A 115,343-nucleotide genomic window follows, 5' to 3' on the forward strand; every position below is an offset into this window, starting at 1 on the left:
CTTTTTGCTTGGCATTCTTGAGATTATGCGATATAGTATTTTCAACACGTGTAGCGGGATGACCATTCTCCCGCTCGGACGTGTTTTTTTTGTGTAAAATTCTGCTTAATTTAGATAGATGAAGTTTGGTAGCTAGGGATAAATACCTTTTTAATAAGCGTGTTGATTTCCGCTGCAGGGGCATGCTTTCCGCGGGGCGGGGCTTGAGCTAACTTGCTAACGCAAGTGGATCTCAAGCTCCCGCTTCTTCCCGCAGGAGTCAGCCCCTTCCGCTCCAATCAACTTCTATATAGGTAATTTGGTGCTTCGGAGTTTGAGCGTAATTGGTGAAAACCTCTTTTATGGATAGTTCTTTTTCAAATGGTCCAGGTATGGAGTCAAGATAGATCTTTATTAACGCCTTTAAAGTGGAAGATATAAAAGATAATTGCTATGACTAAGAATAATGGGACGAATAGGTTGGAGAAGAGTAAAAAGGTGTCGGGTTCTGTGGGGTATCCTGAACCGTCTGTGACTAAGGCATGCCAGTAAATATATGAGCTGAGTCTTTCTAATCCATAGATGATTCCTGCTGCTGCTAAAAATAACGATCCTAAGCTGATGTATGTATGATTCAATATAAAACCCCCTATTACATTTTAGAATAGGATAGTTGTATTTTTTTGTTAAATCAACTGAATTTTGAGAATAAAGTGATTTAATAAATAAGTGTAAGTGCATCACGAAAAAAATCCTCCTGCAATCTTTCAGCAGGAGGATTTTTGTTCATATTACATGATTTCGCGGTCCCAATGACGGTGGGCGGCGATTGCCTGGATGAATTCACCCGTAAATGCCTCCATATCGTCCCCGTGAACGACTCCGGCACTAGTTTGAATATCATTAGCCTCCAGCCACTTCTTGCCCTCGTGTGTGGCTCCCAGCGGCTTAAAATGCATAAAGGCTTCATTTAGGAAGTAGGAAGTGTTTTTCACGAATTTTTTCCCTAGCTCCTGCTCGTCTCCACCAACAAGGTAGAGCGCATCGAATAGTACAGAATCAGCTGTTAGGAAGGTGTGGTCGACTTCAACATCGATTCCTTCAGTACCCTTAATAACCCCCAGCTTGTCAGAGATAAATTCACATTGAATCCCCTCAGCCTTAAGCGTATCAATAACCGTTTTAACCTCAGGACCGTTAAAGCTGCTTGAAATGATGACTCCTACTTTACGTGTAGTAGGCTTTTTCTTCGTGTTTTCCTGGCTGAGCGCAGGAGATGTTTTTGATTGGGCGGATCGGCCGCCTGTTGGAATGTCAGCTCCAATAGCTTCAGCAACTTCCTTGGCAAGGTCTGCATTTACATTTGCAAACATATCTACGACCTGCTGCTGGATGTCTTTACGTTCGACTTTGCCAAGCTCAAATGTAAATGCCTCAGTAATATGATCTTTCTCAGGCTGGCTCATGCTGTTCCAAAACATCGTTGCCTGAGAAAAGTGATCCTTAAAGCTTTCACTTCTTGTCCGCACTTTTCTGCCTTCCATCTTTTCCTGGTAATGAACATACCCTCCGCGATCCTCAGAGGCAGGCATTGGCGTATTTTGTGCAATGGAATTTTTATGATAGCTTACCGGCCCTTTATTAATCGTCTGGCGGCCATAGCCGTCACGCTGGTTGTTATGGAACGGGCATACAGGACGGTTGATCGGAAGCTCATGAAAATTAGGACCGCCTAACCGGATAAGCTGGGTATCTGTATAGGAGAATAATCTTCCCTGAAGCAGCGGGTCATTGGAAAAATCAATTCCAGGTACGACATGACCAGGATGAAACGCTACCTGCTCTGTTTCCGCAAATACATTGTCCACATTGCGGTTTAAGGTCATTTTCCCAACAAGCTTTACAGGAATGTCTTCCTCCGGCCAAACCTTAGTAGGGTCAAGAATATCAAAATCAAACTTGAATTCGTCTTCTTCTGCTAGAAGCTGAACGCCAAGCTCATATTCCGGATAATCGCCATTTTCAATCGAATCATATAGATCTCTACGATGAAAGTCCGGATCTTTACCGTTGATCTTCTGCGCCTCATCCCATACAAGTGAATGAGTGCCAAGAACCGGCTTCCAATGGAACTTAACAAAATGGGCTTTCCCTGCTTCGTTGACAAAGCGGAATGTGTTTACGCCAAAGCCCTCCATCATTCGGAAGCTTCTCGGAATAGCTCGATCAGACATTGCCCACATAACCATATGAGCACTTTCCTGATTATTGGCTACAAAATCCCAAAATGTATCATGTGCTGATGCAGCCTGCGGAATTTCATTATGCGGTTCCGGCTTTAACGCATGTACTAAATCGGGAAATTTCATTGCATCCTGAATAAAAAATACAGGAATATTATTTCCTACTAAATCGTAGTTTCCTTCTTCAGTATAGAATTTAGTCGCAAACCCTCTTGCGTCCCGAACCGTTTCAGCAGAGCCTTTTGAACCGGCTACTGTCGAAAAACGAACAAATACGGGAGTTTTTTGAGAAGGGTCCTGAAGAAAGCCGGCCTTGGTGAATTCTTTCATCGATTCATAGACTTCAAATTCCCCATGGGCAGCATAGCCTCTTGCATGGACAATTCTTTCCGGAATTCGTTCATGATCGAAATGGGTCATTTTTTCACGAAAATGAAAATCCTCCATTAAGGTCGGACCACGATCACCGGCTTTTAAAGAAAATTCATCCTCAGAAACCTTTAATCCCTGGTTGGTAGTCATTACCTTTCCTGAGTCATCAGAACGGAACTGCTCAAGCTGTTCATTTTTACTGTGTTCGTTAATTTTGCCTTTTTCCTTCATTATGTAATCCCCTTTGTCATTTATTTAATTATCCCGTAGACTTTTCCCCTAATCAGGAACTGACAAACGGATTATCTGAATCTTTCATTTTAATGTTTTGTAAAGTGCTGATTGAAAATCGCTTCTACTTCACCCTCCTTTCGAAGCAGGGTTTATAAATTTCTTAAGGTGGAAAGTAGGGAATAAAAGCATTTAAGAGAGGTTGTTCGTGATGAAAACGATTGATACGTACTTTCAGACAAACTATGAAGCTTCACGCAAGGTGTTTCGGGATAATTTAGAGACGATTAAAAAGTTCTGGCCAAAAGCAAGACTTGCAACACAAAAAATCGGAAACGGAACAGATAATACGATTGACATGATTCATGCTGAAGCGACTGAATCAAATGATCAGGTGCTGTTTTTTACAACGGGAGAGCATGGGATTGAAGGCTATGCCGGTGCAGCAGTAACGAGTTTGTTTATCGAGGAATACGCGGATAAATTAGATCCGAAGACGACAGGCATTTGCTTTATTCATGCGCTGAATCCTTGGGGAATGAGAAATTTCCGCAGAGTAACAGAGAATAATGTTGATTTAAATCGAAATTACTTAGTTGATCCATCAAGCGTTCCTGAGGATATTAACAAGGCTTATGAGAATGAGGAAGAGCTCTTTTTGCCCGCAGGAAATATTGTAAATCTAAGCAGGGAAAGAAGAAAGCTGCAGGCTCAGTTAGTTAAAGCGCTGGCTAAAGAAGGCTACAGCGGCATTACAGCTGCTAAAGGAATGGGTCAGTTTCAATTCCCTCGCGGCGTATATTACGGCGGCGACAAAGAAGAGGAATCGGCGGTATTTTTAAAGGATGTACAAAAAAAGCTGCTTAGTCATTACAATCGCATCATTCATATGGACTGGCATACCGCGCTTGGTCCAAGTAACGAGGTGACCATGGTCGTGAGTGATAATGATGAGCGGGAGACAGAACAGCTGAAGGAACAATACAACTTAAAAAACATCCAGAAATTCAGTCCTGAAAATGTAAAGGGCGACTCGACCAGTCACTTCCATGCGATAAAAAACAGGGATTTTGCAGATAAATATCTATTCTCTGCTTTGTTTGAATTCGGGACTTTCGGGACCGATCTTAAAGCATCGATTCGTGAATTTATGACGATCATTTTGGAGAATCATTTGTATTGGGATGGAGCCGAAAATGAAGATGACATGGAGAAGATTTTAGATGAATTTCGTGCGATGTTTTATCCGGTTGAGCGAAATTGGCGCCAGTCAGTGGTTTCGGAGGCACGCCTTGCGATTGAAGCCGTTTTAGAAACGGAGAACATTTTTAAGTCAGCAGTAAAAATATAATAAAGAAGCCTTGATGACCGTCATTTGCGCGGTCACAAGGCTTCTTTTTCTGTTCTCTACGGTAATACGGTTGCGCCCATTAAATAACGGTCGCATTCTCTTGCTGCTTCCCGTCCTTCGTTGATCGCCCAGACGATTAGACTTTGACCTCTTCTCATATCACCAGCTGAGAATACGCCTTCTACATTTGTTGTGTATTTTCCGTACTCTGCTTTTACAGTAGAGTTTGCATTTGTTTCTACCTGTAATTGCTGAATTAATCCTTGCTCAGGTCCTGCAAAACCGATAGCAAGCAGGACTAAGTCTGCCGGCCAGACTTTTTCAGTACCAGGAATTGCTTCACGAATGCGTGAGCCGTCTTCCCCTATACGCAGCTTGACGTTAATCGTGTGGACTTCTTTAATAAGTCCATTGTCATCGCCGACAAACTTTGTCGTCTGAACTGCGTAGGCACGCGGATCATCTCCATATTTGCTTGCTGCTTCTTTTTGTCCGTATTCAATCCGGTGAACAACCGGGTACTGCGGCCAAGGATTTCCTAGCGCGTCACGGATGGATCCTTTTTTATCATAAATATCAAATTGCGTTAAGCTCTTGCAGTTATGACGGATGGAGGTTGCCAGGCAATCTGTACCGGTATCTCCCCCTCCAATAACAATGACATCCTTGCCTTCAGCTGAAAGATAATTTCCATCTGCAAGATTTGAATCAAGCAGGCTCTTTGTATTGGCATGAAGAAAATCCATTGCGTAATGAATTCCTTTCAGTTCTCTGCCTTCTACCTGAATATCACGGTGAACCGTTGCTCCGCCGCACATAATAACGGAGTCAAATTCCTTGTTCAGCTTAGCAGCAGGATAATCCTTACCGACTTCAGTATTTGTAATGAAAGTGATTCCTTCTTCTTCAAGGAGCTTTACACGGCGTTCGACCATTGCATAAGGCAGCTTCATTTCAGGAATTCCGTATGTTAGCAGTCCGCCAACACGGTCATTGCGTTCAAAAACGGTTACCCAGTGACCAGCTTTATTAAGCTGAGCTGCGGCTGCAAGTCCTGCTGGCCCTGAACCGATAACAGCAACTTTTTTTCCGGTTCTTTTTTCAGGAGGCTCCGGTACCACCCAGCCTTCATCAAAACCTTTTTCAATGATGGCCCGTTCAACCGTTCGAATAGCTACAGGAGGCTCATTAATTCCAAGTACACAGGCTCCTTCACATGGAGCAGGGCATGCAGTACCGGTGAACTCCGGAAAGTTATTTTTCTCGTGCTCACGCTTTAAGGCTTCCTTCCATTGACCCTGATAAACTAAGTCATTCCATTCAGGAATCAAGTGGTATACAGGACAGCCTGTTGTTACCCCGTTAATTTCACTGCCATGATGACAGGTAGGGATCCCGCAGTCCATACAGCGGGCTCCTTGCTGCTTTATTTCTGCTTCTGACATTGGAAGCGTGTAATCATTCCAGTCTTTAATCCGCTCGGCTGGATCGCGTTCACGCTGAGACTGGCGATCATACTCCATAAATCCAGTAGGCTTCCCCATCAAATCCCTCCTTCTCCAAGTTTATTTTGCTGGTTCTAGTTCACGTTTACTTTCTTCAAATGCTGTCATTTCAGCTTCAAATTTAGATAAACCGCCATCCTGCAGTGTTTTAATACGATCATTAATTTTCAGGTAAGACTTTGGAATGACGCGGACAAATAATGGTGCATACTTATCCCAATACGTAAGAATTCGTTTACCGTGCTGACTATTTGTGTACGCTACGTGTTTTTCGATCATTTGATAGACTTCATTAAGCTCAACTGAATTTTCTATCGGCTCTATGTGTACAAGCTCCGGATTGCATCTTGAACGGAACATATTATCCTCATCAAACACATACGCCACACCGCCGGACATACCAGCGGCGAAGTTACGGCCTGTCTGGCCAAGAACGACAACCTTTCCGCCTGTCATGTACTCACAGCCGTGATCGCCAACTCCTTCTACTACTACATTCGCTCCGCTATTCCGGACACAGAAACGCTCTCCTGCAATCCCCTGAATGTACGCCTCACCAGCAGAAGCACCGTAGAAGGAAACATTACCGATAATGGTGTTCTTTTCTGGAGGGAAGGTAACGACAGGGTCTGGATGCACAATAATTTTTCCGCCGGAAAGACCTTTTCCGACAAAGTCGTTGGAATCCCCTACAAGGCGCAGTGTCATCCCTTTAGGAATAAACGCTCCAAAGCTTTGCCCTGCAGAGCCTTTTAATGTCAGCTTTATTGTATCCTCAGGCAGACCTTTTTCTCCGTACCGGCGCGTGATTTCACTGCCGAGCATCGTACCGGTCACCCGGTTAATATTCCGGATGGCGGTGGTGAATTCAACCGGCTCCTGATTTTCAATCGCCTTTTTACAAATTGGAATAAGCTCCTGGAAATCAATTGTTTTCTCAAGACCATGATCCTGATTTTGCATATGGTAACGGCCAACCTTTGCAGGAAGATCCGGAGAGTATAGAAGTGCAGAAAGATCGATTCCTTTTGCCTTCCAGTGATCTACGGCATCATTAACCTCTAATACATCGGTACGGCCAATCATTTCGTTAATCGTTCTAAAGCCAAGCTCAGCCATAAGCTCTCTAGTTTCACGAGCGATGAAGCGCATGAAATTTGCCACATGTTCTGCATCGCCTGTAAATTTCTTGCGAAGCTCAGGGTTTTGTGTCGCTACGCCAACAGGACAAGTGTCTAAATGACATACACGCATCATAACGCAGCCAAGCACAACAAGCGGTGCAGTGGAGAAGCCATATTCCTCTGCGCCGAGGAGTGTGGCAATAACGACGTCGCGGCCTGTCATCATTTTGCCGTCCGTTTCAACGACAATACGGTCCCGAAGGCCATTTAACAGGAGGGTTTGATGCGTTTCAGCCAACCCGATCTCCCAAGGAAGTCCGGTATGCTTCAGGCTCGTTCTTGGAGCAGCACCTGTTCCGCCATCGTAACCGCTGATTAAAACAAGATCGGCTCTTCCCTTTGCAACACCAGCTGCAATGGTTCCAACACCTACTGCTGAAACAAGCTTAACTGAGATTCGTGCGCTTGGGTTTGCATTTTTCAGATTGTGAATAAGCTCAGCCAAATCCTCAATCGAATAGATGTCATGATGAGGCGGAGGAGAAATTAATTCTACTCCCGGGGTAGACCCCCGAACCTCTGCTACCCAAGGGTAAACCTTTTTGCCAGGTAAATGTCCGCCTTCACCAGGCTTTGCTCCCTGAGCAATTTTAATTTGAATCTCATCTGCATTTACCAGGTAATGGCTCGTTACGCCAAAGCGGCCGGAAGCCACCTGCTTAATTGAGCTTCGTCTCGAATCACCGTTTTCATCACGTGTGAAGCGGTCAGGGTGTTCTCCGCCTTCCCCTGTATTGCTTCGCCCGCCTATACGGTTCATTGCGATCGCAAGCGCTTCATGTGCTTCCTGCGAAATCGAACCAAAGGACATGGCTCCTGTTTTAAAGCGGCGGCAAATAGACTCCACGGACTCTACTTCTTCAATCGGAACAGGGTGAGCGTGCTTGAACCGCAGAAGCCCCTTAAGTGACTGCAGATTTACCTTTTCATCTGTCAGCATGGCTGAATATTTTTTAAAGGTATCATAATCGTTTGAGCGGCATGCATGCTGAAGCGTGTGAATAGTGCTCGGGTTATATTGATGATCCTCACCCTTAGCACGGTACTGATATTCATCCCCCGCTTCAAGACTGTTATTTCCTCCGCGATTATCGCCAAAGCCTGCATTATGACGCATGAGCACTTCTTTTTGAATCATTTCGATGCCGATTCCGCCTAAACGGGAAGAGGTGCGGGTGAAATACTTGTCGATGACATCCATATGAATGCCCACCGCTTCAAAAATCTGGGCTCCGCGATAACTCTGGATCGTTGAAATCCCCATTTTAGACAGGATTTTAATAACACCGTCTGTTACGGAGCTGATGTAGCTTTCCACAGCTTTATCGAGTGAGTCGATGGCAATTTCACCTTTATCAATTAAATCGCGCACGGAATCAAACGCAAGGTACGGGTTAATGGCTTCAGCGCCATAACCTAGCAGCATAGCAAAATGATGCACCTCTCTTGGCTCTCCTGACTCAATCAGTATGCTTACCTTTGTTCTCGTTCCCTTGCGGATTAAATGATGGTGAAGACCTGACACAGCAAGTAATGCCGGGATGGCCGCTTTTTGGGCAGACACTCCGCGGTCAGATAAAATCAATAGGGTCGTTTCCTGCGCTACCGCCTGATCCGCTTTTTCAAACAGATCGTCCAGTGCCTGTTCCATGCTATTCTCTGCTCCGTCAGCATCAAAAAGAGTGGAGAAAGTTACAGCTTTAAAGCCTTCAAGGCGCTGCTGACGAAGCTTTTCCAACTCCCGGTTTGTTAAAACGGGCGTCTTCAGGCGAATATGCTTACAGCTGTCAGGTCCCGGCTTTACCAGGTTTCCTTCAGCACCTATTGTGGTATCCACCATAGTAATCAGCTTTTCACGAATCGCATCAATTGGCGGATTCGTCACTTGAGCAAACAGCTGTTTAAAATAGTTGTATAAAAGCTGCGGTTTTTTGGACAGCACTGCAAGCGGGGAATCATAGCCCATAGAGCCTACAGGATCTTTTCCGTCTGTAACAAGCGGCTTTATAATTTTGTTTAATTCTTCACGTGTGTAGCCGAACGACAGCTGCTGCTTTAACAGCTCTTCTCCAATATGGGCAGGCGGCTGTTCAGATGCTTCAGGCACATCGTCAAGATTTTTCATATTGGTCAGCCATTCTTTGTAAGGCTGTTCAGAAGCAATTTGAAGCTTCACTTCTTCATCCGGAATGATCGTTCCTTTTTCCAAATCAACAAGAAGAATCCGGCCAGGTGCCAGACGATCTTTATATTCAATGTCATCAGCAAAGATATCCAATGCTCCAACTTCAGAGCCAAGGACAATCATGCCGCTTTTTGTTACATAGTATCTTGCAGGTCTAAGCCCGTTACGGTCCAGACAGGCGCCAATTTGTGTTCCGTTCGTAAACACAAGCGCTGCAGGTCCATCCCAAGGCTCCATTAAAGTGCTGTGGTACTCATAAAAATCACGCTTTTCCTCTTTAATGGTATCGTCATTTGCCCATGGTTCAGGAACCATCATCATAGCTGTATGAGCAAGTGAGCGGCCTGACAAATGCAAAAATTCAAAGCAATTGTCAAACATTGACGAATCACTGCCGTCTGCATCGATAACAGGAAGGATTTTTTGCAGATCCTCATCGCTAAAATAATCCGATTCACAAAGCTGTTCCCTTGCACGCATCCAGTTTACATTGCCTCGTAATGTATTGAATTCTCCATTATGGATGGTATAGCGATTAGGGTGTGATCGCTTCCAGCTTGGGAAGGTGTTTGTGCTAAAACGTGAATGCACAAGCGCTAGCGCGGATTTAAAATCGGGATGGTTAAGGTCGATGTAAAACGAATCCAGCTGTTCGGGGATGAGCATGCCTTTATAGACAATGGTTCGGGTGGATAAGCTGCTGATGTACACATCTTCATAGCCTTCCAGAGATGCGAGCTCTTTTTCAACCCTTTTCCGAATAACATACAGCTTTCGTTCAAAATCCATCTGATCCTTAATGCCTTCTCCACATTCAATAAATACTTGTCTGATCGTTGGTTTTGTTTTAGTTGCTACTTTCCCCACAAATGAATCATTAATAGGAACCGGGCGCCAGCCAAGAAATTTTTGTCCTTCTTCAGCAATAATTTGCTCGAAGATCTCCTTACTTTGCTTGCGGATATCATGATCTTTTGGAAGAAAAACCATACCTACACCGTATTCGCCTTCACGCGGCAGATAGATATTTTCCTTCTCGCATTGTTTTTGGAAAAAGCGGTGCGGGATCTGCGTCAGGATGCCGGCGCCGTCACCGGTGCTTGTATCGGCTGATTGCCCTCCGCGGTGTTCAAGGTTGCATAAAATATTTATAGCATTTTGAACAATACTATGGGACTTTTCACCATTTATATTCGCAATCATTCCAATCCCACATGCTTCGTGTTCTTGTTCGGGATCGTATAAACCTTGCGGAACAGGATAACCTTTTTTAATCATGATAAACTCCCCTCTCTATTAATAATGATGAAAGATGCTCGTTCTCGTGATGAAGGGGCATTTCCACTCTTCATGCCATGCACACTTTCAATTTCGAACTAGTATACCATGAAACTCTTGATCACATAAAATTCTGATAACATTTTTTTGTGAATTAATATCAATTTTAATGAATGAAAACGCTACCAAACATCTACCCAAACCTTACATGAACATGTGAAATAGACTGATTTTTCAAGGTTTTGAAGGGTTTTGTGATTTTTTTATGAAAAAATTAAAAAATTTATAAAAAATCATTTTTCTCAAACGCTAAAAAAGCCATTCGTCACCCCTAAAATGTAAATGGTGGAAGACGGCTTTAATGAAAGGAAAAAATTTCAGCTGTTTGCAGCGAAGCCAATGAGCCTTTTAAATTGGCATTTTTTTCTCTGATCCTTTTAATCTTCTTGTCATTCTGGCCATATTTTGCCTCCGCATAGAAAATGTATAAACGAGCATGGTCCATAAAGCTTATTCAAAATTGCTTATCAGTCACTAATTGTTGTACGTTAAATGCAAAGAATAAATTTATTGGGGGTTTTCATTATGGAAAATGTCTATGATTTTACGGTAAAAGCCTCGAATGGAGAGCAGAAATCACTGCGTGAGTATGAAGGGAAGCCGCTTTTGATTGTTAATACCGCAAGCAAGTGCGGACTAACCCCACAGTTTAAGGGGCTTCAGGAGCTGCACGAAAAATATCAGGATCAGGGGCTTACAGTTCTTGGCTTTCCCTGCGATCAATTTAATAAGCAGGAATTTGAGGACATTAATGAAACCACAGAGTTTTGCCAGGTGAATTACGGCGTAAGCTTTCCAATCCATGCGAAAATAGATGTGAACGGTGATCAGACGGATCCTTTATTTGCGTATTTAAAGGAGCAGAAAAAAGGCGTCCTTTCAAAAGCAATTAAATGGAACTTCACAAAGTTTCTGGTTGATCGAAATGGAAAGGTAGTCGAACGGTTTGCACCGACGACAAAGCCTGAGGAATTAGAAAAGGAGCTTACGAAAGTTCTTTAAAAAACGAAATAGCAAAGAGCATCCGTTCTCTCTTGGAGAACGGATGCTCTTAATTTTCAGCCATAATAACTGTTGGCTCAACCGGCCATCGTGCGAAGTCTGTGATGATCCCGTCAACGCCAAACTGGTTGGCTTTTTCAATAAGTCTCTTATCTTTTTTGGACCAGACTAGAACCTTACTGTCCCTTAAATGGATTTGATCTACGATCCGTTTGTTAACTGTCGCGATATTAAAATTAATGTAGGTGGCAAAGGAAGCCAGGTCATCAAGATGTCTTTTTGATACAGGCAGTACTGTCGTTTTCATTAAAACGGCGATTTGGATATCCTCGTTTAATTCATGGATTCGCTTCATGGCTTTTACGTCAAATGACTGAACGACAATACTCTTTAAATCTGCGTATTGTTCAAGGACGCTGACAACCTTTTCTTCTATCCCTTTATTTAATGAAGGGTTTTTTATTTCTATTAATATTCCAATCTTTCCATAAAACTCTTCGAGCAGCTCATTTAAGGTGATAATGCTTTCTCCCTTAAAGCTTGTATCATAGCTTGATCCTGCGTCTAAGCTTTTCAGTTCTTCAAGTGTAAATTGATTTACAAACCCGGAGCCGTTAGTGGTTCTGTCAAGGGTGTCGTCATGGATGATGACGATCTCTCCGTCCTTTGATAAGTGTACATCGCATTCTAAAAAGTCTGCGCCAAATTCCATTGCTTTTTGAAAAGCAGCCTGTGTGTTCTCAGGAGCATAGCTTGAAGCACCTCGATGGGCTACAGTGATCATACCTTCTAGTTGAACGTCATTCATTGGCTGCCGAATATGACCTGCGAGAAAAACGAAACAAAGGACTACAAGCCCCATTGTAAGCGCTTTCCTTTTTCTCCACCTACTCTTCATTCACGCAATTCCCCTCGATAGAAAAAACTAACTTTTCAATTTTTTCTCTTTTCTATTAGTTTATCATATTTTAATAATTTCGTGACAGGATATTAAGATTTCGTGAAATTTATGTAAAGGTGAAGGACGGATTTTTTAAGTTTTAGAGGTAGGGATGAATGCCTTTGAATGCGGCGTGTTGATTTCCATTGCAGGGGCATGCTTTCCGCGGGGCGGGGCTTGAGCTAACTTGCTAGCGCAAGTGGATCTCAAGCTCCCGCTTCTTCCTGCAGGAGTCAGCCCCTTCCATTTTAATCAACTCTTAAATAGTTTGTTTGATTCTTCGAAATTAGTATGTGATGGGTGAAGGCCACTGAATGCGGCGTGTTGATTTCCACTGCAGGGGCATGCTTTCCGCGGGGCGGGGCTTGAGCTAACTTGCTAACGCAAGTGGATCTCAAGCTCCCGCTTCATCCCGCTGGAGTCAGCCCCTTCCGTTTCAATCAACTCTTAAATAGTTTGTTTGATTCTTCGAAATTTGTATGTGATGGGTGAAGGCCACTGAATGCGGCGTGTTGATTTCCACTGCAGGGGCATGCTTTCCGCGGGGCGGGGCTTGAGCTAACTTGCTAGCGCAAGTGGATCTCAAGCTCCCGCTTCTTCCCGCAGGAGTCAGCCCCTTCCATTTCAATCAACTTCTTAATATCTTATATGCTTCTTTGAAACTATCGTGTTATGAGTGAATGATTCATAAATTCGCATGTTCTAAATAAGTATAGAAAAAGCCGAGGCGAGGTTAGTCGCTTCGGCTTTTTTACTATCTGATTATGAATCCGATCTTCCCAAGCTGCTGTGCTTTTTCCATTCGTGAGAAAGCTTTTTCGAATTGATCGAGTGGGTAGATTTCGTCGAGAACTGGTTTGATTTGATGTTCTTTAATAAACTGAAGCATTTCCTTCAGCTCTTCTGCACTTCCCATTGTGGAGCCGAGCATGTTCAGCTGGCCGTAGAAGAATTCACGCAGGTTGAGTTTTATTTCGTCACCAGCTGAAGCGCCGAAGGTTACGATGGTTCCGCCGGTGCGAAGCTGGTCGAGTGATTTTTGGAATGTTGCTGCGCCTACACACTCGATAACAAGATCCATTTTGACACCAAGCTCCTCCTGCCAATCCTCTGAACTGCTGTCGATTGCTTTAGTGGCACCAAGCTTTAATGCAGCGTCCCGCTTTTCCTCTGATCGGGAAGTGACATAGACATCGGCTCCTGCTGCCTTTGCAAATTGAAGCAGGAAGGTTGCTACTCCGCTTCCGATTCCAGGGATAAGGACCTTCATGCCTGATTTAACTTTTCCCCGTGTAAAAAGTGCCCGGTATGCAGTAAGCCCTGCAAGTCCGAGTACGCCTGCTTCTTCCCAGCTGAGAAAGTCCGGTTTTGGCAGTACATTTTCTGCCGGCAGAACAATTTCTTCAGCAAAGGTGCCGTGACCAGGAAGACCGACAATTTCAAAGCCCTGCGGTGGTGCGTCACTGTTTTCTTTCCAGCCAAGACCAGGGTTGATAATGACCTCATCCCCAACCGTTACGCCTGTTACTTCACTTCCTACTTCCTCCACTACACCTGCTCCGTCTGAACCGATGACAAGCGGTGGATCCTCTGTTTTATGACGGGTGAGTACAAATAAATCCCGATGATTTAAACCCGCTGTTTTCAGCTTAACCCGGACCTCATTTGGCTGTGGAACGGCCGCGTCAATATCACTATATGTAAGCCCTTCCACTCCTTCTACCTGCGAATGAATCAAACCTCTCATCATGCCTCACTCCTTTTACATTTATATCTTTAATGTAAGCAAAGTTTGGCCATTAACTCAAGCTGCAGCTTGTACCTGCCGATTAAGTAAGAGCTTCTAAACAGGAGCACTTACTTAATCGGCACACATGCCTTCCCTTGTCTTTCAACAGCTTTTCCATCGAGAAAGGTATGAATAACCCGGCTTGGCGGAACGGTCATAACCAACAGCTCTCCAGTTCCAAACTCTACTCCGATCCGGTCAAAGCGTGGGCTGATGGAAGGCTTTGTTTCCTCCTGAATTTTTTGTTTTAGCATCTCAATATTTAAATTAGCCGGTACGCCTAAAATGGTTTTTTCATATCCCTTGACCCGGTCAGCGATCCCAAATACCACGCTGCCTCCTCCTCCATTTGTCAGGCAAATCGCATAATGGATCATTTTCCTTACATTATCTTCAAGGGCACGAGTGCTCCATTGCTTAAAGTCCAAATCCTGTCCTTCAAAATCATCAGCGATATGTACATCTAAACGGTAGACCAACTGCATGATTTCATGGATGCTTTTCATTCCAATTCCTCCTGCTTAACATAAAATGATCTATTTTGAGCGAGCTAGCCAGCCGCCCTTTCTCTCAGAATAACCTGCACAAATGAAAGCAGTACCCCGATTAAGAAAAAATAAGTGTACCTACTAATACGTTACTGCTTATTAGGATATTACAATTGAAATTATGCCTGATTTTTTCTCTATTTTTTCCCGAAAATTTTAGAGTAACCAGGGAAGGTATATTGTATGATTAAGCTGTCAGGATTTAAATGTTTTTTCATACTTAGTTCACCTAAAAAGGGAGATGAGAAAATGAATAATCATGAAATTGATTACACGCTTTATGGGGATGACATGCAGTTTGTTGAGGTGGAGCTTGATCCGCAGGAGGCCGTTATTGCAGAAGCAGGAAGCTTAATGATGATGGATGATGGCATTAAAATGGAAGCGATCTTCGGAGACGGCTCCTCAAACCAGGGAGGACTGATAGGAAAGCTGATCGGTGCAGGCAAAAGGGTGATTACCGGGGAAAGCTTATTTATGACAGCCTTTACAAATGAAGGTTTCGGTAAAAAGCATGTCAGCTTTGCCTCTCCGTACCCGGGGAAAATAATTCCGATGGATTTAAGTGAGCTGGATGGAAAGCTGATTTGTCAGAAAGACGCCTTTTTAGCTTCTGCAAAAGGGGTTTCGCTCGGCATTGAATTTCAGCGAAAGCTAGGCACTGGTTTTTTTGGCGGTGAGGGTTTTATTATGCAAAAGCTTGAAGGTGACGGTATGGCTTTTATCCATGCAGGAGGTACGATTCACAAAAAGGAGCTTGCCCCTGGTGAGAAGCTGCGTGTAGATACCGGCTGCCTTGTCGCAATGACCGGAGAGGTTGATTACAATATTGAGTTTGTCGGAGGAGTTAAAACAGCCCTATTTGGCGGTGAAGGTGTATTTTTAGCTACTCTTCAAGGTCCGGGTTCTGTTTGGATTCAATCTCTGCCGTTCAGCAGACTGGCAAGCCGTGTCTTTTCAGCAATGCCTCATAAAGGCGGCTCGAAGGATGAGGGCAGCATTGCAGGAGGGCTATTTGATATTTTGGGCGGCGACCGGCGATAAGGCTCTATCCTTCAGGGAAACTCCTATTAGCAGGGTTTCCCTTTTTTATTGGCTGTAAATAAAGATCGCCGATGTCAGTCTGTTGTTTTTGTCTCTATTCCTAATGAATATCATGGCCGCTCTTATCGGCTGACAAAACCAAATCAAATTTATTTCATATCAACATAATTCACCTCAACTAAATCCTATCCTCAATAATTTATAATTACATTTTTCCTCTCCAAGAAGGTTTTTTAAAATAAATATTTTAAATAGGAAGAAACGTGAACCCGTTGAAAACTCTACGTTTTCTTTGACTTTCGCTGGGTAAGCACTCCTATATAGGAAAAAAACAGGAGGGATTGTGTGACGTTAAATAAAGGTGGAAGCTTCGAATTTCTTCAAACCGGAAGACCGGCAGCAAAAGGGAAAAATGGTGCTGTCTCTTCTCCTCACTACTTAGCTACTCAAGCTGGACAAGAGATTATCAAAAAAGGAGGCCATGCGGTAGAAGGAGCTATCGCTGTCAATGCCGTCCTATGTGTTGTATATCCTCATATGGCTGGCCTTGGCGGCGATTTATTCTCCTTGATTTGGGACCAAAAAGACAAGGACGTTACGGCATTGAATGGAAGCGGCCGTTCAGGTTCGGAGGCTTTGAGAAGCTTTTATCACGAAAAAGGCTATGACACGATACCAAGCAGAGGGCCCCTATCAGCTAATACTGTGCCAGGGACCGTTGATGCCTGGTGGACAATGCATCAGCGTTACGGAAAGCTTAAATGGGAGGAGCTGTTTGAAACAGCCATTCATTACGCTGAAAAAGGGTTCCCTGTATCAGAGAAATTCAGCAGATTTATACACGAAAAGCAGGAAGTGATTGAACAGTATCCATCCACTAAGTCCGTTTTTCTTCCAAATGGTCAGCCTTTAAAAACGGGTGAGGTGCTCATACAGCGGGATCTCGCTTGGTCTTTAAAGCTTATTGCAGCAGAAGGGCGAAAAGCGTTTTACGAAGGGGACATCGCTAAAAAATTAGTACAGTCCCTACAAGAAAGTGAAGGTTTGCTTACAGAGGATGACCTTAAAAATCATGAAAGCAACTGGGAGAAGCCTCTTTCAACTGATTATAGGGGCTATCAGGTTTATGAGGTTCAGCCTAATACACAGGGAATTGCTACTCTTATGATGCTGAATATCTTAAGGCAGAAGGATATTACTGCTCTTGGTGACAATACCCCTGGCTATTACCATCTCTTAACGGAAGCAGCTAAGCTCTCCTTCTATTACAGGGATCAATGGGTAACAGACCCTGACTTCAAAAACATTCCAATGGAAGAATTACTTTCAGAGGAGCAATCTGCCTCCATTCTCTCCAAAATTTCAGATGATGCCGGTTGACGAGCTCGACTCTCTTCCTGAGGTTGCCTCAAGCAGGGATACCACTTATATGTGCGTAGCTGATCAGGAAGGAAATTGTATTTCTCAGATTCAAAGCATCTACCATGAATTCGGTTCAGGGTTTATCCCCGAAGGCTGTGGTTTTTTACTACAAAATAGAGGGTCTTTCTTTAGCTTGGATAAAGAGCACCCAAATACGTTAGAACCAAACAAACGCACCTTCCATACGATTATTCCGGCAATGGCGACAAAAAATGGCCGACCGTATATGCTGTTTGGAACAATGGGCGGCGAAGGACAGCCGCAAACACAATGCGCCTTGCTTACACGGGTTGTAGATTTTGGCTATGATGTACAGCAGGCCATTGAGGCGCCGAGGTGGCTCTTTGGACGAACATGGGGCGATTCGAGCTCAACCTTGAAGCTTGAGGGGAGAATCCCCGATGCTGTAACGATGAAGCTAAGCGACTTAGGTCATGAAGTAGAGCGAGTAGAGGGTTACTCTCAAACAATGGGACATGCTCAAGCTATTTTAATTGATGAAAAAACAGGCATCTATTCCGCCGGAGCCGATCCGCGCGGAGACGGAATCGCCTTGTCGTGGTAAATCAAGCAGAGGGCTCATAGCCCTCTGCTTACTACTTCTTAGAGAAAGGTTGCTGAAAAAATGGAGCACTCATTACCGATCGATTTATTTCACTGGGGGATGGCCATTCTGCCTCTCGTTCTTCTGCTTATCATGCTCGTTGCGCTGAAATGGTCAGGCGCTGTTTCAGGCTGGACCGCATTCGGAGTGGCTTTACTTATCGCTCTATTTCTTTTTAGAGCCCCGCTTAGTAATGTTTCAGTAGGATTCGGCAAAGGCTTATGGGAGGCATTTTTTATCCTTTTAGTCGTCTGGCCGGCTCTTCTGCTTTATCAGGTTACAAGAGAATCCCGGTCCTTTTTAGTGATTCGGGAAGGCATCCAAAAACATAGTAAAAATTATTTGTTTCTGGTTTTAGCCTTCGGGTGGGTTTTTGCTTCCTTCCTGCAGGGAATTGCCGGCTTTGGCGCTCCCATTGCCGTTGTAGCTCCGCTGCTAATTGGAATTGGGGTGAAGCCCGTCATAGCAGTGGTCATTCCATTGATTGGCCATGCATGGGCTAATATGATGGGAACACTTGCAGTCGGATGGATTGCGACAATCAATTCAGTCGAAATCGCAGATCAGGGACTGACCCTTCTTTATACAGGTGTTTTACTATGGATTCCGAATATACTGGCAGGTCTTATTATTTGCTGGCTGTTCGGTAAGTGGAAAGCCATTAAAGAAGGATTTATTGCTGTTATTATTATTTCTGTTATCCATGGAGGAGGACAGTTAATTCTAACTCAGGTTAATCCCACGTTAAGCAACTTCATACCTGCTACTCTAGCACTTGGCGCACTGTTTCTTCTTGCACGTATGGATCGCTACAAGGAAAAATCAAAACTACAGGATGATACAGATATACTGGAAGATTCGTCTGATTCTGAGGAAGAGGAAGAAAAAACACCAAAAATGTCTCTGCACAAGGCATTCATGCCTTATTATGTGCTGACGGGCTTATCGATCTTAATGCTGGGGATTCCATTTATCCACGATTTCCTGGATCAATTTGAATTTGGACCTCCATTCCCGGCGATTGAGACAGGCTATGGCTTTGAAATAGAAGGAGAAGGATCTTATTCTCCAATTGCTCCTTTAACACACCCGGGGCTTTACCTTTTCATCTCCTCTATTTTTGCTTATTTCTGGTACCGCAAAAGGGAATTGTACAATCAAGATAGCACGAAAAATATCCTGAGCGGTGTAAAAGGAAATGCTGTAGGTGCTTCTTTGGCGATCATGGGATTCTTAACCATGACTGAAGTAATGGATAGTTCAGGACAGACCACCGTCGTGGCACTTGGAATTGCAGAGGTCTCGCCTCCAACTGTCTATGTTGCATTAGCTTCTTTTCTTGGTGTAACCGGAGCATTTATGACCTCGTCCAATACGTCGTCAAATGTTCTATTTTCCCCTCTTCATGGATCTGTCGTACAATCGATGGATTCTTTGCGAATGGAACAGGTAATTGCCGCTCAATCTGCCGGTGGTGCCATTGGTAACTCAATTGCCCCTGCAAATGTCATTTTGGGAACCAGCACAGCAGGCATTAAAGGGAAGGATTCCGAAGTGCTGAAAATCACTTTAGTCTTCGCGATGATCTCTACAGCACTTGTTGCCGGTGTAAGTGTTCTGTTCCACCTATTTGGATAGCAGCTTGCCCCCTGACAATAGTCAGGGGGTTGTTTTTTATTGGTATAGACATCTATATTATCAATATGATAAAGTAAGCTTATTTAAAGAGAGAACACTTACCGGGAGAGACTTTCCTGTGAGCTAAAATTGCTAAAGAGAAAAGGATCATTTCATATAGAAAGGAATAGATAAATGCTAAATAAAAAATCCCCTCTTCCGCTGTATGCGCAAATAGAAGAAAACATAAAAGGGCAGATTCAGGAAGGTGCCTTTAAGCCCGGTGATCCGATACCTTCTGAACGTGAGCTGACCAGTACCTATCAGGTCAGCAGAATGACCGTGCGCCAGGCTGTACTTAATCTTGTAAAGAATGGTCTTCTTTATCGGGAAAAAGGCAAGGGTACGTTTGTTTCAGAAGAAAAAATTGAACAGCCGCTTCAAGGTCTGACCAGCTTTACAGAAGATATGCGCTCACGTGGAATGGAGCCGGGAAATGAGTTAATCAGCTTTGAACGGGTCATTCCCTCTTTTGATATTGCAGATAAGCTTGGATTAGAAATACAGGAAGAAGTGTTCTTTGTTAAGCGAATTCGCTATGCTGATCATAAGCCGATGGCGATCGAATCTACTTATTTACCAAGTAAGCTTTTTCCCGCCCTTACTGAACAAGTGGTTCAGGGCTCACTTTATGATTATATAGCCAGCCAGATGCTGATAATTGGTCAGGCCTCTCAATCGATTGAAGCAGGACTGGCGTCCACAGATGAAGCAGAACTCCTTCAAATAGAAGAGCCTTCAGCGGTTTTAAAAATTGAACGGCTCAGCTATTTAACCACCGGCACCCCTTTTGAAGTGGTTCACAGCACTTACAGGGCAGACCGTTACAAGTTTCGCAGTGAAATCAAGCGTTAGACGGTATTCCCCTCCAAGAACATGGCAAAACTGGATTGGTAGATACTTAACTGCCTGGAGGTTTTGCTATGATCGAGGTTTTAAAGGACATCCTGCTGGTTGTCGGACGTATTGCCACGATTGTTCCGCTTATGCTGATCATGACACTTTATATGGGTAAGCGGGCCATTGGTGAGCTGCCGGTTTTTGATTTTCTTATTATCCTGACTCTTGGAGCAGTCGTCGGAGCGGATATTGCTGATCCTGATATCCACCATCTCCCTACTGCAGCAGCAATAATTTTTCTGGCAGTATTCCAGCGCCTTGTCGCGAGATGGAAAATATCCAACCGGAAACTAGGGCAATTCATCACATTCGAGCCCACAGTAGTCGTGCAAAATGGTGTTTTACTTGATCAAAACATGAAAAAAATTAATTACTCTATCAATAATATTCTTCAAATGCTAAGAGAAAAGGATGTATTTGACCTTCAGGATGTGGAGACCGCCATTGTAGAAGCAAATGGCTCCTTAAGTGTGTTAAAAAAGCCGCCCCTCTCCCCTTCCGGCATTTCTGCTGAAAAGCCCTCTCCAATTGCTTTCCCCGTCATGATGGACGGAACGATTTATCCAAAAGTGTTAGAACATTTTAATGTAGATGAAGCCTGGCTGAGAAAGCAGCTTGCTGAACAAGGGATATCAGATGAGAAGAACATATTTTACGCATCAATCAATCCTGACTTAAAGCTGCATATTTCATTAAAAAATGAAGGAGAGCTTAAGGTTCCTCCGTTTTTTCATTAGGAATTAAAAAAAAGAGGTGTTTCACATGCTAAACATCGAGATTAGAACACCAAAAGCTGAGGAAAGAAAACAGTTAAATCAATTTTTTGAAACGGTGATCACTGATACGTTTAGCAAAGAAGGCATAGGTCATCAAACAGAGGATATCAAAGAAGAAATAAGCACGAAGAAAAACTTCTTAGAAAGCTATTTCACCAGCAACGGAAAGGAAAGATTTTTCCTGATTGCCCTTTCGAATGGAAAAATGATCGGTTCGATTGAATTTGGTCCGGCAAGTGACCTCATAAAGGAATGCACGACCAACGCCTATAGCAGACTAATGGAAATAGGAACAGTCTTTGTTCATCCGGACTTTCAACGAAACGGTGTAGGAAACCTGATGCTGAAGTGCATTTATAAAGAGCTTCAGAAAAGGGGCATTGTAGAATTTTGCCTGGACAGCGGATATACGAGTGCACAAAAAATATGGATGAAGAAATTTGGACCGCCTGATTATTTGTTAAAGGATTATTGGGGAGAAGGGTTTGACCATATGATTTGGAAAAAGGAAGTTAAGGATTGTTTGTGATGACGCATAGCATCACACCAGCCATCAGCGCTTGATCAAGATTTGGATAATAAGAAGAAAAGAGGTTGAGATAAATGGAAGATTGTCTTAACTTCTTTCGCCCGGTTCACTGCGCTTCAGATGGACGCTTTCCGCGGGGCGGGGCTTGAGCTAACTTGCTTTCAGCAAGTGGGTCTCAAGCTCCCGCTTCTTCCCGCTGGAGTCGCCACCTTCCGCTCCGTTTCCCTCACGTTTTTAAAATTATCGTTAAGTCCCGGATCCTTCTTTATTTCGCCTCAGCCTCCACCTTGTCCAGAGACATTTCCCTTAAAAGATATTTTTGTATTTTTCCTGAAGCCGTCATTGGGTAGGAATCTACAAATTCGATGTACCGTGGAATTTTATGATACGAGATTTTCCCCTTGCAGTACTCTCTAAGCGCTTCAGCGTCAAGCATCTCGCCATCCTTTAAAATCACCCAGGCCATCAGCTCCTCCCCGTACTTCGGATCCGGGACTCCTACGATCTGCACATCTAAGATGGAAGGATGCTGATAAAGAAATTCCTCGATTTCGCGGGGATAAATATTTTCTCCGCCTCGGATAATCATATCCTTTATGCGTCCGGTGATAGCGATATAACCATCCTCATCCATAACCGCGATATCCCCGGTATGCAGCCACCCTTCTATATCAATTGCTGCATGCGTTGCTTCTTCATTTCTATAATAGCCCTTCATGATTAAATAGCCTCTAGCACATAGCTCACCTGGAACGCCTGCCGGGACTTCTTCCATTGTGACAGGGTCAATGATTTTCACCTCAACATGCGGATGCGGCTTCCCGACCGTTGCTACTCTTTTTTCAATCGCGTCATCCGAACGAGTCTGGGTAATCACGGGCGACGACTCGGTCTGCCCATAGCAAATCGTTATTTCACTTGCCCCCATGTCATGTATCACTTTTTTCATCACTTCAATCGGGCACGGGGAACCGGCCATAATCCCTGTTCTGAGCGTTGTGGTATCAAAGCTTTCATAATCAGGATGATTCAGCTCTGCAATAAACATCGTAGGCACACCGTGAAGCCCGGTGCACTTTTCATCCTGAACAGCCTGAAGCACTTTTTTAGGATCAAACTGCTCCACTATAACCATCGTGGTGCTATGAGTAACAGCTGCCATCGTTCCAAGAACACAGCCAAAGCAATGGAAAAAAGGAACCGGAATGCACAGCCTGTCCTCGTGGGTTAAATTCATGAAATCACCGATTATTTGACCGTTATTGACAATATTCATATGCGTAAGCATGACACCCTTTGGAAAACCGGTTGTTCCTGAGGTGTATTGAATATTGATCACATCATCAAAATGAAGCGCTTTCATTCTGCTGTTTAATTGATCATCCGATACTCCGCGTGCAAAAGCTTCAAATTCACTCCATGTAAAAATCCCTGGATAGTCCTTTTCACTCATCACAATAACCCGCTTTAAGTGCGGCAGTACGTCGGAAACCAGTTCTCCTTTTTCTGAGTGCTCAAGCTCGGGACAAAGCGCCTGAATAATTGATATGTAGGATGTACCTTTAAATTCTTCCCCTAAAATAAGCGTCGTAGCGTCTGACTGCTGGAGTAAATACTTTAATTCGTTTTCCTGATAATTCGTATTTACTGTTACCAGCACTGCCCCCATTTTCCCGGTAGCAAACTGACTCTGCAGCCATTCCCTTTTGTTATCTGACCAAATCGCGACATGCTCGCCCTTCTCAATCCCCATTCCCATGAAGGCCTTTGCAAGATGATCCGTTTCCTGGTCAAACTCCTTATACGTCTTTCGTATTCCATGCTCCGGATATACATAAGCTTCAGTCGCAGGATGCGCTTTCGCTGCCTCCCGGACAACCTGTCCAACCGTCTGATGTTTTAACATCCTTCATCCCCCTTTGCTGTTCAAACTAATATTATCATAAAATTCAGAATAATGGGTGTAAATTCCATTTTCTATTGTTACTGCTTTTCGAAAAGCTAAAGGGGCAATGGAAAGATGCTATTCATCTATTCCATTTGGTAAACTAATACTAGAATGATTGGATAAGGGGGTGAAAAATGAACGTATTAACGAAACTATCAGCCATTTCATCAAAGCTCGGCAGACTCCCATTTTTTCTTCTTTCCGTTCTTATCTTTGCTGCTTTTATTGGCTTTATTCTGCCTGCTGAGGCGGAGAGATCAAGTGAACAAACCGGCAGCAGCCGTTCCCCTGACTCGTCCTTTATTTATTCTGCAAATGATCTGTATTCAATGGCAGAGGAATATGGAGAAGATGGGCGTCAATCCTATATCAAAGCTCGTTTCTCTTTTGATCTCGTTTGGCCGCTTGCTTATACCTTCTTTTTAACTGCAGCTCTATCATTTTTTTACCGTCCGTTTGGTAAATGGCAGCTTTTCAACCTCCTCCCTATCTTTGGTACGCTGTTTGATTTTCTTGAAAACATTTCCGCTTCCCTTGTCATGTTTCGTTTCCCCGGGAGAACTCCGGTTGTTGCAGAGCTTGCTCCTATTTTCACATTGGTAAAATGGGTAAGCATCTATGCCAGCTTTGGTATTATTTTGATTGGGATTGTTTTGTGGGTGATTTATATATTCAGGAAAAAGGTGCGTTTTGGGGGTTCAAGTATCTGACACACTTAGCGCTCCAAAAATTCTATGATACTATTGTTTAACCCTTAAACTAGTATTCTTTTTCTTAATCTCCGAGTCGACTTTCCCGCTGTCCGTTCGCTGTATGGATAAAGAGGTTAATCTAAAGAGTTTGCCTCTAAAAAAGGAGGAAATGATTATGCTGTTTATGCTGATTGTCAAAGCCTCACAAAATTCAGAAGCCGGAAACCGTCCAAACTCGGAGCTCAATGAAGCGATGAATAAATTCAATGAAGATTTAGTAAAAGCAGGCGTGAGGGTTGCGGCTCAAGGGCTCCATCCAAGCTCAAATGGTATACGTATTTCATACCCGAACCCTGGAGAAAAGCCGGTCGTTACCAATGGCCCCTTTCCAGAAACGAAGGAAATTATTGCAGGATTTATTTTAATTGACGTGAAGTCCAGGGAAGAAGCAATTGAATGGGCGATGAGAATGCCGGATCCGCAGGGATATGGAGAAGGGCAGATTGAATTGCGTCAGGTTTATGAAGCACCAGCACTTGATGAGCTGCTTGCAAAAGAAGCTGGCAGAGGAAAATAACAGCCCAGTATGAAACAATCGCTGGCATCTGGACGATTAATCAGTCAAAATTATTGCATGCATTGTCCAAATCGTACAGGATGCCAGTCAGAAATTTCTATTGAAGCAGGCGAATGAATGTATTGATTAGATATTCTGATTAACAAAAAGAGTCATCTATTATTCGGCGTAAGAGTCGTTTGCTTTCTACATCCTTTTGACGCGGCTTTCGTCCGATTTGTTCATAAGCCTCTTTCTCTTCCAGCTGCTGTCTTGGGTGCAAAACGCACGCTGAACTTCCATGTAAAATAAACGGTGTCGTAAGCAAAGAGTCAGACCTCCAGATCCATTCGGATAAACCATTCATCATAATGAGACCATCACTTGATCTCGTTATATACCCAAATGTAATATCCACATTGTTTTTACTGAAATCGGACTGCCGATTCTTAAATTTGGCTTTGACAGGTATGTTCTTAAACCTGTCTTTCAAAAGCTCCCTTTCCAGCACTTCCCGATGTTGTATCCATGTTATCAGGTCTATAACGTTGTGCGGGCGGGTAATTTCACCGAGTAAAAAGTCAATCGCCCAGCCTCCGCGCAGCCAGAAAGCAATTCCTGTTTTTTTGGAAATAGCACTTATTTTTTTTAATACATCCATTTGTTCTATAGTTTGTTTATCATAGACAGGCTGGGCCACCCTTCTCACCTCAAATTCTGATAATCTATTCTTTAGCTGCCCTGCTTTGTTTTTGCATAAGTCTCCATTAATACAGAAGGCTCAACCCAAAATAAATTCCTTATATCCTCTATTTGATTAACCGAAGCGAAATGTGAGACTGCTTTCAGGGCAAATGAATAGCCTGCGAAGACAGGTATTTCTTTTTTCCGGCTTCCAAAGCATAAAGCCATCTTAATATGATCGTCTGTCGTTTTGAGATGATATTTGCATGCCTCCCAGTACTCTGCTTCCTTGTCAGGTGGCAGTGTGTCCTTCCACCATCTTTTATCCGGATACAACGTGAGGGCAAAATACTCTGCTGTCCCCTCCATTTTGTACCACTCCTCCAGTGTAAACGTGCTCAGCGATAGAGTGTAAATAGGGTTTTCAGGACATGCGTGGTGACACTCGTGCGCGATCAGGTATTGAAGAAAGTCCTTATCAGGCTGGGGAGGAATCGCGATAATGATAGTACCGGGACCATTGGTAAAGGCATTAGTCCACATAGCTTGTGGCTGTGATTTAAAAAATGGCAGCTCGACAGCGGGCACTACCGTAATATGAATTGTCTTAAATGGCAGATACTGACTCACTTTTTGAACCGTTTCATAAATCATTTTCTCAATTTGTTCAGCATTCCATTCAAAGCTTCTGATTTCCATTTTAGTTAATTCTTTAAAGTTAAACAGCTGAAATCGTGAAGCTAATTCTTTCCAATCAGTCATCCAGGACTTTTGGGAAACTAACCCGCTAAGCTCCTGCTCTAAATAGTTCTCCAAGTCATGCTGGTTTTCTAAGAGTTTAGCTGGAGTTAGTTGTCTGATATTGACCACTAGTTGTCCTCCTTTTACTGCTTAGTCTGTAACTTCATAAAGATTATTTTGGCTTTAGAAAATGAGTATGACTGACCCAGATCTAACCACCCTTCCGATCCTATCAAAATTCACTTTTCACGCAGAGCAAAAATATCAATAGGTAAGCTTTCTAATACCTCAATAGCCTCAATAACCGGCAGCTTCGGCAATAGGAATTCCTCTGATATAACTTCCTTAATTTCCTCTTTGGAAGTTAACGTCCTAACAACTGTTTCACCCATCGAATAGCGAATGCCAAACTTATTATTTACTAAAGAAACACTTCGTTGCTTGCCAGTTTGATAGAACTGACATCTTAAAATGGTCATAAATGGAGCATCAGGTTTATTGGACCTTACCATTACTCCATTAAAATCGCTTAGTTTAGCTTCTTTACGGGAATTGAATTTCCATGTTTTCCCACTCTGTTCACCATTTGTGAAGCGGACATATTTAAAGGCATTTCGCTCAGGGTCTTCTGGCAATAAATGCACTTCATCCCTGCCAAAAGAGGAAGTATTCTTAAAGTCAGATTCAAAACGGACAGGCTTGAAAAAAGGAGCTGCTGCACCACAATCTATATAAAATCGCTCATGATCAATTTTCACAATAATGCCCATATGCTCTTCGCCAAGCATAATATGATAGCAATCAAATCCCAGACTCTTTAGAAGCCTCATCAAATTAGCATTTAAGGTATAGCAGGTACCTCCAAAATTGAATTTTGTATAGTTTGTTGTAAATTGCTCAAATGATGGGATATCGAAATGGTTATAGTTATGGTTTCTGAAATAGAGAAGCTTGCTGATATTTTCGAAGGGGAAAGTATTAAGCTGTGCATGGCAAATCTTCTGTAGATAGTCATAGGATGGATCTTCATTTTGTAGAGTAAGATGATTTAAATAATCACTTGTGCTGTCATGAAACGCTGCCAATTCATTTCACCCCCCATACAAATTTAAAAATAAATAAACACCATAATTACAAGACTTATAAATGTGTATAGCAGCAAACCGTAAGAGATTCCATATTTACTTGAAAATCTCAGCTGTCTTGAACTCTTTCAGTGCCTGACTTGTGTTAAATATAGCAATCCAGATAAGAAATCCAAGAGCTAATGCTGTAACCAGTGCTCACCCGATCAATCTTTCTATCACGATTTACCTTTAATCCGAAATACAACAAACCGCTCATTCTCATCTTTTTCATAAAAGCCCGGGATTTTGATATCCATAAGGAGTTCGCAGGACGTACGGTCGAAAAGAAAATGAATATATTCAGCGGTAGGATAATAGAAAATGAGGTCGACAGTTCTTGGGTGCTTTTCGATTGATTTTTGGATATTACTGATGACCTTCATAAAGATTTGAATTGAAAAAGGGTTAAAGAAATAAAAAATATTCTGCCCCTTCTCGATCGGATATTCTTCTGCCAGACATCGCTCGAAACGAACAGATCCTGTGATTTTTTTCTTTTTTTCCAAATAGGCTGACTGATTTTCCAACGCTGCCTGAAAAAGCTGACCGTTTACTTCAATCCCGGTTACGGAAAGTCCAAACGTATGATGCAGGTAAAATGAAACTCTCCCCTTGCCGCATCCAAAATCAACGAGTTCATCTGAACGCTTCATTGGATAGTTTTCGCAAAGCAGCTCCAGTCCAGCATAGGGTGTCGCCTCATAGCGGTTTTGGTGTATCGTATTACTCAATGCCTGCAAACCGCTTGCTGATTGAATTTTGAGGAATTGATCATACTCCAGCTCATTCATATAAAAACTCCTTAGATTAATTCTTTTTAATTTTATTATAACGGTAAAAACGGAGGAAAAGTAAGCTCGCCCCCTTAAAAATCCATATTCTTCTAAAATTGAATTTTATGATAAAATAAAAGGGTGAAACTTCATTCTAAAGGAGGTTTTCATCAATGAAAAATGAACAGCTCCTAACGCTTACAAGGCAGCTTGAAGCGATGGATGACGCACTAACAGCACATGCCAAAGCAAAAGCTTCCATGCTTGAGAAACAGGAGGTCTATTTCGACGAAGAAAATGATCTTCAAGAAAGAAGTACCTACTATCAGGACATTGATTTTGAGAAGAAGGAGCTGATTGTTTCATTTCAGAAGCTGCTTGAGAATACGCACACCACTCCTTTACGCTACAATCCTTCAAGATATGTCTATCCTTGGGTTGATTTACAGCCGGACGGTACGCTTAAAAGCATTTATTCAGGAGTTCAAAGAACAGCTGAGGAAGTAATCATAGAGGATTATGAAACGTCGCTGAAAAGAAAAAAAGAGCTGGAAAAGCTTGAAGAAAACAGAGATTCCATACAATCCTTTGCACAAATAGAACATACATTTAAATATAACTGTGAGCATGTAGTGCCCCAGTCCTGGTTCGGAGCACGTGAGCCGATGCGCGGAGATCTCCACCATCTTTTCACTTGTGAGCCTGTCTGCAATTCCATTCGGGGGAATCATCCTTATGTTGATTTTAAAGACTACACCCCTGAGGAAGCGCAGCTCTCGAAAATAACAGCGGGCTGCGGAAAAGCAGAAAATAAGCTTTTTGAACCCGAGTACGCAAAAGGCATTGTTGCACGTGCAATGCTTTACTTTCTAGTCCGTTACCCTGATAAGCTGTCTTCTGGCTTTAAGAACGGAATCGACATCAGGCTTTTGCTCAGATGGCATAAGGATTTTCCACCAGGTGTTTATGAAAAGCACCGCAACCAGGCCATTTATGAACTGCAGGGAAACCGTAATCCCTTCATTGATTTTCCTGAGAAGGCAGCACAGCTGACAGAGAGTCTTTTGTCTTAGAGTTCTCACCAAAACAGATTTTTGGGAGATAACTAAGTTTTTAGTAACGTGAGGTGAACGGAGCGGAAGGTGGCGACTCCTGCGGGAGGAAGCGGGAGCTTGAGATCCACTTGCGATAGCGAGTTAGCTCAAGCCCCGCCCCGCGGAAAGCGTCCATCTGAAGCGCAGTGAACCGGGTAAAGTTGAGACATACATTTTTCTCAAACCGGCCTACTTTTACCTTCCCTTACTTTATAAAATGCGGGGCCAAAATTTTCCGTAGAACACCTGCACTATGGGTAAATTGCTCCTGCTCCTTTTCACTCAGCGTTAACTCAACGATATCTCTTATTCCGTTCCTGTTCACCACAGCAGGCACGCCGATATAGACATCTTCTTCCCCGTATTGCCCTTCTAAATAAGTGCTGACCGTTAAAATGCTGTTTTCGTTGGTCAAAATCGCTTTTGTAATCCGGGCGAGCCCCATCGCGATGCCATAATAGGTTGCACCCTTTTTATCGATAATATGGTAGGCTGCATCCCGCACATTGACAAACAGCTCATCCAGGTCCTCCATGCGGTAGTGCTCATGGCGTTTGATAAGCGTATGGATCGGCACTCCTCCTATATCCGCCTGACTCCATACTGGAAGCTCAGTATCACCGTGCTCTCCAATAATATGAGCATGAACATTTGCCGGCGCTACATCAAAGTAATCACCAAGCAGGAAGCGAAAACGGGCAGAGTCAAGGATCGTTCCGCTGCCGATCACTCTTTCCTTTGGCAAACCGCTGTATTTCCAAGTAGCGTAGGTTAAAATATCGACCGGATTTGTCGCCACTAAGAAAATCCCATCAAAACCGCTTGCCATTACCTCATCCACAATGGATTTGAAAATCTTAAGATTCTTTTCGACAAGATCCAATCTCGTCTCCCCAGGTTTTTGATTAGCTCCGGCACAAATACAGACAATCGCAGCATCCTTACAGTCCTCATAGCTTCCATACCAGGTTTTTGTCGGGTTTGGTGCAAACACCTTGCCGTGGTTTAAATCCATCGCATCTCCCATTGCCTTATCTTCATTGGCATCTATAATCACTAATTCCTCTGTAATGGACTGATTCAGCAGTGCAAACGCATAGCTGCTTCCTACTGCCCCCGCTCCAATCAACACAACACGTTTAATATTTCGTTCCATCATCGTAAACGCCTCCCTTAAAATAAGTAAGACTATATTATTTTGTGAATTTTTTCACATGATGTTCTAAATAAAAAGATTTCGATCGATCGTCTATTGTGAATTACTTCACATACTTATTATATGCCTTCACTTTCTCTTTTGTAAATAGAATTTCTCAATATTTTTTATCTATTCCCCAAAACAGATTCCTCAAACGAAAGGTTTTTCTTTTGCTAATAGAGTGAATAACCATAAGACAGACCTATTTTGAAAGGATGAGTGACGGATGCAATCTCTAAAAGGGAAAAAAGCACTAATAACAGGCGGAAGCAGAGGAATTGGAGGGGCTACTGCCCTTGCGTTGGCTAAAGAAGGTGTTGAGCTTGGCTTAATTGCCCGCTCGGAGGAAAGCTTTGATTCCATTCGAAATGAGTTAGTGGAAGCAGGCGCTGTCTTTGCTACCGCTGCCGCTGATATTTCAAATGAAGAGATGGTTAAAAATGCCGTCGGGAAGCTTGAACAGGAGCTTGGCGCATTTGATATCATCATCAATAATGCCGGAGTTGGCGCAAAAGGTTCCTTCCTCGAGCTTGAAACAGAGGATTGGAAAAAGGTGCTGGATACAAACGTTATGGGAATTGTCCACGTAACAAAAGCGGCATTACCTGGTATGATAGAAAAAAACCGGGGTGACATTATCAATATTTCATCGATGTCAGGCTTAAAAGGAACAGAAGGATCAAGTGCCTACAGCGCGTCAAAATTTGCGGTGATTGGCTTGAGTGAAGCCCTTATGCAAGAGGTCCGCCGCAATAATATCCGCGTAAGTGTCCTTACACCGAGTCTTGTTGAAACCGACATGACCCGTGGAAAAGATTCCGGTGAGCGCAACAAAGACAAATTCATGCAGGCAGAAGACTTGGCTGAATACATGGTAAGTTTATTGAAGCTTGAACAAAGAACCTTCATCAAAACCTCTGCCCTTTGGGGGACAAATCCTTTTTAATGTAGATATTTTAAAAACCGCACAGTTTTCAGTTCTGTGCGGTTTTATCTTGATGAAATTCTCTAAAAAACCCTTCAAATTCTAGCAGTTGTTTTTGTTGAAAACCAAATTTTTTGTATTCAATGAGAAGATGACTGATGTTATTTTCATAATTTGCATCATGCAGCTCCGCCCGGAAAACAAGAAGGAAGTTTTCATCTACCTTATACGCCTCCACTGGCAGGTAGTGATCGTCATACCCTTCATTTTTAGCAGCTTCCTCATCTATTATACCCGTTCTGCCCATTTCATCAATCATCGCAAAGACCGTCATTTCCCCATCCTCTTCATCGAGCTCAGTTCCGTCATTTTTTATTACGGTCACTCTGGATAAAACAGGCTCTCCAAAACCTTCCCAATGAAGACCATAGCCAAGATAAAATGATTGATCTACATTATCCGGTGCATCTTTGTCGAGATAAGAGGAAGACTCCATTACAAATTCTCCTTTTGAAAAAACAAAGTAAAAAAGGAGAAGGAGACCTGCCAATAAAGCCATAAAAATGATGAGCCGTTTTTTCATTCCGCACCCCCAATTTAACTCCCTATTTCTCAGTTCGTGTAAAATCTCTTCTATAATATACTAACATTTACTACCAATATAACCATGCTTTTCACAGTTTCCTATATGCGTACTAAAATCCCGGAGAGCTCCGAATTAACGCCTTAAAAAAAAGCAGCATCAACGGTCACCCGTAATGCTGCTCTCCTATCCTTATCTTTTCCCCGGCTCCAAAATCAGCTTTCCTTTCGTTTTTCGCGACTGCATGAGCTCATGAACACGGGCAGCCTCTTCAAGACCAAAAACCTCTCCTATCGTCAGCTTCAGTCTTCCTTCAGATACAAGCTCTACCAGCTCCTTCATACTCGGCTGCAAAAGCTCAGGCTTTCTCATAATCTGCGGAAGAAAAAACCCAATCACTGACTGATTACGCGCCATCAGAGACGAAGGATTAAACTTGCTCTGCTCCCCGCTTGCGACACCATATACAACGATCCGCCCAAAGGTTCCAAGACACTTCAGCGTTTTATAAAAAACATCACCGCCCGCCATTTCGAGGGCAAGATGAACGCCTTTCCCCTCTGTCGCTTCCAGCACCTCTTTTTCCCATCCGTCTTTTGTGTAATTAACCAGCACATCAGCGCCCATTTCTTGTGCCAGCTGAAGCTTTTCATCTGTACTGGCAGTCGCAATCACTTTGCCTGCACCAAATAATTTTGCAAGCTGCACAGCAATGGTCCCTACACCACCTGCTGCTGCATGAATAAGAACCGTTTCTCCCTCCTGAAGCCGGCCCATCGTTTTTAGAATGTGATAGGCACTTAACCCCTGAAGCGGCAATGCTGCTGCCTGAGCATAATCAAGGTCTTCCGGAAGAGGAATCAGAGCGCGCGCATCCGCAATTGCGTACTCTGCATAACCACCTGATTCAATGAGAGTTACAACCCTCGTTCCCGGCTCAATCCCGTTAACCTTTTCACCTGTTTCAACGACTACCCCGGAAACCTCAGCGCCCGGAATAAAAGGGAGTGGTGTTGGTACCACATACTGCCCCTGTCTCCTGGCAGTATCCGCATAATTAACCCCTATGGCTTTAATTTCAAGCAGCACCTGATGTTCCTTTGGTACCGGGCGCTCAACCTCTACAACGTTCAGCACCTCAGGGCCTCCATATTCCTTAAGCTGCATTGCCTTCATCTTTTTAGCCTCCTTCATTCCTGTGCATTTTTCAGCAGACATATTGCTCCTTATCGTAAAGCCTGTCTGCGATTTTCCTATTCTCATAAACTAACGAAAATGACTGATACCTGCTGCATGCCTGAATGACAGAAGCCATCAATTTCTCCCGTTTCTCTCCTTCTGTTAAATCGACCAAAAGCACTCGTGAAATACGTTCTGTTTCCCATAAGGTCTTTTGTAAGAAGGTTCTTGTCAAGGCGATTTTGGCCGATTCTCTTTCTTCTCCGTTGTTCAAAATGGCTTTATAGGTTCGATAAACTGCTGATTCCGCTGCATAAAGGCCAATTGCCAGATCTGCCAAATTCATCAGCGCTTCCTGTTCATGAACCAGTGCCGGTCCATAAACTTCATAAATAAGACCCGCTTGGAGCAAAAATAGATTTCTTATTGTTTCAACTGCCTCTTTTTCAAAAAAAAAGTCCCCTCCGTTTGCGGCACCGATCCGTTTAGCCGGGCAATTGCTTCCTTTGTCTTCGAGGCTAAATCCACTTCTCCCTTCATCGCCTTTTTGAATAAATACGTAGGAATCAGCAGGCGGTTAATTTCATTTGTTCCTTCAAAAATCCGATTGATTCTCGAATCACGGTACATCTGTTCCGCTCCGTATTCTTTTATAAACCCTGCACCCCCGTGAAGCTGCAGCGCTTCATCTGCTGTGTAATCCAGCACTTCAGAGCTGAACACCTTACAAATGGCGCATTCCACCGCAAATTCGCCCATTTGTTTTCCGACCAGTCTGTGATCGTTCGCGTCATTAAGGTCACCAAGCGCCTCTTCAATGAGTCCGGCTGTCCTATATTGAAGAGACTCAGCGGCATAAATGCGTGCAGCCATCCAGGCTATTTTTTGTTTGGTCGCCGGAAAACGGGCAATTTCCTTCCCAAACTGCCTGCGTTCCTTTACGAATTTCATCGTTCGCTTCAGTCCAAATTTAGAAGCTCCAACACAGGCAGACCCCAGATTAAACCGGCCTAAATTTAATACATTTAAAGCAATCACATGCCCTCTCCCTACTTCCCCGAGAAGATTTTCTTTTGAGACCAGGCAGTCTTCAAAAACAACAGAGCGCGTGGAGGAGCCCTTAATGCCCATTTTCTTTTCCTCAGGACCCAGCGATAAGCCAGGAGCATCTTTTTCTACAATAAAGGCAGTAAAATGTTCTCCATCCACCTTGGCATACACAATAAAGGTATCTGAAAAAACAGCGTTTGTGATATAGATCTTCGTTCCATTTAAACAGTAATGAGTTCCTTCCTCGTTTAAAACAGCCGTTGTCTGAGCAGATAGAGCATCAGATCCTGCATTCGGCTCTGTTAAGCAATACGCCCCAATCCATTCACCCGAGGCAAGCTTAGGAAGGTATTTCTTTTTTTGTTCCTCTGTTCCGAAATAAGTGATGGGAAGTGTCGCAATGCAGGTGTGGTTGGAATGAGCCACACCGTAGCCTCCTGTCGGTCCGATCATTTCTCCTACGATTCCCTTGCTGATTTTATCGAGACCAAGACCGCCGTATTTTTCAGGGATGCTGTGAGCAAGCAGCCCAAGGTCCCCAGCTTTTTTCATCAGCTCAGGAATCAACTCAAACTCCTGGTTTTCAATTCGTTCGTTAACAGGAGTCACTTCTTTTTCAGCAAACCTTCTTGCAGTCGCTCCGATCATTTGATGTTCTTCCGTAAAATCCTCCGGTGTAAACAGTGCTTCAGGATTAAGTGATGAAAATAAAAAGCTTGCTCCTTTATCCTTCAAACGCTCCACATTAAACTCTCCTTTCCGGATGTTGGATTAGTGTTTCGTTGAAATCGATGCAGCATGAACAATTAAGCTTTTAACAAACTGATCAAAATGAGAAAATCGGGCGTCGTTTGTCTGTCCTTTTTTATAGCGGTAATAAATTTGCTGGCAAATGACAGCGAGCTTAAAGTACGCGAAGGTTAAGTAAAAGCCGATGTCTGATACGTCCCTTCCGCTCTTTTTCGCATACGACTCAATAAACGCTCTTCTTGTTAGAAACCCTTTTTGAATCGTCAGGGAGGGTTTGCCAAGACCATTTTTCAAAAGAGCCGGATCATCCTCCTGCATCCAATAGCTCATGGCTGCCCCAAGATCAGCAAGCGGATCTCCGACTGTTGACATTTCCCAGTCAAATAAGCCAACCATGGCGGTTAGATCCTCGCTGAACATGGCATTATTCAGCTTATAATCATAGTGGATGATTACAGGAGGCTGGCTTTTTGGCAGATTGGTACTCAGCCATTTTTTTAATGCCTCTGCTTCCTTTATTTCATCTGTTTTCGCCCGTTCATACCTGCCAATCCAGCCGTGAACCTGCCGCTCCATAAAGCCGGCCGGGCTGCTGATCTCTGTAAGTCCTGTTTTTTTATAGTCAATGGAATGCAGCTCGACTAAACGGTCTACCATTAGATGAGAGAGCTTGCTGCAAAGCTCTTCTGTTGCCTCAATCCCTTCAGGAAAAGAAGTATCAAGTACAATTCCATGCTTTCTTTCCATGAGAAAAAACGGACTGCCGACAATTGATTCATCCTCTGAAAAAAGAAGGGGCTTTGGAGCCTGTGAAAATAAAGGACTAATCTCCGAAAGAATTCGGTGCTCTCTTTTCATGTCATGAGCCTTCGGTGCGACCGGTCCTAAAGGAGGTCGTCTTAAAACAGCCTCCCAATCGTCAATTTTCAGCTGATAGGTGAGGTTGGAGTGGCCTGCCCAAAACTGTTCGATTTCAAGCCTGCCCTCAGGTATCCCCTCTATATGCTGACGAATAAAGGCTTCTAAAACACCCTCATTTAATCCCTCGCCTGACTTTACAGGCATGGTATCTTTACCTGTCATCGTGTCCCTCCCTGCTCGCCTTTAGTTAGATGCTCCATCAGCCCTGCTCTCAGCTCCTCCGGGATCGGTGCGCTTTTTTGATTTTCAAAATCGTAGTAAACGATTACTGCATTTCCTTCTGCAATAACCATGCCCGTTTGTGAACATCTAATCTGATGCTCCAGTTGAAAACTTTTCCCCCCTACATGGGAAATGGAGCTTGTTATAGATAAGTCCTGATTGAAATAGCCCTGACTTTTAAAATCGCATTTTGTTGAGGCAATAATGAATTTCCAGTTATCTACATCCATCTGATAGCCAAGAGACTCAAAAAATTGAATCCGCGCCTCTTCAAGGTAAATAAAATAACTCGTATTATTTACATGACCCAATGCATCCGTTTCACAAAAACGTACTCTCACGCTGCTTTCAAGCATTTCTTCACTCCTTTGCCTGTTTTAAGAAGGATAGTCATACCAGCCCTTGCCGGTTTTTCTCCCAAGCTCCCCTTTTTCAACCTTTTCAATAACGCAGGGAAAAGGCTTATCCTCGGGATCCTTTGTTTCCTGGTAGCGCTGCTCCATGACAAAAGCCGCCACATCAAGCCCTGATAGATCCATTAGCTCAAATGGCCCGATCGGATGGTTCAGGGCTTTACGGCAGATCAGGTCAATATCCTTATAGTCTGCAATTCCTTGTTCATACAAAGAAACTGCTTCTTTTTGAAGAGCCCCGAGAATTCGGTTAGCTACAAATCCTGAAATCTCTTTTTGAAGCAGCACGGCTGTACGGTTAATTCTTTTACATACATCCATTGCAAGAGCCGCTGTTTCTTCAGAGGTTTGCTCACTCATGACGACTTCTACACAATCCATCACCAGCGGAGGAAAGAAAAAGTGCATATTGACTACTTTCTCAGGACGGTCTGTGGCATCTGCAAGTAAGCTGTTTACGATGGTTGAGCTATTGGTGGCGAATACCGTATGAGGAGGTGCAAATTGTTCGAGCTTTTGAAACACATCCTTTTTCACCTCAAGCTTTTCCGTTACCGCTTCAATAACAAGATCAGTGTCTTTGACTGCCTCTTCAAGTTTTGAAGAAAAGCTTAAATGAGTAAACGCTTTCATTTTTTCGTCTTCTGATAACCTGCCTTTTGAAACCCATCTGTTCATAATCCCATGAAGCTTTGATTCCGCTTCCTTTAACGCTTTTTCCTCAATATCCTGAATAATTGTTTGATAGCCTCCAAGCGCACACAGCATTCCAATCTGATGCCCCATGCTTCCTGAACCGATGACCGTTACCCGATTTACCTCACCCTGCATCATCTTTACCCCTCCTTATACTAACCGGTTGGTATGTTTTGAAAAAGCCATTAAATGGCCCGTAATAAATGAATGAAGTAATATCCGCTTCAGGGGAGGCGAGAGCTGCTTTACTGGTCTATCCCCTTCAGGATCATGTCAGTGAAGGTCCGGGCGACCTCCTCTTCGGACGCAGCACCTTCAGGGTTATACCACTGATAGCTCCAATTCGCCATCCCCAGCACGCCAAACGTCGCGATTGGTGCATTCAAATCCTTTCGAAACTCCTCTTTTTCAATCCCTTCAAGAAGCAGCCCCTCAATGGTTAATCTGAATTGATCCCGCTTAGGTATAATTTCAGATAAATGCTCTTCATTCAGATTTCTCATTTCCCTGAAAAACACCTTTGCACTTGCACCCTGCGTTTTGATATTGCTGATCAGCATGTAAATAATGTCATACAGCTTAGTTTTACAGCTTTTAGAATCATCGTTCACGATCTTTTCCTGGTTAAGGAGCAAGTCATCGATATACCGCAAATGGATATCCATTAGAAGCTCTTCCTTGCTTGAAAAATAGTAATAAAATGTGCCCTTAGTTACACCGTTCGCTTCAACGATATCCTGTATTGACGTCTCGCTGAATCCTTTTTTCTCAAACAGCTTAATACTTTGCTCTGTCATTTTTTCCTTCACTTTTCATTCACGCCTCTTTAGATGAAATAATTGCTAGAATTATATCATACTTTCTCTTTTCTCATTTCTTACATTGCATGCGTGCCGCCATCAACAATGAGCACGTCTCCCGTTACATAAGCTGATGCCTTTGAGGCTAAAAACAGGGCAGCTCCCTTTAAATCGTCATCTGTGCCAAACCTTTTAAGCGGAGTAACCTCTAAAATCGGGTCTCTTCCCTGTTCAATGATTGCCTTTGACATTTTGGTAGGGAAAAATCCCGGTGCGATCGCATTTACATTAATATTATGACGGCCCCACTTCACCGCAAGGTCCTTTGTTAAGGTAATAACCGCGCCTTTGCTTGTATTGTAGCCGATCGTATCCATCACTCTTGGATCCGTTCCCCCAAGGCCTGCGACTGATGCGATATTGATGATTTTCCCTGACTTTTGTGCAATCATTTTCCTTCCCACTGCCTGACTCATTAAAAAGGTTCCGGTCACATTTACGTTAATGACTTTTTGCCAGGCTTCAAGGGGCATTTCCTCAGCAGGTGCCCCCCAGGTAGCGCCGCTGTTGTTTACCAGAATATCGATTGAACCAAACGTTTGGCAGGTTTCTTCCACCGCCCGCTCCACGTCTTCCGGATTGGAAATATCACATTGAAGTGCCAGCGTTTTTACACCGAGCTTCGATAATCGGTCCGCTACTCCCTGACAGGCCTCAAGCTTTCTTGAACAAACGGCAATAGCAGCTCCGGCTTCTGCAAAGCCTTCTGCAATCTGCTCTCCAAGCCCCCGTCCTCCTCCTGTAATCAAAGCGGTCTTTCCGGTTAAATCAAACAATTCCAGCACATTCATTTTCATTCCCCGCTTTCTTTTTTAAAATGGACATCATTGGTACTTTTTTAGCTCAAGCCTGCCAATCTGCGCACGGTGTACTTCATCCGGACCGTCAGCCAGGCGAAGCGTTCTAGCATTCGCCCATTGTGCCGCTAACGGGAAGTCTTCTGAAACACCCGCTGCACCAAGAGCCTGTATCGCACGGTCAATAACCTTAAGCGCCATTGAAGGAGCAACTACTTTAATCATAGCTATTTCCGCTTTAGCCACCTTGTTTCCGACTGTATCCATCATATAGGCGGCTTTTAGTGTGAGCAGTCTTGCCTGCTCGATTTCAATCCTGGAATCGGCAATCCATTCACGGATCACTCCCTGACTGGATAATGGCTTGCCAAAAGCCGTTCTTTTTTGAACGCGTATACACAATTCTTCAAGCGCACGCTCTGCAGCCCCGATTAATCGCATGCAGTGATGAATTCTTCCTGGACCAAGCCGTCCCTGAGCAATCGCAAACCCTTTTCCTTCTCCTAGTAAAATATGATCCTTTGGAACTCTTACATTTTCAAAGGTAATTTCCCCGTGGCCGTGAGGAGCATGATCATAGCCGAATACCGGCAGCATTCGCTCTATTTTCACACCGGGAGAGTCAAGTGGTACTAAGATCATCGATTGCTGCTCATAGCGATCAGCGTCCGGATCTGTTTTGCCCATCACAATCGCTACCTTGCACCTGGGGTCTCCTGCTCCTGATGACCACCACTTGCGTCCGTTTATCACGTACTCATTTCCGTCTTTTTCAATCCTGGCTTCAACGTTTGTCGCATCACTTGAAGCAACATCCGGCTCTGTCATGGAAAAGCACGAGCGGATCCGTCCCTCAAGAAGCGGGTTTAACCATTTCTCTTTCTGTTGTTCTGAGCCGTACCTGACCAGTACCTCCATGTTCCCTGTATCAGGCGCATTACAGTTAAAAACCTCCGGTGCCATTAAGGAACGCCCCATGAGTTCACAAAGCGGAGCATATTCGCTGTTTGAAAGCCCCGCTCCAAATTCGCTGTCAGGCAAAAACAGGTTCCATAGCCCCTCGGACTGCGCCTTCTGTTTGAGCTCTTCCATAATAGGCGGAACCGCAGTCCATCTGTCAGCTGAATCCCCAAGCTGCTGCTCATATACTTTTTCATTTGGATAAACATAGGCATCCATAAACCCCTGCAGCCTCTCTTCCAGCTCCTTCACTTTAGACGAATAAGAAAAATCCATCCTCACCATCCTCCTTACTAACTAACCGGTCGGTATGTACACTTTAAGTATAAACTTTCCATGAGAACAATCAACTATTATCTGAAAAATTAATCACTTTATTTCGAGTAGAATCATCTCAAGAGCTGGTTACAGTACATGGAAAGATATAATCGTAACCTGAAAATACTACCACTCCTTTTATCCTACTATTTTCAACACAAAAACAACGTACAATTTCACACAAAGGATACAGGTTACATCTAAATAATCCTTTTCATACCAACCTGTTGAACCTATAATTAAAACAATAAGAATTTTAATTTCGGATGGAGTGCACACCGGTGAAAAAAACAATCGTATATTTTTCTATACCTTTATTACTACTTATCACCCCTTTTATCTTGTGGAATATTCAGCAAAAAGAAACTCTCCAAGTCACCATAATTGATTACACAGTCCCGGATGAAACCTATAGAGAACACCACAGCCTCACGTGGCTGCTAAACTACTTCCGCTTTGAAAACAACGAAGGCGAAAGCTACGATCCGAAAGTAGATTACTATGGATTTGTTTCCGATGAAACGAAGGAGGAGTATACTATTCGTTCACTCCCCGAAAACCTTAACGACCCAAACCTGATTTATATTGCTGATACCTATGGAGTAAACGAGGATGAGCTTGCATGGACAGAAGCAGACTCATCTGAAGGTCCACCAACACGTCTTTACGGGGGGATGGATCAGCAGGAATGGACGGCTGTCAAAGAAAAGGTCGTCACAAGCTTCACGGATCTTGTTGTTGAATTTAATTCCTTCGCTTCCCCGACTGAAGAAGCTGTCAGAAGGGATGTAATGGAATTTTTAAACGTTGAATGGCAAGGGTGGATTGGGCGTCAATTCCCTTCTCTGGATAAGGAAAACGGGGAGGTGCCTGACTGGGTAATAAAACGTTACGAGAAAGATGAAGACTGGGCTTTTACTGGTGCCGGTTTTGTTTTGCTTAATGAGCTGACCGATGAAATCGTTGTTCTGTCAAAAGAAGACCTGACAGATACAGCACTCCGTTTTATGCTGACTGAGGAAGGTCAGGAGCTGTTTGGATTTGAACAAAGCTCTGCTTACCCTTACTGGTTTGATATCATTCAGACGCAATCAGAAGAGCAGATCCTTGGAAATTATGAACTGAAGCTGACAAAGCAGGGAGAAAGTAAGTTAAATGAAAAAGACCTCCCCTCAACTTTTCCTGCAATCGTCCATCACACAGTCAACCAGTCAAACGTTTTTTACTTTGCAGGGGATTTCGCTGATACAGCAAAGGTGCCGGGCTTTTATCAATATACTGGACTAGCAAAGATTTTCTCTTTTATTTCACTTGAGTCCATTTCACCGGAAAGAAGTTTTTTCTGGAAAACCTACACGCCGATTATGGATAAAGTTTTTAGTCTCGCTAAAGAAAAGGAGGAGACGATAGCCAATAACAAGCCAGTCGTTTCTCAGGCTGTTGAGGACAGCATTTCCTACCCTGCACGAATTAATGAGCAGGCTTATGAGGTGTACCAGGACGGGGAATGGGTGCCTATCACCCTAAAAGGAGTGAACCTTGGTATGGGAAGGCCAGGTGCTTTTCCTGGTGAAGCAGCTATCTCAAAAGATGAATACACAAGATGGTTTAAGCAGATTGGTGAGATGAACGCCAATGTTTTACGTGTTTACACGCTCCATCCACCGGGGTTTTATGAGGCGCTGTATGAATATAATCAAGCTGCCGATGAGCCGCTTTATTTGCTTCACGGCGTTTGGATTGATGAGGAGCCACTGGAAGAAACTCTTGACGCATCGGATGAAGAAATCACCTCTGTCTTTCAGGAAGAAATGAAGAAAATTGTCGATGTTATTCACGGAAATGCGGTTATTGCCCCTCAGCAGGGACATGCTTCAGGCGCCTACCATAAGAATATTTCTCCTTATGTAATTGGATGGGTCCTTGGCATTGAATGGTATCCTTTTATGGTCGATCAGATGGTCCAGGATTACCCTGATCCAAAGCAATACAACGGCAGCTACGTTTACACAGAGAATGCCAATGCCATGGAAGCCTGGATGGCTCAGCAGCTCGACTTTATCACAAGCTACGAGGTCGATGAATATAGCAGCATGAGACCGTTAAGCTTCACGAATTGGGTAACGACAGATAATATTGATCAACCTGCTGAACCAAGTGATCAGGAGGATCTTGCGACGGTCGATCCAAATCATATTCACACAAAGGACGACGCAGAGCATGTAGGGATGTTTGCCTCCTACCATGTGTATCCGTACTATCCTGACTTTTTAACGATTGAAGAAAAATACACAGAATTTATCGACCACCGCGGGGAGAAAAACAATTACGCCGGCTATTTGCATGATTTAAATGAATCTCATGAGATGCCAATTCTAATCGCTGAATTTGGCATTCCTGCTTCCAGAGGAATGACACATAAAAACCCATTCGGCTGGAATCAGGGCTTTATTGAAGAGTCCGAACAGGGAGAAATTCTGACCCATCTATACGAGGACATTCTGCACGAAGAGATGCTTGGGGGACTGATTTTCACCTGGCAGGATGAATGGTTTAAACGAACATGGAACACAATGGATTACGACAATCCTGACCGCCGCCCTTTCTGGTCAAACGCCCAGACGAATGAGCAGCAATTCGGCTTGCTCAGCTTTGACCGGCTCAAGGTTAAACTGAACGGAGAAGATGACTGGGAGGAAGGAACCGTCCTTTATGAAAAAGATAATGGAGAGCTGCAGGAGCTCTCAGTGGATCATGATGAGCGCTATTTATACATCAAAGCTCAAATGGAGGACACATCCGAGGATTTCTGGAAGGTTAATGACCTGAACCTTTATTTTAGCGTTCGGGAAGATGCTGGCGTAATGATAAACGATGTTTCAGCAGAGCCAATGCCTTCAGACTTCCGTTTAACAATTGAAGACCAATCCTCTGCAAAGCTTGAAATAGCAGGAGATTATGATTCTTTCTTCTATGATTATGCTCACCGACTAGAAATGATCGAGGCAACACCTGATGAGCTGGAGAATAAAGATAAAGAGTTCCATCCGATCCGTCTCGCCCTATCAAAAGAGCTAATACGTCCTGATACAGGGGAAGTGTATCCGTTTGATGCCTATGAAACCGGTATTCTTCGATTTGGGATCGGCGACCCGGCCCACCCCGACTATGATTCGCTTTCGGATTATTATTTTACTGAAGTGAATGGAATTGTAGAGATTCGCATTCCATGGATGCTGTTAAATGCGAAGGATCCAAGCAAGAAAGAGTTCTTCGGAGATTTATGGAAGGACGGAATTGATGCATCGCTGACAATTGAAGGAATTGACGTGGCAGCAGCAATTGAACAAAATGGCAGGGTCACAGATGCATTCGATACAGCTTCGCTTCAACGATACACTTGGGAGGATTGGGATCTTCCACGATCTCAAGAGCGTTTAAAGCCCTCTTATAAGATTATTCAGGAGTTCTTCTCGTCTCTTGAATAAACGTGCAGTGAACCGGGTTTAAGAGGGTGAGACACATTTGTCCCACCCCCATTAAATAAAAAAGAAGCCTAAATGGCTTCTTTTTTATGTTGAAATGCCTTTTCGATTCATATTTCCCCAGTCTGATTTCTTCGTGAAGGCAAGAACCAGCCCTTCACAACGCCACCATACGAGCATCGGCCGATACCAGAAGGCTTCTGTTAACGCCCAGAAGAAAAGAACGACAAGACTGTAGACATCAGGGTATTTATGATAGGTCCACTCTTCAAGCAATACAGCCAGTGAAGATAGCAGTGAACCATACATGACAGTTACCAAAAACATAACGGCAGCAATTTCGATGGAAACAAATGAGAATACCAGACCAAGGATAATGACGATGTAGCCAATCATTTCAAACATCGCGCTTAAAAGCTCTACAAATAAATAGTAGGGCATGGAAAACATCCCGATCCCTCTATATTTAGGGTTAAAAAGCATTTTTTTGTGAGTCCAGAGGGTTTCAGCCAAGCCTCTTTGCCATCGCTTTCTTTGAGAGCGAAGAGACGCCAGAGTGGAAGGTGCTTCTGTCCAGCAGACTGGATCCTGAATGTATTCAATCCGCTGGTTGGATTTTTCTTCCTTGATGGAACGGTGCATCCTGACAATCAGCTCCATGTCCTCTCCCACAGTATTGGTATTGTAGCCTCCTGCTTTAATGACACGGTTTTTTTCAAAGACGCCAAATGCTCCTGAGATAATCAGCAGGATGTTCATTCGGCTCAAGCCAAGCCTTCCAATTAAAAATGCTCTGAAATATTCAATGATCTGCATAACGACGATTGGCTGCCTTGACAGCGCCACTTTCTCAACCTCACTTCGTGTTATGGTTGAACCGTTAGCGATCCTGACTGTTCCCCCTGTAGCTGTAACCTGGCCATTTGAATCAATGATCGGCTTCATCGTTTTTAACAGCGCGTCCCGGTCTAAAATGGAGTCGCCGTCAATCGCCGAAAAATAAGGGTAGCGGGAAAAGTTAATCCCTGCGTTTAGTGCATCCGCCTTTCCTCCATTTTCTTTTACCAGGAGAAATAGATGAGGATACAGTTTTGATTGAAATGCTTTATTAACCTGTTTAGTGGGAAAGTATTTTCGTATAGCCAGTTCAATTTCCACCATTTCAAATTGGTCAATAACCTTTTTGCTTGTCGCATCCTTTGAGCCATCATCAATAACCACTACCTCAAACTGAGGATAATTTAAGCTCAGCATTGATCGGACTGTGCTGACTACACCAACCTCTTCATTGTATGCTGGGACGAGAACAGAAACAGGAAAGGTATCCTTATTTAGCGAAAGCCCCTCCACATGCTCCTTCTGATTCAGCTGTCGTTCCTTTCTGATCTGGGGACCTGCGATGGTAAAAAGAATGATATAAATGAGGGCGACTACCGTCATGTAGGCAATGACCAAAACAGCCATCCCTTGAACAATCCATTCAATCCATACCTCGTTCATTAGGAGACCCCCGCCTTCATTGTTTTCATCTGTTTAGCCATATCTCTTGCGTAAGGATCCTCATGTGTTGCTGCTGCAAACTCAAGAAAAATTTCTCCATCTGGAAGTTTTTTAATCGCCTCGCAGGCTGCAAAACGAACCCACCAGACAGTATCACTTGCAAGCTTCAATAGATCATCCCTATATTCTGACAGCCTCATAATACCAGCGAGCCTGGCAGCATACATTCTTTCCTCCCAGTGTTCTGAGGTAAAAAGAATTTTAATGTATTCCTGGTCGGAGCAATATTGAAAGAGACATAAACTGCGAAGCGCCTTAAGACGGAATTCCTTGTTAGAGTCCTTTAATTTACGTTCGATAAAAGGGAGATAGCCATAGTTTCCTGATTCACCGCAGTAGGCAATAAAGGCTTCCTGCAGGGCTATCGGTATCGTATTTTCTTTTTCAAGCTCCACCACAAGATCATTAAAAGCTTCAAAGGGCAGAAGGCGGAATAATTCCTTAAAAACTCCGATGGACAGGGCTTCCTGCTTTACCAGATACTCCATTAGCCGCTCGTCATGGAAAGAGGCCAGGACCCGCAATGTTTGTCTATACTCTTCATCCGCTGCTTCCTGTTTACTCAGGTGACTCCACACAGTCTCCTTTAAGGAAAGCATTCTGAAATCCTCAATAAAATAAAGAGCGTTCACCCGCTCAGACCATGCCCCCTTTTCCAGCCTCATTCGGTAAATATTAGCCAAATGAGTTTCTGCAACAAGCTGAATTCGATTTTTTTCCAATACAGTTATCGTATTCTCGGAAAATCGGCTTAATAGTCGTTCAAGAACCTCCTGCTTTACCCTTTGAGACTTAGGCAGTTCAGGCTCTTTCTCCGCCTCTCCGGTAAGAAAGGCAAGATAATCAGCGATAATGCTGTGATATGCTTTATTTGTTCTACCTTCAAAGTTCAGCTGTCTCTTTTTGGTAATGAGTAAATAAACTAACAACATAAGCTGGATGGAAAATAAAGCAGCAGCCACCCATAGAACAGTCCCGACCATCAGGAAAACGTTCTTTCTGTCATACGATCAATTTTTGAGGCCACTTCCTGAACATTAAATGGTTTCATCATAAAATCATCCACTCCTACTGCTAATGCCTGTGTGATTTCCGATTCTCCCTGCCTTGGGACAAGCAGACAGATAAGAATATTTTTACCGCCATACCGCTCCCTCACCTCTTTTATTACCTCCAGTCCATTCATTTTAGGCATAACCCGGTCAATTAATATCATGTACTGCTGGTCCTTTCTGTACCAATCACTTTCAAGAAATGAGATTCCATCCTCAAATGTTTTAATAGTCATAGACTGTACATTTACTTCTCTTCTTTTCGTAAAGTGATGCTTCAGAAGTTCCCTTACAATCTGATCGTCATCTACAACAATGAGATTCAATTGCCCCTGCATATAAGACTCAGATTCTTCTTCCTCATATAAAACGGTTTTACTTCGTCCCGTTTCTTTTGCATGAAAAAGTGCTTTTTTCGCCTGAACGGTAATTTGACCCTCTAAAAGGCTTGTTTTACCGGCAATGGATAAAAGGCCTGCAGAGAAGGTTACCCCGCATTTTTGGGTGAAGGCCTCACGCCATTGATCTAAAAAGGCTAAAGCCTCCTTAGCGCTCTTGCCTGGCAGGACTACAGCAAATTCTCCACCATCACTGCGGAATATCTTATCTTCAGGCTTTTTCATTTGTAAAAATAGACGGACAAGTTCTCTTAAAACTTCATCTCCGTGGGCATGACCCCGTTTTTGGTTAACGGAATAAAAGAAATCAAGATCGGCTAATGCAAATGAAAATCTTGCCGATTCACCTAATTTAATTTTTTCCAGCTGATCAAGCATTTCAGGCTCAAGAGCATCTTTTTTATAAGCGCCCGTTAAATAGTCTTTTTGAATATGCCGAAGAATGTTCTCCCGCTGCATCAGCCGGTTCCTGAGAAAGGGAACAAAAACAGAAGGATTGATTGGCTTGCCGATAAAATCCAGCGCACCAAGCTCATAGGCTTCAATCCTGTGTTCAGTTGATCCTTCACTGCTTACCATGACAATTGGGATTAAGTCCTTTTGTGCTTTACTGATGATCTGGTTAAGCAGAGGCAAGCCGCCTCCATCAGGAAGCGTGTTGCTTACAACAATGACACCGGGGTTTATTTCATAAAAAAGCTCCAGCCCTTTTTCTCCTGTCACTGCAGTGACAACCTGAAAGTAATTCCCCTTCAGCACAGCTTTAACCGAGGAAACAAATTCAAGATCATCATCGATAATCAGAATCGTAGGTACATCCTGGCTTGGAACGCTATCGATTGCGGCAGCTGTCTCTAAATGAATAGAGGGAAGGTCTCCCCCAGCAGATTCATTTTGAATCCTTTCAGTCAGCTGTGTCCATTTATCCTCTTTCCAGAGCTGATCTGATTCTTCATCCAAATACGCAAGATTTTTTTCAGCTTCTTTGGAAAGCTCCTCCATTCCAATTGTACCGGCTGTTTCCTTTACGCTTTCAAAAAATTGAAAAAGTTCATTTTCCTGCACGGCTTTTCTGTCTGACCATCCTGAGATCGTTTTTTCAATTCGTTCATACATTAATTGTTTATATTTTTCTAGCACTTTTATCACACCTTTTAAAGAATATATGTCTTTAAGGGGGCACTTAATCTATCTATTTTATCATGTTCGCCGGGAGAATACGAAAACAAAAATAGCACAATCTCCCAAAATGAGAGGATTGTGCTTGTTAATATCCTATTGATTTCCAGCTATCTAAGTGATGAATAGCCAGTCCGCCAAATCCCGGTTGGCGGCAAAAGTAGTTCGCCACGAGCGAAAGCTCATGATTCATATCAGTTTCTCTTTTATTTATAAAAGAAACATGATCTCCTTCATTTGTGTAATCAGTTTCAACACCAATAATCAACTGCTTTTGCCAGTTGCCCGCAAATGTAATTTTATTTTTTACAATCTCAATGATTGCGGATGCCTGATTACGGTATGCCATAATTGTTACACGATCAGTATTGGCGATTACCCACTCGGCAAGATTTCCCCTGCCAAAATGATTCTCATAGAAGATCTCGTCAAACCAAAACGGGATATCGGCTTCCAGCACAAGATTCATGGACTCTGTGTCCTTTTTTGCTTTTGTCAGCAGCGTCTGGTAGGAATGAATGGCTTTTGAGTGGTCCTCTGTCCAGCCCTCCGTTAAATAAGGCTCTACATCTAAATGAACGCCTGCAAACCATTCAGGTTTATCAGATTTTACCTGGTAATCACGCAGCCAGGCCATTAATCGGTTTTGCTGGAGAAGCTCCTTTGACTCAATCCAGTCCTCCGCGCCATCGAGAGCATAAACAGCCGTGCCTATTTGTCCGGCTTTCTTTATAAATTGCTGGTAGAGTTCATGAGGCAGTGTCTGGTCAATTTGAAGCCAGATATTCACCAGTTGCTTTTTATTAATAAAAGAAAGCAGCTCGTGCTCTTTTTGTATAATAGCTGTTGGATTCCAAATCCAGGTCGCTTTAATAAAAGAACTATTCAGAGTGCTCGCTTTATCCAACAAGCATTTTCAGCTTAACAGCTCGCTGCTCCTGCTCTTCTTCTGAAGCAAGGTCATACTTTTTCAATAAATGAAAGAGCTCATTTAGGTCTTCCTGTGACACATCTTGTTTTAAAAAAACCAGAGTGCTTTGGTACAGCTCTTCAGATAGAAATCTGTGCTGGCTTTCAAGCTTTGATTTAGTGTCTTCCTTCGTATGGTCAATCGAGCATTTTCCCATCTACTCATTCCTTTCTCTATTACTGTCTATAGAATCAATCTCAGATAAAAAATACTACCTGTAAAACCACCAGCCCCGCCGCTCCAATAACCGGTGCAACTTTTAAGGTTATCATTCCAGATGAAGTGGATACAAGAGAATCAAACGGATCCTTTGCCGGGGAAGCCAAAAAGCGAATGAAGCGTGACCATCTGTCCGGCTTCCTGTCAAAGTCAGGGACGTCAACGTGATATTCAGCTAATTTAGCTCGCAAATGATCTTCTTTTTTTAGCGGATCATGATCCATTCCAGTCTCCCTCCCATTCTTCTTTTAATTTTTGAATAGCCCTGTGCAAACGTGATTTTACCGTTCCAATCGGAATATCGAGAACCTCAGCCATTTGCTTGTGCGTCATGTCATGATAATAGAATAACAGAATGACAGCTCGTTCCATATCCGGAAGCCTTGTAATCGTGCACACCCTGCTGATAAAATAGATGACTGTGACGACTGTCCATGCTTGCGTTTGACTTGTAAAAAACTGGACGTAAACATTCTCTACCGTTTCACCGCTAGAAATCAAAATATTTAATACTTGAACGCAAATAACTGTATACGCCGCTAAACAAATCGTCAGTGTATCGAAAACATTCCATCGCAGATACACAGTTGTTTTCTTATAATTGATCTTCCCTTTTTCCCTTACAATATGCTTTCGGTCCATTGAAATCGCAATGGCTAAAATAACCACAATCATAACCCCTGTGGTAATAAATGAAACGATCCATCCCATTCCCATTATTCCGCCCCCTCATTTCTTTCAGTTACCTACTATACCGTTGAGAAGTGAGGAAGGTTCATTTAATTTTAACTAATTAATAAAAATCAACCTCTTCTTAAAAAGAGGGATATAATGGTATAAAAAATTGGATACTCAAATTTTTTTGACAGGGGATTTAGCATTCGATGGATTATACAAGCTTACTTATGATGGCTTTTGTATGGAGTGTGTTATTTCTTTATTTTTTGATGCCTTTTAAAAGAAGCGCTGAGATGGCAGATCAAGGTAAATTGACATTTTTACATGCAATGAAAATCTGTTTAGCTTCTATCACCTTTCATAAAAAAGCGTTTTTAGCCTTAAGTTTAGTGGTCATTACTTTATTAATTGCTTCATGGTCACAAAACCAGGAAGCTCTGTATAACGAGATCCATGGCATTGTTTCAACTGCAGAGCCTTTTAACTGCATAATGGGAATTATGATTTATGCAGCAGTGCTTTACTTCCTTCTCATCGGTGGAAAAGCCTTAAAGCTTTTAAGGCAAGATTTTTAATTGGCTCTTTTTACAAGAAAAAGCTGCGTGCAGATTCACGCAGCTTTTTCATTTTAAGAAGCCTTATTTCCTTTATCTTTGCCTTTGTCCTTGCCTTTTGAGAATGGATCGATTTCATTTCCTTTTGAATCAAGGTAAAGAATGTCTGCTTTTTTCGCGCTTCCTTTAACCTCAATTTCTTTGATGTTTTCAGCACCTTTTAGGAGAGATACGTTTTTATGCTTCACTTCTACAAATTTAATGGTTTCACCCGTGAAGTCATATTCTCCGCCAGCCTTTTTAGGGTGCAGCGAAACATCAATGTCTTTAAAGCCTTTTCCAGAGAACGTAACATTTGTGCCTCTGATGGAAAGCTCTTTTACTTTTACTTTTTCTGAAGCAACAATATGCACATTGTCTTCAAAAATGTTCAGTTTCTTGTCTTTGTAATCAGCTAAATCAATTACCTTTTGCTCTTCACCCGGCTCTTCAGGCTGAGCAGCTTCACGAAGATCAATTTGTGCGAGCAATGGATCGTGATCACTTGCACGGCCATGTGCTTCCATAAAGTCAGAGTTGATATGCACAATGTCAAACTCTGAGCGGTCTGCCAGGTTATTCGTTACAAGAATATGATCGAGCACCTGTGCATTGCCTTCGTAGTTATACGTATAACGCTTTTCTTTTTCAATCGTTTCAACCAGATTGATTAACTCTTCGCCCTTTAACACCTGTACAGGAGCGGAGAATTCGAAGTCATTTAAATCGCCAAGAACCACAATATTTGCATCCGGAGTTTGTGCCTGAACGTCCTGAACAAAAGCATTCACAATACGTGCAAGCTGGATCCGCTGCACTTCACTTCCAAGTACAGGGGGCTGATTCTGCCCAAATAGCGGCTGATCTCCGCCTTTAGAGTTAAAGTGATTTGCAATGACAATGACTTCTTCTCCATTAAACGTGAATTCAGCAACAAGCGGCTTACGTGTATTGACAAAGCCTGCAGGGTCAATTCTTCCCGGATTTAGCGTCAGTTCTCCATCAACATAGTTAATGGCTTCATTCGCCGTTCCGCGTGTTCCTTCTGTCAGTTCCACACGTTCAGGATTGTATAGGAAACCATTACGGATATTTCCGCCCGGCTCTCCTCCATCCTTCTTGTCTTCAGGAGCTACATCCGTATAGGCGTACTCAGGACCGCCCAGTCGGATGATTTCATTAATTAAGCGCTGATAGCTTTCATCAGCTTCAACGGTGCCGTTATCAACAGATCCGTTATTATCCTGAACCTCTGTTAACCCGATGATATCAGGAGAGTTCAGATCAGAAATAAATGATTGTGCGATTCGTGTAACCTTTTCATTGCTTGTAAAAGAAGGGTTTGCTGAGAAGTTTTCAATATTATAAGAAGCAATTGAAAGCTGCTCATCATTCGGTACGATTGTCGTAGATGCAGGCTCTAGACCGCCGTCAGCAAAAGTCGGAACGGTTCCGCTTCCTGCAAGCACTTTATATTTTCCAAAGCCATAGCTCATAACGCCAACGGCAGGTGTTGCGATGGTATCACCTGTTTTTACAACAAGGCGTTCATCATCAATATCAAGCGTTACACGCTCAGGGTTAAAATCGTCTGCTTTAAGTAAAGCGCCGCCTGCCTGCGTATAGGCTTCGTCACCGCGATTTGTAATAACGGCTACCTCGCCATATTTTTGCGGTCCGCTTACTGTCCCTTCAACGACCTCAACAAGCATTCCTTCAATGCTTTCATAAAAATCAATTCCGTCTTCCTCAGGTTCAAATGCGGTTAAATTATCGTTATCAATAATTTGTGTTGGGATATCAACACCTTCCGGTCCGCCAATAATGATCGGATCAGGAATCGGCACAATATCTGCTACTTTTGTTACGGCTGAAGCATTAATTTGTGTAACAGGCAGATCATTTTGCGCACGGTCAGAATAGCCCTCAACAAAGAATTCCATTACCGTACCGCTTGCTTTCACATGATTTCCTTTGATCATACCGTGGCTTGGGCGGTACACAAGAATTCCTTCTGATGTACGCGGATCTTCATCAGGCTCGATTGACTGCATGTAGAAGCTGTTGCGATTTACCACATACGTCACAACCCCCTGAACATCTGCCACTGCTAAGCCTACATATGGTGAATAATGATCTGCACCCTGAATATCATGGATGCGAATTTCATCCTTTTGAATAATGTAACTAAATGACGCGATTTTGCTTGTCGTCATGCCTTCTTTTACGGCAATTGCTTTTACAGTTGAATCCTTTGTTAATTCAACTCCATCAACATACTGCTCACTGTTAACCGTTGGCTCTGATCCATCTGTTGTAAAGTAAATGGCTGCACCCTCTGTAGCCGTTTCAAGCTGGATTTTATCTCCTGCTGAAACAAATCCGCCTGCAGGATCTGCCGTTACTTCACTTACCTGATTTGAATCAAAAATAACATCGGATGATGTACGTGGAACGAGCTGGTAGGTTCCTCTGTATTCCCCTACTACACCGGTTACTGATTCGTAGGTGCTTCCTGTGTCAAAAGTAATCGCAGGATCTACCGGGCGAATCACTGTAGCATTCCCGTTTTCATCGACCCCGTTATAGTTTCCGCTTGCAAAGGACTGGATTGCTACATTGGAAGCTGTAACAAGCATTCCTTCCTGCGCTTCAGACAAGCCTGAAGCAGGAACAGCCTGGGTTGCTGGTACGTCCTCTTGCGCTGTTACGGTAACGTTGGCTGGTGCTGCGCTAATTTGTGCCAGGCCATTGTAATCCTCTAAAACGCCTAATACAGATATGCGGTCGCCTGGCTCTACTACTGCTGTAGAACGCACAACGATTCCCGCTTCATCATCCTGCATATAAATATTGTTCGCACCGCCCTGGGCAAAAACAGCGGTAACAACACCGGAGGTAATAACCGTAGAACCCGGCTCATTGTCTCTTGCTTCTTTAATCGTTGAGGCTTGCACAACTTGATATGTATAAGTTGAAACGTCGCTGTTATCCAGCGCCTCTGAGGTAGCATAAACGTCAAATACTGAATCTTCGTTGATTTGAATCGGTTCTGTGTAAAGCGTTTCTTCCCCGCCGTTTAAGGAATAATAAATTTCAGCATCCTGTGTGGAGGTTGTAAAAGAAACCATTTCACCAGCAGGAATTTGACCGCTTGGAATGCTTGCTTGAACTGGGGAAACCTTCGTTGGATCCTCATCATTTGAAGTCCAGGTAATATTGTCTAAAACAATTTGAGAGCCCGATCCGACTTTTACAAATTTCAAATCAAATGGACCTCTTACATCAATATCATCAAACGTAAACGTTGAAGGACCCTGCCCGGCAAGTACATTGTCTGTTGTACCGACTAGCTCGTCATTCACGTAAACCTCAAGCACACGCTGATTTGTTGTTGTAAAAGCTGCTTTTGTATCGATAGAAAGAGATGAAATGCCCCCTTCAATCTGAGAAGAAGAAATTCCTGCTCCAACATCACGGAACATAATGCCATTTCCATCGATGTTAAAAGAAGCATCATTATTGGAAATCCGTCCTCCTGTATAGGACCACTCGACGTCATTGTCACCAGTAAATGAACCATTTACATAACTGGTTCCAGATAAGTTCAGATTATTAAATGTTTCTGTAAACGTGGATGCTGCTTTCGACACCTGAGTAAAAGGTGCCATTAGACTTAAAATCATGACCAAAACAACTAAACGGGAAATTTGTTTCTTAAAACGATCCATTACATGCATAACCTCCATAGTATGATAGTCCAGCACTTACATGGTATAAGAAATAGCGATGACTAACCATATGTAATTGGAAAATTTACGAATATTTAATACTTATGTCCTTTTTATTGTACGGAAAATGAATCATAGGTCATGATTTAGTGTGACCTTTAACCAATTACTAATGCTTTAGATATATGGAGGTCTGATGTCAATCCTCTTACTGTAAAAAGTATATAAATTCATTTCCTGCTGATAAACAGAATAGTTGCGTTACCCCCCCGTCTGTCATTTACACTGGGCAGAATCAATTATTTTTCGTTATTGAAAAATAAGGATGGAGGTTTTATCATGGCGAATGTACAAAACAAGGTTGTCATCATAACCGGTGCTTCAAGCGGAATCGGGGAAGAAACAGCATCACTTCTTGCAAGTAAAGGAGCAAAGCTCGTCCTCGCAGCAAGAAGAGAGGATCGGTTGAAGGAGCTTCAGCAATCGATTGAAAAAGAAGGCGGAGAAGCGATCTATAAAGTCACAGACGTCACCTCTTATGAAGAGGTAGAAGCCCTTGCCAATTACGCCCATGAAACCTTTGGGAAAGTAGATGTACTGATAAACAACGCTGGCCTCATGCCACTATCTCTTTTAAATAAGCGGAAAATTGATGAGTGGAATACGATGATTGATGTCAATATTAAAGGAGTTCTGCATGGAATTGCAGCGGTTCTTCCATATATGAGAGAGAAAAAAGAGGGTCATGTAATTAATATTTCTTCTGTGGCTGGTCACGAGCTTGCTCCAGGGAGCTCTGTCTACAGCGCAACCAAATTCGCAGTCAGAGCGATTACAGAGGGACTGCGTATAGAAGAATCACCTGAGAATAATATCCGGGCAACCATCATCTCCCCAGGAGCCGTGAATACCGAATTAAAAGAAACAATCACGGATGAGGATGTAAAATCATCGATTGATGACGTGTATAGTCAGTCCATTCAACCGGACAGCATCGCTCGCGCAATAGCTTTTGCGGTCGATGAACCGGCAGAGGTTGCTTTAAATGAAATTATTGTCCGCCCGACCGCTCAGGAGTGGTAGAACTGCGAATTCAATAAAATTTACTGCATACAAAAGGGCTGCTCAGGAAGTCAGTTACGTCTGACCTGCTGTGCAGCCTCTTTTTTATATTTAAAAAGCCTTTCCTTGCTAGCGGGGAGGTGAATTTCATTCCTTTTTCCCCATGGTGCCGTAAAAGAAAATATCCGTAATCTCTTCTGTTAAAGGAAGAATGTTTTGATATACATCTTCTCTTTGGATATAGTCCTTAAGCATGTGAATGTAAAACATAATGGCTTCGTTTGAAAGGTTCGGATTCACGTAGCCCTGCTTTTTTCCTTCCTTAAAAAGTTTTGTAAAATAAGGAATGGTTTTTTCCTGATAGACTTGTTCAATATAGTTGCCCTCTGTTGAATATTCCTTCATGAGATACTGATAAAATTCCTCGTTAATCTGAGTAGCGACTTCTTTTTTATTAAAAATAATCTGTTTTATTTTTTCATTAAAGGGCACATCGCTGTAAACAACCTGCTCAAAATTTTCAACAGCTTTGTCTACATAATAGATAAATACTTCATGAATTAATTTATGTTTATTTTCAAAGTAGTTGTAGATCGTAACCTGTGAAACACCCGCTTTTTTAGCTATTTCTGCAATCGAAACCTTTTGAATTCCATAATCCATAAACAAATTTATGGAGGCCTCTAAAATATCCTGTTTCTTTTGCTCTCTTCTTCGCTGGAAACCATCCATCCACTTCACCTCTCCCTTCCATTTTAATAAAAATTATGTAATAAAACAAACCACAAACTTCATAACCTCTTGTTATCATATCATTTTTTGTATATTATGAACTATATAAGTATAAATAGTTTAAAACTTTAATTCGAGGAGTGACAGGCACTTGTCGAATTCATTCGACAAAAACCAGGGAGTGACAGGCACTCCTCAAAGGGGGATGCTTCGATATGACGGTTATTAGAGCACGGGGTTTGACAAAGAGGTTTGGGAAGTTTGCTGCGTTGAGGGGTGTGGATTTGGAGGTTAAGCATGGGGAGATTTATGGGTTTATTGGGCCGAATGGGGCTGGGAAGTCGACGGCGATTAGGGTTTTGCTTGGGATTATTAAAGCGACGAGTGGGGAAGCGGAGATTTTTGGGAGAGATGCGTGGAAGGATGCGGTTGAAATCCATAAGCGGCTTGCTTATGTTCCAGGGGATGTGAATCTTTGGCCGAATCTGACAGGCGGTGAGGTTATTGATTTATTTATGAAACTTCAAGGCGGAAAAAATAAAAGCCGGCGTGACGAGCTCATTCAAAAGTTTAATCTTGACCCTTCCAAGAAGTGCCGGACCTATTCGAAAGGAAACAGACAAAAGGTTGCACTGGTCGCTGCCTTCGCTTCAGATGCTGACCTTTATATTCTGGATGAGCCTACATCAGGTCTTGACCCGCTAATGGAAAAAGTGTTTCAGCAGTGTGTATTAGACGCCAAGGCCGAGGGTAAAAGTGTGCTGCTGTCCAGCCACATTCTGTCAGAGGTTGAAAGGCTGTGTGACCGGGTCGGTATTATCCGTCAGGGTGAAATCATTGAATCGGGTACGTTAAATGAACTCCGTCATTTAACGAGAACGCATTTACTCATTGAAACAAAGGAACCGATTACAGATCTAGAGAGCTTTAAAGGTGTTTATGAACTGGAAAGAAAAGAAGATCAGACTATTTCATTCCAGATTGATTCTGAGGAGCTGGATGGAATTATAAAGCATGTCAGCCAGTACGGATTACTAAAACTAGAGAGCTCTCCTCCTACATTAGAGGATCTATTTATGCGCCACTATGAAGAAACAGGAAAACCTCAAGCGTCAGGAGCAGGAGGTGAAGCCTAATGTGGAAGCAGCAATTTACGAAAACAGGCAAAATGATTCTGTTTATTTTGCGCAGGGACCGGATTCGGCTGCCGGTCTGGCTTATTTCCCTGACGTTTTTAACTCTCATCACGGCGATCGCCTTTGCAGACCTTTATTCGTCTGATCAGGAGAGAATGGCGATCGCAGAAACGATGAGGAATCCTGCTATGACGGCAATGGTAGGCCCTGGATATGGTCTTGATGACTATACGATAGGAGCGATGATGGCTCATCAGATGCTTTTATTTACGGCGATTGTTGTTGGAATTATGAGCATCCTGCTTGTCACGCGCCACACACGCGGGGATGAGGAGGAAGGACGAATTGAGTTAATCCGCTCCCTTCCTGTCGGCCGCCTTGCAAACTTGGCTGCCACACTTATTGTGCTTTTTAGTGCAAACGTAGTTTTAGCATTATTAATCGGGCTTGGACTCTTTAGCCTTGACATTGAAAGTATGGGGCTCTCATACTCCCTCTTATTTGGTGCTGCATTAGGCGCCGCAGGATTTTTCTTTGCGGCTGTGACTGCTTTATTTGCACAGCTGTCTGAAAATTCAAGAGGAGCAATTGGCTACTCCTTTGCCGTACTTGGGCTGGCGTATATAATTCGTGCAATCGGCGATGTCAGCAATGAGACTCTTTCCTGGTTTTCACCTTTAGGCTGGATTCTTGGTACGGAGGTTTATGTAAACAATTACTGGTGGCCTGTTTGGCTTACGGTTGGTTTCACCCTGCTCATTACAGCAATAGCCCTTTATCTAAATACCATCCGGGACCTGGAATCAGGCTTTTTGCCTTCAAGACCAGGAAAAAAGCAGGCCACCCCTCTTCTGCTTAGCCCCTTTGGCCTTGTTCTGCGATTACAGCGGACCAGTATTATCTCATGGGGGGTTGGCATGTTCCTTATAGGTGCATCTTACGGATCTGTGCTTGGTGATTTGGAGTCGTTTTTTGCAAGCAATGAGGTGATGAGCCAAATGCTTGGTGAGGCTGGAGATGTTTCATTGACCGAGCAATTTTTAACGATGATTATGGCTGTGATGGCGATGATCTGTACGGTCCCTGCCTTACTTTTTATGCTGAAGCTTAAGGGTGAGGAAAAAAAGAACCGCACAGAACATTTTATTTCACGCTCGGTTTCTAAATGGACCCTGATCGGAAGCTATTTCACCACTTCCATCGTATTTGGCTTTGTAATGCTGTTTCTAGCAGTAACAGGACTTTGGAGCGCTTCTTTCTCTACAATGGATGAGCCTATTTCGTTTCTTTCTTTATTTAATGGCGGCATGGTCTATCTGCCCGCAATATGGGTAATGATTGGGGCGGCTGTCCTGTTTACTGGCTTAATTCCTCAGCTGACAGGGCTGTCCTGGCTTTACCTTGGCTACTCCTTCTTTGTCGTTTATCTGGGAGGGCTTATGCAATTTCCGGAATGGCTTGGAAAGCTTTCACCGTTTGGACATATTCCGCAAATTCCTGTGGAAGAATTTAATTTATTAAACCTTGCCTTGCTGACCCTTATCGCGTTACTTCTCACCGCCGCTGGATTTGCAGGGTTTAAAAAGCGGGATCTTACCGGTTGATTAACTTTTTATTCTAGGGCACTTCCTTCATGGGGGTGCTCTTTTTTCCTTTCTAAAGCCTTGCCAGGTTTACCATACTTTTATCAGGGAAGAATCCACCATGTATCTTTTTAGGAGGTTTTCAAGTTGGGACGATTAGATCAAAAGACAGCGGTCATTACAGGAGCTGCAACCGGTATCGGAGAAGCAACAGCTAAGGTATTTGCACGTGAAGGAGCCAGAGTAATCTGTGCAGATATTAAGGAAGATGATTTGAATAAAACAGTGGAGTCAATTCGCAGTGAAGGCGGCGAGGCGGAAGCCTATTTTGTAGATGTGTCTAAAGAGGATAGCGTCACCTCATTTGCTGATGCATTAAAAGAAACATACGGCACCATTGATATCCTGTTTAATAATGCAGGGGTTGATGAGCAAGGCGGAAAGGTGCATGAGTACCCGGTTGAGCTTTTTGACCGCATCATGGCTGTTGATCTGCGCGGCACATTCTTATGCAGTAAATACTTAATCCCGCTCATGCTTGATAACGGGGGCTCGATTATTAATAATGCGTCCATGTCGGGTTCTGCTGCCGATTTGGACCGTTCAGGCTATAACGCTGCAAAAGGCGGAATCATCAATTTCACTAAAGGAATGGCGATTGATTATGCCAGAAACGGGATCCGCGTGAATTCACTATCTCCAGGCACCATCGAGACACCGCTGATTGATGAATTAGTGGGAAGCAAACAGGAAAAGATGGGGCAAAAATTCAGAGAAGCAAACAAATGGATTGCACCGCTTGGACGTATAGGCCGTCCTGAGGAAATGGCGACAGTCGCGCTCTTCCTTGCTTCAGACGACAGCTCGTATGTTACGGGTGAAGATATTAAAGCAGATGGCGGTATTATGGCCTACACTTGGCCTGGAAAAATGCTCATTGAGGATGAAGAGTGGAAGAAAGACACAGAATAAGAATAATAAAAAAGGCGCTCCAGGTCCAGGGGCGCCTTTTTACTGCTCCGCTTCATATTTTTTATACTGCCCAATAAAGGCCAGGATGGTGCCTGCTGCCTGAACCCATGCTCCCCAAGCCAGTAAGGTAAGATGAGCGGGGTTTTCCTGCAGACCCAGTCTTAAATCTTTCAGCATATAAATACCGGCAACGGCCTGAATGGAGTTTCCTGCTGCCTGAAGAAGGCTCCCGGTAATAATCAATGCCTTGCCAGGGTAAGGGTCATCATAAATTTGATCTGAAAAGGAGACCAGGGCACCCGTAGCCTGAAGTAAATTACCGGCAATGATATACCTCAAACTTCGTTCCGTTTCCAGATCCTGAAGAAGTCCGGCAATCACCGTTATGTTCCCGAGCGATTGGATCTCTTTCCCCATCACTTCTACGGTACGGGTTCCTTCAGCATCTGCTTCAATAGCATTTCCAGTGGCCTGCAGAGTATTGCCACAAAGCTCAAGCGCCCATCTGTTTTCCTTAACCGGAACCAATGAGGGGGTGCTGCCAAATGCGGCCGTTACCGTACCTATAGCTGTAATGAAAGAACCTTGTACCAACTGAAGATCATTTGTTGTCCCGCTCATCCCCCTCACCCCGCTTCCAGTTACCCTTATCTTATTCAGAAGCGGAAATTTTGATAAAAGGACCTATTCTTCAAACGCACTTGAGATTTTCAGCACTTGTTCCTCAAATTCATCTACGCGGACAAATCTTGCTTCTCTCAGCAGCTCTTTCCCTTCACCAAAAAGCAGCAGAACCGGCACGGTAAAAATGGTCAAGTGTTTTGCAACCTCCTCTACCTCATCAGCATTTATCTGGCCGCATGCGACAGCCGGGAACCGGTTCATCACCTGCTGAATCTTTGGCAATAACGCATGGCAAACACTGCAATTTGTTCTTAAGATATACAGCAGGACCAGGGAATGAGATTGAATGAACTGATCAGCTTCGTTGATTGAATGAATCATTTCAAATTTTCGCATCACTATACCCTCCTTTTAAGCTTAACACTGCCATATCTCTAACAATATTTCCATTTTCAAGCACAAACTATTATAATTGACTATATACTATTTTTTCAGGGGGTAAACAATGACAAGCCAGTTTAACATTATTACTGCAGAATATCCTTCATTACGTTCAGCCTCCAAACGAATTTTCAAGATGATATGTGACAGGCTGGATGTCAAGACCGCTTATGTTGCCAAAAGAGGCAGAGATGCAATGACTGTTCTTAGCTCATTAAATTTAGAAGAGGAAATCATTCCTGAAGAATATTCCGTTGAATACGGCGGAACGTATTGCCGCTTAATTTTAGGCAGCCAGGACGGGCAAATGACCACTAAAAATCTATTAACTTTTGAGTCTACAAAAGATCTGGAGGTAACGCCTGAACTAAATGCGAAGGGCTTTTTAGGGGTCACACTCAAAAATCTTCAGGGCGATATTTTTGGCACCTTATGTGTGATGGATAAGGATGAAAAAGTATTTAATCAGGAAGAGATTGATTATCTTAAAGGAATGGCAGAGGTTTTAGCCCATACGATCGAATTAGATCAGACTACATATAATATGACGTTTTTATCGGTTCCTATTATTCCTATTACAAGCGGCGTTGCTGTCCTGTCCATCCAGGGGATCATTGATGAGGGCAGGGCTGAGACTATTTTAACCTCTGTGCTTCATTATGGTACGACTCATCAAATAGACCATTTCATTATTGACCTGTCAGGACTTCACATCATAGACGGCATCTTCCCTCATGTCCTTATTAATCTTGTTAAGTCCCTTGAGCTCATGGGCACCCAAACAATTGTAACAGGCATCACACCGGAAATTGCCAAGTACGATCTGCAAAATGGGCAGGAGCTCATTCATCTCGATACGCATGTAGTTAGAAACCTGGAGTCAGCTCTTGAGCATATTGGCTTTCATTTAACAGAAATATAGATTTCCCTAATTAAAAACCAGACTTTTTAAAAAGTCTGGTTTTTAATTAGGCTGCACATGAGATTTATTCAACCGCCCTAGCAGCTGAAAAACACCAATGAGAAGTGCAAGCATGATTAAGGTCATGTACCATGGGAGCTCTCTAATTAATTCCCCAAAGGCTGTATATAGCACCGCTGGCATAATAACACCCAGCATAGAGTAATACATATACTCTTTAAACGTTTTAGACATCTCCATTAAATATAGGGACAGTAAGTGAAAATGGACAAAGGGCATGATGCGCAGAACCATTACCTGGCTGACTGACAGAGTCCGGTCCCGGAACACTTTGTCCTTTAGCCTTGAAAGCTTGGCTCTAAAGCGGGGAAATTTATTAACAAGCTGGTAGGAAACCAGGCTCATTAGGGATAGACCGAAAAACGACAGCAGTGCTCCCTCTAAAAAACCGAATAACACGCCTCCTGCAATGCATACAACAATGACAGGCAAAAATAAAAACGGCCGCAGTAAGTGCAAAAGAATAAATAATACAGGGGCAAGCCAGCCGGCTGACTCAATAAAGAGTTCAATAGACTGATCAAACTGTTCCAAAGGAATCCCTCCTGTCTGTATAAATTATTGCCAACACTTTACTTTAGACCAGATTTTATGAAAAGACAATGGATTAGCGCTTTTTAATAGGTTAGTTGAGAGGAAATAATTATATTTTTTAAGATAAATCCAAATTACAATAAAGAAAGCGATAATACAGTCTATATTGCGCCTGAATTAAAAAAAGCTCCCTCAGGAGCTTTTTTTGCTGGTTCTTCTGAGCAAACGATTCAACCCCAATCATAGGATCGGCTGCAGCTTTCATTTCTCTAAAAGGCTTGAACTAAATAGTTTAGTCAACGAACCAGAACGGGTACTTAAATAACCCCAGGAAAAAGGTACATATCCTGGTATTCGTTTAAAAGATTGTCCAGTTCCTGGCTGCATTCAACTACTTCTTCGTCTGTAAAACCGTGCTTTGCTGCTTTGTGGTACATATCCAGCCGTTTTTGGTTTATTTGTTTTAACAGGATGTTTTGTTGATAATGTTGTGGTGATCCCAGCATTTTATTACCCTCCATATTATTGTTCACTTTTATTTCCACAAAAATGGGTTAATTACATAATCTGAATTATAAGGTATGACCTCTTCTAAAGTTGTCGAACTGCGACTATTTTTTAAATGTTCACAAAACGTTCACATTTAGCCGAGATAATTTTATCTAGATAGATGACTTGCCGTTTCTTGCTGCAGAAATTGAGCGCACTTGTACTCTTCATAGAAAAAATGGTAAAGGAGCGGATAATGAAATGACTCGAAAATGGATGATATATGGAGCATACGGCTACACAGGTGAACTAATCGCAAGAAAAGCAGCTGAAAATGGGTGGAAACCCGTACTTGCGGGTAGAAACGAGGATAAGTTAAAGCCTCTGGCAGAGGAGCTGTCGCTCGATTATCTCACTTTTTCTTTAGAGAACGAAGAACAACTTATTGAAAATATCAAAAAAGTGGAGCTGGTTCTTCATTGTGCGGGACCATTTAGCGTGACCAGTGCCCCCATTATTGAAGCCTGTCTTGCAGCCGGGGCTCATTATTTAGACATTACCGGTGAAGCGGAGGTTTTTGAACATACCCATGATCAAAAGCAGCACAAAAGCAGGAGTTGTGCTTTGCTCAGGGGTTGGGTTTGATGTGATTCCAACTGATTGTACAGCGCTGAAATTAAAAGAAGTTCTTCCCGATGCCAATCAGCTGTCGCTTGGCTTTGAATCCGATTCAGGAATTTCTCCCGGAACATCTAAAACGATGATTAATGGACTGTCCTCAGGAAGCCTGGAGCGCAGGGATGGGGTCCTTACTTCCTTTCCACTTGGACAAAAACGCCGTAAGATCAATTTTGGCCGGGGCGTAAAATCCGCAATGGCTATTCCCTGGGGAGATGTATCGACGGCTTATTATACAACGGGGATTCCCACTATTAACACATGGATTCCGATGTCATCAGCAAAAATTACAGGAGCACGCTCTCTCCGTCTCTTAAAACCCGCGCTTCGTACATCGAAGGTTCAGTCTGCCCTGAAAAACTGGGTCGACAAAAATATTACCGGGCCGGACGAAGCTTCAAGAAATCAGTCACCTGCTTATATCTGGGGAGAAGCAAAAAATGCGCTGGGGACCGTATGCACGGTCCGCATTAAAACCTCCAATGTATATAGCCTGACAGTGGATGGCGCACTCCAAACGGTTGAGCGGCTCCTTGCAAAAACAGAGATACAAGGAGGAAGCTACACACCCGCCCTTCTTTTTGGGGCTCAATTTATTGAGGAATTACCAGGGTGCGGACGGTTTGAGGTTGAAATAAAATCATGATCTGAATAAAAAACAGACCAACAAATTTAGTTGGTCTGTCAGCTATTTAACTTAAAACAAAACCTTATTTCACTCTACCTCAATAGTCCAGCCGTAAAGATCCTCACGCTTGCCGGTTTGAATACCGGTAATTTCATCGTATAGTCGCTGGGAAAGCTCGCCGATTTCATGATTGTTAAAAATCATTTTTTTGCCAAGCCAATTAAGTTCACCTACAGGAGAAATAACAGCTGCTGTTCCTGTCCCGAACACTTCTTCAACAGCGCCTTCTTCATATGCCTGATACAGCTCGTCAATTGAAATTCTTCTTTCAACAACGGGAATATCCCATTTATTCAATAGCTCAATAATGGACATTCTCGTAATTCCTTTTAAAATACTTCCATTGAGTTCAGGCGTAACAATTTCACCCTTAATTTTAAAGAAGATATTCATGCTGCCAACCTCTTCAATATACTTCTTATGAATACCATCAAGCCATAATACATCGGCGTTCCCGCTTTTTTTCGCATTCGCCTGCGCCTGATAACCGGAGGAATAGTTGCCGGCAGTTTTCGCCATGCCGGTGCCGCCTTTAACAGCTCTAGTAAACTGATCTTCTACATTAATGATGACAGGTTTAATCCCACCCGGAAAATATGAGCCTACCGGTGAAAGAATGATCATGAATTTATACGTTTTAGCCGGTCCGACTGCAAGATTCGGCTCGGTTGCAATAATAAATGGCCGTATGTAAAGCGAGGTTCCTGCTGTTTCCGGCACCCAGTCTTTTTCAAGCTGAATTAATCGGGTTAAATAACCCAATACCTGCTCCTCATCGATTGGTGGAATGCTCAGCCGTTCACTGGAAAGATTTAAGCGCTGAAAATTCTTTTCCGGTCTGAAAAGTAATATCCGGTTATCCTTTGTCCGATAAGCCTTTAGTCCTTCAAAAACGGTTTGTCCATAGTGAAAGATTACCGCTGCAGGATCCAATGTAAGCGGCTGATAAGGGATAATTTTCGGCTCCTGCCATCCTTCTCCTTCCACGTAATCCATCGTAAACATGTGATCTGTAAAGGTCGTTCCAAAAGGAATTTGATCCTGCGTCGGCTTTTCCTTTTTGTTCTGGCTTTCGACAACTTCAAGCTCTGCTGTTTTCATCCCTCTCGTCTCCTTCTTTCTTCATCTGTTTGAATCATTCTACACATAAGCTTAAAAATTTTAAAGAGCTTCTCACGAAAATTCTGAAAAAATCGTTCTTCCTGATAAAAAGAATACTCCTATTCTAGTAAAAATAAAAGAGAGGCTGAGACAACTGTGTGTCTCAACCTCTGACCCGGTTCACTGCGCTGATGGTTAGTTAATAGAAAATGTTTCTTTACTTAAAAGCTCCTCAGGCTTTTTCCCGATCGGATCCTGATGGAAATAGTCGCGGATAATTCCATCTTTCAGATAATTGGCGATCGACACCATGATCATTCCCTGATCAAGTGCAAGATACGCCTCGGTTACTTCACCTGTCTCAACGTTTACAGAATCATAAAAGCCGTATTTGCTGTACATATCGAATTTTTTTAGGGCTTTGATATTTTCACGAACCTCAGCAGGCGCATAATCGAGTGCCAAAAAGGTTGCATGAGCCGTCACAGTGGCGCCATCAGGGTAGCCGGAGGTGCCAAGCGGTGTGGCTGCAAATTCACTATAGCCATTAGGTGTAGCCGATGGAGAAAAGCCCCAGACCTTATACCCCTTATCCTTTGCATACTGAATCTGAAGGTCTACATGCCGCTGGTTATTTAACCCCAGCGCATTTGTGCCAATATCTTTTTCCTTCATGACGATTCCAGGCATTAATCCTTCAAACATACTGCCTCCCCAGCTCGGAACAAATTTCACATTATTGTATTCGTAATGACCCTGGAAAACGGTAATTCCGTCATACACTTCTTCGTATCCGCCTGGAATCTGTGCCTGCCAATCCCATTCAGGAGACATCGTGCGGTACATTTTCCACCAATGCTCTGATGGAACATCGCCTTTACCGATCGCGATGTAGCTTCCTACACGCGGTTCAGTATAGAGGAGCCCGTAATGGTGATCGGTTAATTTTCCTGCTTCGGCATCATAGCCCCCGCGGAACTGACCAACTTCCTCGTCATAAAGAGCTGTGTAGTTCATTTCCTCCACAAGCCTGCTTGTTTGGTCATTTAATTCATCATAGGCCTGTCCTGCAACCATTAATCCTGCAGAAAGCCAGCCGTTATCAACCTGGGAAATGAACTGGCCCCAATCTGTTTTAAGCGAGCCGTCCTTCGTATAGTACCAGTTATAGTAAAGGCCGTTCCACTTTTCAAGACCTTCAAGGGTATTAAGGGTTACCTGGATACGATCGACCGCCTCTTCTTTTGAAATAAAGCCCATCTCCTGGGCGGATATTGTGCTCATCATATACATAGCAATATTTGTTGGTGAAGTATGGGCAGCCTCAATCTTCCCCTCTTCTGTATAACGTATTTCATCATACGTTAACCCTGTATTTGGGTCTGTGTTGTCTTTAAAATAAGTAAAGGTCTTTTTTGCAATCGCTTTCAATTCTGCGTTCAATGCTTTATCTTTCCCGTGATTGACAGGTGTTGCAGAGGCGGATGGAAGAATCGCAATAAACAGGGTGAAAATTGATACCAGCGCTATCATTTTTGTTTTTTTCATGTCGATCTCCTTTCTGGAATCTGATTAAGGTAGTAGTTGAAACGTTTCACTAACATTCTATCATGTCTCTTCACATAGAGTAATAGAATTATTCACTATTCCGTCAATTAGTTATATCCTCATACATTCTGCCGGACAGTGGTTGGATGCATCTCTTTCATCTCTAAAAGCCTCTGCTGCAGGCTTGAAGGTCCGGGACAATGATAAGATTTTGAATCTACTTTACATATTTTTATACAAAATGGGGTAGAAGTATAGAAATAGAACAGTTTGAAAGGAGCATTTATATGGGACTTCTTCTTTATTTAATTGTTGGTGGACTAATAGGGTGGCTTGCAGGCTTACTATTAGGAAAAGATGTACCGATGGGCTGTATTGGAAATATTATTGCAGGGATTATCGGATCCTGGATCGCCGGTGAGCTCCTTGGAGGGTTCAGTACCTTTGGACCATCTGTTGCTGGAATTCACATCATACCGGCATTAATTGGCGCCGTCATTTTTGTTTTCATTTTGAGCCTGATTTTGCGGGCAGCGAGAAAAAGATAGAAAAAATAAGAAAAGCTCTGAATGGCTGTACAGTAACAGTACTGCCATTCAGGGCTTTTTTTGATGCTTTTCTGAGTGCACCTATTATTTGGAATTAACTTGAATATAATTAAGAATGATCTATTAAATTCAAGATAAATTGCATATAATTGAGAAAAAGCTGATAGTTTAGTAGCAAATCAGGAGTAGATGGCAATGGTTAATGAGTGGTTAATATATATGCTTGTGATTATTCTAGCAGGCACCTTGAGTTTATTTTTATGTTTATATGTCCAGATAAAAATTAAAGATGGTCCTGGAGTGAAGCCCTACATTTATATGACACTCTTCTCGACGATCTTTATTTTTTCCTATGCCTTTGAGCTTTCAAGCTCTGAACTTGAACAGATCCTTTTTTGGGTGCGTATTCAGTATCTTTTTATGCCGTTTATTCCAGCTTTTATTCTGCTCATGTGTGTTGAATATGCAGGTCATAAAATAAAACCATGGATAACCTACTGTTTGTTCATACTCCCGATTACGACAATCTTTATGCATAATACGAATAATCTTCATCAGCTTTACTATACGTCTGCAGAGCTTCGAAGTGATGCGCCATTTCCCGTTTTGTCGCTTCAGTACGGACCCTGGTTTTACGTCCATTCTATTTTTGTTTTATTGTGCGTAGTCATGGGTGTAATCATTTTAATTATGAAAATGAGAAGATCCCTTTTTCGTTTTCGCATGCAGCTTTTGACGATGACAGTTGGCCTTTTGATGCCGATCCTTGGGAATTATTTTTATTTAAATGATCTGAGTCCACATGGAATTGACCTTGGTCCTGTGTCAATGAGTGCTTCATTTCTGCTTCATGCAGCTGCCATTATTTCCTTTCAAATGTTCAATGTCGGGCCTATTGCAAGGGACACCGTATTTGAAAGCATGAAGGATGGGGTTATGGTGCTTAATCAAAATGAGGTCATCGTTGACTTTAACCGGGCGATGGGAGATGTTCTTTCTTCGCTCTCCCAGCAGGTAATTGGAAAACCGATAAAAAAGGTCCTGCGTAATCATCCAGAGCTTTTCAATATGATTGAGCAGGAAGCGGAGGGTGATATTCAGCTTGTTGTGGGAGTAAAGAAATCTTATTTTCATATCCGATTCACTCCTGTATGGAATAAAACAGAGTTACTAGGCAAGATTATTACGTTCGTTGATGTGAGTGAGAGAGTGCATATTCAGCAAAGGCTCGAACAGCTCGCAAGTACGGATGGACTTACCAATTTATTCAACCGCACATCGTTTATCACGCAGGCTGAAGCAGCATTCAGCGCTGCTGATCAAAATCATGACGCAATTTCCGTTATTATGTTTGATATTGATTATTTTAAAGCGGTCAATGATACGTATGGGCATGGAGCAGGGGATGCCGTTCTCACAACCACAGCAAAAACGGCGAAGAACACCCTTCGCCCCGGGGATGTGATCGGACGGTATGGAGGAGAGGAATTTGTCATCTGCCTCCCCCACACTTCACAGGAAGAAGCACGTGATCTCGCAGAAAAGATCAGAATAACTATTGCAGATAGCATCATCCATTTAGATGGAAATTCTATAAATGTCACTTCAAGCTTTGGCGTCTCCTCTGCTCTTTTGAGGGAAGGCGACCATAGCCATTCGCTTCACTCCCTGATGAAGGAAGCAGACATGGCGCTTTATGAAGCTAAAAGAAACGGCAGAAATTATGTGCAAGCATATAGTGAAGCCGTGGAAATGATGTAAAATTTAAAGAGCTTGGGACATTACTAAACTATGTGAGTATACATTTCATGAATACTCGTTTAAAAACGTGAGGGCAACGGAGCTTAAGGGGGCGACTCCTGCTTAGAGGAAGCGGGAGCTTGAGATCCACTTGCGAAGCAAGTTAGCGAAGGGTCCCATCCCGCGGAAAGCGTCCCCCTGAAGCGGAGTGAACCCGACAAAGGAGTTGAGACACACATTTGTCTCAACCCTTTTTACATTTTTAAGTTCTTTATAAATTCGTTTACAATCCGCGCCGTCAGCCCCCAAATAACCCTGCCTTCATAATGGTAAAAATACTCCTTGTACTGGCGCGTCTGCCAGTTGTATTCCCGGCCATTTGCAATGAGCTCATAAGGAAATCCATCCGCAGGCTTTACCTCTACATTAATCAGATGAGTATCAGGCTCCGTTGACAGAAAGTAAGTTAGAGGAACTGTAAATACTTCCTCTACCTCTGCAGGATTAGGGCGTTGAATCGCTTCCGGTCTAATAAACCCGACAAATGTTGCAATCGTCATGCCAAAAGGAGACACGAGTGTGCCAAACGGAAAAACGTCTGTGATGGCTTCACTGCCAATATTCAGCTCTTCTCTTGCCTCACGCACAGCTGCCTCAAGACTTCCTTCATCCTCCCTGTCTACCCGTCCGCCCGGAAAGCATACTTCTCCCGGCTGCCTGCGCATTGAATGAGCACGGACTTCAAATAGCAGATGAAGCTCGTTGTTTTTTTGGACCAGGGGAATTAGAATCGCATACTTCTTCATGCTTTCTTCCCCTAAAATAACAGGCTGATGATCTTGCATCTTTTGGATAATCGTATGCTGATCCATGCTCTCCCCCCATGCTTTTCTTTTTACTATATCAAAGCCTGATAATAAATACGGGTTTGAACGCTTTTCTTATACTCTGTATCACAAGTGAAAATATGTATACATAAAATAATTAGAATTTAGGGGGAAAAGGAGGACTTCAGACTGTGTATACAAAAGAAAATTCGTACAGTGCTGCTACGGAGTATTACCGGCAGCTGAATGATTCACAATTAGCAAATGATATTCTAAAAGCTATTAATGGAGAATATTCAGCAATCGCCTGCTACCAGAGAATGGCCGGTCTAGCTCCTGTACAAGAGGAGAGCAATCGTATTCTTGAGATCCAACAGGATGAAAGACGTCATTTTGAAGAATTCAGTACAATTTACATGAATTTGACTGGGGTGCAGCCCACACCACAACTGAATGAAGGTTGCCATGACACATATAGAGATGCCCTGACATTTGCCTTTAAAGACGAACAAGAAACAGTTGATTTTTATTTAGATTTGGCAGACAGGGCGCAAAATCCACATATTAAGCAAGTGTTTAAAAGAGCTGCTGCAGATGAACAAAATCACGCTGTTTGGTTTTTGTTTCTTTCCAGGGATCCGGAAAGAACTAGTACAAAACGTCAAAATGATTTCGGTGCGGTTGGTGCATTAAACGCTCAAACTTTAACCCTTCCTCAAATGCTTACCTATGCTATGCAGGATGAGTATTTAGCACAGGCAAGATACGATGCTATTTTAGCTGCATTTGGGTATATTCCAACATTTTATCAAATTAAAGAAGCGGAACTAAGACATATTGCAGCGCTGAATGCTTTATTTGAACGCTATCAGATTCCGATGCCTGAAAATATCGCTCAAACCCTCGTTAGCACCCCTGAAATAGTGAAAAATGCTTTCGCTGCGGGTGTTCAGGGAGAGATTGACAATATCGCGATGTATGATAAGTTTCTTACCTACGAACTTCCCGCTGATCTTAGCATAGTATTTAATCAGCTAAGAAATGCCTCACGAAATCATCTCGCTGCCTTCGAGAAAGGACTTGGAAGAGAATTTACTAGTTAGCTCTTTCTCCAGAAAACCCCCCTAGCCAAAAGGAGGGCTTTTCTTTTTTTATTTAAAAACTTAATAAGCATCCCCTAACTCATCAACGTAAACAGATTTAATCATTGTCCGCTGGAATGGCTGGCCGGATGGCGTTACTCCTTCTACCTCCACCGTCATATTATACGTACCTTCTTTTTCAGGAAGCCTTACGCTCGTTCCTCCCCTCTGTTTAAATCGCTGAATGCTCTGTCCGAAATTTTTATTGTCTCTTCCATTTCCAGGAATAAACGCGATATCAGCGAAAACCTTAGCAGAGGAATGGGCTAAAGCACCATGACCGGTTTTTAAACTCCAGCGCTTCTTGTTGTTATCCGGTGTAAGCGCCAATTGATCATTTAGGGAAGAATCAAATGTAACCATCAATGCGTAGGCCGAAGGTCCGGATGAAATCGTCTGAGCCTTCCACTCGCCTGATTCAGGCTTATCAATTTCAATAATATGATGCCAAGCACCCTGGAAAAACATTGTCTCATCCGCTGTTGCCGTTACCGAAAATACTTCATGCGCAGATTGTCCAGGTTTAGTGAGCAAAATCTCCGTATGCGGAGTAGCGCTAAGCCAGTTAAGGACGAGCTTTTCTGCTTCATTTTCCACATAAAACGTTTCCGCTGCTACCCCGTCCTGATTGCCACCTCTCACCAGAACATCAAGTGCTGGCTCCTCTTCCGGTTCAGCATACTGAGTGAGCCCTGCTATAGCCGGCGCTTGCTGCTGGGTTAAAAAGCGCTGAAAAAGAGGGAATGTGTTGACTCCCTTATTTACTTCATCATGATTCCAGCTGCCTACCCCAAGGGTTGATCCATACGGAAGAAGTGAGCTGGCAACTGAAACTGCACCATCACTTGGTCCGGATATGAAAGCACCTCCGTACCAATAGCTGCTGAATATAGGGCCTGCTCTGTTTCCTGCAAGGGTCAGGTAGCGATTTTGATTGACCTCGGGGCGATTGTCTGTGATGGAGCGAAAATAATTCATCGTGCCTGTCTGAAGGCTTTGGGTTCCTTCACTGTTTTGACCAATTAACTCTGCAAGCCATCCAAGCGTCGTGCTATTAGCAAGGTCGGCAAGCTCGCTCCCATGATGAGGCGATCCAAGGGTTATCACATTTGATACAAGCGGATGCTTGCCTTCGTGAATAAGTGCTACCTGTGTATCAACGCCCCCCTTGCTGAACGCAACAATCACAAGCTTCTTTCCTCCAAAATAAGAAGAAACAGATTCAAGCTGACCTGCAAGCATGGCTCCATTATCCCAATAGCTTTTAGGTGTTCCTCCTGAATCATTCAGCTCAACAAAGGCTGTTTGATAGCCAGCCTGAAAAGCTCTGTTATACATATCATTATTGACATACCAAAGTGCTGAATCATTGTTTAAGCCCTGGACAAACACAACGACCGGCTTATTTGGGTCAAGTCCCGGCGGTTCGGTTCCAATACTTATTGTCCCTGGCACAAGCGAATTGCCAGGCGGATTAAATCCCCCTCCAGAGACGGCAGACGGAACGGTTATCGAAAACATGAGCATAGCAGCAAGTACCGATATTCGTTTTCTCATACAGTCCACTCCTTTTCCGCAAGTCAGCTTGCTGGAAATTCCAGTCAAGTAATGACTTCGACTTCCCTGGCAGAAAACCCTTTAAGTAGTTGCCCAGCAAAAGTGAGCTTTTTATGCGATTATTTGATCTGCATTCTGTCATACCCTGTCTGTTTGAGTAATTTCTTTTCATTTTTTGTTGAATTTCGTTCATAATAGTAAGTATAAGAGAGAACGTGAGAGGAGGAGCGAAATGAACATTTCGAAGGTCGATTTTTACTTTGGCGCACTGCTGTCACAGCTGGTTAATCGGGGATTTTCTCCTGTCATGAAAGAAAGCGGGCATGACAGAAGAATTTATGCATTGGAAAATGAGACAGGAAGCTATTTGATCTATGCCAAGTATTCCTTTACTCCTCGTCCTAAAAGGGATTCAAAAATCTGGACCTTTTCCTTTTACGACAGCGAGCTTGAAAAAACGCTTCGGCAGCAGAATGGCAGCAGGTATTTATTCGCCTTTATCTGCGGGGAAGAGGATCTTGCCAATTCAGAAATCATTCTCCTAACTGAAAGCGAAGTGACGGAGTGCATCAGCTCTCCTTTATCTACAAGCAAATGGCTGACTATTGAAATGGCCGATCGCAAGCGTTCCCTGATTATCAGAGGAAATGCTCATACGAAGCGGACTCAATCCCTGAGAATTCCCCGCTCAACGGATCAGCGGCTTGAGGATCTGCCAACCTTATTGTTTTAGTCCATTAACGGTTCCTTTTCGACAGAATGTTTCACGTGAAACAAAAAGCACTTCAGCTGAGTCACTTTGTACTCCTGAAGTGCTTTTTTCTCTTTTTTAATCCATAATCAGCCCAAAGCTTTCGACACAGAGAATGCCTTCATCCAGCTCATCCTTTTCCCAAAGAGACATTCTGAATATATCAGCAATGGCCTTCTCACGCTCGGTTTCCGCCCTCTCATAAGCATGTACGACCATAAGCAGATCAGCCATTCGCCTGGCAATTTTACGGGCGTGATAGGTCTGGTGATCCTCACTGAGAGAAGTTAATTTCACTAGCATATCCTTCAAGGACTGAATTTTTTCATTGATCTGCTCTGCCGCATGAGAATCTGTCCCAATCGTCATTCGATTAATCAAATCATCGAAAAACAACTGATGGACATTAAATTTTTTAATTAATCTCATTACCTCAAGTGCCAGTATATTTTCTGTTCCTTCCCATACAGTCAGCACCTGGGCGTCCCGCAGCAGCCGGGGTGTCACAAAATCCTCAATATAGCCGTTGCCTCCATGGAGCTCAATGGCTGTATGGGAAAAATCAATGGCTTCCTCTGCAGTTCTTGCTTTTATTAATGCGATATAAAGCCGGTTTAAAGCGATTTCGTCAAGGGATATATCCACATCACCCGAAGCGACCCGCTCAAACAGCTCAATGGATTCAAACAAAGCCGACAGCTGTACTTCAAAACGGGCCTGCAGCTGGACAACGGTTTCCTGAACCATTGGAAAATCAATCAGGTATTTGCCAAATGATTCGCGGCTGCTTGCATATTCGTAGCCTTCTTTTAATGCACGTTTCATAATTCCGAGAGAAGCGGTGCTATTGCAGATCCGCGATAAATTGAGTGCTTCCATCATGTAATAAAAGCCGCGGTCAGGGTTCCCTACTAAATAAGCCTCAGCCCCATCAAACTCTACCTCTCCTGAAGGTACAGCCCTGACGCCAAGCTTATCCTTAAGCCTCCTGATTCTCACACCGTTGAGACTTCCATCTTCCTTCTTCCACGGTACGATAAATAGACTCAGACCCGAGGTTCCCTCCGGCGCTCCCTCCAATCTCGCAAGAACCGCTGCAACGCCTGCCTGCCCTGCGTTAGAGGCGAAATATTTTTCACCAAATAAGCGGTAGCGCTCTCCGGCCTCTACTGCCCGAACCTCGTTTGCCCCTACATCTGAACCTCCCTGCCGTTCAGTCAAAAAGGTGGCGCCTTCAAAAAGCTCCGATTCACCTGTTGACAGAACATGTGGTAAAAACCGCTCCTTCAACTCCTCATCAGCAAAATGATCCAGTAAATAAGCAACCGCCATTGTCAGCGTGACAGGACAGTAAAATCCCGGTTCAATCTGGGAAAGAATATATCCTTGAGCGTAGCTGTAAAGATAATTCCCCTTTTCTTCAAGCTCTGGAATCGCTTTATGGTTATAGCCGACAATACCGGTATTATAGGTATCACGAACAGTATTCTTATAGCCTTCATTTACCCAAACCTCAGACACCTCTTCCCCGAATCTATCATAACGGATCAGCCTCGGCTGTCCTTCCCGGTCGGTGTGAGCAGCTCTTTCATCAAACTCCCAATAACATTTTTTATAAAAGGATTGCAGCTCTCTTTCAGCATATTCGTATAATCCAGGAGAAAGCTTTTTTTGCAGAATTGAAAGAAGTACTTTTTCCTGTGTTGCAAATGCGGACATACCTATTCGCCTCCTTAAAACGCTCAACTAGTGTAATGGATGTTTTTCCTGATTATTCTAAACTCTCATAATTTTACTCTATCGTTACTAGAATAGGCAGTCAACTTTACCGGTCTTTTTTATAACTAACAAATTTTAAATTCCATAATATAATAAACAGTTTTGCAGCAGGCTCTTTCCAGTGAGGGTTACCGTGTAATAGATACCATTGACAAATTTTCTGACAAATGATTTAATTACGAAAACGTTTACGTTAAGGAATGATGCGTTTGAACAAGCCTACGATTAAAGATGTAGCAAAGGAGGCGAAAGTGTCTATTGCTACAGTTTCAAGGATTTTAAATAACAGCACCGGCTACTCTGAAACAACGAAACAGCATGTGTTAGAAACCATTGACCGGTTGGGCTATTCTCCAAACGCCATCGCACGGGGCCTGATTAATAAACAGAGCAATACGATTGGCGTTTTATTTCCTGATGTATCAGGTCTGATCAGCGCTGAGCTTTTGCAGGGCATTGAGGAAGCATCTCACACCCGCGGCTTTAGTGTAATAGTCTGCAAAACCGATTCTGATGGCAAAAAAACACTCGATTTTTTGCGGCTGCTTCAGGAAAAGCAAGTGGAGGGCATAATTTTTACCAGCCAGTTTCTCACGAAGGAGTTTGCGGCTTTTATCGAAAAGATGGCTGTTCCAGTTATTACCGTATCCTCATACTCTGAGCAGGACAACATCCCCTCGGTAAAAGTGGATGATGAAGCAGCCGCCTATGATGCGGTCCGTTATTTAATCGACTGTAACCATACAGAAATCGGTATGCTCAGCGGCCCTCCCACCGATCCGTTAGCAGGTGCTCCGCGGATTGCAGGCTATAAAAGAGCGATACTGCAAGCGAATATTCCTTACGATGAAACCAAGGTCGCCTGGGACAAAGGCTTTTACTTTGAACACGGACAACTGGCATTTGAGAAGCTCTATGCGCTCCACCCCGATCTTACGGCTATATTTGCTGCAAGTGACGAGCTTGCTGTAAGCGCTATCTCAAGTGCGTATAAATACGGCCTTCGTATACCAGAGGATTTATCCATCATCGGATATGACGATACAAGACTTGCAAAGATGGCAAGCCCCCCGTTAACAGCCGTATCACAGGGCTTTGAAAGCATGGGAATGAAAGCCGCCGAGCTATTGTTTCAGGCAATTGAAACCGGAACACAAGGCAATGGAGAGAAGATTAAGCACCGGATTATTGAAAGGAACTCAGTGAAAAAACACTAGCTTCCTTCTTTTTTAGGCGTTTTACGTAAACGTTTACTGTTACATGGTTAAGTTATATTTTTAGCTTTTAGTAGAAAGGAGTTTTGGAATGATGAACTGGAAAACAGCCTCTTTTGCTATAGGTTTTTCTTCAATCATGCTTTTAGCTGGCTGTGGAGATCAACCAGCTGAGGATGGTGTGGTTGAGCTTGAGCTTTTCTCCAATAAAACAGAAAACATTGGTACATATCAGGGCCTGATTGAAAAATTTGAAGCAGAGCATGACAATATTCGTGTCAATCTTTACGCTCCACCTGATGCAGAAACTTTATTAAGGACAAGGCTTGTTAAGGATGATATGCCGGATATCGTGGCGATCGCCGGAAGTGCTTTATATGGTGAACTGACACAGGCCAATATGCTGGTTAACTATGAAGAGAGCCCGATGCTTAACAATATTCAGCCGGCTTATCTCGAGATGCTCAGCGAACTTGAAGGCAACGAGTCAACCGGCATTCACGGTGTCCCTTTTGCCGCAAATGCCAATACAGTTATCTATAATAAGGAAAAGCTTGCTGACCTTGGTTATGAGGTGCCTGAGACCTGGGATGAATTTATTGAGGTACTAACTGCTGCAAAGGAAGCGGGAGAAGTTCCGATTTACTTTACGCTGCAGGATGCCTGGACGGCAATGCCGGCCTGGAACTCAATCGCAGGTGTACTGCAGCCTGAACAATTTGCTGAACGGAAAACAAATGGGGAACTCACCTTTAAAGAAACCCACGCCGAAGCAGCTGAAAAGATCCATGAGCTTTTAGATTACGGGCATAACCGAATGTATGGGATTGGGTATAATGACGGCAACCGTGAATTTGCCCAGGGTAACGGCGTGTTCTATTTTCAGGGAAACTGGGCAGTGCCTGAAATTCTGACCACCAACCCTGACCTTGACCTTGGCGTCTTTGCCATGCCTGTTTCAAATGAGCCGGAAGAAAACAAGCTAGTTTCAGGAGTCGATGTTCTTTTTGCCACCATGCAGGACACCGAGTATCCGGAAGAAGCAGAGGCGTTTATCTCCTTCATGCTGGAGGAAGAACAGTCAGCCCAATATATGGAGGAGCAGGCCGCTTTTTCTGTACTTGAAGGTGTACTCTCCGACGATCCTTACATGGAAGGCATTCGCCAGAACTTTGAAAATGGAGAAATAACAAGCTTCCCTGATCATTTTTATCCACCTGGAATGGGTGCTGAAAATATGATCCAGGAATATTTATACCGCGGGGATGCAAACAGCTTTCTTAATCGCTTAGACCGTGAATGGGACCAGATCCAACTGAGGTTCTAGAAAGGAGCCAGAATGATGAAATCTAAACAGCGTGCTTATTTACTTATGACCATTCCCGCAGTGGCTTTATTTTTCTTATTCCATACCTTTCCCCTGCTGCAGGGCGTATTTTACAGCTTTACAAACTGGCGGGGCTATGGAGATTGGGAATTTGTCGGATTATCCAATTATTTTAATGTTTTTCAGGATATGCGTGCCTGGAGCGCTTACGGATTTACGTTCCAGTTTGCCATTGTCTCCACACTTCTTGTCAATCTTTTCAGTCTGCTCGTGGCTCTTGGCCTTAACGCCAATATTAAGTTTCAAAAAACGCTGCGGGCGATTTATTTTCTGCCAAATATCCTGAGTATTTTGATCGTTGGATTTATTTTTCAATTTATTTTTACGCTCTTTCTGCCCCAGCTTGCCACCCTAATTGGGGTAGAGGCGCTTTCAACGAATATTTTAGGAAGCCCTGACCACGCCTGGATTGGTGTCGTTATTATGGCTGTATGGCAGGCTGTTGCCTTTAATACGATTTTGTATCTTGCCGGCCTTCAAACTGTTCCTGCAGAAGTTTTTGAAGCAGCATCTATCGACGGAGCAAACCCGTGGCAGCGCTTTTGGAAAATAACATTTCCAATCATCGCTCCCTTCTTTACGATTAATATGGTTCTTGCGTTAAAAACCTTTTTAATGGTATTTGACCATATCATCGCTCTCACCGGCGGAGGACCTGGATATTCAACAGAATCTATTTCTGTCCTCATTTACCGCGGAGGCTTTGAAGGTGGACAGTTCGGCTATCAATCAGCGAATGCTGTTATCTACTTTATCGTGATCGTGGCTCTATCAATCTTTCAATTGCGTGTTTTGCAAAAACGGGAGGTGCAGCAGTAATGAAGCGCAAAAAAACTAATTGGCTCATCACAACACTCCTGATCTTCGGGACACTGCTTATCTTATTCCCACTTTATTTAACGATCACAATTGCGTTAAAAACACCGCAGGAGATGGGAGAACCACTTTTATCTCTGCCGAACGAATGGCGTTTTCAAAACTTTCTTGACGCCATCGAGCTGACAAATTTCTATAATGCTTTCTTAAACAGCTTTATCGTGACAGCTTGTGTGGTGATTTTAACCGTTTTAACAAATTCTCTTGTTTCCTATGCAATTGCACGTAATATGCATAAGGGATTTTATAAGGCGCTGTTCTACTATTTCGTCAGTGCTATGTTTGTTCCATTTCCTATCATTATGCTTCCGCTGGTCAGGCAGACAGCGGTATGGAATATGGACAATTTGGTGGGGCTGATCTTCCTTTATATTGTTTTTCAGCTGTCATTTAACGTTTTCATCTATGTAGGATATATTAAATCCATCCCAATAGAGCTTGAGGAAGCAGCTGTTATGGACGGCGGCAACTCGTGGAGCATCTTCTGGAAGGTAATCTTCCCGCTTCTCGGTCCTATGAATGCAACGGTCGCCATTTTAACAGCCCTTTATGCCTGGAATGACTTTATGCTTCCACTCGTGATCCTCACTGATCCAAGTGATGCAACGCTGCCGCTCACGCAGTACATTTTCCAGTCAGAATTCAGTACGAACTACAACCTTGCATTTGCCTCCTATCTTCTTGCGATGCTCCCAATGATTATTGTTTATGTCATTGCTCAGCGCTGGATTATCGGAAATGTTACACGCGGGGCAGTAAAGTAAACTTAAAAAAGAAGAGGCGCCGCATGCCTCTTCTTTTTTGCTGCTATACTATTGAGTAAGATTTGTTTTGTTATCTATGATTTAATGGCAGAGAGCACCCATCAGAGGGGCTACAGCGGAGGTTCCTTTTCCGAAGATTGGTCCTGTCACTACGCCAAGCATAAGGATGATGGTTATTTTTAAAATAAAAGAACTCCCTACATACTTTTTCATTAAAGTCCTCCCCCTTTCTCTCCATAATTAAATTAGAATCCATTAAAAATGCACTGGTATAGTCGGAATTAAATGTATAACAGGAAGAGACTGGTGTCAAGAGCCTTGCTTTTTAGAAAAAGTTGATTTCCAGACAAACCTGTTTTGAGCTGCATGAATAAACTTACATAAGAAAGAGGTGTAAAAATGATTAATTTTAAGGCGTTTGAAGGAACGGTCATTGATATTCGTGATTTTGTAACCGGCCAAAACAATGCGACAGAAGGCTGCGATAAATTTATTTCTGTCGTAAATGATACTGGGTCACAGGTTAATTTTGTTGTCACTCCCTCTACCTACTTTGTCGATCACACAATGGTCTCAGTTGGTGACCGTGTGAACGGCTACTATGACGCCAACACCCCTGTCATCATGATTTATCCTCCGCAATATGCAGCGCTGGTCATGGTGAAAAACAGCACTAATCAGCAGGTAAAAGCAGACTTTTTTAATGCTCAGCTCATAAGCAGTGACGGACAATTGCAGCTCACCCCCGGTCCTTATACACAGGTACTCCTAGCAAATGGGCAGGCCTTTTCAAGAAGCCCGGCGAACCGGAACTTAATTGTCGTCTATGGACCATCCACTAAAAGCATTCCTGCTCAGACTACTCCATACAGGATTATTGTGTGGTGCGGGTGAATACATTAATCCTCCAAATGCTGGAGGATTTTTTTGTGAGCGGGTATCAGGCTTTTTTATTTTGGAAAGGATTAGATTAGTAACTTTTTTAGATTAGGAGGAATAAATAGTGGAGCTGCTGCAAGTATCTTTCAAGCTTGTTATTGGATTTTTATTATTATTTCTCCTTATTAGGATCATCGGAAAAAAGTTAATTGACCAATTAACTCCCTTTCATTTTATTGCTGCGATTGTTCTCGGAGAACTATTGGGTAATGCTGTTTATAATCATAATGTCCCAATCTTTCATGTCGTTGTAAGTGTCTCTGTATGGGGCATCCTACTATTTTTGGTGGATTTCCTTGCTCAAAAATCCATGTTTTTAAGGGAAAAATTTGAAGGAAAACCCTCTATGGTGATTCGGAATGGTCAAATTGATTTTGACCAGCTAAAAAGCTGCCGCATGAATCTCAATCAGCTGCAAAGCTTACTCAGGCAAAGCGAAACATTTTCTATTCGTGAAGTTGCGTTTGCATTTATTGAAGCCAACGGCTCCATCAGTATATTAAAGAAAGCACAATACCAAAAGACAACCTTAGAGGATTTAAATATTCCCCCTGAACCTGTTTATTTGCCAATGACACTTATAAAAGATCGGAAGCTGGACAAAGAAAATCTGGCGGAGCTAAAAAAAGATGTTCACTGGTTAACGAAAGAATTAAAAGCTAAAGGGATTTTTTCAATAGAAGAGGTGCTGCTTGCGGAATGGCTGGAGGGTGATGGTCTTTTAGTTATCCCCCATTCCCCTTCAAACAAAAACAGATAATGGTAATAGTTGTATTATGAACCTTCTTCCTGTTAAACTAGATTGAATGTTTTAGAAGGAAGGTGAGAGGATGCTTAATGCGCTCATCATTTTCGTTGCCCAGCTGATATTTGTTCCTGTTTTAACCCTGCGAACAATTACGATGGTCAAAGGAATGAAAGAAAAAGCAGCAGCTCTAGGTATACTTGAAGGGTTTATTTACGTCATTGCATTGGGAATTGTCTTTAGTGACTTATCCAATTATTTAAATATGGTTGCCTACGCTCTAGGTTTTGGGATCGGCCTTTATTTAGGCCAGATTCTCGAGCAAAAGCTTGCGATCGGCTTTGTTTCAATAGAAGTAAATATCACGAGCAAGAACGAAGAATTAATCAAAAATCTTCGGGAGGAAGGCTTTAGTGTTTCGACTTCTGAGGTGGAAGGCATGCACCAGGCCAGAAGGTACCGTCTGGATTGCACAGCCCGCCGCGATCGCGAGAAGGAATTTATTACGATTGTCAGCACGCATGAACCAAGTGCCTTCATCGTTTCCTACGAGCCCCGTAACTTTAAAGGCGGCTATATTACAAAAGCCATGAGAAAGAACAGAAAGAATAAAGAGAGCAAGGCTGTATAATAAAAATGACCTGGGACATTGAGTCCAGGTCATTTTTTTATTCAAAGCTTCTTCCATTACTTCTTATTAATAGACCGGACCAAGATTAAGTTCCAGTTAGATGTAATTGTAAATAGCCATTTACATTCACATGCTATGATGAAATTGGGTCATAGCGATATGAAAAAAGCACCCTGCCAAATAGACAGAGTGCTTCCCGATTATTTGCGGCGTTAGACCACGCTCCACAACGTGTTCCCCAAAGGGAGTGCCTGTCCGTCTTACGCAAATGAGCTCATCGCGTATACAACAATAGCTTATATTGATCAAAGGGTCAAGGTTTTTCGCAACTGACTGCGCAGCGCCTGCGATACCTTTTAAGGAGGAGCTTATGACAAAGGTTGTACATATACTGTCAGCTGTTACGATTCTGATCATGCTTTTATTACTTTTTAACAAAATTACACCAAGTGTATTTATACTCATATTCGTGCCAGCAAGCTTAGCTATACTTACAGCAGGTGTCCTTGAGTTTAAAAAAGCAATGACACAAAGCTAGCTGAATGGCCTCTTGCAAATGAAGTAAATATAAAAAAACAAAAAACTTTGACATCATTCAGAAAATCTTGTAAATTACGTTATGTACGAACATTATTTAAATGTATTACTATAATATTCGTTTTTAGGAGAGTTGAAGGATGGATAATGTATTTGATTATGAAGATATTCAATTAGTTCCGGCAAAATGTGTTGTTGACAGCCGCTCAGAATGTGATACCTCAGTGAAATTTGGTAAACATACCTTTAAACTGCCTGTGGTTCCGGCAAATATGCAGACGATTATTGATGAAAAAATTGCAACTTACTTAGCCCAAAATCAATATTTTTATATTATGCACCGCTTTGAGCCCGAAAAGAGAATTTCCTTCATTAAAGATATGCAGGAGCGCGGCCTGATCACTTCAATCAGTGTAGGCGTGAAAGAAGAAGAATACACCTTTGTTGAACAGCTGGCAAAGGAGCAGCTTGTTCCGGATTATATCACGATTGATATTGCTCACGGCCACTCGAATGCAGTCATTCGAATGATCCAGCATATTAAAACACATCTGCCTGAAAGCTTCGTTATTGCAGGAAATGTCGGCACACCTGAAGCAGTCAGAGAATTAGAGCATGCGGGAGCAGACGCAACTAAGGTTGGAATTGGCCCAGGAAAGGTTTGCATTACGAAAATCAAAACAGGCTTTGGCACAGGCGGCTGGCAGCTGGCAGCTCTTCGCTGGTGCGCGAAAGCAGCAAGCAAGCCAATCATAGCAGATGGCGGAATCCGTACGCACGGTGATATTGCAAAATCCGTTCGGTTCGGCGCATCCATGGTAATGATCGGATCGCTGTTTGCCGGTCACGAGGAATCCCCTGGCGTTACTTTTGAAAAAGACGGAAAGCTATTTAAGGAATATTTCGGCTCCGCCTCTGAATTCCAAAAAGGCGAAAAGAAAAACGTTGAAGGCAAAAAAATGTTCGTCGAGCATAAAGGCGCTCTTCAGGATACACTGACTGAAATGGAGCAGGATCTTCAGTCCTCTATTTCCTATGCAGGCGGAGATAAGCTTGAAGCAATCCGCACTGTGGATTATGTGATCGTGAAGAATTCGATTTTTAATGGAGATAAGGTGTACTAAATAAACCTATTTAACTTCCGGGCTGCCCTCTTTAGTAAAAGAGGGCGGCTTTTATTTATTGTCGAAAATTACTTTCCTCAATACAGGCAGTAAAGGTTTACCTGGTTACAGAAAAAGGAATTGTTTTATAAAAAACGAAAAGGTGATTCCTATGATTGAAACATCAATACCTGCATGGAAAATGCATGATGGCTACTCTATTCCCTCAGTAGGCTTTGGCACACACTCATTGAAGGGTGAAAGAGGTGTAAAAGCCATTTCTTCCGCAATTGAAAATGGCTTCCGTCTGCTTGATACAGCCATCCGTTATGATAATGAAGGAACAGTCGGGGAAGCGGTCAGACGCTCCGGTGTTCCTAGAGAGGAATTATTTTTAACCTCCAAGCTTCGCGCACAGTACTATCAGTTTGACGAAGCACTCGAAATGATAGAGGAATCCCTTTTACGGGCTGGACTTGAGTATTGGGATTTATTTCTTTTGCACTGGCCGAACCCAAAGCAGGATCAATATGTGGAAGCCTGGAAAGCGCTTATCCAGGCACAAAAAAATGGCTGGGTCCGGTCAATTGGCGTATGTAATTTCATGCCAGAGCATCTTGATCGTCTCGTTGAAGAAACTGGTGTAAAACCTGTAATTAATCAAATTGAGCTCCATCCTTACTTTTCACAGGAGGAGCAACGTGCTTATGACAGCAGCCATGATATTCTGACACAAGCCTGGAGCCCCCTTGGCCGAGCGGGGGATGTGCTGCAGGATGAGGTTTTACGTAAGATCGCTGAAGAAAAAGACAAATCTGTAGGTCAAATCATTTTACGCTGGATTTATCAGCTCGATACCGTCTCCATTCCCCGCTCCTCAAATCCTGAGAGGCAAAAGCAGAATCTCTCAATCTTTGATTTTGAACTAAATGCGGAGGAAATGGAGAAGATTAATGGGTTAACGAAGGTGAATGGGCGGATGAATGACCAGGATCCGCGGGAGTATGAGGAGTTTTGACTAAATAACGTTAAAAGCTGTCCACCTGATTCAGGAGGACAGCTTTTTTCAATACTTTTATCTATGATAATCTCTTAGCCTCTACTCCTGATCTTCTAAATCAAATACAGCCGCCACGATCTATCAATCGAAATAAAACTTTAGCCACCGAGTTCCTTCTTCCTTAAACTGTAACCACTGCTGTTGTCATTGTAAGAATAGCGCCTTACACCCTCGCAATATAGTTAGCTGTAATGGCGCTCCTAAACGCGAATAATCGTTATTTCCAAGAAAAGGACTTCATCTATCACTCCGGCCTCTACTCCAGAAGTTCCTAATTTTTGAATGCTAGTATGGTGAAATTAAAAAAGCTTACTAGCGTATGGACCGGCTTTTTTCTATCACTTTAAAAACCTGTACCCTACTCCCCAAACCGTTTCAATATAACAGGGCTTCGAAGGTTCTTTTTCTATTTTCTCCCGTATTCTCCTCACATGAACGGTAATCGTTGTATTGTCACCTATCGCATCAAGGCCCCAGATGCGCTCAAACAGCTCTTCTTTAGTAAAAACGTGATTTGGGTGAAGAGCCATAAAAACGAGGAGATCAAATTCTTTTGCTGTCAGTATCTTTTCATTATGGTTAACGACTACTCTTCGTGAGAAAAGATCAATTTGAAGATCCCTGATTCTAATTTCTTTTTTCGTCTCTTCATCTTTTTGTAAAATTCTCCGGTACCTGGCGAGATGCGCTTTAACTCTTGCAACGAGCTCATTAGGACTAAACGGCTTAACAATATAATCGTCAGCACCAATGCCAAGCCCCCTGATTTTATCAATATCATCGTTTTTAGCGGTAATCATTAATATTGGGATTTCCTTTTCCCGCCTTACTTTTTTACATATTTCAAACCCATTTTCACCAGGCAGCATCACATCGAGTAATAGTAGATCATATGATGTTTCCAGCGCTTTCTTTAGTCCTGCTATGCCATCATGTTCAATATCGACTTTAAATCCGTTCATTTCCAAATAATCACGCTCAAGCTCGGCGATAGCCTGATCGTCCTCAATGATTAGTAGATGTTCCATGCTGATTTCCCTCCTTCCACAATGGCAGGGTGAAGGACACAGATGTTCCTTCTCCTTCTAAACTTTTGGCTCTTATGTTGCTTCCATGCTCCTCCACAATTTTTCGGGCAATTGCAAGTCCAAGACCTGAGCCATTCCCCTGCTTGCCTCGGGAGGAATCTGCCTGATAAAATTGCTCAAATATCCGCGGCAGGTCCTCTTCTGAAATTCCCTCTCCATTATCGATAATCTGGACCTCTATCCTCTCATCTAACTCATTTAACTCGATTGTTAGCTCTTTTTCTTTTTTATCCATATGCTTCAGGCTGTTGTTAATGATATTAGTAAAAACCCTGTTCAGCTGTTCCCGATCAGCAAGGACCATTACAGGTTTGCCATGAGATAAAAAGAATGTTTTCACTTCAGAAGTGAGCTTTAACTCTTCTAAATAATCGTTTAAATAAGCAGTGAGATCTACTTTTTCAAAATAAAAAGGCACACGGTTTACATCAAGCTTTGAATACAAAAACAGCTCATCAATCAAATGATCCATCTCTCCTGCTTTTTTATAAACCGTCTCTATATAGCGCTCAAGCTTTTCAGGTGTGTCTGCAACCCCATCCCGGATTCCTTCTATATAGCCTTTAATGGAAGTAAGCGGTGTTTTTAAATCATGCGAAATACTCGCTACTAGCTCCTTACGACCTTCCTCGTATCTTTGCTGAATTCTTTCTGCTTCAAAAAGCCTTCTCCTCATCTCTTCAAAGCTTTCTGCAAGCTCACCCAGCTCGTCTTTCCGATCCGTCTGGATATAAAATTTCCGCTCTCCTCCTGCCAGCTTTTTTGCTGCATCTGTCAGTTCTCTTACGGGTTTAATAATGGTTTTTGACATGTAGTAGGTTAAAACGCCGTTCGTCACGATAAGAATAAGAATAATTCCTCCAAAGCGCAGCTGAGTAAACCGCTTAAGCCTGCTTTCAGGATCAAGTCCCATCCATCCGAACATGAAAAAACCAAGGATTATTTCCATTATGATTAGACCAATAACCGGCAGGACGATCATAGCCAGATTAGATAAAAGTAATCGTTTTCTAATTGACACTTCTTCTTCACCTCATATTAATTACTGAACACTCACTCGTTACTTTTTCATTATAAATCTTAATTCTTAACAGTTTCTTAACAGGATAAAAATTGATTTAAGAAACTGCTAAGAGATTTACAATAATTCAGTCAGAAATGGACTTTATGATAGAAGCAGATAAGGAGTGAGGAGATATGAAATTATCTTGGAAGCTGGTTTTTGCCCTTGGTACATTGGCACTTATTCGGCCTCTATTGAACGGAACAGGAATCATGGGCATAATTGGGCAGCCTCTTGGAAGTCTTGCAGTTACGTTTAGTATAACCGTTATCTGGATTGCAGCTGTCATTTGGAGGGAGGAAGCCCGCCCCGTGCTTACCTTGACCGGAGCCGGATTTTTTTATGGACTATTAGCGATTGTCATTAGCGCTTTCCTTTCCCCCATTATAAATGGAGAGCTGCAGGGACCTCTTACTAGTCCGTTCGCAGTCTCAGGGGTTTTTTTCACCAATATGGTTTGGGGAGCTTCAGCTGGCTTAGTCGCATTACTTTTAATGAAATGGATGAGGTGAAGAAGAATGAGAGAAAAAATGACGATGAGTTTTATTACCGGACATTTATGGATTCAACTAATTATGCTGGGTGCAATTTTCTTAAATACTTTTATGGTGTATCCAAATATTTTTCACAATATCCCGCAATCCTTTAACATCGGAATGGACTTTATGGCAGTCGCAGGTCCAAACACCTTTTTTCCACCTCTTGGGTTTTTGAGTATTTTAACCGGTTTTATCGCTGCCTTACTCACCTGGAGTTATCCGACAGCCCGGTGGTGGGTGCTGGCAAGCATGGGGATGATAATCCTAGAAGGGGCCGCTTCTATAATGTTTGAATGGCCTCGTAATGAAATCATGTTTATCGAAGGGGCCAGCGTGCATAGTGTTGAGTTTTTAAAACAGACAGCCAATGAATTTCTTACTGTACATGTATTCCGCGTTCTTTGTAACATTGCCGGTTCCATCTTTATCTTTGTCGGGTTCTTGCGCTACTTTCAAACGCGGCTCATTAAATAAAGAAAAAAGCAGCATCCACCCCAATCGGCAAATGCTGCTTTCTTCTATTTATGCTGTGTGTTCTGATTTTAAATTAGACAAATGAAGCGACTTCGAGGTTGAACGCTCAATGTCACGAATCAGCTGCGGATTTTCAAGCAGCTTGACGCCATAGGATGGAATCATTTCCTTCAGCTTCGGCTCCCATTCCTTCATTTTTCCAGGGAAGCAGCGCTGAAGCACCTCAAGCATAACTGAAACTGAAGTTGAAGCCCCCGGGGAAGCGCCGAGCAGGGCTGCAATGGAACCGTCAGCTGAGCTGATAACTTCTGTACCAAACTGAAGCGTGCCCTTGCCGTTTTCAGTATCTTTAATGACCTGCACGCGCTGACCCGCCACAACAAGCTCCCAGTCTTCATCCTGGGCATTCGGAACAAATTCACGGAGCGCTTCCATACGTTTTTCTTTTGACAGTAAAACCTCGCCAATTAAGTATTTTGTCAGCCCCATGTTTTTCACGCCTGCTGCTGCCATCGTAACGAGATTATTTGGCTTCACTGAGGTGACTAAGTCCAGGTTCGATCCTGTTTTAAGAAACTTAGGTGAAAATCCGGCAAATGGACCGAAAAATAAAGATGCTTCATTATCGATAAACCGTGTATCCAAATGAGGTACCGACATCGGCGGTGCACCAACCGGTGCCTTGCCGTATACCTTTGCGTAATGCTGTTCAACAATTTCAGGCTTCTTGCACACGAGAAACAGTCCGCTTACCGGGAAGCCGCCAACAGATTTCCCTTCAGGAATACCTGATTTTTGAAGCAGATGCAGACTTCCGCCCCCCGCTCCGATAAAAACAAACTTTGCGCGGTGGTACTCGAGAAGATCGAACTTAAGATCCCGGATTTTCAATTCCCAGGAGCCATCTTCTGTTCGTTTCATTCCTTCTACCTGGTGCTGATAGTTAACCGTCACATCTTCGTTTTGCAAGTGGGTGAACAATTTACGCGTTAATGCACCAAAATTAACATCTGTACCAGTACCAATCTTTGTGGCGGCAATTGGCTGATTAACCTCGCGCCCCTCCATGATCAATGGAATCCAATCCTTCAGCTTGCCTGGATCATCTGTAAACTCCATGCCCTCAAACAAAGGATTCCCTGAAAGCGCTTTAAATCGGTTTCTTAAAAAAGCAACATTTTTTTCTCCCTGTACAAGGCTCATGTGAGGCAGCGACATAATGAATTCCTGCGGATTACGTAAAAGATTGCTGTCCACAAGATACGACCAAAACTGCTTTGATACCTGGTACTCCTGGTTTACTTTGATTGCTTTACTAATATCTATGGAGCCATCCGGCTTTTCGTTTGTATAATTCAGTTCACATAAGGAAGCATGTCCTGTGCCTGCGTTGTTCCACTCATTCGAGCTTTCCTCCCCTGCACCTCTAAGTCTCTCAAACACGTTGATCTTCATTTCAGGTGCTACTTCCTTCAGTAGAGCGCCAAGGGTTGCGCTCATAATACCGGCTCCAATTAAAATAACGTCTGTTTGCTCATATCTGTTACTCATTTTAACCGTCCTTCGCTTAAGATGTCATAAAAGCTGCTAAATTAAAACTTCTAACATATGCTAATAGTATTCCTAATCACAATATTCTATATACTAGTGTATCACTATGATTTAGTATTTTACATATATTTTTAATAAGCGGGAGGTTAAGTTGAAATAAATTCCATGAGATAAATTGATCCAACAACTATTCACTAATTAATAATCTTAATTTTTATTTAAACACTAATCTGATTAAGGAGTAGTTAATCGTATTTTTAATGTTTCTCATCTTGATGTTTTTGTAACACCTTACCCGCTTCCGACTTTGCTATCTTAGAAGAAGAATTTTTGAGAGTCTTTACTGTTTTAGATAATAGACCGCCAGAATGTTTGACCATGAAAAACCCCTCCCATCTCAAGTTAAGTAGTATGACATGCATAAGAACAATAAATACAACCATTAATTTTTTTAAAAGGATGAATTACTTTTGACATCCGTACTGCGCTGGCACAAGTTGAGTGATAACCTAACCGTTCGCGCTTTTGCCTGGTTCCGTATGTACACCCTTCTTCATGGACTTCAAAATAACCATTTGATAGTGCAGTTAAATTCAAAATATATTTTTTCATCATTTCTCCTTTAAATTCCCCGAAACAGAACAAGTGTTCCTCTAAATATACCTCAATTAATGTGATTTGTCTAAATTTAATTTTTGAATGCTATGATTCAATTACTTCTAATTTCATTTTTCAGGGGTGTTTTTAGAAAAGACTATTAACACGGGATCGTCATGTTACGATAGAGAAAATTGGTTCCGTTATAGGAGTGGCAGAAATGAAAAAGCGAGTAAAGGTAGTGGCGGCGGTCATTGAGAATGAAAAGAACGAAATTCTGTGCGCGCTTCGTTCAACAAGCATGCTCATACCGAATAAGTGGGAATTTCCTGGCGGGAAGGTCGAAGAAGGAGAAAGCCTTCAAGAAGCGTTAGAAAGAGAAATTTGTGAGGAATTGCACTGTGAAATTAAAGCATATGAGATTATGAATGAACATGTACACGAATACGATACATTTATTATTCACCTGATTTGTCTTAGAGCAGAGCTGATAAGCGGAACACCGGTCGCAACTGAGCATGATCAGCTTATCTGGCTGCCTAGAAAAAACTTATCCTCACTAGTATGGGCGCCGGCTGATATACCTGCTGTTGAGGATTTGATGAAGGAAAACCAGGTCTGGAAATAATGAAGAACCCCGTTTGAAAGCTCCAAATAGGGTTCTTCTTTGTGAAATCATATCCTCAATAATGACTTTCCTCCTGCTTGCTTTGAACACCCTCATTTTAAAAGATTATCCTGTAATTTTCGGTTTTGGTTTCGGTATAACCATCTCCGGCTGGCGGTTTTTCAGCGTTAATTTGGCTGCTATGAATCTCCGGATGGTTGAGGTATGAGCCTCGGTGACTCTTGAAAAGAAATAGGCAGCTAAACAAATAAGCGCTACAAGAACAATTTCAGCTCCGATCGCCGCGGCACCCGGCTGAAGGCCTGTGAAACCATTTTGATTCGCCCAGTAATATACCGTGTTAATGATCGGATAATGAATCAGATAAAGGCTGAAAGAAAAGCCTGCAAGAAGCTTTGCAAATTGACTGAAGGATCTAAATGACATTTTTTTGATTGCATGTGAAGTCGAGTGCATTAAAGTATAGACAAAGAAGCCAAAAGCAATTCCTACGATCAGATCGACAAAAAACAAATCCGTTGTCCACCCATTCGTGAAGAACCTTCCTGTCATGACTAACGGTCTGAGAGCCATCGCCCCAAGCAGGAATAATGTCGCAAGGATTAGAACGAACCTGTTTTTCAGCAAATTGATTCCAGGTAAAAACAGAACAGCCGAACCAATTAACCAGACGAAAAAGTATGAATTCATTCGTGTTCCAATAGAAAGAATAATGAACAAAGCAATTCCTATGTAAATGAACTTAGCCACCCTTCCCTGTCTGCTAAATAATAAAAAGAGCAGAGGAAAAAGCATATAGTACCAAAATTCATAGTTTAAGCTCCAAAGAGGCGCATTCGATCCATATACGCCGACAGTGATATTTTGCAGGAAAAACAGGTTTCCAAGAAAGGCGATCGCATTTTGATACAGGCTTTCATAAGTGCTATAGCCAAAATAAGCTCCTGCAATGCTATCGAGAATAAAGGTTAACATTAATGCAGGAACGAGCACTGTCATAAGGCGGGCACAGCGGTTAATTAAATAGGATTTCCAGGACCACTTATCCTCGTAAACGGCTTTTAAAACGGATCTTGAAATAAACACGCCGCTAAGAACAAAGAAGATAATAACAGATGGACCTCCTAAAATATTTAACAGATAAAGCGCCTGGACAAACATCGAAGGAGCTTCAACATTTCCATAGCCTACAAACAACCTAGAGCTTAAATGCTCCATTACCACTAAAATAGCTGATATCCCCCGGATGAAATCTAAAATGACCGACACATTCCCATCTAACAGACCATTTACCCTCCTGAAATTCGCCTGTGCCTTCCCCATTCATCTGACACCCCTATCTTCTAATTAAGATGACTTTCCTTAAAAAGTATGTAATAGTAATCAATAGTTGTTCTTTATTGAATTCTATCATGTTCTTAATAAAGAATATGGATGATTTAACTATAAAATTGAGATAGCAAGGAAACATAGTATTGATAGATTCTTTCGGAAGGGATGAGGTTTCTTGAAAAGAAAACAGGGCAAAATCGTTACCATACTTTTTGGGAGCATCATTGTTATCGTTATGATCATGATGATTATAGGTCTATTGTTTGGAGATTTTATTTTGGAAGGAATCAGGGAGGCTTTTAGAGAAGACTTTTAAGATGAAGAAACAAAAAAAGGCTGGGACAACTATGTCTCAACCTTCTAAACAGTAGTTCCGTTAGATTACCTGCTTAGAAAAGATAAAGATTACGAATAATTCTCCTCTTCCCTGCTGAAAAACTCATAAGCAAAATACCCAAACAAATAGCCAATCCCTGCTCCTATACTAATACCTGACAAAAGAGAGAATGGGGTAAACATCGAAAAAACCAGACCCGCTGAACAACCGAAAAGCATTCCCAACGGTATGGAACTGTCTAACCAAATTTGAGCACTTTCAGATTCTTTCTTACCCAAGGTGCCGTTCTTGTATTTATGCTCTAGTCTTTTAATGACGAATACAACAATTCCACCGACTATGAGCAGAGGTAATACGGCACGTACAATATCTAAAACTGATTGCATGTTAGAACCTCCTCCCTTAATTCGTTGTAAAGTTACCCTCATGTTACGTTAAAGAGAGGTTTTAGGCAAATTCTTCAAATTCTTCTATTTTCCTAGAAATTCTGTCTCCAGCTCTACTTCCTCCACCCGCTCCTGACCATAAACATTGTAGGCTTTTGCATTTGGTCTCGAGCTTATAATTTTATGTAGGTAACCATCAATATAATGAATCGCTGCGCCGTCGTCAGCTGCTATCCCCGCTTTCATTTTCCCGGTGCTGATTAGAGAATGATAGGCTGGCCGTCTAGTAGGTTCACCGTCAAAGTGTGGACAATGACTTCCTTTTAAGAAGCCTAAGCAGTCCAATGGGGAGAGTTCATCACCAAATGAATCCGTTACCCCCTGTTCAAACCAGCAAATAGCACCCGCGCTTACTCCCGCTAATACAACTCCCTGCTCCCACGCTTTTTTTCAAAATATAGTCCAGTCCCCATTCCTTCCAAAGAGCAAGCATGTTTTTCGTGTTGCCACCGCCAACATAGAGTATATCCTTCTCTAAAATGTAGCCTTCCAGGTTTCTGGTTGGCGGGTTAAATAAAGAAAGATGGGAAGGCTCGCATGGCTGTTCTTTAAAAAATTGATAAAATCTCGAAATATAGTGGTCTGAATCTCCGCTGGCAGTGGGAATAAAGCAGATCCTGGGTTTTTCATTTTCAGTCTGGTTCAGTATGTACTTGTCCAGCAGAGCGTTTTCCGGCTCCATTGAAAACCCTCCTCCTCCCATAGCAATGATTTGTCTCATTAATCATCCTTCCTTCCTTAAAGATTTTAATTTTTCTTGCAATTTTCTTTTTCTTACTTTACCATATATCTAAATGATATATATCTAAAAGATAGGATGATTGTATTGAAAACCTATACCCACACAACCTACGCCATCTTAGGTATCCTCACTACAGAATGCAAAACAGGGTACGCTATAAAGCAATTAATCGACAATAGTTTGAACCATTTCTGGAAAATCAGCTATGGACAGATCTATCCAACACTCAAATTGATTGTGCAGGATGGGCTGGCAGAGGTTCAGACTGCCTCGACTGAAGGAAAGCCGGATCGGCAGGAGTATTTTCTTACACCGAAAGGAATTGACACGCTAAAGGTCTGGCTTGAGGAGCCAACTGTACAGATTCCTTCAGAGAAAAATGAACTTTTGTTAAAGCTGTTTTTTGGACAATATCAATCGAAAGAAAGCTCGCTTGCCCTTATGACTGGTTATAAACAAAAACTGGAGGAGCGATACCGGACATACGAGGCGATCGAGCAGGGGATTAACGAACACAGCAGTACACATAAAGACGCCCTGTATTGGCTAATTACATTGGATTATGGAAAACGGGTGACCGGAGCTGCAATTGAATGGTGTGATCACACCTATACCAAGCTAAACTCAAAGGAGGAATAAGGATGGGAAATTCAACCTTTAACGGTCGTTTCACAACAGAGAACACAGAAGATATGGTCGTTTTCATTATTGGCATGAGAATTAACAAACCGCTTGCTGTTCACAAATGGGGACCGGTTTTTATGGCCATGCCCGGCATGATCAGGGAGCTTTATATGAATAAGGAGGAAGTAGGCTTTTTATCTATGGAAAGCTATTTTGGTCTCAGAACAACTGCGATGATTCAATATTGGCGCTCTGCAGATGATCTGCTTGCCTACGCTCGAAACGATAAGCATTTAAAGGCCTGGATGAATTTTAATAAGAAGACCAGAAACAATAATGGTGTAGGTATTTATCATGAAACGTACCAGGTTAAAGGAAGCGAATATGAATCTGTTTTTGTGAATATGCCCCATTACGGGTTAGGGAAAGCAATGAATCATATGTCTGTTTCTGAGAAGAAGGATTCAGCTCGGGAACGGCTGGCAGCTAAAGAGGCTAACTGAAATTGCTGCTCTTTATTACACTATTTTTGAAACAGATCGACAACTACACCGTCTAATCAAAAAAAGTGTAAATTTAAGTTTTAATTTGCAGCGTTTTTAAGTGTTATTTTGCATAAAAAAGCTATCTTCCCACAAAAGAGGGAGGATAGCTTTTGAGTTTATTTAACACCGATAACCAGGCTGTCACGCGCAGCTTCGACTACTTCCGTTGTAATTGAAGAAAGCTGGTTGATTTCCAGGATTCTTTCAATTTGTGAAAATAGCCGTTGAATGAGTCGGAAATTTCCATTAGTAATTTTGATTATGCTCGCTAAAGCTTCGTAGTCTGAGAAGTCCTCCAGTTTAATAGGTAAGCCAAGCTCTTGCCATTTGTAGGTCAACAAATGGTGCGTTTCATCTTTGCTTAATCGGTCAAACTCATGAGCAAATCCAATTCTGGAGTACAGTTGAGGATAACGTGACAACCTTTTTTCAATACCCGGCATGCCAATAAATATGATCGCTATGTCGTTTTGGTCATAAATATCCCGAAGTTACTCTAAACTTTGTAGCTTTAAACGATCGATTTCATCTATTATAAGCAAATTAATGCCCTCGAAAGAATTGACCGTAAATTGCGGCTCTTCTTCAGTAACCATAGATTGATAGACAGCCTTCACCATATTTAATTTGCTGTCTATTAAGCCAATTTCGTTTGTCATTCTAGAAGCACTGACTGCAGGTGCAGTATAAAAAAGCGTATGGCAATCGAAAATTTTTTCATCTGCATGAACGCCAATGGATTCGCTGTGCCGATAACTGATTTGCTTCTCTAAGTAATCCCAATTCGCGTAATAGCGAGAGGAAAGAGTCTTTCCCACTCCAGGCAAACCGTAACAAACGCCCATATAGCGATACTTGATACAGGCATCACAGAATTCAGCAAAACGCTTATATTCCTTTGTTTCAATAAAAGTCGATGTATTATTCATTGAAATACCTCTTCAAGTTTGACTTGAGTGGGACAGGATTTCCAGCATCTTCTTCTACAGTTTGTTTAGACTGCACAATATCTTCAATAACAGTCGTCTTCGGTTTGAGCTCCCCTTTTAACATACGTCTCCGCTGATTTCGAGCAGATACAATTTCCTTGAGGTTGACTGTATACCCAGCAATTTCCGGACAAATGGCTGTACATAAATAACGATTTTCATAAAAAACTCGAATTTCAGCAAGATCTCGTGGATCGTAACGAATCACCACCGATTCCCCAACATAAGCAGCAAGATTAGGGTCAATGAAGCGCAAGGCTTGAAAGTGAATCCCGTCTGAGTGAACTTTTCTGGCTTTGGCAACATGCAGTAGCAGTAAATCAAGGCTTTCTAAACTCTCAGGCATATTCGGCAAAAAGCCGTCAGCATTCCACATAAGAATTGGTTCCTTTTTTGTTGTACTGTGGATTCGTTGATGATAATTGTAAACTATAAACTCTCCAACTTTTTCTTCAAGCTTATTTAACGTCAGAAGTTTCGCTTGAATCCCATTCCCCAAATAACCCGGCAAATCTTGCAGCAACAACTGGTTGATACTTAAAAAGAAGCGTTCGATTTTCCCTCTTCCTCTAGGCTTTCCAATGGCCGAGAACACCAGATTAATTTTCAAGTCAATTGCTACTTGCTCCAAGTGATTCGATGTAAAGTCACTGCCATGGTCCGTATAAAATTGTTCGGGAATCCCGCAGATGGACCAGTCTTTGTTTTGTTTTCGCCAAATAGCCTGATGCAACGCAAGTGCTGTTTGAATAGCTGAGGGGGCTTGGAAAGTGACATAGTAACCGGCTACAGCACAACTAAACTCGTCTAAGATAACGGTTAACCAAGGTCGCTCTGGCTTTCTTTTTTCATTTAATACCAAAATATCGAGCAGAGTATGGTCGGCTTGCCAAATTTCATTGGGGTAGCTGGCTTCTCTGCGATGGATTAAATCAAACTGGTTTTCATATGCTTTTTGACCTTGATGGGCCAATACTTTCAAACTATCCGAGAGCGACTTTGAAATTTTGTCCACTTGATAATAACTTGGTTGTTGCCAGCCTTTTTCCTGGCATTGCCCACAGATCATTCGATGGATGGAGGTCAGTGAATTTCTTCTGTACTTTAAAATCAATCGTTCAATCGCTTTGATTACTTCGGGATCTAGCTGTACAGAACCTGAATCGCTTCTTGTCTTTCGGATTAATCCTTTCAATCCGAACTGGTCGTAACCTTGAACCCAATAATGCAACGTTCTTTTCGCAATGCCTGTTTCGTCTGCAATACTCGTCAATGTTTTCTCGGATTGAAGATAGGGTGCAATGATTTGATACTTGGCCATGGCTGTTTGTCGCTGTTCTTCTGAAGAGCCAGTTAAAGGAGGTGGTACGTTCTGCATAAGCAGCAACCTTTCCGATTTACTGTTTTTCCAAATAACGATAAATGGTGGTTCGAGAAACATTCCATTTTTCAGCCACATCTTTAATCGGTGTACCATTTTGAATCAAAGAACGCATCATTTCAATGTCTTTTGTTCCAAACTTCTCCGGTCGTCCACCAAGACGCCCTCTCGCTCTGGCAGCTGTCCGACCGGCAGCTGAACGTTCCTCAATCAAGTTCCGTTCAAATTCCGCAAATGCGGCGAACAAGTGGAACATCAATTGTCCAGTTGCACTGCGTTTATCCATCGTCAAATTTTCCTGTAAACTGTGGAAGGCAACCCCCCGTTCATTTAATGTATTTACAAGTTGAATCAAATCCTGCATGTTTCGTCCTAAGCGATCCAATCGCCAAACGACAATCGTATCTCCTTCACGTGCATAATTAATCGCTTCTTCTAAACCCGGACGTTGCTTTTTCGTTCCACTCATTTTGTCTTGAAAAGTTTTATCACATCCGTAAGCTGTTAGCGCATCCATTTGTAAATCCAAATTTTGTAATCCTGTTGAAACTCGTGCATATCCTATTAACATCCAATCACTCTTTCGTCTTTTTCCATGATTTGATTGTACCATAAGATGAAAGTAAGATGGTTAGTGAACATAGAATAATGTACAGAGTTTTGTGACACGAAACACATCAAAAAAGATTGTTTTCAAATCAACCGACAACGTGTCCAGAAAAGGACGAGTTTTGGAACAGAGAAAGCAAGTGTACGATTCAAAGTTGAATAAATTTCTTTGACCGGACCTCCTTTGCCAAGTGATGAAATCATAATAAGTGTCACCGTGGCCCACAATGACATAATTTGATGCTGTTTCTTCTACATAAATAGATTTTGTAAGAGCGTATAAAAATAGCGAACGTTCGCAAAGTGTCTTGCTACATTTGCGAACGGTCTTTTAAGCATTTTTTAGTTGTTTTTGAATCAATAAACTCTAAAACCCTCATTTCAATATCTTCACGCAATAGTAAAAGCTACCGTTTTGAAAAATCAATTCAAAACGATAGCTCTATTTTCTGATCTGGTCTGGTTTATAGTTGGGTATTCGATCTCTGTTGCATCAATTCGGCCATTTGTTTTGAATCTGGATTTCCTTCTTTCTTTAATTGCTCGGTGATATTTAGATAATCTCTTTCATTTCGGTTCTGGCTTAATTTATATGCAGCCTGAACTTCTCTAACCTTAATCTTAAATCCAACAATCCCTTTCAATTCTTTTTCCAATAAAGAAGGGGAGAGCTTGTCCCACAAAACAGGATTTTCGCGGTGTTTCTCGTATTGTTGAAGTAATTGTGCCAGGTCCTGTTTCAATTCTTCAACCTCTAAAATGCGCGCAGGTCCATATATATGGACAGCCTGATAGTTCCAGGTTGGAACATTTTCCTGTTCATACCAGGAAGAGGAGATGTAGGCATGAGGCCCTTGAAACATAACCAACACATCTTCAGAGTCGACGAATGTCCGCCACTGAGGGTTGCCATAAGCCATATGCCCAGTTATATAGTAATCATTATTTTCTTTTATTAATTGCATTGGCAAGTGTGTCGCGATGGGTTTCCCTTTTTTCGTGGTGACGAGCGTTGCGAATGAATTCTGTTGAACAAATTCCCGGATTTCTTCCGCGTCACTGACTTTGAAATGTTTTGGAATATACATAAGATCACGCCTTTCACAAATTTTTTAGAATGTTTTAACCATGATTAAATCCACTTGCTCGTCATCGCCCATAAAGAAAGAGTGGGAGCCCTTTTGGACAAATCCTTTTTTCTGATAGAAGGCGATGGCATTTTCATTTGCTTCCCAAACGCCCAGCCAGATGCTCTTTTTGTGCTGTTCCAGCGCAATTTCGCATGCTTTATTTAGCAGCAGTTTGCCAAGTCCATGTTTTTGGAATGTCTTTCTTACATAAATTCGTTCAACTTCAAGGTAGTCATTGCCCATTGCTTCAGTCTGCGCATCATCGGTATTGACCTTGAGGTATCCGGCTACTTCTTCACTGAAGTAAACAAAAAAGAAATGGGAAGAAGGATTGGCTACTTCTCGTTCCAGTTGCTTTAAATCGTATGCCTTTTCCAAATAAGCATGAAGGTGTTCAGGTGAATTTTGATCCTTGAATGTCTCAGTAAACGTAGTGATACTGATTGTTTGGAGTTCAAGTAGATCTTCTTGGGTGCATCTTTTTATCATGGTTGTCATTATAGTTGGTCGCTCCTTCAATCCTTTAATAGTTTCGCTTGTTACCTTTTTTAACAAACTCCCAGTCCTTCTCGACATTTTTCCGGATACGCTGCAGCAGATTGAATGCAATTTCTTTTTCGTCTTCGGAAAAACCTTGTAAGGCAACTTGACCGGAGTAAACATTCTCGCTTTTGATGAAAGGGTATACCATTTCCCCTTTTTCCGTAGGAAAGAGTCTTTTATTCTTTTTATTGTCCGGATCGTTTTGTTTTTCTATAAAGCCGTTTGTTTCCAGTTTTTGTAGCGCACGGGTGGCAGTGGATCGGTCCACTTTGATCATATCCAGTAACTGTTCCTGGATAATTCCCGGGTTCTCGCAGATTCGCACCACGTACAAATACTGACCCTTGGTCAGGTCGAACTCTTTAAATTCGATGTTACTGATGGAATCCAAAGCCCTCGCTATCATGCCAATTTCGCGCAGAATCTCTTTCACAATGATCTCTCCAATCAAAATTTTTATTGCAAATACAATGAAAAATAGTATATATTGAATCTACCTTAAATTTGTTGCATTTGCAACAAAAATACCAACAAAGAAGTGAATTGCAATGAAATATATTTTTTATGTGATTGGGATTTTACTGTTGACTCTGGGGATTGCTTTCACCATCCAATCTGATCTTGGCACATCGCCTTTTGATGCCGTGTTGGTAGGTTTATCTATAAATGTGGGCTTTACGGTGGGGAGCTGGGAGATTATACTGGCTGTCCTGATGATTGGCTGCAATTCACTTTTAAACAGAGAAAAGCCGGAAGTATTGGGACTGATAACAGCCGTTATAACAGGCATCGGAATTGATTTTTGGCTTTTTGTTTTGGGTGATTTAACCACGCTGGATTCAGCACAGAGCCAAGCAGTTTGCTTTGGGATTGGTCTGCTTTTGATAGGAATAGGAACTGCGACTTATCTACACACGAATTTTGCGCCAATTCCAGTTGATCGGTTAACCCTAATCTTGAAGGAAATAACCGGCACCAACCTTTTCGTTTCAAGAACTTTGATTTACCTTGTGTTTTTGATCATTGCCATCCTATTGGACGGTCCCATTGGTATCGGAACTGTAGTGACTGTCTGTTTAGCCGGGCTGATGCTTAATCTCTTCATGCATCCTATTGGAAAAGCGATAGACCGTATATTAACGCATTTCGTTACGTCACCATGATAGTCCAATTAAAGGCATAGCATTTAGTTAACATTTGACCATATTGTCGGTAGCTCCCATAAATTTCATATATAACAAAGAACCCAGCAATCCTTAGTATAAAAGGTTGCTGGGCTCTTTAAAATTATACGCAAAATAAAACTCGAAATTGGTGCAAGTTAGTTTTTAAAGTGACACAAAAAAAGAGGTGATGGTGTTGAAGTTCAGGTATTTTAGTATTCTACTTTTGATAGCTGGCTTACTATTTTCATCTTGTAATACCGGAGTAAAACCTAAGGAACATTTAGCAGAAATTTATACTGCTGCATTGGATTCGATTATGGAGCAGGATGAAGCACTAAGTCATGAAATGGCCTTCATAGCCATTGATATGAGTGAATTTGATGATGTAGATGAAGAAAGTAAACAAGAAATTTTAAGCTATTTTAATGAAAAGTACCAAGTTGATGTAATGGATGCTACATTTGAACAGCTAAAAGAAAAGGGATTCTATGACCCAGGTACATTATCCTTGGACGGTGTATTACTTACAATAGAAAAGGTTGAATTTAAGTTTAACAATACAGTATTTTTTGAGGGTACTAAATATCGTTCAGGTTTAGGAGCAGTTGGAGTTGAGGGTACCGTTCACTACAAAAATAATGAATGGAAAACCAAAGAAGTGAAACAGACGTGGATGAGTTAGTTTATATCGAAAAAGCCTCACTCTGCACGTGTTCATGCAAAGCAAGGCTTTTTGAATTTCAATTATTCGGTTACTAGTTCAAGCTCAACTGGAACGAATTCTTCCACTGAGTCCCCATCAAGTATGGATTGAGCAGTCTCAACTGAGCTCATGCCGATTTCATCCGGCTTTTGGGCAACTGTTGCGGCCATATTGCCGTTTTCTACAGCTGCTACTGCGTCATCCGTTGCATCAAACCCAACGACCAGCACATCACTCATTCCTGCTGAATCCAGTGCTTCTCTTGCACCAAGCGCCATTTCGTCATTGTGAGCGAAAACTGCATCGAATTCCACACCGCTTTGAATAATGTTTTCCATTACGCGCAGTCCTTCTGCACGATCAAAGTTGGCTGTCTGGTTCGCTACGACTTCCAGATCACTTTCATCGATTGCTTCGTTAAATCCCTGTCCTCGTTCACGTGCTGCTGATGAGCCTGAAATTCCTGCAAGCTCTACGACTTTACCTTCCCCGCCAAGCTCTTCAACGATAAACTCTCCTGCCATCCTGCCGCCTTCAGCATTGTCTGAAGCGATATGTGCTACCACTTCTCCGCCTTCAGCACTTCTGTCAACCGTTACGACAGGAATGTTTGCACTGTTAGCTGATTGAATCGCTGCAGAAATAGCCGATGAATCCGTCGGGTTGATGAGAATCAGGTCCACATCTTGCTGAATTAAATCTTCAATATCACTTGCCTGCTTTGCCGGATCGTCCTGTGCATCAACGACTGTAATGTCCATGCCAAGCTCTTCTGCTTTTTCTTCTGCACCCTGTGCGAGTGTAACAAAGAACGGGTTATTTAAGGTTGAAATTGAAAATCCAATTCGTTTATCTCCTTCTGAATCTCCTGAATCTCCATCTGCATCATTTCCATTGCCAGACCCTGGTGAATCAAGTGAACATGCCGCTAAAACCATTGTCATTAAAAGCATTAAAATAAAAATCGATCGTTTTTTCATTTCTTCTTCTCCCCTTTGTTGTTTATGTTAAGCAGCCTTTTTCCGGTCTAATAATACAGCCAGTAAAATAACGCCGCCTTTAACCACCTGCTGATAAAATGATGATACATTCATTAAGTTCAGACCATTGTTCAGCACACCGATAATCAGAGCACCAATCAATGTTCCAAAAATCCAGCCTCTGCCACCGGTTAAGCTTGTGCCGCCTAATACAACTGCTGCAATCGCATCAAGCTCATAGGCAGTTCCCGCTGTTGGCTGAGCTGAGTTCAAACGTGAGGTTAAAATAATTCCTGCCAGCACACTTAGCATACCTGTGAGCGTATAAACCCCGATTTTAATGCGGTCAACACGAAGCCCTGCTAAATGAGAAGCCTCTTCGTTGCCACCAATTGAGTAAACACCGCGGCCAAATGTCGTCTTTTTCAAAATGAACCAAAGAACTAAAAATGCCAAAAACATCGTAACGACAGGGAATGGAATCCCAAGCACATAGCCTTTACCGATCATTTGAAAAGAAAAGGAATCAGACAGCCCGGTAATCGGCCGGCCATCTGTATACACAAGGGTTAGACCGCGATAAATGGTCATGGTAGCCAATGTAGCAATGAAGGGTGCTACCTTCCCTTTCGTAATAATCAAGCCGTTAAACGCACCCATTGCAGCACCAATCATCAGTCCAAGCAGGATGGCGATAATAGGATCAATTCCGGATGTCATCGCACCTGCTGTTAAAGCAGCACCAAGGGCAAGCATCGAGCCAACTGATAAATCAATTCCCCCGGTTAAAATTACGAAGGTTAACCCAAACGCAATAAGTGCATTAATGGATACCTGTCTTAAAATATTGAGGATATTATTTAACTCAAAAAAGCTTGGACTTAAAATACTTAACACAATGGTGATTAATATCAGTCCGAAGAACGGACCCAGCTTTTGAAATAACCCTGTATTTTTCATCTTTATTCTCCTCCAGTCGCTGCCGTCATAATCCGTTCCTGAGTGGCATCTGTTCGGTCGATAATGGCTGAAACTGTTCCCTCATGCATAACAAGAACCCGGTCAGACATTCCAAGAATTTCAGGCAGTTCCGATGACACCATAATGATGGAGACATCTTTTTTCGTTAACTCATTCATAATTTGATAGATCTCTTTTTTTGCTCCAACATCTACTCCGCGCGTCGGCTCATCGAGGATTAATACCTTTGGCTCTGTTGCCAGCCATTTTCCGATGACGATCTTTTGCTGATTCCCGCCGCTTAATGATTTTGCCGGCTGCTCCATGCTGGAGGTTTTAATCCGCAGGCGTTCAATTAATTCTGATGCTGACTGCTGTTCTTTTTTGCGATTAAGGATGCTCCATTTCGAAAGCCGTTTAAGCTGGGAGGTCGCCAGGTTTTCACGGACGGTTTGGTTTAAAATGAGTCCCTCTCCCTTTCTGTCCTCTGTCACAAAAGCGAGTCCCGCCTCGATTGCTTTTTGCGGGTGCCGCGCCTCCAGTGCTTTGCCGTCCAAAGTAATGGTGCCGCTTGTGTTTTTATCAGCTCCAAAAATCGCCCGCATCAGCTCGGTTCTTCCTGCTCCCATTAGACCTGCAACACCAAGAATTTCCCCGTGTTTTAATGTAAAGCTCGCATTTTGAACGCCTGTTTTCGTTGAAAGCCCTTCCACCGACATGCGTATCTTGCCGGGGTTATTCGTCCGTTCAGGAAACTGTTCACCAAGATCCCGGCCAACCATCATTTTGACGACTTCCTGAAAGCTTGTTTTCTTAATTTCCCTTGTCCCGATGGAAGCCCCGTCCCGTAAAACTGTGATACGGTCGCACATTTTAAAGATCTCTTCCATTCTGTGAGAGATGTAAACAATCGCGACATTTTTTCGTCTTAATCCATCAATGACATTAAACAGTACATCGATTTCTTTACTCGTCAGGGCGGCTGTCGGCTCATCCATTATGAGTACCTCACTGTTAGTAGAAACGGCCCGCGCGATTTCAATCATTTGCTGCTGGCCAACTGAGCACTCAGCAGCTGGTTTTTGAGGGTCCAGCTGAATTCCAAGCTCCATAAGCCACGCCTTGGCTTCTTCGTTCATTTCTTTGTTCTTCATAATCCCGGACCGGCCAATCGTTTTTTCTTTGCCTAAAAAGAAATTCTCTGCAACGGTCAGATTCGGAATAATATTCAGCTCCTGGTGAATTACCGTTATGCCAGCTTCTTCTGCCTGCTTTGGCCCTTTAAATTCAACCTGCTCGCCTTTATATGTGATCTCACCCTTGTCCTTCGTATAAATTCCGGAGAGAATTTTCATCATAGTGGATTTACCTGCGCCATTCTCTCCCATTAATGCATGGATTTCTCCCGGTACAAGATCAAAGGTTACCCCCTTTAGTACATGGACAGAAGAAAAAGATTTGTGAATATTGGTCATGGTGATGATCGGTTTAGTAGTCAAAAAATCACCCCCGCATGAAGAATAATATTGGCATAAGGCGTTGCCTCACCGGTTCGAATAATCGCTTTTGCCTGTTGAGTCCGAACTTTAAATGTTTCATGATCCACGCTAACCAACTGGTTAAATTCCTGATCAATTCGTTGGGCAAGCTCCCGATTGTACTCCTTCATCTCAGAAGCGACGGTTGCTTTCTCAATTTCCATTTCATTTCTAAGGACAGCTAAAACCTCCTCAAAGCTCGGTGTTCCAAGCGTCAACGCAAGATCAATTTTTTTTACGTGATCAGGAATCGGCAGCCCGCAGTCAGCGATAACAATTGAATCTGTATGTCCCAAGTCGGCAAGTACCTTTGTTAGTTCACTGTTTAAAGGACCGTTTTTCTTCATAACGACAGCCCCTTTATAAAAGTTTGGAGCTCTTCTTTATCCGGCATGCCGGTTTGAGCGCCTAGAGCTGTAACGGAAAGGCTTGCAGCCGCTACTGCCCGTGAAATAGCATCCTGTAAAGGCAATCCCTGATCGAGTCCTGACGCCAGTGCTCCATTGAACGTATCCCCGGCCCCTGTTGTATCCTCAACCTTTACTACCGGTGCCTTCACCAGCTCCCGATTGCCATTAATCATGTAGCTTGCTCCTTTTGCCCCTTCTGTAATGATCAGCTTCTTCTCAAAATCAGAATGGAAATCTGCACTGGCTCTTAATGCTGCCGCTTCATGTTCATTCGGCGTTACATAGTCAACAAGCTCCCACCAGTGGGAAGGAAAGGCTTGAAATGGAGCAGGATTTAAAATAACAATCACTCCTGATTCTTTGCCAAGCCGTATTGCTTTTTCAACGGCTTTCTGTGAAATTTCAAGCTGTACAAGCAGAACGGAACTCCGTTCAATCACTGATTTTCCTTTTTCCACTTCTTCAGCAGTCATGGCGTCATTCGCTCCTCCGACAATAACAATCGTGTTATCATCCTCAGAAACTGTAATGGCTGCTGTACCGGTCGGAAAATGTGTAACCGGTTCCACATTAGATAACAAGACATTTTGCTGCTTTAAGTAAGTGAGATAAGAATGACCAAAAGGATCATCTCCGACTCTCCCCATCATCTCGACTTCACTCCCCAGCCTTGAAGCTGCTACTGCCTGGTTCGCTCCTTTCCCACCAAAGATTGTCGTAAAAGAAGTGCCCTGGAGCGTCTCCCCTTTTTTCGGAAACCGCTCCACCTGTGTTACAAGATCCATATTTAAGCTGCCTACAACTGTAATCATAAAACCCTCTCCTTACTGAACGGACTGTCTGACTTTTAATGAGGTTTTTAATAAATGATGCTCGATTTTATTCGGTGAATCCTGTATTTGCATTAGTAAAAGCTCAGCTGCCCGTTTTCCCATCTCATAGATAGGCTGCTCCATCGTTGTCAGCTCAGGGGTAACGGTCGTCCCCCATTCAACTCCGTCAAACCCCATGATTGAAAGCTGTTTAGGCACCTGTATTCCTAATTTTGTTGCTGCTTTTAATGCGCCAATCGCCATTACATCATTGGCGGCAAAGAGCCCGTCAATCTTCGGATTATTCGATAAAAGCTGCATCGTACTCACCATCCCCCGGGCTAATTCATAATGTCCCTGATGACAGAGAATTGGCAGGCCATGCTGATTCATCATATCCTCATATGCACGTTTTCTCTCCATCGATGTAAGGACATTTTCAGGCCCTTCTAAATGGGCAATCTGTTTACAGCCCCGATCCAGCATGTACTCGATGGCCTTTTTTGCGCCATCATAATTATCAACTGTAATAGAAGAAATCCTTTGATCAATATGCCTGTCTAATGCAACGATTGGTACGTTTACGTCCTGAAGGTGCTCCCACTGAAGGGTATTTGAAACGACAATAAAGCCATCAATATATTTGGACGTCATTTTTTCAATATACTCAAGCTCATGAGCCAGGTTTTCATCACTGTTAAAAAGAATGGTCGTATAGCCGGCTGGATACATGACATCCTCCACCGCGCGCACAAGCTGCGGGAAAAACGGGTTTGTAATGTCGGGAATTAAAAAGCCAATCGTTTTGGATGTTTTTTTATAAAGACTTCTTGCAACACTATTTGGTTTGTAGCCCAGATCCTTTATCGCTTGATCTACAGCTTTTCGAGTATCCTCATGAACATAGCCTTTGTTATTTATAACTCTGGAAACCGTAGCAACGGATACTCCAGCTTTTTTTGCCACTTCTTTTATCGTTGCCATCTGTCTCCCAACCTTTTCCGGTAACCAGATGTAACCGGTTACAGAATGATGAAATAAAAAACGGTTCTTTCTCGAGGAATTTCTTTTAAAAGAATCTATCGAGTTGATGTAACCGGTTACACACAGTTTAATTAATTTGATTTATGGTGTCAAGAGGAAATATAAGGACCTCATTTATGCAATCAATTTTATTTAGTTTACTGGTTCCCATTTTCTTTTCAATTATTTAAATTGAATTAAAGAGGGTTGGACAAATATACCTCACCCTCCTAAACCCGGTTCACTGCGCTTCAGGGGGACGCTTTCCGCGGGGCGGGGCTTGAGCTAACTTGCTTTCAGCAAGTGGATCTCAAGCTCCCGCTTCTTCCCGCTGGAGACGCCCCCTTCTGCTTCGTTCACCTCACGTTTATAAAATGATCGTTTTGTCCGATTCTCTTTATTCTAAAACTACTGCTTCTCCACAAAAAACATCGAAATCGCTCCAAGTCCTACATGGGTTCCGACGGCGACTCCCATTTGCAGCACATGGATCTCTCCTGCAAATTCGGTTTCTGCTTGCACCTTTTCTTTAAGGGTCTCAGCTACTGTTCGATCTGAGGTAAAGCCAATAATAATGAAATCCGTTATATCGTTGTCGATTCTCTTTTTAAACTCATTGACGTAGTGCTTGAGCACTTTTTTACGTCCTCTTTCCTTTGCAACGACCGATCCTTTGCCGTCCTTCATGGTCATGATGGGCTTAAGCAAAAGAAATTTTCCAATCATGGCGCTGGCATTGGAGATTCTTCCGCTTTTGATTAAATGATTCAAGTCGTCAACTGAGAGAAAATGCTTCACTTTCGTTTTGTATGTTTCGTTAAATTCTACGAGCTCCTCAAATGACGCTCCCTGCTCTCTCATCAGTGCACTTTTTATAAGAAGCCAGCCACTGCCATGGCTCATGCATTTTGAATCGACAATATGAATTCTTACCGATGAATCCGGATTTTCTTCAAAAAAGTAGTCCTTCGCAAGCTCAGCTGACTGATAGGATGCACTTGTCCCGCTCGACATACAGATGCATAAAATCTCCGTATGTCCTTCTGCAACGGCATCTTTCAAAATGTCTACATATTCCGTTGGACTTGGCGCTCCGGTAGTTGGGAATTCAGAAAGCTTGTCCATCATCTCGTAAAATTCCTCCGGTTTAATCTCCACCCGATCTCTGAAGACGTTCCCTTCAATTTTCACAGTTAATGGGGCCAGGCTTATGTTGTATAGGTCAAGTACTTCGTGGGACAGGTCACATGTAGAATCAGCCATTAATTTTATCATTTGTTCCTCCAAAAGTTCGATTAGATTAAGTATATAGTAAGCGCTATCTTAAAAGGCGGATTATTCAAGTAGATTGTGAACGTTTAATGATGGCAGTAACATCCAGTAAATGACGATTTCCTCTAAATCTCCAAAAAGAAACTGTTCCACGTGAAACACTCATCACTATCCCCCCTCTTACTTGCTTCGAATGAGCTAAAAAAAGCACCCCAGCCAGGCGCTTTCACCTGTTGCTGAAGTGCTTTTCTTATAATTTGATTGGTCCTGCTTCAATTGATTATTTTAATTTATTTATAAATGGTCCATAGTCACGCGGTGTGTGCTGGACGGACAGCCATTTTAATGTGGTGAATTCCTCTAGCACCCATTCTCCGTTAAAGCGGCCAAGACCAGAGTCTTTTTCTCCGCCAAACGGTACATGCGGCTCATCATTTACAGACTGATCATTAACATGGATCATTCCGGTATGAATCTTATGAGCGAAGGATGCTCCCCGTTCAATGTTTGACGTATGAACGGATCCGCTAAGACCAAAGGAATAATCGTTGACCATTTTAATGGCGTCCTCTTCACTGTCAAATGGGATAATGCAGGCAACAGGACCGAAAATTTCATTAACTGCGATCGGCATTTCATTCGTTACCCCTGTTAAAACAGTCGGCTCAAGCACATTGCCGTCTGCCTGACCGCCAAGGCGGATTTCTGCTCCCCGCTGAACACTTTCTTCCACATCCTCTAAAATTCGTTCCACCTGTTTGTTATTGATTAAAGGGCCGACAGCTGTATTTTCATCTCCAGGGTCACCATAGGTAAGCTTTCTGGCAAGCTCAAGGAACCGGTCCGTAAACTGCTCCTGGATATCCCGATGGACGAGGATCCGGTTAAGCGCCATACAAATCTGCCCCTGGTGATAAAACTTCCCGAACAATGCTGACTCAACAGCCTGGTCAATATCCGCGTCATCGAGGACGACCATCGCGTTGTTGCCGCCAAGCTCAAGCGCTGTTTTCTTCAGGCTGCCCCCGGCAAGCTCTCCGATATGCTTCCCTACTTCAGTCGAGCCGGTAAAGGAAATCAGACGGGGGATTGGATGTGTGACGATGTCATCTCCAATTTCAGAGCCGCGTCCTACCACAACATTCAGCAAACCTTTTGGCAGACCTGCCGCTTCAAAAATACTCGCAAAAATCAGTCCGCCGGTGACCGGGGTATCAGTGGCCGGTTTGATAACGACCCCGTTGCCTGTTGCAATGGCCGGGGCTATCGAACGAATGGCTAAATGAAGCGGAAAATTCCATGGGCTGATGATCCCAATTACGCCTAGTGGATTCCGATACACCCTATTTTCTTTTCCTGGAATTTGCGAAGGAAAGATTTTTCCCTCCATTTTGTAAGGGAATCGCACCGACTCTTTTGTAATATCAAGGGATGCCTGAAATTCAACCTCTGCTTTTACGATTGTACTGCCGGCTTCTTTTACCAGCCAGTCAACAATCAGGGCTTTATTCTCCTCCATGACAGCGATGGCTTTTTCCAAAACCTCCTGCTTCTTCTGAGGAAGCTCATTCTGCCATTCCTTTTGTGCACGGGCTGCAGCCTCGTATGCTTCATTTAAATCCTCTTTATCAGCCGACTGAATCGTCACCAGCTCTTCCCCATTAAGCGGATTTACATTCTTCACCGTCTTCTCGCTCTTACCCTTTCTCCATTCTCCATCTATATAAATACGTGAAAAGTTAGTAGTAAACATGATCAATCGCTCCTTTATCATTGATGGTAAGTCCTATGAAGACTTCTTCGATGATGGTTCTAAAAAATATGAAATGGTGTTTTCCATTTGTATTCCATCTACCCTCTTATGTACAGATCAAACGATTCAGTATGCTATCCACATGGACTGAATTCCTTTTTTACATATATATACTCCTTTTACCTTCTTTGCTATAATTTACTGAATACTAATTCATTTCTAAAAGGAGATGCCCTCTTTTATGAGAAAAATCGTTGCACTCATGGCAGCCGGGTTAGGAGGATTTTTATTTTATTCCACATTTCAGGCTGCTGGTGCTGTGTTTTACACGAATTGGCATTTGCCGGCTGAGTCAAAGGAGTCTCCTGACCGTCCAAGAGTAGCCTTCATTATGAATGAAATGGACCATCCATTTTGGGTGGAGGTGATAGCCGGTGCTGAGGAACAAGCAGAAATAGCTGGAGTCGATTTGGATGTCACGGGGATTTACGGAACAAACAGAGATGACTTTCTCCGCAAAATCGAGATAGCCATTTATTCGAAGGTTGATGGAATCATCGTTCAGGGGCTTGACCATGAAAAATTCAAGGAGCTCACAAAGCTTAAGGCGGCCTCCTACGGCATCCCGATTATTACCGTTGCACATGATGTTCCTAAAGAAGAAAGTCTCCGCAAAACCTATGTGGGATCCAACCAGTTTTCAGCAGGAGAGCAACTGGCAGCGCAATTGATCGAGGACATGGGGCCAGAAGGAGAAGTCGTGCTGATGATGAACGCCGAGCAGGAATATTTTCAGCAGCAGCGTCTTGATGGCATAAAGAACTACCTGAACGGCCACTCTGAAATCGAAACGATTGAAGCAAAAATTGGCGCCGACAGTAACCCTGATATTTCAGCCATTAGTGATCTGCTAAATTATTATCCTGAAACAGAAGCCTATATCGCCGTGAATGCTGCTTTCACACAAAATCTGGTGACTGAGATTGAAACAAGAAGCAAGGTTGATCCCTATTATCTTTATACATTTGATGAGGAGCGGGAAGCTTACGCATTACTTGAAAGCGGTAAAATTGACGGAATCGTTGAACAATCTCCGCAGGAAATGGGCAAAATCAGCGTTCAGCGAATGAAGGAGTGGCTGGATAAAGAGAATGTGCCTCTGGATATTGAAGGGTATTTTACCGAAACACGAATCATTAAGGATGCGGCGCCGCAATGAAGCATTTACAGAAGAAAATCTGGCTCCTTGCGATTGTTGTGCTGATTATCATGGTTGTGATCTGGATGTCTCTCACCTACTATAATCAAAAAATGCAGGATCAGTATAACCAAATACTTGAGCGGTATCTTATTATGAATGAACTGAATATGGTCAGTCAGGAGCTGGTTGGATCACTCAATTCGTATGTGTTAACTCCTTCTGATGAGAATATCAGAACCGTTGAACGCCATAAAAGCAGAATGAACGTCCTGTACGGACAGGTATCGGATTTCAGAAACGCTGAAAATGCATCCGAGCTGACGAATTATATGAATCTGACAGTGAGTCTTGTAGAGATGGCGGAAAGAGCCATCAACTTTCAAGCTGCGGGTGAAACAGAGCCTGCAAAAACAGCACTCAATGAGGCGCTCCATATTGCAGATTATGTATCAGAAATGAGGCTGTCTGTCATTGATAAGGAGCTCGTAACCTATGACATCGTGTACAGGGAGATTATTGACCGCTCTGAAAAGCTGAATGAGCTCGGTGTATGGCTATTAATCTCCATTATTCTGTTACTGCTATTTTTCACCTATTGGTTCTCACTCAGAATCACTCAGCCGCTCGAAAAATTGACGAACTCTGCCAGACAACTGGCAAAGGGGCGATTCGATATAAAAATAGAATCCGATTCAAAGGATGAGACGGCGATCCTTGCCGGAACGTTCGAGCAGATGAGAAGTAACTTAAATCAGCTCTTTATTGAAACCAAACAAAAAGCGAAATTAGAGGCTGAGCTTCAGGAAAGCAAATACTTATTAAAGGAAAGCCAGCTGCTTAGTCTGCAAAGCCAGATTAATCCGCATTTTCTTTTTAACACCTTAAACACCTTATCGAAAAAGGCCTATATGGACGGATCTGCAGAAACAAGTGATCTTCTTGTCAGTATCGCTGATCTGCTTAGGTACAATTTAAGGCATATGGACAGACCGACAGCGCTGCGTGAGGAAATTTATGTGCTCGAGCAATATATTCACATTCAAAAAGCGAGATATACAGATCGCCTCACCTTTATTCATGAGATAGATGAAGCAGGTCTCGATACATTGATTCCCGGCTTAACTCTTCAACCCATTGTTGAAAACGCTATCATCCATGCAGTTGAGCCTAGTGAGCACGGCGGCACGATCTGGTTTCGGCTAAAAAATGAGCCTGACAGAGTAATCATTGAGGTGGAGGATGACGGTCCGGGGATATCAAATGAAAAAATCGATGAACTGATGGCTGCAAGAGAAATTACAAGTGAAAAAAGCACAGGAATCGGATTTAAAAACGTGGTCCAGCGGCTAAGGCTTTTTAATGGCAGTGAACAGGTCGTGCAGATAGAAAGTGAAAGAGGAAAAGGAACGAAAATCATCCTATACATTTTTAAAAAAGAAGCCGTACCAGTCAATTACTGAGTTTAAATCCTTTCCCTGCTAAGTAAAATTACGAATGAGAATAGGAGCAGAAATACGATATGGTCAATGTACTCTTAGTAGACGATGAACAAATTGAACGTGACGGACTGCAATTAATTCTTGAACGGCACTTTAACAATCTTGTGGTCCATCAGGCGAGAAATGGCGGAATGGCGATTGAACTTGCAGAGCAATTTAGGCCTGATCTGGTGTTTATGGATATTCAAATGCCAGGCATTTCAGGTCTTGAAGCCATTGAACGGCTGCGTGCTGCCCACCCTTCTGCAAAATTCATTCTGGTTACCGCTTTTGCATCGTTCGAATATGCCCAGCAGGCGGTGAAGCTTGGGGTGAACGATTATATCGTAAAACCGAGTAAAATAGCGGAAATCGTTAAAACCGTGCAGGGTGTTCTCGATCAAATCAACCAGGAGCAAAGGTCCTCTGAGGAAATCAGGCAGAATCAGGACACCATTAAAAAAGCGATGGCTATTTTTGAAACGGACGTGGTCACTCAGCTGTTATTTGATCACGTACATGAAATTCATTTACACCAGCTTGTTGAGCTGCTTGGCATTCCGATTACAGAGGATAAATTTGTGATGAGCCTTTTGCTTCCTAAAGATGCTGCCAAGTCCTATTCAGCCGTAAAAGAGATCGTCAGGAAAACAGGCAGCGGATGGACAGGCGCTTTAAACGGGCGTCAAATTCCAATCATCGTTTTTAGGGAAGCCGGACGCTCATTTCGCCAGCAGGCCATTTCACTGGCAAATAAAATTCTTTCCTTAAGGGAGCATACTCAGGCAGAGTGGTTTATTGGAATCGGGAGTGTCTATAAGCCGATTGAAAAAATAAAGCAATCGTACCAGGAGTCCATCCTTGCGACGAGGAATGACCAGCAGCCGGTGAAGTATCAGTTTTATTCAGACCTCCCTTCTCTCACGCTGGACCTGTTTGCCCATTCCTATAAAGCCTATGAACAAACCTTTTACAGCTATCTTCATCATCAGCACTGGGATCAGCTGATAAAAGAGGTTGATACCATCATTGAAAAACTGGAAAGAGAAAACCAAACCGTTATCCAGGCACAAAAACAGCTGGCAGAAATCCTTTGGCTTCTCTCCTCTATTCTGGCTGACATGGGAATTGCAGTGGAGTTATCCGTCTACTCCTCGCAGGTAACGGACTATAAACAGCTCCGGGCCGAAACGGCTTATATGCTCCAGCGAATGAAGGATACACAGGAGGAGTACAATCTGCAAACTGATGGAGACATTATTGAACAGATCAAACAGTATATTATCGAGCATGCTCATGAGGATTTATCACTTGAACTGATCAGCAGGGAAGCAGGTTTAAGCCCCATTTATATGAGTAAGCTTTTTAAGGAAAAGCTCGGCATCAATTATATTAGTTTTTTAACCGAATGCCGGCTTGAAAAAGCGAAGAAGTTAATGCGGGATTCAGAGAAAAGCATGAAGGAAATCTCAATCGATATCGGCTATCATGACCCGAATTATTTCAGCAAGGTATTTAAAAAAGCGTTTCACATGTCTCCTACGGATTATCGTAAACAGCGTTTATCTTAATCACTATTTATTACTGAAGGGAATCAAAAGACATGAAAAAATGGCTGATCCTTATTTATACGACTCTCCTTCTGACCGCCTGCCTGCCCAGAGAGGAAGCAGCTGTAGAGAAACCCCTGCCGGAACCGCCTCCTGTTAAAAGCGCAGAAGAAATTAAGATTGGTTTCTCCATGGACACTTTAAAGGAAGAGCGATGGACAAAGGACCTTGAACTATTTAAAGAAGCAGCTGAGCAGCATGGGGCAGAAGTAGTGCTTGAAATTGCAGATGGGGATGATGTGAAACAGGTCTGGCAAACAGAAAAGATGATCAGTGAGGGAATTGATGTCCTCGTTGTCGTGCCGCATAATGCAGAATCAATGGCGGCCATTGTGGAAAGAGCACATGATGCAGGGATTAAGGTCCTCTCCTACGACCGCCTTGTACGAAATGCCGAGGTGGATTTATATGTATCCTATGATAATGAACAGGTTGGCATCCTCCAGGCACAGGCCATGACAAAGCTTGTGCCAAAAGGAAAATACGTTTATCTTGGCGGCGCTGAAACGGATTACAATGCTCATCTGATTAAACAGGGCGTGTTCAGCGTATTAAAACCATATATTGAAAGCGGAGAGATTACGGTCGTTTTTAATCAGTGGACAAAGGACTGGCTTCCGCAGTATGCAAAAGAAAATATGGAAGCTGCACTGCAGGCAAATAACGATGATATAGATGCTGTTATTGCAGGAAATGATGCGACGGCAGGCGGTGCAATAGATGCGCTGCAGGCTAACGGTCTCGCAGGTAAGATTCCGGTGGCGGGACAGGATGCAGATCTTCTTGGCGTGAGGCGGATTGTGGAAGGAACTCAGACTGTTACGATGTATAAGAGCATTGATGATTTGTCTCAAAAAGCGGTGGAACTGGCAATTAAACTGGCGATTGGGGAGGAGATTCAGGAGGATTTGAAGATTAATAATGGAAAGATTAATGTTCCTTCTGTGCTTCTTTCTCCTGTTTTGGTTGATGAGTCAACGATCCGGGAGACGGTGATTGCGGATGGGTTTCATCTTGAGAAGGAGGTTTATGCTCCTTAGCGGGATTTACCCTCTTAATGAGGCGTGTTGATTTCCACTGCAGGGGCATGCTTTCGGCGGGAGTCACCCCCTTCCGTTTCAATCAACTTCTAAGTATGGGATTTGGTGCTTCGGAATTCATTATGAGATGAGGATGACCTTCTAAATCGGGCGTGTTGATCTACACTGCAGGGGCATGCTTTCCGCGGGGCGGGGCTTGAGCTAACTTGCTGTCGCAAGTGGATCTCAAGCTCCCGCTTCCTCCCGCAGGAGTCAGCCCCTTACGCTTCAATCAACTTCTGGATAAGGAATTTGTTGCTATGTAATTATTTTGTTATGAGTGTGTCTTCTGAAAATTGCGTGTTGTTTTATTGCAGGACAGGTGATAACCAAATTATTTTATCCCCTCCTTTCCTTAAGACTTTCTCTAAAGTAACTAACCTGTTCTTTTTATTAGCAGTAAAATAAGGTGAGCGGAGCGGAGGGTGGCGACTCCTGCAGGATATGACGGCAAGCTGAGACTCTTTTGACGACAAAGGAGGCTCAGCGGCGTCCCTGCGGAAAGCGTCCATCCGAAGCGCAGTGAACCGATTTAAAAAGTTGGACAAATATGTCACGCCTTTTTTTGTTCTCTTACAGTAGAAAATAATGAATATTAA

Annotated in this window: 109 protein-coding genes and 2 pseudogenes; 48 read left to right on the top strand and 63 right to left on the bottom strand. The window is 42.8% G+C overall.

The window, feature by feature from the left end; translation table 11 throughout:
- Positions 1–377: 377 nt before the first annotated feature.
- Positions 378–617: a hypothetical protein gene (locus C4B60_RS15800; protein ID WP_104059005.1), complete on the bottom strand. Its 240-nt coding sequence runs from the start codon at positions 615–617 to the stop codon at positions 378–380.
- 153 nt (positions 618–770) lie between these two features.
- A complete protein-coding gene (locus tag C4B60_RS15805; protein WP_104059006.1) occupies positions 771–2,825 on the bottom strand; it encodes a catalase in 2,055 nt (684 codons plus the stop codon).
- 211 nt (positions 2,826–3,036) lie between these two features.
- Here C4B60_RS15805 and C4B60_RS15810 point away from each other — a divergent pair, with 211 nt between their 5' ends.
- Positions 3,037–4,176 carry a M14 family metallopeptidase gene (locus C4B60_RS15810; protein WP_104059007.1) on the top strand — a complete coding sequence of 380 codons (1,140 nt, stop codon included), beginning with the start codon at positions 3,037–3,039 and terminating at the stop codon, positions 4,174–4,176.
- Between the two features lie 56 nt (positions 4,177–4,232).
- Here C4B60_RS15810 and C4B60_RS15815 read toward each other — a convergent pair whose 3' ends face one another.
- Positions 4,233–5,720: a glutamate synthase subunit beta gene (locus tag C4B60_RS15815; protein ID WP_104059008.1), complete on the bottom strand. Its 1,488-nt coding sequence runs from the start codon at positions 5,718–5,720 to the stop codon at positions 4,233–4,235.
- 21 nt (positions 5,721–5,741) lie between these two features.
- The gene (gltB, locus tag C4B60_RS15820; RefSeq protein WP_104059009.1) at positions 5,742–10,328 is read right to left on the bottom strand and encodes a glutamate synthase large subunit; all 4,587 of its coding nucleotides are present in this window, start codon (positions 10,326–10,328) and stop codon (positions 5,742–5,744) included.
- Between the two features lie 585 nt (positions 10,329–10,913).
- Here gltB and C4B60_RS15825 point away from each other — a divergent pair.
- A complete protein-coding gene (locus C4B60_RS15825; protein WP_104059010.1) occupies positions 10,914–11,390 on the top strand; it encodes a glutathione peroxidase in 477 nt (158 codons plus the stop codon).
- 49 nt (positions 11,391–11,439) lie between these two features.
- Here the strand turns inward: C4B60_RS15825 and C4B60_RS15830 are convergent, their stop codons facing one another.
- The 3 genes from C4B60_RS15830 to C4B60_RS15840 form a co-directional block, all read right to left on the bottom strand.
- Positions 11,440–12,288, bottom strand: a complete 849-nt coding sequence (locus tag C4B60_RS15830; RefSeq protein WP_104059011.1) for a glycerophosphodiester phosphodiesterase — start codon at positions 12,286–12,288, stop codon at positions 11,440–11,442.
- Positions 12,289–13,084: 796 nt separating this feature from the next.
- Complete coding sequence (locus tag C4B60_RS15835) at positions 13,085–14,077, bottom strand: zinc-binding dehydrogenase (protein WP_104059012.1); 993 nt, start codon at positions 14,075–14,077, stop codon at positions 13,085–13,087.
- Between the two features lie 110 nt (positions 14,078–14,187).
- On the bottom strand, positions 14,188–14,625 hold the full coding sequence (locus C4B60_RS15840; RefSeq protein WP_104059013.1) for an ATP-binding protein: 438 nt from the start codon (positions 14,623–14,625) through the stop codon (positions 14,188–14,190).
- Positions 14,626–14,916: 291 nt separating this feature from the next.
- Between C4B60_RS15840 and C4B60_RS15845 the strand changes: the two genes are divergently transcribed.
- The 7 genes from C4B60_RS15845 to C4B60_RS15870 all read left to right on the top strand — a co-directional run bounded on the left by C4B60_RS15845 (position 14,917) and on the right by C4B60_RS15870 (position 21,619).
- Positions 14,917–15,711 carry a TIGR00266 family protein gene (locus C4B60_RS15845; protein WP_104059209.1) on the top strand — a complete coding sequence of 265 codons (795 nt, stop codon included), beginning with the start codon at positions 14,917–14,919 and terminating at the stop codon, positions 15,709–15,711.
- Between the two features lie 345 nt (positions 15,712–16,056).
- Entirely contained in the window at positions 16,057–17,091 is a 1,035-nt protein-coding gene (locus C4B60_RS21880) for a gamma-glutamyltransferase family protein (protein WP_280632280.1), read from the top strand.
- Entirely contained in the window at positions 17,078–17,698 is a 621-nt protein-coding gene (locus C4B60_RS21885) for a gamma-glutamyltransferase (protein WP_280632281.1), read from the top strand. Before C4B60_RS21880 ends, C4B60_RS21885 begins: the two co-directional genes overlap by 14 nt.
- Before the next feature lie 60 nt (positions 17,699–17,758).
- On the top strand, positions 17,759–19,375 hold the full coding sequence (locus tag C4B60_RS15855) for an L-lactate permease (RefSeq protein WP_104059014.1): 1,617 nt from the start codon (positions 17,759–17,761) through the stop codon (positions 19,373–19,375).
- 174 nt (positions 19,376–19,549) lie between these two features.
- Positions 19,550–20,269: a GntR family transcriptional regulator gene (locus C4B60_RS15860; RefSeq protein ID WP_104059015.1), complete on the top strand. Its 720-nt coding sequence runs from the start codon at positions 19,550–19,552 to the stop codon at positions 20,267–20,269.
- Positions 20,270–20,337: 68 nt separating this feature from the next.
- Positions 20,338–21,051: a DUF421 domain-containing protein gene (locus tag C4B60_RS15865; RefSeq protein WP_104059016.1), complete on the top strand. Its 714-nt coding sequence runs from the start codon at positions 20,338–20,340 to the stop codon at positions 21,049–21,051.
- Between the two features lie 25 nt (positions 21,052–21,076).
- Positions 21,077–21,619 (top strand): GNAT family N-acetyltransferase, encoded by a 543-nt coding sequence (locus tag C4B60_RS15870; RefSeq protein ID WP_104059017.1) that lies wholly within the window; start codon positions 21,077–21,079, stop codon positions 21,617–21,619.
- A gap of 265 nt (positions 21,620–21,884) precedes the next feature.
- On the opposite strand, the gene C4B60_RS15875 is transcribed toward C4B60_RS15870, so the two are convergent.
- On the bottom strand, positions 21,885–23,525 hold the full coding sequence (locus tag C4B60_RS15875; RefSeq protein ID WP_104059018.1) for an AMP-binding protein: 1,641 nt from the start codon (positions 23,523–23,525) through the stop codon (positions 21,885–21,887).
- Between the two features lie 176 nt (positions 23,526–23,701).
- Here C4B60_RS15875 and C4B60_RS15880 point away from each other — a divergent pair, with 176 nt between their 5' ends.
- A complete protein-coding gene (locus C4B60_RS15880) occupies positions 23,702–24,277 on the top strand; it encodes a hypothetical protein (RefSeq protein ID WP_104059019.1) in 576 nt (191 codons plus the stop codon).
- A 157-nt stretch (positions 24,278–24,434) separates the two neighbouring features.
- The gene (locus tag C4B60_RS15885) at positions 24,435–24,836 is read left to right on the top strand and encodes a YciI family protein (protein WP_104059020.1); all 402 of its coding nucleotides are present in this window, start codon (positions 24,435–24,437) and stop codon (positions 24,834–24,836) included.
- A gap of 139 nt (positions 24,837–24,975) precedes the next feature.
- On the opposite strand, the gene C4B60_RS15890 is transcribed toward C4B60_RS15885, so the two are convergent.
- The 4 genes from C4B60_RS15890 to C4B60_RS15905 all read right to left on the bottom strand — a co-directional run bounded on the left by C4B60_RS15890 (position 24,976) and on the right by C4B60_RS15905 (position 28,158).
- On the bottom strand, positions 24,976–25,524 hold the full coding sequence (locus tag C4B60_RS15890; protein ID WP_245154015.1) for a nucleotidyltransferase domain-containing protein: 549 nt from the start codon (positions 25,522–25,524) through the stop codon (positions 24,976–24,978).
- A gap of 23 nt (positions 25,525–25,547) precedes the next feature.
- On the bottom strand, positions 25,548–26,369 hold the full coding sequence (locus C4B60_RS15895; RefSeq protein ID WP_104059022.1) for a DUF2268 domain-containing putative Zn-dependent protease: 822 nt from the start codon (positions 26,367–26,369) through the stop codon (positions 25,548–25,550).
- A gap of 110 nt (positions 26,370–26,479) precedes the next feature.
- Positions 26,480–27,325: an arylamine N-acetyltransferase gene (locus C4B60_RS15900; RefSeq protein WP_104059023.1), complete on the bottom strand. Its 846-nt coding sequence runs from the start codon at positions 27,323–27,325 to the stop codon at positions 26,480–26,482.
- Between the two features lie 218 nt (positions 27,326–27,543).
- Entirely contained in the window at positions 27,544–28,158 is a 615-nt protein-coding gene (locus C4B60_RS15905; RefSeq protein ID WP_104059024.1) for an SAM-dependent methyltransferase, read from the bottom strand.
- Positions 28,159–28,313: 155 nt separating this feature from the next.
- On the opposite strand from C4B60_RS15905, the gene C4B60_RS15910 reads away from it, so the two are divergent.
- Entirely contained in the window at positions 28,314–29,213 is a 900-nt protein-coding gene (locus tag C4B60_RS15910; protein ID WP_104059025.1) for an endonuclease I family protein, read from the top strand.
- A 226-nt stretch (positions 29,214–29,439) separates the two neighbouring features.
- On the opposite strand, the gene C4B60_RS15915 is transcribed toward C4B60_RS15910, so the two are convergent.
- Positions 29,440–30,393, bottom strand: coding sequence for an L-lactate dehydrogenase (locus C4B60_RS15915; protein ID WP_104059026.1), 954 nt, complete (start codon positions 30,391–30,393; stop codon positions 29,440–29,442).
- 265 nt (positions 30,394–30,658) lie between these two features.
- Between C4B60_RS15915 and C4B60_RS15920 the strand changes: the two genes are divergently transcribed.
- Complete coding sequence (locus tag C4B60_RS15920; RefSeq protein WP_104059027.1) at positions 30,659–31,378, top strand: 3-ketoacyl-ACP reductase; 720 nt, start codon at positions 30,659–30,661, stop codon at positions 31,376–31,378.
- Positions 31,379–31,406: 28 nt separating this feature from the next.
- On the opposite strand, the gene C4B60_RS15925 is transcribed toward C4B60_RS15920, so the two are convergent.
- The 9 genes and pseudogenes from C4B60_RS15925 to C4B60_RS15965 all read right to left on the bottom strand — a co-directional run bounded on the left by C4B60_RS15925 (position 31,407) and on the right by C4B60_RS15965 (position 40,064).
- The gene (locus C4B60_RS15925; protein ID WP_104059028.1) at positions 31,407–31,940 is read right to left on the bottom strand and encodes a hypothetical protein; all 534 of its coding nucleotides are present in this window, start codon (positions 31,938–31,940) and stop codon (positions 31,407–31,409) included.
- 192 nt (positions 31,941–32,132) lie between these two features.
- The gene (locus tag C4B60_RS15930; protein ID WP_104059210.1) at positions 32,133–33,116 is read right to left on the bottom strand and encodes a quinone oxidoreductase family protein; all 984 of its coding nucleotides are present in this window, start codon (positions 33,114–33,116) and stop codon (positions 32,133–32,135) included.
- A 31-nt stretch (positions 33,117–33,147) separates the two neighbouring features.
- Positions 33,148–34,913: pseudogene (locus tag C4B60_RS15935) on the bottom strand (acyl-CoA dehydrogenase family protein).
- Between the two features lie 27 nt (positions 34,914–34,940).
- Positions 34,941–36,002, bottom strand: a complete 1,062-nt coding sequence (locus tag C4B60_RS15940; RefSeq protein WP_104059029.1) for a phosphotransferase family protein — start codon at positions 36,000–36,002, stop codon at positions 34,941–34,943.
- Positions 35,999–36,418 (bottom strand): acyl-CoA thioesterase, encoded by a 420-nt coding sequence (locus tag C4B60_RS15945; RefSeq protein WP_104059030.1) that lies wholly within the window; start codon positions 36,416–36,418, stop codon positions 35,999–36,001. The genes C4B60_RS15940 and C4B60_RS15945 overlap by 4 nt, the downstream gene beginning before the upstream one ends.
- A 21-nt stretch (positions 36,419–36,439) precedes the next feature.
- Positions 36,440–37,309, bottom strand: a complete 870-nt coding sequence (locus C4B60_RS15950; RefSeq protein WP_104059031.1) for a 3-hydroxyacyl-CoA dehydrogenase family protein — start codon at positions 37,307–37,309, stop codon at positions 36,440–36,442.
- 107 nt (positions 37,310–37,416) lie between these two features.
- Entirely contained in the window at positions 37,417–37,980 is a 564-nt protein-coding gene (locus C4B60_RS15955; protein WP_104059032.1) for a TetR/AcrR family transcriptional regulator, read from the bottom strand.
- Between the two features lie 68 nt (positions 37,981–38,048).
- Positions 38,049–38,822, bottom strand: coding sequence for an SDR family oxidoreductase (locus C4B60_RS15960; RefSeq protein ID WP_104059033.1), 774 nt, complete (start codon positions 38,820–38,822; stop codon positions 38,049–38,051).
- 33 nt (positions 38,823–38,855) lie between these two features.
- Positions 38,856–40,064: an acyl-CoA dehydrogenase gene (locus C4B60_RS15965; RefSeq protein ID WP_104059034.1), complete on the bottom strand. Its 1,209-nt coding sequence runs from the start codon at positions 40,062–40,064 to the stop codon at positions 38,856–38,858.
- 323 nt (positions 40,065–40,387) lie between these two features.
- Here C4B60_RS15965 and C4B60_RS15970 point away from each other — a divergent pair, with 323 nt between their 5' ends.
- Positions 40,388–43,594 carry a hypothetical protein gene (locus tag C4B60_RS15970; protein WP_245154016.1) on the top strand — a complete coding sequence of 1,069 codons (3,207 nt, stop codon included), beginning with the start codon at positions 40,388–40,390 and terminating at the stop codon, positions 43,592–43,594.
- An 84-nt stretch (positions 43,595–43,678) separates the two neighbouring features.
- On the opposite strand, the gene C4B60_RS15975 is transcribed toward C4B60_RS15970, so the two are convergent.
- The 7 genes from C4B60_RS15975 to C4B60_RS21955 form a co-directional block, all read right to left on the bottom strand.
- Entirely contained in the window at positions 43,679–45,091 is a 1,413-nt protein-coding gene (locus tag C4B60_RS15975) for a glycosyltransferase family 2 protein (protein WP_104059036.1), read from the bottom strand.
- Complete coding sequence (locus C4B60_RS15980; RefSeq protein WP_104059037.1) at positions 45,091–46,134, bottom strand: HEAT repeat domain-containing protein; 1,044 nt, start codon at positions 46,132–46,134, stop codon at positions 45,091–45,093. Before C4B60_RS15980 ends, C4B60_RS15975 begins: the two co-directional genes overlap by 1 nt.
- Complete coding sequence (locus C4B60_RS15985; protein ID WP_209020102.1) at positions 46,134–47,717, bottom strand: response regulator; 1,584 nt, start codon at positions 47,715–47,717, stop codon at positions 46,134–46,136. The genes C4B60_RS15980 and C4B60_RS15985 overlap by 1 nt, the downstream gene beginning before the upstream one ends.
- Before the next feature lie 151 nt (positions 47,718–47,868).
- The gene (locus C4B60_RS15990) at positions 47,869–48,687 is read right to left on the bottom strand and encodes an amidase (protein WP_104059039.1); all 819 of its coding nucleotides are present in this window, start codon (positions 48,685–48,687) and stop codon (positions 47,869–47,871) included.
- On the bottom strand, positions 48,680–48,907 hold the full coding sequence (locus C4B60_RS15995; RefSeq protein ID WP_104059040.1) for a group-specific protein: 228 nt from the start codon (positions 48,905–48,907) through the stop codon (positions 48,680–48,682). The genes C4B60_RS15990 and C4B60_RS15995 overlap by 8 nt, the downstream gene beginning before the upstream one ends.
- Positions 48,908–48,947: 40 nt before the next feature.
- Positions 48,948–49,193: a hypothetical protein gene (locus C4B60_RS16000; protein ID WP_104059041.1), complete on the bottom strand. Its 246-nt coding sequence runs from the start codon at positions 49,191–49,193 to the stop codon at positions 48,948–48,950.
- A complete protein-coding gene (locus tag C4B60_RS21955; protein ID WP_342365045.1) occupies positions 49,183–49,686 on the bottom strand; it encodes an RNA polymerase sigma factor in 504 nt (167 codons plus the stop codon). The genes C4B60_RS16000 and C4B60_RS21955 overlap by 11 nt, the downstream gene beginning before the upstream one ends.
- 167 nt (positions 49,687–49,853) lie before the next feature.
- Between C4B60_RS21955 and C4B60_RS16015 the strand changes: the two genes are divergently transcribed.
- Entirely contained in the window at positions 49,854–50,222 is a 369-nt protein-coding gene (locus C4B60_RS16015; protein WP_104059042.1) for a hypothetical protein, read from the top strand.
- Between the two features lie 53 nt (positions 50,223–50,275).
- Here C4B60_RS16015 and C4B60_RS16020 read toward each other — a convergent pair whose 3' ends face one another.
- A complete protein-coding gene (locus C4B60_RS16020; RefSeq protein WP_167578686.1) occupies positions 50,276–53,971 on the bottom strand; it encodes a chitobiase/beta-hexosaminidase C-terminal domain-containing protein in 3,696 nt (1,231 codons plus the stop codon).
- A 339-nt stretch (positions 53,972–54,310) separates the two neighbouring features.
- Between C4B60_RS16020 and C4B60_RS16025 the strand changes: the two genes are divergently transcribed.
- Positions 54,311–55,054, top strand: a complete 744-nt coding sequence (locus tag C4B60_RS16025; RefSeq protein WP_104059044.1) for an SDR family oxidoreductase — start codon at positions 54,311–54,313, stop codon at positions 55,052–55,054.
- 126 nt (positions 55,055–55,180) lie between these two features.
- On the opposite strand, the gene C4B60_RS16030 is transcribed toward C4B60_RS16025, so the two are convergent.
- The gene (locus C4B60_RS16030; RefSeq protein WP_104059045.1) at positions 55,181–55,765 is read right to left on the bottom strand and encodes a TetR/AcrR family transcriptional regulator; all 585 of its coding nucleotides are present in this window, start codon (positions 55,763–55,765) and stop codon (positions 55,181–55,183) included.
- A gap of 215 nt (positions 55,766–55,980) precedes the next feature.
- Between C4B60_RS16030 and C4B60_RS16035 the strand changes: the two genes are divergently transcribed.
- The 3 genes from C4B60_RS16035 (at position 55,981) to C4B60_RS16045 (ending at position 59,456) form a co-directional block, all read left to right on the top strand.
- On the top strand, positions 55,981–56,901 hold the full coding sequence (locus C4B60_RS16035; protein WP_104059046.1) for an ABC transporter ATP-binding protein: 921 nt from the start codon (positions 55,981–55,983) through the stop codon (positions 56,899–56,901).
- Positions 56,901–58,505, top strand: a complete 1,605-nt coding sequence (locus C4B60_RS16040) for an ABC transporter permease (RefSeq protein ID WP_104059047.1) — start codon at positions 56,901–56,903, stop codon at positions 58,503–58,505. Before C4B60_RS16035 ends, C4B60_RS16040 begins: the two co-directional genes overlap by 1 nt.
- Before the next feature lie 126 nt (positions 58,506–58,631).
- Positions 58,632–59,456, top strand: a complete 825-nt coding sequence (locus C4B60_RS16045) for an SDR family oxidoreductase (protein WP_104059048.1) — start codon at positions 58,632–58,634, stop codon at positions 59,454–59,456.
- A 39-nt stretch (positions 59,457–59,495) separates the two neighbouring features.
- Here the strand turns inward: C4B60_RS16045 and C4B60_RS16050 are convergent, their stop codons facing one another.
- Together C4B60_RS16050 and C4B60_RS16055 are read right to left on the bottom strand one after the other, a co-directional pair.
- Positions 59,496–60,077 (bottom strand): DUF6944 family repetitive protein, encoded by a 582-nt coding sequence (locus tag C4B60_RS16050; protein ID WP_104059049.1) that lies wholly within the window; start codon positions 60,075–60,077, stop codon positions 59,496–59,498.
- Between the two features lie 63 nt (positions 60,078–60,140).
- On the bottom strand, positions 60,141–60,476 hold the full coding sequence (locus C4B60_RS16055) for a thioredoxin family protein (protein ID WP_104059050.1): 336 nt from the start codon (positions 60,474–60,476) through the stop codon (positions 60,141–60,143).
- Positions 60,477–60,585: 109 nt separating this feature from the next.
- Between C4B60_RS16055 and C4B60_RS16060 the strand changes: the two genes are divergently transcribed.
- Positions 60,586–61,443, top strand: a complete 858-nt coding sequence (locus tag C4B60_RS16060; protein WP_104059051.1) for an STAS domain-containing protein — start codon at positions 60,586–60,588, stop codon at positions 61,441–61,443.
- A gap of 42 nt (positions 61,444–61,485) precedes the next feature.
- Here C4B60_RS16060 and C4B60_RS16065 read toward each other — a convergent pair whose 3' ends face one another.
- Positions 61,486–62,037, bottom strand: a complete 552-nt coding sequence (locus C4B60_RS16065) for a TVP38/TMEM64 family protein (protein WP_104059052.1) — start codon at positions 62,035–62,037, stop codon at positions 61,486–61,488.
- Between the two features lie 317 nt (positions 62,038–62,354).
- The gene (locus C4B60_RS16070) at positions 62,355–62,543 is read right to left on the bottom strand and encodes an aspartyl-phosphate phosphatase Spo0E family protein (RefSeq protein WP_104059053.1); all 189 of its coding nucleotides are present in this window, start codon (positions 62,541–62,543) and stop codon (positions 62,355–62,357) included.
- 259 nt (positions 62,544–62,802) lie between these two features.
- Here C4B60_RS16070 and C4B60_RS21960 point away from each other — a divergent pair, with 259 nt between their 5' ends.
- A complete protein-coding gene (locus C4B60_RS21960; RefSeq protein ID WP_342365046.1) occupies positions 62,803–63,171 on the top strand; it encodes a saccharopine dehydrogenase NADP-binding domain-containing protein in 369 nt (122 codons plus the stop codon).
- Complete coding sequence (locus C4B60_RS16075) at positions 63,116–63,850, top strand: saccharopine dehydrogenase family protein (protein ID WP_342365047.1); 735 nt, start codon at positions 63,116–63,118, stop codon at positions 63,848–63,850. The genes C4B60_RS21960 and C4B60_RS16075 overlap by 56 nt, the downstream gene beginning before the upstream one ends.
- A gap of 69 nt (positions 63,851–63,919) precedes the next feature.
- Here the strand turns inward: C4B60_RS16075 and C4B60_RS16080 are convergent, their stop codons facing one another.
- Together C4B60_RS16080 and C4B60_RS16085 are read right to left on the bottom strand one after the other, a co-directional pair.
- Positions 63,920–64,993 (bottom strand): branched-chain amino acid aminotransferase, encoded by a 1,074-nt coding sequence (locus C4B60_RS16080; protein WP_104059054.1) that lies wholly within the window; start codon positions 64,991–64,993, stop codon positions 63,920–63,922.
- 195 nt (positions 64,994–65,188) lie between these two features.
- The gene (locus C4B60_RS16085) at positions 65,189–66,541 is read right to left on the bottom strand and encodes a glucoamylase family protein (protein WP_104059055.1); all 1,353 of its coding nucleotides are present in this window, start codon (positions 66,539–66,541) and stop codon (positions 65,189–65,191) included.
- Between the two features lie 287 nt (positions 66,542–66,828).
- Between C4B60_RS16085 and C4B60_RS16090 the strand changes: the two genes are divergently transcribed.
- Together C4B60_RS16090 and C4B60_RS16095 are read left to right on the top strand one after the other, a co-directional pair.
- On the top strand, positions 66,829–67,089 hold the full coding sequence (locus C4B60_RS16090; RefSeq protein ID WP_104059056.1) for a GlsB/YeaQ/YmgE family stress response membrane protein: 261 nt from the start codon (positions 66,829–66,831) through the stop codon (positions 67,087–67,089).
- Positions 67,090–67,278: 189 nt separating this feature from the next.
- Positions 67,279–68,850, top strand: a complete 1,572-nt coding sequence (locus C4B60_RS16095) for a histidine kinase N-terminal 7TM domain-containing diguanylate cyclase (protein ID WP_245154017.1) — start codon at positions 67,279–67,281, stop codon at positions 68,848–68,850.
- A 233-nt stretch (positions 68,851–69,083) separates the two neighbouring features.
- Here the strand turns inward: C4B60_RS16095 and C4B60_RS16100 are convergent, their stop codons facing one another.
- Positions 69,084–69,701: an NUDIX hydrolase gene (locus C4B60_RS16100; protein ID WP_104059058.1), complete on the bottom strand. Its 618-nt coding sequence runs from the start codon at positions 69,699–69,701 to the stop codon at positions 69,084–69,086.
- Between the two features lie 146 nt (positions 69,702–69,847).
- On the opposite strand from C4B60_RS16100, the gene C4B60_RS16105 reads away from it, so the two are divergent.
- Positions 69,848–70,759, top strand: coding sequence for a ferritin family protein (locus C4B60_RS16105; protein WP_135122133.1), 912 nt, complete (start codon positions 69,848–69,850; stop codon positions 70,757–70,759).
- 60 nt (positions 70,760–70,819) lie between these two features.
- Here the strand turns inward: C4B60_RS16105 and C4B60_RS16110 are convergent, their stop codons facing one another.
- Positions 70,820–72,355: an esterase/lipase family protein gene (locus C4B60_RS16110; protein ID WP_104059059.1), complete on the bottom strand. Its 1,536-nt coding sequence runs from the start codon at positions 72,353–72,355 to the stop codon at positions 70,820–70,822.
- A gap of 232 nt (positions 72,356–72,587) precedes the next feature.
- Between C4B60_RS16110 and C4B60_RS16115 the strand changes: the two genes are divergently transcribed.
- Entirely contained in the window at positions 72,588–73,088 is a 501-nt protein-coding gene (locus tag C4B60_RS16115) for a hypothetical protein (RefSeq protein WP_104059060.1), read from the top strand.
- Between the two features lie 96 nt (positions 73,089–73,184).
- On the opposite strand, the gene C4B60_RS16120 is transcribed toward C4B60_RS16115, so the two are convergent.
- Positions 73,185–74,825 carry an acyl-CoA dehydrogenase family protein gene (locus C4B60_RS16120; RefSeq protein WP_104059061.1) on the bottom strand — a complete coding sequence of 547 codons (1,641 nt, stop codon included), beginning with the start codon at positions 74,823–74,825 and terminating at the stop codon, positions 73,185–73,187.
- Positions 74,826–75,094: 269 nt separating this feature from the next.
- Between C4B60_RS16120 and C4B60_RS16125 the strand changes: the two genes are divergently transcribed.
- The 4 genes from C4B60_RS16125 (at position 75,095) to C4B60_RS16140 (ending at position 79,126) form a co-directional block, all read left to right on the top strand.
- On the top strand, positions 75,095–76,102 hold the full coding sequence (locus C4B60_RS16125) for a LacI family DNA-binding transcriptional regulator (protein ID WP_209020103.1): 1,008 nt from the start codon (positions 75,095–75,097) through the stop codon (positions 76,100–76,102).
- A 91-nt stretch (positions 76,103–76,193) separates the two neighbouring features.
- Positions 76,194–77,426 carry an ABC transporter substrate-binding protein gene (locus C4B60_RS16130; protein WP_245154018.1) on the top strand — a complete coding sequence of 411 codons (1,233 nt, stop codon included), beginning with the start codon at positions 76,194–76,196 and terminating at the stop codon, positions 77,424–77,426.
- A gap of 15 nt (positions 77,427–77,441) precedes the next feature.
- Positions 77,442–78,305 (top strand): carbohydrate ABC transporter permease, encoded by an 864-nt coding sequence (locus C4B60_RS16135; RefSeq protein ID WP_104059064.1) that lies wholly within the window; start codon positions 77,442–77,444, stop codon positions 78,303–78,305.
- Positions 78,305–79,126: a carbohydrate ABC transporter permease gene (locus C4B60_RS16140; protein WP_104059065.1), complete on the top strand. Its 822-nt coding sequence runs from the start codon at positions 78,305–78,307 to the stop codon at positions 79,124–79,126. Before C4B60_RS16135 ends, C4B60_RS16140 begins: the two co-directional genes overlap by 1 nt.
- 81 nt (positions 79,127–79,207) lie before the next feature.
- On the opposite strand, the gene C4B60_RS21890 is transcribed toward C4B60_RS16140, so the two are convergent.
- Positions 79,208–79,339, bottom strand: a complete 132-nt coding sequence (locus C4B60_RS21890) for a hypothetical protein (protein WP_280632282.1) — start codon at positions 79,337–79,339, stop codon at positions 79,208–79,210.
- 186 nt (positions 79,340–79,525) lie between these two features.
- On the opposite strand from C4B60_RS21890, the gene C4B60_RS16145 reads away from it, so the two are divergent.
- From C4B60_RS16145 to C4B60_RS16165, 6 genes are all read left to right on the top strand, one after another.
- Entirely contained in the window at positions 79,526–80,020 is a 495-nt protein-coding gene (locus C4B60_RS16145) for a hypothetical protein (protein ID WP_104059066.1), read from the top strand.
- 109 nt (positions 80,021–80,129) lie between these two features.
- Positions 80,130–80,825: a DUF421 domain-containing protein gene (locus tag C4B60_RS16150; protein ID WP_104059067.1), complete on the top strand. Its 696-nt coding sequence runs from the start codon at positions 80,130–80,132 to the stop codon at positions 80,823–80,825.
- A 70-nt stretch (positions 80,826–80,895) separates the two neighbouring features.
- On the top strand, positions 80,896–81,441 hold the full coding sequence (locus C4B60_RS16155) for a DUF2179 domain-containing protein (protein WP_104059068.1): 546 nt from the start codon (positions 80,896–80,898) through the stop codon (positions 81,439–81,441).
- A gap of 370 nt (positions 81,442–81,811) precedes the next feature.
- Positions 81,812–81,979, top strand: coding sequence for a hypothetical protein (locus C4B60_RS21530; RefSeq protein WP_167578687.1), 168 nt, complete (start codon positions 81,812–81,814; stop codon positions 81,977–81,979).
- 139 nt (positions 81,980–82,118) lie between these two features.
- Entirely contained in the window at positions 82,119–83,102 is a 984-nt protein-coding gene (guaC, locus tag C4B60_RS16160; RefSeq protein WP_104059069.1) for a GMP reductase, read from the top strand.
- Positions 83,103–83,253: 151 nt separating this feature from the next.
- Positions 83,254–84,099, top strand: a complete 846-nt coding sequence (locus C4B60_RS16165) for an aldo/keto reductase (RefSeq protein ID WP_104059070.1) — start codon at positions 83,254–83,256, stop codon at positions 84,097–84,099.
- Between the two features lie 380 nt (positions 84,100–84,479).
- Here the strand turns inward: C4B60_RS16165 and C4B60_RS16170 are convergent, their stop codons facing one another.
- Both C4B60_RS16170 and C4B60_RS16175 read right to left on the bottom strand, forming a co-directional pair.
- Positions 84,480–85,169, bottom strand: a complete 690-nt coding sequence (locus C4B60_RS16170; protein WP_104059071.1) for a response regulator transcription factor — start codon at positions 85,167–85,169, stop codon at positions 84,480–84,482.
- The gene (locus C4B60_RS16175; protein ID WP_104059072.1) at positions 85,147–86,250 is read right to left on the bottom strand and encodes a sensor histidine kinase; all 1,104 of its coding nucleotides are present in this window, start codon (positions 86,248–86,250) and stop codon (positions 85,147–85,149) included. Before C4B60_RS16175 ends, C4B60_RS16170 begins: the two co-directional genes overlap by 23 nt.
- A 176-nt stretch (positions 86,251–86,426) precedes the next feature.
- Here C4B60_RS16175 and C4B60_RS16180 point away from each other — a divergent pair, with 176 nt between their 5' ends.
- Positions 86,427–86,804: a hypothetical protein gene (locus C4B60_RS16180; protein ID WP_104059073.1), complete on the top strand. Its 378-nt coding sequence runs from the start codon at positions 86,427–86,429 to the stop codon at positions 86,802–86,804.
- Positions 86,805–86,810: 6 nt separating this feature from the next.
- On the top strand, positions 86,811–87,305 hold the full coding sequence (locus C4B60_RS16185; RefSeq protein ID WP_104059074.1) for a hypothetical protein: 495 nt from the start codon (positions 86,811–86,813) through the stop codon (positions 87,303–87,305).
- A 48-nt stretch (positions 87,306–87,353) separates the two neighbouring features.
- Here C4B60_RS16185 and C4B60_RS16190 read toward each other — a convergent pair whose 3' ends face one another.
- Positions 87,354–88,856: a malate:quinone oxidoreductase gene (locus tag C4B60_RS16190; RefSeq protein WP_104059075.1), complete on the bottom strand. Its 1,503-nt coding sequence runs from the start codon at positions 88,854–88,856 to the stop codon at positions 87,354–87,356.
- 257 nt (positions 88,857–89,113) lie between these two features.
- Positions 89,114–89,236 carry a hypothetical protein gene (locus tag C4B60_RS21895; RefSeq protein ID WP_280632283.1) on the bottom strand — a complete coding sequence of 41 codons (123 nt, stop codon included), beginning with the start codon at positions 89,234–89,236 and terminating at the stop codon, positions 89,114–89,116.
- Between the two features lie 437 nt (positions 89,237–89,673).
- On the opposite strand from C4B60_RS21895, the gene C4B60_RS16200 reads away from it, so the two are divergent.
- Positions 89,674–90,081 (top strand): (deoxy)nucleoside triphosphate pyrophosphohydrolase, encoded by a 408-nt coding sequence (locus tag C4B60_RS16200; RefSeq protein WP_104059077.1) that lies wholly within the window; start codon positions 89,674–89,676, stop codon positions 90,079–90,081.
- 105 nt (positions 90,082–90,186) lie between these two features.
- Here C4B60_RS16200 and C4B60_RS16205 read toward each other — a convergent pair whose 3' ends face one another.
- On the bottom strand, positions 90,187–91,404 hold the full coding sequence (locus C4B60_RS16205) for an acyltransferase family protein (protein WP_104059078.1): 1,218 nt from the start codon (positions 91,402–91,404) through the stop codon (positions 90,187–90,189).
- A gap of 184 nt (positions 91,405–91,588) precedes the next feature.
- On the opposite strand from C4B60_RS16205, the gene C4B60_RS21535 reads away from it, so the two are divergent.
- Positions 91,589–91,729 carry a hypothetical protein gene (locus C4B60_RS21535; protein WP_167578688.1) on the top strand — a complete coding sequence of 47 codons (141 nt, stop codon included), beginning with the start codon at positions 91,589–91,591 and terminating at the stop codon, positions 91,727–91,729.
- Positions 91,730–91,818: 89 nt separating this feature from the next.
- Here the strand turns inward: C4B60_RS21535 and C4B60_RS16210 are convergent, their stop codons facing one another.
- Both C4B60_RS16210 and C4B60_RS16215 read right to left on the bottom strand, forming a co-directional pair.
- Positions 91,819–92,136 carry a hypothetical protein gene (locus C4B60_RS16210; protein ID WP_104059079.1) on the bottom strand — a complete coding sequence of 106 codons (318 nt, stop codon included), beginning with the start codon at positions 92,134–92,136 and terminating at the stop codon, positions 91,819–91,821.
- An 84-nt stretch (positions 92,137–92,220) separates the two neighbouring features.
- Positions 92,221–92,917: pseudogene (locus C4B60_RS16215) on the bottom strand (Type 1 glutamine amidotransferase-like domain-containing protein).
- A gap of 105 nt (positions 92,918–93,022) precedes the next feature.
- Between C4B60_RS16215 and C4B60_RS16220 the strand changes: the two are divergent.
- Both C4B60_RS16220 and C4B60_RS16225 read left to right on the top strand, forming a co-directional pair.
- Positions 93,023–93,577 carry a PadR family transcriptional regulator gene (locus tag C4B60_RS16220; RefSeq protein ID WP_104059080.1) on the top strand — a complete coding sequence of 185 codons (555 nt, stop codon included), beginning with the start codon at positions 93,023–93,025 and terminating at the stop codon, positions 93,575–93,577.
- A 2-nt stretch (positions 93,578–93,579) separates the two neighbouring features.
- Positions 93,580–94,065 (top strand): DUF4188 domain-containing protein, encoded by a 486-nt coding sequence (locus C4B60_RS16225; protein ID WP_104059081.1) that lies wholly within the window; start codon positions 93,580–93,582, stop codon positions 94,063–94,065.
- Between the two features lie 158 nt (positions 94,066–94,223).
- Here C4B60_RS16225 and C4B60_RS21990 read toward each other — a convergent pair whose 3' ends face one another.
- From C4B60_RS21990 to C4B60_RS16255, 7 genes are all read right to left on the bottom strand, one after another.
- Positions 94,224–94,550, bottom strand: coding sequence for a TniB family NTP-binding protein (locus tag C4B60_RS21990; RefSeq protein WP_425331172.1), 327 nt, complete (start codon positions 94,548–94,550; stop codon positions 94,224–94,226).
- A gap of 48 nt (positions 94,551–94,598) precedes the next feature.
- Positions 94,599–95,036, bottom strand: a complete 438-nt coding sequence (locus C4B60_RS21995; RefSeq protein WP_425331173.1) for an AAA family ATPase — start codon at positions 95,034–95,036, stop codon at positions 94,599–94,601.
- On the bottom strand, positions 95,029–96,474 hold the full coding sequence (locus C4B60_RS16235; RefSeq protein ID WP_104059082.1) for a Mu transposase C-terminal domain-containing protein: 1,446 nt from the start codon (positions 96,472–96,474) through the stop codon (positions 95,029–95,031). Before C4B60_RS16235 ends, C4B60_RS21995 begins: the two co-directional genes overlap by 8 nt.
- A 19-nt stretch (positions 96,475–96,493) precedes the next feature.
- The gene (locus tag C4B60_RS16240; protein ID WP_104059083.1) at positions 96,494–97,048 is read right to left on the bottom strand and encodes a recombinase family protein; all 555 of its coding nucleotides are present in this window, start codon (positions 97,046–97,048) and stop codon (positions 96,494–96,496) included.
- Between the two features lie 502 nt (positions 97,049–97,550).
- Positions 97,551–98,174 (bottom strand): FMN-binding negative transcriptional regulator, encoded by a 624-nt coding sequence (locus C4B60_RS16245; protein WP_104059084.1) that lies wholly within the window; start codon positions 98,172–98,174, stop codon positions 97,551–97,553.
- Between the two features lie 24 nt (positions 98,175–98,198).
- On the bottom strand, positions 98,199–98,714 hold the full coding sequence (gene paiA / locus C4B60_RS16250; RefSeq protein WP_104059213.1) for a spermidine/spermine N(1)-acetyltransferase: 516 nt from the start codon (positions 98,712–98,714) through the stop codon (positions 98,199–98,201).
- 25 nt (positions 98,715–98,739) lie between these two features.
- Complete coding sequence (locus C4B60_RS16255) at positions 98,740–99,192, bottom strand: MarR family winged helix-turn-helix transcriptional regulator (RefSeq protein WP_104059085.1); 453 nt, start codon at positions 99,190–99,192, stop codon at positions 98,740–98,742.
- A 115-nt stretch (positions 99,193–99,307) separates the two neighbouring features.
- Here C4B60_RS16255 and C4B60_RS16260 point away from each other — a divergent pair, with 115 nt between their 5' ends.
- Both C4B60_RS16260 and C4B60_RS16265 read left to right on the top strand, forming a co-directional pair.
- Complete coding sequence (locus tag C4B60_RS16260) at positions 99,308–99,922, top strand: YczE/YyaS/YitT family protein (RefSeq protein WP_104059086.1); 615 nt, start codon at positions 99,308–99,310, stop codon at positions 99,920–99,922.
- A 190-nt stretch (positions 99,923–100,112) separates the two neighbouring features.
- Positions 100,113–100,607 carry a peptide ABC transporter substrate-binding protein gene (locus tag C4B60_RS16265; RefSeq protein ID WP_245154020.1) on the top strand — a complete coding sequence of 165 codons (495 nt, stop codon included), beginning with the start codon at positions 100,113–100,115 and terminating at the stop codon, positions 100,605–100,607.
- Positions 100,608–100,669: 62 nt separating this feature from the next.
- Here C4B60_RS16265 and rbsB read toward each other — a convergent pair whose 3' ends face one another.
- The 8 genes from rbsB to C4B60_RS16305 all read right to left on the bottom strand — a co-directional run bounded on the left by rbsB (position 100,670) and on the right by C4B60_RS16305 (position 109,376).
- Positions 100,670–101,608 (bottom strand): ribose ABC transporter substrate-binding protein RbsB, encoded by a 939-nt coding sequence (rbsB, locus tag C4B60_RS16270; protein WP_104059088.1) that lies wholly within the window; start codon positions 101,606–101,608, stop codon positions 100,670–100,672.
- A 27-nt stretch (positions 101,609–101,635) separates the two neighbouring features.
- Entirely contained in the window at positions 101,636–102,568 is a 933-nt protein-coding gene (locus C4B60_RS16275) for an ABC transporter permease subunit (RefSeq protein ID WP_104059089.1), read from the bottom strand.
- A 2-nt stretch (positions 102,569–102,570) separates the two neighbouring features.
- Positions 102,571–104,043 (bottom strand): sugar ABC transporter ATP-binding protein, encoded by a 1,473-nt coding sequence (locus C4B60_RS16280; RefSeq protein WP_104059214.1) that lies wholly within the window; start codon positions 104,041–104,043, stop codon positions 102,571–102,573.
- Positions 104,044–104,063: 20 nt separating this feature from the next.
- Positions 104,064–104,453, bottom strand: coding sequence for a D-ribose pyranase (gene rbsD / locus C4B60_RS16285; RefSeq protein WP_104059090.1), 390 nt, complete (start codon positions 104,451–104,453; stop codon positions 104,064–104,066).
- A complete protein-coding gene (gene rbsK, locus C4B60_RS16290) occupies positions 104,450–105,328 on the bottom strand; it encodes a ribokinase (RefSeq protein WP_104059091.1) in 879 nt (292 codons plus the stop codon). The genes rbsD and rbsK overlap by 4 nt, the downstream gene beginning before the upstream one ends.
- 12 nt (positions 105,329–105,340) lie before the next feature.
- A complete protein-coding gene (locus C4B60_RS16295) occupies positions 105,341–106,312 on the bottom strand; it encodes a LacI family DNA-binding transcriptional regulator (protein ID WP_104059092.1) in 972 nt (323 codons plus the stop codon).
- A 447-nt stretch (positions 106,313–106,759) separates the two neighbouring features.
- Complete coding sequence (locus C4B60_RS16300; RefSeq protein ID WP_104059093.1) at positions 106,760–107,626, bottom strand: DegV family protein; 867 nt, start codon at positions 107,624–107,626, stop codon at positions 106,760–106,762.
- A 277-nt stretch (positions 107,627–107,903) separates the two neighbouring features.
- Entirely contained in the window at positions 107,904–109,376 is a 1,473-nt protein-coding gene (locus tag C4B60_RS16305) for an aldehyde dehydrogenase family protein (protein WP_104059094.1), read from the bottom strand.
- Between the two features lie 241 nt (positions 109,377–109,617).
- Here C4B60_RS16305 and C4B60_RS16310 point away from each other — a divergent pair, with 241 nt between their 5' ends.
- From C4B60_RS16310 to C4B60_RS16325, 4 genes are read left to right on the top strand one after another with little or no spacing between them, the layout of a single operon-like run.
- Positions 109,618–110,595, top strand: coding sequence for a sugar ABC transporter substrate-binding protein (locus tag C4B60_RS16310; protein ID WP_104059095.1), 978 nt, complete (start codon positions 109,618–109,620; stop codon positions 110,593–110,595).
- Positions 110,592–112,037, top strand: coding sequence for a sensor histidine kinase (locus tag C4B60_RS16315; RefSeq protein ID WP_104059096.1), 1,446 nt, complete (start codon positions 110,592–110,594; stop codon positions 112,035–112,037). The genes C4B60_RS16310 and C4B60_RS16315 overlap by 4 nt, the downstream gene beginning before the upstream one ends.
- Before the next feature lie 59 nt (positions 112,038–112,096).
- Entirely contained in the window at positions 112,097–113,626 is a 1,530-nt protein-coding gene (locus tag C4B60_RS16320; protein WP_104059097.1) for a response regulator, read from the top strand.
- Positions 113,627–113,658: 32 nt separating this feature from the next.
- The gene (locus tag C4B60_RS16325; protein WP_104059098.1) at positions 113,659–114,705 is read left to right on the top strand and encodes a sugar ABC transporter substrate-binding protein; all 1,047 of its coding nucleotides are present in this window, start codon (positions 113,659–113,661) and stop codon (positions 114,703–114,705) included.
- The last annotated feature ends 638 nt before the right edge of the window (positions 114,706–115,343 follow it).

Source organism: Jeotgalibacillus proteolyticus, from assembly GCF_002926065.1.
GTDB classification, from domain to species: domain Bacteria; phylum Bacillota; class Bacilli; order Bacillales; family Jeotgalibacillaceae; genus Jeotgalibacillus; species Jeotgalibacillus proteolyticus.

What these genes read in the sequence shown, in the direction of transcription:
- C4B60_RS16155 (WP_104059068.1), top strand. Translation starts at nt 80,896, where the DNA reads ATGCTTAATGCGCTCATCATTTTCGTTGCCCAGCTGATATTTGTTCCT.
- C4B60_RS15815 (WP_104059008.1), bottom strand. Translation starts at nt 5,720, where the DNA reads ATGGGGAAGCCTACTGGATTTATGGAGTATGATCGCCAGTCTCAGCGT.
- C4B60_RS16210 (WP_104059079.1), bottom strand. Translation starts at nt 92,136, where the DNA reads ATGCAATCAGTTTTAGATATTGTACGTGCCGTATTACCTCTGCTCATA.
- C4B60_RS15975 (WP_104059036.1), bottom strand. Translation starts at nt 45,091, where the DNA reads ATGAACGAGGTATGGATTGAATGGATTGTTCAAGGGATGGCTGTTTTG.
- C4B60_RS15840 (WP_104059013.1), bottom strand. Translation starts at nt 14,625, where the DNA reads ATGAAAAGCATCCATGAAATCATGCAGTTGGTCTACCGTTTAGATGTA.
- C4B60_RS16040 (WP_104059047.1), top strand. Translation starts at nt 56,901, where the DNA reads ATGTGGAAGCAGCAATTTACGAAAACAGGCAAAATGATTCTGTTTATT.
- C4B60_RS15870 (WP_104059017.1), top strand. Translation starts at nt 21,077, where the DNA reads ATGCTAAACATCGAGATTAGAACACCAAAAGCTGAGGAAAGAAAACAG.
- C4B60_RS15865 (WP_104059016.1), top strand. Translation starts at nt 20,338, where the DNA reads ATGATCGAGGTTTTAAAGGACATCCTGCTGGTTGTCGGACGTATTGCC.
- C4B60_RS16165 (WP_104059070.1), top strand. Translation starts at nt 83,254, where the DNA reads ATGATTGAAACATCAATACCTGCATGGAAAATGCATGATGGCTACTCT.
- C4B60_RS16325 (WP_104059098.1), top strand. Translation starts at nt 113,659, where the DNA reads ATGAAAAAATGGCTGATCCTTATTTATACGACTCTCCTTCTGACCGCC.
- C4B60_RS15915 (WP_104059026.1), bottom strand. Translation starts at nt 30,393, where the DNA reads ATGATGGAACGAAATATTAAACGTGTTGTGTTGATTGGAGCGGGGGCA.
- guaC (WP_104059069.1), top strand. Translation starts at nt 82,119, where the DNA reads ATGGATAATGTATTTGATTATGAAGATATTCAATTAGTTCCGGCAAAA.
- C4B60_RS16070 (WP_104059053.1), bottom strand. Translation starts at nt 62,543, where the DNA reads ATGCTGGGATCACCACAACATTATCAACAAAACATCCTGTTAAAACAA.
- C4B60_RS16235 (WP_104059082.1), bottom strand. Translation starts at nt 96,474, where the DNA reads ATGCAGAACGTACCACCTCCTTTAACTGGCTCTTCAGAAGAACAGCGA.
- C4B60_RS16120 (WP_104059061.1), bottom strand. Translation starts at nt 74,825, where the DNA reads ATGTCCGCATTTGCAACACAGGAAAAAGTACTTCTTTCAATTCTGCAA.
- C4B60_RS21890 (WP_280632282.1), bottom strand. Translation starts at nt 79,339, where the DNA reads ATGAAAAAGTATGTAGGGAGTTCTTTTATTTTAAAAATAACCATCATC.
- C4B60_RS16080 (WP_104059054.1), bottom strand. Translation starts at nt 64,993, where the DNA reads ATGAAAACAGCAGAGCTTGAAGTTGTCGAAAGCCAGAACAAAAAGGAA.
- C4B60_RS15925 (WP_104059028.1), bottom strand. Translation starts at nt 31,940, where the DNA reads ATGAAAAAACGGCTCATCATTTTTATGGCTTTATTGGCAGGTCTCCTT.
- C4B60_RS16130 (WP_245154018.1), top strand. Translation starts at nt 76,194, where the DNA reads ATGAACTGGAAAACAGCCTCTTTTGCTATAGGTTTTTCTTCAATCATG.
- C4B60_RS16000 (WP_104059041.1), bottom strand. Translation starts at nt 49,193, where the DNA reads ATGGATCATGATCCGCTAAAAAAAGAAGATCATTTGCGAGCTAAATTA.
- C4B60_RS21995 (WP_425331173.1), bottom strand. Translation starts at nt 95,036, where the DNA reads ATGAATAATACATCGACTTTTATTGAAACAAAGGAATATAAGCGTTTT.
- C4B60_RS15995 (WP_104059040.1), bottom strand. Translation starts at nt 48,907, where the DNA reads ATGGGAAAATGCTCGATTGACCATACGAAGGAAGACACTAAATCAAAG.
- C4B60_RS15910 (WP_104059025.1), top strand. Translation starts at nt 28,314, where the DNA reads ATGAAAAATGAACAGCTCCTAACGCTTACAAGGCAGCTTGAAGCGATG.
- rbsB (WP_104059088.1), bottom strand. Translation starts at nt 101,608, where the DNA reads ATGAAAAAACGATCGATTTTTATTTTAATGCTTTTAATGACAATGGTT.
- C4B60_RS21530 (WP_167578687.1), top strand. Translation starts at nt 81,812, where the DNA reads ATGACAAAGGTTGTACATATACTGTCAGCTGTTACGATTCTGATCATG.
- C4B60_RS21960 (WP_342365046.1), top strand. Translation starts at nt 62,803, where the DNA reads ATGATATATGGAGCATACGGCTACACAGGTGAACTAATCGCAAGAAAA.
- C4B60_RS16205 (WP_104059078.1), bottom strand. Translation starts at nt 91,404, where the DNA reads ATGGGGAAGGCACAGGCGAATTTCAGGAGGGTAAATGGTCTGTTAGAT.
- C4B60_RS15950 (WP_104059031.1), bottom strand. Translation starts at nt 37,309, where the DNA reads ATGATGCAGGGTGAGGTAAATCGGGTAACGGTCATCGGTTCAGGAAGC.
- C4B60_RS15835 (WP_104059012.1), bottom strand. Translation starts at nt 14,077, where the DNA reads ATGAGAGGTTTGATTCATTCGCAGGTAGAAGGAGTGGAAGGGCTTACA.
- C4B60_RS15825 (WP_104059010.1), top strand. Translation starts at nt 10,914, where the DNA reads ATGGAAAATGTCTATGATTTTACGGTAAAAGCCTCGAATGGAGAGCAG.
- C4B60_RS16015 (WP_104059042.1), top strand. Translation starts at nt 49,854, where the DNA reads ATGGATTATACAAGCTTACTTATGATGGCTTTTGTATGGAGTGTGTTA.
- C4B60_RS16265 (WP_245154020.1), top strand. Translation starts at nt 100,113, where the DNA reads ATGGTGTTGAAGTTCAGGTATTTTAGTATTCTACTTTTGATAGCTGGC.
- C4B60_RS15945 (WP_104059030.1), bottom strand. Translation starts at nt 36,418, where the DNA reads ATGCTTGAAAGCAGCGTGAGAGTACGTTTTTGTGAAACGGATGCATTG.
- gltB (WP_104059009.1), bottom strand. Translation starts at nt 10,328, where the DNA reads ATGATTAAAAAAGGTTATCCTGTTCCGCAAGGTTTATACGATCCCGAA.
- C4B60_RS21990 (WP_425331172.1), bottom strand. Translation starts at nt 94,550, where the DNA reads ATGCCGGGTATTGAAAAAAGGTTGTCACGTTATCCTCAACTGTACTCC.
- C4B60_RS16185 (WP_104059074.1), top strand. Translation starts at nt 86,811, where the DNA reads ATGAGAGAAAAAATGACGATGAGTTTTATTACCGGACATTTATGGATT.
- C4B60_RS16035 (WP_104059046.1), top strand. Translation starts at nt 55,981, where the DNA reads ATGACGGTTATTAGAGCACGGGGTTTGACAAAGAGGTTTGGGAAGTTT.
- C4B60_RS15965 (WP_104059034.1), bottom strand. Translation starts at nt 40,064, where the DNA reads ATGGATTTTTCTTATTCGTCTAAAGTGAAGGAGCTGGAAGAGAGGCTG.
- C4B60_RS16095 (WP_245154017.1), top strand. Translation starts at nt 67,279, where the DNA reads ATGGCAATGGTTAATGAGTGGTTAATATATATGCTTGTGATTATTCTA.
- C4B60_RS16260 (WP_104059086.1), top strand. Translation starts at nt 99,308, where the DNA reads ATGAAATATATTTTTTATGTGATTGGGATTTTACTGTTGACTCTGGGG.
- C4B60_RS16310 (WP_104059095.1), top strand. Translation starts at nt 109,618, where the DNA reads ATGAGAAAAATCGTTGCACTCATGGCAGCCGGGTTAGGAGGATTTTTA.
- C4B60_RS16050 (WP_104059049.1), bottom strand. Translation starts at nt 60,077, where the DNA reads ATGAGCGGGACAACAAATGATCTTCAGTTGGTACAAGGTTCTTTCATT.
- C4B60_RS16315 (WP_104059096.1), top strand. Translation starts at nt 110,592, where the DNA reads ATGAAGCATTTACAGAAGAAAATCTGGCTCCTTGCGATTGTTGTGCTG.
- C4B60_RS16025 (WP_104059044.1), top strand. Translation starts at nt 54,311, where the DNA reads ATGGCGAATGTACAAAACAAGGTTGTCATCATAACCGGTGCTTCAAGC.
- C4B60_RS15845 (WP_104059209.1), top strand. Translation starts at nt 14,917, where the DNA reads ATGAATAATCATGAAATTGATTACACGCTTTATGGGGATGACATGCAG.
- C4B60_RS16030 (WP_104059045.1), bottom strand. Translation starts at nt 55,765, where the DNA reads ATGGATGGTTTCCAGCGAAGAAGAGAGCAAAAGAAACAGGATATTTTA.
- C4B60_RS15930 (WP_104059210.1), bottom strand. Translation starts at nt 33,116, where the DNA reads ATGAAGGCAATGCAGCTTAAGGAATATGGAGGCCCTGAGGTGCTGAAC.
- C4B60_RS16135 (WP_104059064.1), top strand. Translation starts at nt 77,442, where the DNA reads ATGAAATCTAAACAGCGTGCTTATTTACTTATGACCATTCCCGCAGTG.
- C4B60_RS15810 (WP_104059007.1), top strand. Translation starts at nt 3,037, where the DNA reads ATGAAAACGATTGATACGTACTTTCAGACAAACTATGAAGCTTCACGC.
- C4B60_RS15875 (WP_104059018.1), bottom strand. Translation starts at nt 23,525, where the DNA reads ATGTTAAAACATCAGACGGTTGGACAGGTTGTCCGGGAGGCAGCGAAA.
- C4B60_RS15880 (WP_104059019.1), top strand. Translation starts at nt 23,702, where the DNA reads ATGAACGTATTAACGAAACTATCAGCCATTTCATCAAAGCTCGGCAGA.
- C4B60_RS16115 (WP_104059060.1), top strand. Translation starts at nt 72,588, where the DNA reads ATGAACATTTCGAAGGTCGATTTTTACTTTGGCGCACTGCTGTCACAG.
- C4B60_RS16295 (WP_104059092.1), bottom strand. Translation starts at nt 106,312, where the DNA reads ATGGCAACGATAAAAGAAGTGGCAAAAAAAGCTGGAGTATCCGTTGCT.
- C4B60_RS15960 (WP_104059033.1), bottom strand. Translation starts at nt 38,822, where the DNA reads ATGAATGTGCTGGAATTGTTTGATTTAACCGGAAAGACCGCTTTGATT.
- C4B60_RS16275 (WP_104059089.1), bottom strand. Translation starts at nt 102,568, where the DNA reads ATGAAAAATACAGGGTTATTTCAAAAGCTGGGTCCGTTCTTCGGACTG.
- C4B60_RS16100 (WP_104059058.1), bottom strand. Translation starts at nt 69,701, where the DNA reads ATGGATCAGCATACGATTATCCAAAAGATGCAAGATCATCAGCCTGTT.
- C4B60_RS15985 (WP_209020102.1), bottom strand. Translation starts at nt 47,717, where the DNA reads ATGTATGAACGAATTGAAAAAACGATCTCAGGATGGTCAGACAGAAAA.
- C4B60_RS16020 (WP_167578686.1), bottom strand. Translation starts at nt 53,971, where the DNA reads ATGGATCGTTTTAAGAAACAAATTTCCCGTTTAGTTGTTTTGGTCATG.
- C4B60_RS16305 (WP_104059094.1), bottom strand. Translation starts at nt 109,376, where the DNA reads ATGTTTACTACTAACTTTTCACGTATTTATATAGATGGAGAATGGAGA.
- C4B60_RS15855 (WP_104059014.1), top strand. Translation starts at nt 17,759, where the DNA reads ATGGAGCACTCATTACCGATCGATTTATTTCACTGGGGGATGGCCATT.
- C4B60_RS16245 (WP_104059084.1), bottom strand. Translation starts at nt 98,174, where the DNA reads ATGTATATTCCAAAACATTTCAAAGTCAGTGACGCGGAAGAAATCCGG.
- C4B60_RS21955 (WP_342365045.1), bottom strand. Translation starts at nt 49,686, where the DNA reads ATGGGAATGGGATGGATCGTTTCATTTATTACCACAGGGGTTATGATT.
- C4B60_RS16200 (WP_104059077.1), top strand. Translation starts at nt 89,674, where the DNA reads ATGAAAAAGCGAGTAAAGGTAGTGGCGGCGGTCATTGAGAATGAAAAG.
- C4B60_RS16225 (WP_104059081.1), top strand. Translation starts at nt 93,580, where the DNA reads ATGGGAAATTCAACCTTTAACGGTCGTTTCACAACAGAGAACACAGAA.
- C4B60_RS15805 (WP_104059006.1), bottom strand. Translation starts at nt 2,825, where the DNA reads ATGAAGGAAAAAGGCAAAATTAACGAACACAGTAAAAATGAACAGCTT.
- C4B60_RS16110 (WP_104059059.1), bottom strand. Translation starts at nt 72,355, where the DNA reads ATGAGAAAACGAATATCGGTACTTGCTGCTATGCTCATGTTTTCGATA.
- rbsK (WP_104059091.1), bottom strand. Translation starts at nt 105,328, where the DNA reads ATGATTACAGTTGTAGGCAGCTTAAATATGGATCTTGTAACACAGGTG.
- C4B60_RS16140 (WP_104059065.1), top strand. Translation starts at nt 78,305, where the DNA reads ATGAAGCGCAAAAAAACTAATTGGCTCATCACAACACTCCTGATCTTC.
- C4B60_RS16300 (WP_104059093.1), bottom strand. Translation starts at nt 107,626, where the DNA reads ATGATAAAATTAATGGCTGATTCTACATGTGACCTGTCCCACGAAGTA.
- C4B60_RS16060 (WP_104059051.1), top strand. Translation starts at nt 60,586, where the DNA reads ATGACAAGCCAGTTTAACATTATTACTGCAGAATATCCTTCATTACGT.
- C4B60_RS15830 (WP_104059011.1), bottom strand. Translation starts at nt 12,288, where the DNA reads ATGAAGAGTAGGTGGAGAAAAAGGAAAGCGCTTACAATGGGGCTTGTA.
- C4B60_RS16180 (WP_104059073.1), top strand. Translation starts at nt 86,427, where the DNA reads ATGAAATTATCTTGGAAGCTGGTTTTTGCCCTTGGTACATTGGCACTT.
- C4B60_RS15920 (WP_104059027.1), top strand. Translation starts at nt 30,659, where the DNA reads ATGCAATCTCTAAAAGGGAAAAAAGCACTAATAACAGGCGGAAGCAGA.
- C4B60_RS15905 (WP_104059024.1), bottom strand. Translation starts at nt 28,158, where the DNA reads ATGAATGAGCTGGAGTATGATCAATTCCTCAAAATTCAATCAGCAAGC.
- C4B60_RS16320 (WP_104059097.1), top strand. Translation starts at nt 112,097, where the DNA reads ATGGTCAATGTACTCTTAGTAGACGATGAACAAATTGAACGTGACGGA.
- C4B60_RS16280 (WP_104059214.1), bottom strand. Translation starts at nt 104,043, where the DNA reads ATGACCAATATTCACAAATCTTTTTCTTCTGTCCATGTACTAAAGGGG.
- C4B60_RS15885 (WP_104059020.1), top strand. Translation starts at nt 24,435, where the DNA reads ATGCTGTTTATGCTGATTGTCAAAGCCTCACAAAATTCAGAAGCCGGA.
- C4B60_RS15940 (WP_104059029.1), bottom strand. Translation starts at nt 36,002, where the DNA reads ATGACAGGTAAAGATACCATGCCTGTAAAGTCAGGCGAGGGATTAAAT.
- C4B60_RS16240 (WP_104059083.1), bottom strand. Translation starts at nt 97,048, where the DNA reads ATGTTAATAGGATATGCACGAGTTTCAACAGGATTACAAAATTTGGAT.
- C4B60_RS16075 (WP_342365047.1), top strand. Translation starts at nt 63,116, where the DNA reads ATGATCAAAAGCAGCACAAAAGCAGGAGTTGTGCTTTGCTCAGGGGTT.
- C4B60_RS16090 (WP_104059056.1), top strand. Translation starts at nt 66,829, where the DNA reads ATGGGACTTCTTCTTTATTTAATTGTTGGTGGACTAATAGGGTGGCTT.
- C4B60_RS15860 (WP_104059015.1), top strand. Translation starts at nt 19,550, where the DNA reads ATGCTAAATAAAAAATCCCCTCTTCCGCTGTATGCGCAAATAGAAGAA.
- C4B60_RS21885 (WP_280632281.1), top strand. Translation starts at nt 17,078, where the DNA reads ATGATGCCGGTTGACGAGCTCGACTCTCTTCCTGAGGTTGCCTCAAGC.
- C4B60_RS16190 (WP_104059075.1), bottom strand. Translation starts at nt 88,856, where the DNA reads ATGAGTAACAGATATGAGCAAACAGACGTTATTTTAATTGGAGCCGGT.
- C4B60_RS15980 (WP_104059037.1), bottom strand. Translation starts at nt 46,134, where the DNA reads ATGGTCGGGACTGTTCTATGGGTGGCTGCTGCTTTATTTTCCATCCAG.
- paiA (WP_104059213.1), bottom strand. Translation starts at nt 98,714, where the DNA reads ATGACAACCATGATAAAAAGATGCACCCAAGAAGATCTACTTGAACTC.
- rbsD (WP_104059090.1), bottom strand. Translation starts at nt 104,453, where the DNA reads ATGAAGAAAAACGGTCCTTTAAACAGTGAACTAACAAAGGTACTTGCC.
- C4B60_RS16145 (WP_104059066.1), top strand. Translation starts at nt 79,526, where the DNA reads ATGATTAATTTTAAGGCGTTTGAAGGAACGGTCATTGATATTCGTGAT.
- C4B60_RS21895 (WP_280632283.1), bottom strand. Translation starts at nt 89,236, where the DNA reads ATGGTCAAACATTCTGGCGGTCTATTATCTAAAACAGTAAAGACTCTC.
- C4B60_RS16085 (WP_104059055.1), bottom strand. Translation starts at nt 66,541, where the DNA reads ATGAAAAAAACAAAAATGATAGCGCTGGTATCAATTTTCACCCTGTTT.
- C4B60_RS16055 (WP_104059050.1), bottom strand. Translation starts at nt 60,476, where the DNA reads ATGCGAAAATTTGAAATGATTCATTCAATCAACGAAGCTGATCAGTTC.
- C4B60_RS16170 (WP_104059071.1), bottom strand. Translation starts at nt 85,169, where the DNA reads ATGGAACATCTACTAATCATTGAGGACGATCAGGCTATCGCCGAGCTT.